General features: G+C 62.4%; 109 protein-coding genes and 1 pseudogene (1 of these 110 cut by a window edge). 55 read left to right on the plus strand and 55 right to left on the minus strand.

The genetic code is table 11. The features are described 5' to 3' along the window. Positions 1–1,948 (plus strand): methylmalonyl-CoA mutase family protein (locus M0D64_RS19775; protein ID WP_266258906.1); only part of this gene is annotated, 1,948 nt, incomplete at its 5' end. Between the two features lie 136 nt (positions 1,949–2,084). On the opposite strand, the gene M0D64_RS19780 is transcribed toward M0D64_RS19775, so the two are convergent. After that, positions 2,085–3,044, minus strand: a complete 960-nt coding sequence (locus M0D64_RS19780) for a nitronate monooxygenase family protein (RefSeq protein WP_154558828.1) — start codon at positions 3,042–3,044, stop codon at positions 2,085–2,087. 312 nt (positions 3,045–3,356) lie between these two features. On the opposite strand from M0D64_RS19780, the gene M0D64_RS19785 reads away from it, so the two are divergent. Further along, positions 3,357–4,247, plus strand: coding sequence for an alpha/beta fold hydrolase (locus M0D64_RS19785; protein ID WP_266258907.1), 891 nt, complete (start codon positions 3,357–3,359; stop codon positions 4,245–4,247). 73 nt (positions 4,248–4,320) lie between these two features. Here the strand turns inward: M0D64_RS19785 and M0D64_RS19790 are convergent, their stop codons facing one another. After that, complete coding sequence (locus M0D64_RS19790; RefSeq protein ID WP_266258908.1) at positions 4,321–4,791, minus strand: Lrp/AsnC family transcriptional regulator; 471 nt, start codon at positions 4,789–4,791, stop codon at positions 4,321–4,323. A 114-nt stretch (positions 4,792–4,905) separates the two neighbouring features. On the opposite strand from M0D64_RS19790, the gene M0D64_RS19795 reads away from it, so the two are divergent. Next, positions 4,906–5,805 carry a DMT family transporter gene (locus M0D64_RS19795; RefSeq protein ID WP_266258909.1) on the plus strand — a complete coding sequence of 300 codons (900 nt, stop codon included), beginning with the start codon at positions 4,906–4,908 and terminating at the stop codon, positions 5,803–5,805. A gap of 332 nt (positions 5,806–6,137) precedes the next feature. Here the strand turns inward: M0D64_RS19795 and M0D64_RS19800 are convergent, their stop codons facing one another. The 6 genes from M0D64_RS19800 to M0D64_RS19825 form a co-directional block, all read right to left on the minus strand. After that, on the minus strand, positions 6,138–7,058 hold the full coding sequence (locus tag M0D64_RS19800; protein ID WP_266258910.1) for an MBL fold metallo-hydrolase: 921 nt from the start codon (positions 7,056–7,058) through the stop codon (positions 6,138–6,140). After that, positions 7,055–7,540, minus strand: coding sequence for a MaoC family dehydratase (locus M0D64_RS19805; protein WP_266258911.1), 486 nt, complete (start codon positions 7,538–7,540; stop codon positions 7,055–7,057). The genes M0D64_RS19800 and M0D64_RS19805 overlap by 4 nt, the downstream gene beginning before the upstream one ends. Further along, complete coding sequence (locus M0D64_RS19810; protein WP_154558823.1) at positions 7,537–7,764, minus strand: DUF1289 domain-containing protein; 228 nt, start codon at positions 7,762–7,764, stop codon at positions 7,537–7,539. The genes M0D64_RS19805 and M0D64_RS19810 overlap by 4 nt, the downstream gene beginning before the upstream one ends. Positions 7,765–7,768: 4 nt before the next feature. Further along, positions 7,769–8,290 (minus strand): YbaK/EbsC family protein, encoded by a 522-nt coding sequence (locus M0D64_RS19815; protein WP_266258912.1) that lies wholly within the window; start codon positions 8,288–8,290, stop codon positions 7,769–7,771. 66 nt (positions 8,291–8,356) lie between these two features. Next, the gene (locus M0D64_RS19820; RefSeq protein ID WP_266258913.1) at positions 8,357–9,283 is read right to left on the minus strand and encodes a hydroxymethylglutaryl-CoA lyase; all 927 of its coding nucleotides are present in this window, start codon (positions 9,281–9,283) and stop codon (positions 8,357–8,359) included. Between the two features lie 76 nt (positions 9,284–9,359). Further along, positions 9,360–10,301 carry a glyoxylate/hydroxypyruvate reductase A gene (locus M0D64_RS19825; RefSeq protein ID WP_266258914.1) on the minus strand — a complete coding sequence of 314 codons (942 nt, stop codon included), beginning with the start codon at positions 10,299–10,301 and terminating at the stop codon, positions 9,360–9,362. 292 nt (positions 10,302–10,593) lie between these two features. On the opposite strand from M0D64_RS19825, the gene M0D64_RS19830 reads away from it, so the two are divergent. Both M0D64_RS19830 and M0D64_RS19835 read left to right on the plus strand, forming a co-directional pair. Next, positions 10,594–11,196, plus strand: coding sequence for an alpha/beta hydrolase (locus M0D64_RS19830; protein WP_266258915.1), 603 nt, complete (start codon positions 10,594–10,596; stop codon positions 11,194–11,196). 218 nt (positions 11,197–11,414) lie between these two features. After that, the gene (locus M0D64_RS19835; protein WP_266258916.1) at positions 11,415–12,437 is read left to right on the plus strand and encodes a sulfate ABC transporter substrate-binding protein; all 1,023 of its coding nucleotides are present in this window, start codon (positions 11,415–11,417) and stop codon (positions 12,435–12,437) included. A 151-nt stretch (positions 12,438–12,588) separates the two neighbouring features. Here the strand turns inward: M0D64_RS19835 and bioB are convergent, their stop codons facing one another. The 12 genes from bioB to M0D64_RS19895 all read right to left on the minus strand — a co-directional run bounded on the left by bioB (position 12,589) and on the right by M0D64_RS19895 (position 26,788). After that, positions 12,589–13,668: a biotin synthase BioB gene (gene bioB / locus M0D64_RS19840; protein WP_266258917.1), complete on the minus strand. Its 1,080-nt coding sequence runs from the start codon at positions 13,666–13,668 to the stop codon at positions 12,589–12,591. Between the two features lie 34 nt (positions 13,669–13,702). After that, the gene (bioD, locus tag M0D64_RS19845) at positions 13,703–14,434 is read right to left on the minus strand and encodes a dethiobiotin synthase (protein WP_266258918.1); all 732 of its coding nucleotides are present in this window, start codon (positions 14,432–14,434) and stop codon (positions 13,703–13,705) included. Continuing rightward, a complete protein-coding gene (gene bioF / locus M0D64_RS19850) occupies positions 14,431–15,615 on the minus strand; it encodes an 8-amino-7-oxononanoate synthase (RefSeq protein ID WP_266258919.1) in 1,185 nt (394 codons plus the stop codon). Before bioF ends, bioD begins: the two co-directional genes overlap by 4 nt. Continuing rightward, a complete protein-coding gene (gene bioA / locus M0D64_RS19855; protein ID WP_266258920.1) occupies positions 15,615–16,964 on the minus strand; it encodes an adenosylmethionine--8-amino-7-oxononanoate transaminase in 1,350 nt (449 codons plus the stop codon). Before bioA ends, bioF begins: the two co-directional genes overlap by 1 nt. Before the next feature lie 1,209 nt (positions 16,965–18,173). Continuing rightward, positions 18,174–19,457 (minus strand): dienelactone hydrolase family protein, encoded by a 1,284-nt coding sequence (locus M0D64_RS19860; protein WP_266258922.1) that lies wholly within the window; start codon positions 19,455–19,457, stop codon positions 18,174–18,176. Positions 19,458–20,042: 585 nt separating this feature from the next. Further along, a complete protein-coding gene (locus tag M0D64_RS19865) occupies positions 20,043–20,492 on the minus strand; it encodes a YchJ family protein (protein WP_154564097.1) in 450 nt (149 codons plus the stop codon). Positions 20,493–20,499: 7 nt separating this feature from the next. Next, positions 20,500–21,630 (minus strand): acyl-CoA dehydrogenase family protein, encoded by a 1,131-nt coding sequence (locus M0D64_RS19870; RefSeq protein WP_171925121.1) that lies wholly within the window; start codon positions 21,628–21,630, stop codon positions 20,500–20,502. A 48-nt stretch (positions 21,631–21,678) separates the two neighbouring features. After that, positions 21,679–22,356, minus strand: a complete 678-nt coding sequence (locus M0D64_RS19875; protein ID WP_266258923.1) for an SDR family oxidoreductase — start codon at positions 22,354–22,356, stop codon at positions 21,679–21,681. Between the two features lie 39 nt (positions 22,357–22,395). Next, positions 22,396–23,589 (minus strand): acetyl-CoA C-acetyltransferase, encoded by a 1,194-nt coding sequence (locus M0D64_RS19880; RefSeq protein ID WP_266258924.1) that lies wholly within the window; start codon positions 23,587–23,589, stop codon positions 22,396–22,398. Between the two features lie 7 nt (positions 23,590–23,596). Further along, complete coding sequence (gene can / locus M0D64_RS19885) at positions 23,597–24,373, minus strand: carbonate dehydratase (protein WP_266259002.1); 777 nt, start codon at positions 24,371–24,373, stop codon at positions 23,597–23,599. A gap of 94 nt (positions 24,374–24,467) precedes the next feature. Continuing rightward, positions 24,468–26,297: a bifunctional isocitrate dehydrogenase kinase/phosphatase gene (aceK, locus tag M0D64_RS19890; RefSeq protein ID WP_266258926.1), complete on the minus strand. Its 1,830-nt coding sequence runs from the start codon at positions 26,295–26,297 to the stop codon at positions 24,468–24,470. Positions 26,298–26,383: 86 nt separating this feature from the next. Then, positions 26,384–26,788, minus strand: coding sequence for a MerR family DNA-binding transcriptional regulator (locus M0D64_RS19895; protein ID WP_054035656.1), 405 nt, complete (start codon positions 26,786–26,788; stop codon positions 26,384–26,386). A 188-nt stretch (positions 26,789–26,976) separates the two neighbouring features. Between M0D64_RS19895 and M0D64_RS19900 the strand changes: the two genes are divergently transcribed. After that, entirely contained in the window at positions 26,977–28,047 is a 1,071-nt protein-coding gene (locus M0D64_RS19900; RefSeq protein WP_266258927.1) for an MBL fold metallo-hydrolase, read from the plus strand. Between the two features lie 86 nt (positions 28,048–28,133). Here M0D64_RS19900 and M0D64_RS19905 read toward each other — a convergent pair whose 3' ends face one another. From M0D64_RS19905 to argS, 6 genes are all read right to left on the minus strand, one after another. Beyond that, positions 28,134–29,720 (minus strand): ABC transporter substrate-binding protein, encoded by a 1,587-nt coding sequence (locus M0D64_RS19905; RefSeq protein ID WP_171925124.1) that lies wholly within the window; start codon positions 29,718–29,720, stop codon positions 28,134–28,136. 234 nt (positions 29,721–29,954) lie between these two features. Next, the gene (locus M0D64_RS19910) at positions 29,955–30,788 is read right to left on the minus strand and encodes a helical backbone metal receptor (RefSeq protein WP_266258929.1); all 834 of its coding nucleotides are present in this window, start codon (positions 30,786–30,788) and stop codon (positions 29,955–29,957) included. Positions 30,789–30,791: 3 nt separating this feature from the next. After that, entirely contained in the window at positions 30,792–31,565 is a 774-nt protein-coding gene (locus tag M0D64_RS19915) for an SDR family oxidoreductase (protein ID WP_171925126.1), read from the minus strand. A 15-nt stretch (positions 31,566–31,580) separates the two neighbouring features. Next, positions 31,581–32,219, minus strand: coding sequence for a thiol:disulfide interchange protein DsbA/DsbL (locus tag M0D64_RS19920; RefSeq protein WP_266258930.1), 639 nt, complete (start codon positions 32,217–32,219; stop codon positions 31,581–31,583). 184 nt (positions 32,220–32,403) lie between these two features. Beyond that, positions 32,404–33,222 (minus strand): SPOR domain-containing protein, encoded by an 819-nt coding sequence (locus M0D64_RS19925; RefSeq protein WP_266258931.1) that lies wholly within the window; start codon positions 33,220–33,222, stop codon positions 32,404–32,406. 61 nt (positions 33,223–33,283) lie between these two features. Continuing rightward, the gene (argS, locus tag M0D64_RS19930; protein ID WP_266258932.1) at positions 33,284–35,074 is read right to left on the minus strand and encodes an arginine--tRNA ligase; all 1,791 of its coding nucleotides are present in this window, start codon (positions 35,072–35,074) and stop codon (positions 33,284–33,286) included. A 449-nt stretch (positions 35,075–35,523) separates the two neighbouring features. Here argS and M0D64_RS19935 point away from each other — a divergent pair, with 449 nt between their 5' ends. After that, positions 35,524–35,850, plus strand: coding sequence for a DUF1840 domain-containing protein (locus M0D64_RS19935; protein WP_054035663.1), 327 nt, complete (start codon positions 35,524–35,526; stop codon positions 35,848–35,850). A 132-nt stretch (positions 35,851–35,982) separates the two neighbouring features. Here the strand turns inward: M0D64_RS19935 and M0D64_RS19940 are convergent, their stop codons facing one another. From M0D64_RS19940 to M0D64_RS19970, 7 genes are all read right to left on the minus strand, one after another. Beyond that, complete coding sequence (locus M0D64_RS19940) at positions 35,983–36,192, minus strand: acid-shock protein (protein WP_266258933.1); 210 nt, start codon at positions 36,190–36,192, stop codon at positions 35,983–35,985. 157 nt (positions 36,193–36,349) lie between these two features. Further along, positions 36,350–39,106 (minus strand): methionine synthase, encoded by a 2,757-nt coding sequence (gene metH, locus M0D64_RS19945; RefSeq protein WP_266238630.1) that lies wholly within the window; start codon positions 39,104–39,106, stop codon positions 36,350–36,352. Positions 39,107–39,162: 56 nt separating this feature from the next. After that, positions 39,163–40,233 carry a homocysteine S-methyltransferase family protein gene (locus M0D64_RS19950; protein WP_175051911.1) on the minus strand — a complete coding sequence of 357 codons (1,071 nt, stop codon included), beginning with the start codon at positions 40,231–40,233 and terminating at the stop codon, positions 39,163–39,165. Between the two features lie 304 nt (positions 40,234–40,537). Beyond that, the gene (locus tag M0D64_RS19955; protein WP_007179533.1) at positions 40,538–40,795 is read right to left on the minus strand and encodes a DUF3567 domain-containing protein; all 258 of its coding nucleotides are present in this window, start codon (positions 40,793–40,795) and stop codon (positions 40,538–40,540) included. 117 nt (positions 40,796–40,912) lie between these two features. After that, a complete protein-coding gene (pcaD, locus tag M0D64_RS19960) occupies positions 40,913–41,701 on the minus strand; it encodes a 3-oxoadipate enol-lactonase (RefSeq protein WP_266258934.1) in 789 nt (262 codons plus the stop codon). A 158-nt stretch (positions 41,702–41,859) separates the two neighbouring features. Beyond that, on the minus strand, positions 41,860–43,173 hold the full coding sequence (locus M0D64_RS19965; protein WP_266258935.1) for a DUF3108 domain-containing protein: 1,314 nt from the start codon (positions 43,171–43,173) through the stop codon (positions 41,860–41,862). A 10-nt stretch (positions 43,174–43,183) separates the two neighbouring features. Continuing rightward, positions 43,184–44,080, minus strand: a complete 897-nt coding sequence (locus tag M0D64_RS19970; RefSeq protein ID WP_266258936.1) for an IclR family transcriptional regulator — start codon at positions 44,078–44,080, stop codon at positions 43,184–43,186. Positions 44,081–44,205: 125 nt separating this feature from the next. Between M0D64_RS19970 and M0D64_RS19975 the strand changes: the two genes are divergently transcribed. From M0D64_RS19975 to rfaE2, 6 genes are all read left to right on the plus strand, one after another. Further along, positions 44,206–45,189, plus strand: a complete 984-nt coding sequence (locus M0D64_RS19975; protein ID WP_266258937.1) for a fumarylacetoacetate hydrolase family protein — start codon at positions 44,206–44,208, stop codon at positions 45,187–45,189. Between the two features lie 248 nt (positions 45,190–45,437). Next, on the plus strand, positions 45,438–46,658 hold the full coding sequence (locus tag M0D64_RS19980) for an ABC transporter substrate-binding protein (protein WP_266258938.1): 1,221 nt from the start codon (positions 45,438–45,440) through the stop codon (positions 46,656–46,658). A 102-nt stretch (positions 46,659–46,760) separates the two neighbouring features. After that, positions 46,761–47,657, plus strand: a complete 897-nt coding sequence (locus M0D64_RS19985) for an enoyl-CoA hydratase/isomerase family protein (RefSeq protein ID WP_154564138.1) — start codon at positions 46,761–46,763, stop codon at positions 47,655–47,657. A 179-nt stretch (positions 47,658–47,836) separates the two neighbouring features. After that, a complete protein-coding gene (locus tag M0D64_RS19990) occupies positions 47,837–48,640 on the plus strand; it encodes a PhaM family polyhydroxyalkanoate granule multifunctional regulatory protein (RefSeq protein ID WP_266258939.1) in 804 nt (267 codons plus the stop codon). 585 nt (positions 48,641–49,225) lie between these two features. Next, positions 49,226–50,098, plus strand: a complete 873-nt coding sequence (locus tag M0D64_RS19995; RefSeq protein ID WP_054035670.1) for a ferritin — start codon at positions 49,226–49,228, stop codon at positions 50,096–50,098. Positions 50,099–50,224: 126 nt separating this feature from the next. Continuing rightward, a complete protein-coding gene (rfaE2, locus tag M0D64_RS20000; RefSeq protein WP_054035671.1) occupies positions 50,225–50,707 on the plus strand; it encodes a D-glycero-beta-D-manno-heptose 1-phosphate adenylyltransferase in 483 nt (160 codons plus the stop codon). 3 nt (positions 50,708–50,710) lie between these two features. On the opposite strand, the gene M0D64_RS20005 is transcribed toward rfaE2, so the two are convergent. The 3 genes from M0D64_RS20005 to M0D64_RS20015 all read right to left on the minus strand — a co-directional run bounded on the left by M0D64_RS20005 (position 50,711) and on the right by M0D64_RS20015 (position 52,732). Then, positions 50,711–50,950 (minus strand): hypothetical protein, encoded by a 240-nt coding sequence (locus M0D64_RS20005; protein ID WP_154564142.1) that lies wholly within the window; start codon positions 50,948–50,950, stop codon positions 50,711–50,713. A gap of 64 nt (positions 50,951–51,014) precedes the next feature. Next, the gene (locus M0D64_RS20010) at positions 51,015–51,830 is read right to left on the minus strand and encodes a type III pantothenate kinase (RefSeq protein WP_266258940.1); all 816 of its coding nucleotides are present in this window, start codon (positions 51,828–51,830) and stop codon (positions 51,015–51,017) included. After that, complete coding sequence (locus tag M0D64_RS20015; protein ID WP_266258941.1) at positions 51,827–52,732, minus strand: biotin--[acetyl-CoA-carboxylase] ligase; 906 nt, start codon at positions 52,730–52,732, stop codon at positions 51,827–51,829. Before M0D64_RS20015 ends, M0D64_RS20010 begins: the two co-directional genes overlap by 4 nt. A gap of 106 nt (positions 52,733–52,838) precedes the next feature. Between M0D64_RS20015 and M0D64_RS20020 the strand changes: the two genes are divergently transcribed. The 10 genes from M0D64_RS20020 to M0D64_RS20065 all read left to right on the plus strand — a co-directional run bounded on the left by M0D64_RS20020 (position 52,839) and on the right by M0D64_RS20065 (position 61,569). Further along, positions 52,839–53,972 carry an ABC transporter permease gene (locus tag M0D64_RS20020; protein ID WP_266258942.1) on the plus strand — a complete coding sequence of 378 codons (1,134 nt, stop codon included), beginning with the start codon at positions 52,839–52,841 and terminating at the stop codon, positions 53,970–53,972. Continuing rightward, entirely contained in the window at positions 53,969–54,847 is an 879-nt protein-coding gene (locus M0D64_RS20025) for an ABC transporter ATP-binding protein (protein WP_171925136.1), read from the plus strand. The genes M0D64_RS20020 and M0D64_RS20025 overlap by 4 nt, the downstream gene beginning before the upstream one ends. A 16-nt stretch (positions 54,848–54,863) precedes the next feature. Next, positions 54,864–55,838 (plus strand): MlaD family protein, encoded by a 975-nt coding sequence (locus M0D64_RS20030; RefSeq protein ID WP_266258943.1) that lies wholly within the window; start codon positions 54,864–54,866, stop codon positions 55,836–55,838. Between the two features lie 34 nt (positions 55,839–55,872). Continuing rightward, positions 55,873–56,499 (plus strand): ABC-type transport auxiliary lipoprotein family protein, encoded by a 627-nt coding sequence (locus M0D64_RS20035; RefSeq protein WP_266258944.1) that lies wholly within the window; start codon positions 55,873–55,875, stop codon positions 56,497–56,499. A gap of 31 nt (positions 56,500–56,530) precedes the next feature. Beyond that, entirely contained in the window at positions 56,531–57,688 is a 1,158-nt protein-coding gene (locus tag M0D64_RS20040; protein ID WP_266258945.1) for a VanZ family protein, read from the plus strand. A gap of 142 nt (positions 57,689–57,830) precedes the next feature. Then, positions 57,831–58,154 carry a ferredoxin gene (locus M0D64_RS20045; protein ID WP_054035677.1) on the plus strand — a complete coding sequence of 108 codons (324 nt, stop codon included), beginning with the start codon at positions 57,831–57,833 and terminating at the stop codon, positions 58,152–58,154. An 8-nt stretch (positions 58,155–58,162) separates the two neighbouring features. After that, positions 58,163–58,807 carry an alpha/beta hydrolase gene (locus M0D64_RS20050; RefSeq protein WP_266258946.1) on the plus strand — a complete coding sequence of 215 codons (645 nt, stop codon included), beginning with the start codon at positions 58,163–58,165 and terminating at the stop codon, positions 58,805–58,807. A gap of 321 nt (positions 58,808–59,128) precedes the next feature. Then, a complete protein-coding gene (locus tag M0D64_RS20055; RefSeq protein ID WP_171925139.1) occupies positions 59,129–60,358 on the plus strand; it encodes a D-alanyl-D-alanine carboxypeptidase family protein in 1,230 nt (409 codons plus the stop codon). A 13-nt stretch (positions 60,359–60,371) separates the two neighbouring features. Then, positions 60,372–61,328, plus strand: coding sequence for a D-amino acid aminotransferase (locus tag M0D64_RS20060; RefSeq protein ID WP_266258947.1), 957 nt, complete (start codon positions 60,372–60,374; stop codon positions 61,326–61,328). After that, positions 61,300–61,569 carry a DUF493 family protein gene (locus tag M0D64_RS20065; protein WP_054035680.1) on the plus strand — a complete coding sequence of 90 codons (270 nt, stop codon included), beginning with the start codon at positions 61,300–61,302 and terminating at the stop codon, positions 61,567–61,569. Before M0D64_RS20060 ends, M0D64_RS20065 begins: the two co-directional genes overlap by 29 nt. A 32-nt stretch (positions 61,570–61,601) precedes the next feature. On the opposite strand, the gene M0D64_RS20070 is transcribed toward M0D64_RS20065, so the two are convergent. Next, on the minus strand, positions 61,602–62,570 hold the full coding sequence (locus tag M0D64_RS20070; protein WP_266258948.1) for a transcriptional regulator GcvA: 969 nt from the start codon (positions 62,568–62,570) through the stop codon (positions 61,602–61,604). Between the two features lie 98 nt (positions 62,571–62,668). Between M0D64_RS20070 and M0D64_RS20075 the strand changes: the two genes are divergently transcribed. The 3 genes from M0D64_RS20075 (at position 62,669) to lipA (ending at position 64,916) form a co-directional block, all read left to right on the plus strand. After that, positions 62,669–62,995 carry a DUF2917 domain-containing protein gene (locus tag M0D64_RS20075; protein ID WP_054035681.1) on the plus strand — a complete coding sequence of 109 codons (327 nt, stop codon included), beginning with the start codon at positions 62,669–62,671 and terminating at the stop codon, positions 62,993–62,995. Positions 62,996–63,169: 174 nt separating this feature from the next. Continuing rightward, a complete protein-coding gene (gene lipB / locus M0D64_RS20080; RefSeq protein ID WP_175051934.1) occupies positions 63,170–63,895 on the plus strand; it encodes a lipoyl(octanoyl) transferase LipB in 726 nt (241 codons plus the stop codon). Positions 63,896–63,908: 13 nt separating this feature from the next. Continuing rightward, positions 63,909–64,916 carry a lipoyl synthase gene (gene lipA, locus M0D64_RS20085; protein WP_266258949.1) on the plus strand — a complete coding sequence of 336 codons (1,008 nt, stop codon included), beginning with the start codon at positions 63,909–63,911 and terminating at the stop codon, positions 64,914–64,916. Between the two features lie 117 nt (positions 64,917–65,033). Here the strand turns inward: lipA and M0D64_RS20090 are convergent, their stop codons facing one another. Both M0D64_RS20090 and M0D64_RS20095 read right to left on the minus strand, forming a co-directional pair. Continuing rightward, on the minus strand, positions 65,034–65,168 hold the full coding sequence (locus M0D64_RS20090) for a hypothetical protein (protein ID WP_266211018.1): 135 nt from the start codon (positions 65,166–65,168) through the stop codon (positions 65,034–65,036). A gap of 54 nt (positions 65,169–65,222) precedes the next feature. Next, positions 65,223–65,702 carry a hypothetical protein gene (locus tag M0D64_RS20095; protein WP_266258950.1) on the minus strand — a complete coding sequence of 160 codons (480 nt, stop codon included), beginning with the start codon at positions 65,700–65,702 and terminating at the stop codon, positions 65,223–65,225. Between the two features lie 241 nt (positions 65,703–65,943). On the opposite strand from M0D64_RS20095, the gene tauA reads away from it, so the two are divergent. From tauA to M0D64_RS20110, 3 genes are read left to right on the plus strand one after another with little or no spacing between them, the layout of a single operon-like run. After that, positions 65,944–66,966: a taurine ABC transporter substrate-binding protein gene (gene tauA, locus M0D64_RS20100; RefSeq protein WP_266258951.1), complete on the plus strand. Its 1,023-nt coding sequence runs from the start codon at positions 65,944–65,946 to the stop codon at positions 66,964–66,966. A 42-nt stretch (positions 66,967–67,008) separates the two neighbouring features. After that, the gene (locus tag M0D64_RS20105) at positions 67,009–67,821 is read left to right on the plus strand and encodes a taurine ABC transporter ATP-binding protein (protein ID WP_266258952.1); all 813 of its coding nucleotides are present in this window, start codon (positions 67,009–67,011) and stop codon (positions 67,819–67,821) included. 26 nt (positions 67,822–67,847) lie between these two features. Beyond that, positions 67,848–68,687, plus strand: coding sequence for an ABC transporter permease subunit (locus M0D64_RS20110; RefSeq protein WP_266259003.1), 840 nt, complete (start codon positions 67,848–67,850; stop codon positions 68,685–68,687). 27 nt (positions 68,688–68,714) lie between these two features. On the opposite strand, the gene M0D64_RS20115 is transcribed toward M0D64_RS20110, so the two are convergent. Further along, positions 68,715–69,398 (minus strand): HAD family phosphatase, encoded by a 684-nt coding sequence (locus tag M0D64_RS20115; RefSeq protein WP_154564174.1) that lies wholly within the window; start codon positions 69,396–69,398, stop codon positions 68,715–68,717. A gap of 225 nt (positions 69,399–69,623) precedes the next feature. On the opposite strand from M0D64_RS20115, the gene M0D64_RS20120 reads away from it, so the two are divergent. Further along, on the plus strand, positions 69,624–71,291 hold the full coding sequence (locus M0D64_RS20120) for a Na/Pi cotransporter family protein (RefSeq protein ID WP_154564176.1): 1,668 nt from the start codon (positions 69,624–69,626) through the stop codon (positions 71,289–71,291). 68 nt (positions 71,292–71,359) lie between these two features. Here M0D64_RS20120 and M0D64_RS20125 read toward each other — a convergent pair whose 3' ends face one another. After that, the gene (locus M0D64_RS20125) at positions 71,360–72,130 is read right to left on the minus strand and encodes a DeoR/GlpR family DNA-binding transcription regulator (protein ID WP_266238584.1); all 771 of its coding nucleotides are present in this window, start codon (positions 72,128–72,130) and stop codon (positions 71,360–71,362) included. Between the two features lie 556 nt (positions 72,131–72,686). On the opposite strand from M0D64_RS20125, the gene ugpQ reads away from it, so the two are divergent. From ugpQ to M0D64_RS20165, 8 genes are all read left to right on the plus strand, one after another. Beyond that, a complete protein-coding gene (gene ugpQ, locus M0D64_RS20130) occupies positions 72,687–73,472 on the plus strand; it encodes a glycerophosphodiester phosphodiesterase (RefSeq protein ID WP_266258953.1) in 786 nt (261 codons plus the stop codon). Between the two features lie 116 nt (positions 73,473–73,588). Next, the gene (locus tag M0D64_RS20135) at positions 73,589–74,701 is read left to right on the plus strand and encodes an ABC transporter substrate-binding protein (protein WP_154564180.1); all 1,113 of its coding nucleotides are present in this window, start codon (positions 73,589–73,591) and stop codon (positions 74,699–74,701) included. Between the two features lie 158 nt (positions 74,702–74,859). Continuing rightward, positions 74,860–75,798, plus strand: coding sequence for an ABC transporter permease subunit (locus tag M0D64_RS20140; protein WP_093645614.1), 939 nt, complete (start codon positions 74,860–74,862; stop codon positions 75,796–75,798). Next, positions 75,795–76,586: an ABC transporter permease gene (locus M0D64_RS20145; protein ID WP_093645611.1), complete on the plus strand. Its 792-nt coding sequence runs from the start codon at positions 75,795–75,797 to the stop codon at positions 76,584–76,586. The genes M0D64_RS20140 and M0D64_RS20145 overlap by 4 nt, the downstream gene beginning before the upstream one ends. Before the next feature lie 32 nt (positions 76,587–76,618). Continuing rightward, positions 76,619–77,689, plus strand: coding sequence for an ABC transporter ATP-binding protein (locus M0D64_RS20150; RefSeq protein ID WP_154564182.1), 1,071 nt, complete (start codon positions 76,619–76,621; stop codon positions 77,687–77,689). A gap of 441 nt (positions 77,690–78,130) precedes the next feature. Next, positions 78,131–79,411: a dicarboxylate/amino acid:cation symporter gene (locus M0D64_RS20155; protein WP_266258954.1), complete on the plus strand. Its 1,281-nt coding sequence runs from the start codon at positions 78,131–78,133 to the stop codon at positions 79,409–79,411. Positions 79,412–79,457: 46 nt separating this feature from the next. Beyond that, positions 79,458–81,458 carry an ATP-binding protein gene (locus tag M0D64_RS20160; RefSeq protein ID WP_171925150.1) on the plus strand — a complete coding sequence of 667 codons (2,001 nt, stop codon included), beginning with the start codon at positions 79,458–79,460 and terminating at the stop codon, positions 81,456–81,458. Positions 81,459–81,474: 16 nt separating this feature from the next. Next, complete coding sequence (locus tag M0D64_RS20165; protein ID WP_171925151.1) at positions 81,475–82,827, plus strand: sigma-54 dependent transcriptional regulator; 1,353 nt, start codon at positions 81,475–81,477, stop codon at positions 82,825–82,827. An 87-nt stretch (positions 82,828–82,914) separates the two neighbouring features. On the opposite strand, the gene M0D64_RS20170 is transcribed toward M0D64_RS20165, so the two are convergent. Beyond that, positions 82,915–83,445, minus strand: coding sequence for a TlpA disulfide reductase family protein (locus M0D64_RS20170; RefSeq protein WP_154564188.1), 531 nt, complete (start codon positions 83,443–83,445; stop codon positions 82,915–82,917). A gap of 173 nt (positions 83,446–83,618) precedes the next feature. Here M0D64_RS20170 and M0D64_RS20175 point away from each other — a divergent pair, with 173 nt between their 5' ends. Then, positions 83,619–84,287 carry a hypothetical protein gene (locus M0D64_RS20175; RefSeq protein WP_266258955.1) on the plus strand — a complete coding sequence of 223 codons (669 nt, stop codon included), beginning with the start codon at positions 83,619–83,621 and terminating at the stop codon, positions 84,285–84,287. A 341-nt stretch (positions 84,288–84,628) separates the two neighbouring features. Here M0D64_RS20175 and M0D64_RS20180 read toward each other — a convergent pair whose 3' ends face one another. The 8 genes and pseudogenes from M0D64_RS20180 to M0D64_RS20215 all read right to left on the minus strand — a co-directional run bounded on the left by M0D64_RS20180 (position 84,629) and on the right by M0D64_RS20215 (position 92,205). Continuing rightward, positions 84,629–86,005, minus strand: a complete 1,377-nt coding sequence (locus M0D64_RS20180; RefSeq protein ID WP_266258956.1) for a YifB family Mg chelatase-like AAA ATPase — start codon at positions 86,003–86,005, stop codon at positions 84,629–84,631. 61 nt (positions 86,006–86,066) lie between these two features. Continuing rightward, complete coding sequence (locus tag M0D64_RS20185) at positions 86,067–86,483, minus strand: TetR family transcriptional regulator (protein ID WP_266258957.1); 417 nt, start codon at positions 86,481–86,483, stop codon at positions 86,067–86,069. Further along, on the minus strand, positions 86,480–88,342 hold the full coding sequence (locus M0D64_RS20190) for a hypothetical protein (RefSeq protein WP_266258958.1): 1,863 nt from the start codon (positions 88,340–88,342) through the stop codon (positions 86,480–86,482). The genes M0D64_RS20185 and M0D64_RS20190 overlap by 4 nt, the downstream gene beginning before the upstream one ends. Beyond that, positions 88,339–90,033 carry a phage integrase SAM-like domain-containing protein gene (locus M0D64_RS20195; protein WP_266258959.1) on the minus strand — a complete coding sequence of 565 codons (1,695 nt, stop codon included), beginning with the start codon at positions 90,031–90,033 and terminating at the stop codon, positions 88,339–88,341. Before M0D64_RS20195 ends, M0D64_RS20190 begins: the two co-directional genes overlap by 4 nt. After that, on the minus strand, positions 90,030–91,187 hold the full coding sequence (locus M0D64_RS20200) for a tyrosine-type recombinase/integrase (protein ID WP_266258960.1): 1,158 nt from the start codon (positions 91,185–91,187) through the stop codon (positions 90,030–90,032). Before M0D64_RS20200 ends, M0D64_RS20195 begins: the two co-directional genes overlap by 4 nt. After that, complete coding sequence (locus tag M0D64_RS20205; RefSeq protein ID WP_266258961.1) at positions 91,188–91,493, minus strand: hypothetical protein; 306 nt, start codon at positions 91,491–91,493, stop codon at positions 91,188–91,190. It abuts the gene before it with no gap. Positions 91,494–91,577: 84 nt separating this feature from the next. Beyond that, positions 91,578–91,826, minus strand: a pseudogene (locus M0D64_RS20210) (magnesium chelatase domain-containing protein); the annotation flags it as partial. 121 nt (positions 91,827–91,947) lie between these two features. Beyond that, positions 91,948–92,205, minus strand: a complete 258-nt coding sequence (locus M0D64_RS20215; RefSeq protein WP_154564624.1) for an accessory factor UbiK family protein — start codon at positions 92,203–92,205, stop codon at positions 91,948–91,950. Between the two features lie 398 nt (positions 92,206–92,603). Between M0D64_RS20215 and M0D64_RS20220 the strand changes: the two genes are divergently transcribed. The 7 genes from M0D64_RS20220 to ptsP all read left to right on the plus strand — a co-directional run bounded on the left by M0D64_RS20220 (position 92,604) and on the right by ptsP (position 100,358). Beyond that, positions 92,604–92,942: a P-II family nitrogen regulator gene (locus M0D64_RS20220; RefSeq protein ID WP_006048089.1), complete on the plus strand. Its 339-nt coding sequence runs from the start codon at positions 92,604–92,606 to the stop codon at positions 92,940–92,942. A gap of 43 nt (positions 92,943–92,985) precedes the next feature. Continuing rightward, entirely contained in the window at positions 92,986–94,494 is a 1,509-nt protein-coding gene (locus M0D64_RS20225) for an ammonium transporter (protein WP_154564622.1), read from the plus strand. A gap of 242 nt (positions 94,495–94,736) precedes the next feature. Continuing rightward, positions 94,737–96,026, plus strand: coding sequence for a glutamate--cysteine ligase (gshA, locus tag M0D64_RS20230; protein WP_266258962.1), 1,290 nt, complete (start codon positions 94,737–94,739; stop codon positions 96,024–96,026). Positions 96,027–96,128: 102 nt separating this feature from the next. Then, complete coding sequence (gene gshB, locus M0D64_RS20235) at positions 96,129–97,085, plus strand: glutathione synthase (RefSeq protein WP_175051985.1); 957 nt, start codon at positions 96,129–96,131, stop codon at positions 97,083–97,085. A 330-nt stretch (positions 97,086–97,415) separates the two neighbouring features. Further along, positions 97,416–97,943, plus strand: a complete 528-nt coding sequence (locus M0D64_RS20240) for a PTS sugar transporter subunit IIA (protein ID WP_266258963.1) — start codon at positions 97,416–97,418, stop codon at positions 97,941–97,943. 105 nt (positions 97,944–98,048) lie between these two features. After that, entirely contained in the window at positions 98,049–98,318 is a 270-nt protein-coding gene (locus M0D64_RS20245; RefSeq protein WP_054035732.1) for an HPr family phosphocarrier protein, read from the plus strand. A gap of 288 nt (positions 98,319–98,606) precedes the next feature. Next, positions 98,607–100,358, plus strand: a complete 1,752-nt coding sequence (gene ptsP / locus M0D64_RS20250; protein WP_168435872.1) for a phosphoenolpyruvate--protein phosphotransferase — start codon at positions 98,607–98,609, stop codon at positions 100,356–100,358. Positions 100,359–100,444: 86 nt separating this feature from the next. Here ptsP and M0D64_RS20255 read toward each other — a convergent pair whose 3' ends face one another. From M0D64_RS20255 to gpmA, 3 genes are all read right to left on the minus strand, one after another. Further along, the gene (locus tag M0D64_RS20255) at positions 100,445–101,203 is read right to left on the minus strand and encodes a molybdopterin-synthase adenylyltransferase MoeB (protein WP_154564614.1); all 759 of its coding nucleotides are present in this window, start codon (positions 101,201–101,203) and stop codon (positions 100,445–100,447) included. Between the two features lie 176 nt (positions 101,204–101,379). After that, positions 101,380–102,960: a S41 family peptidase gene (locus M0D64_RS20260; protein WP_266258964.1), complete on the minus strand. Its 1,581-nt coding sequence runs from the start codon at positions 102,958–102,960 to the stop codon at positions 101,380–101,382. A gap of 312 nt (positions 102,961–103,272) precedes the next feature. Further along, a complete protein-coding gene (gene gpmA, locus M0D64_RS20265) occupies positions 103,273–104,019 on the minus strand; it encodes a 2,3-diphosphoglycerate-dependent phosphoglycerate mutase (RefSeq protein ID WP_154564609.1) in 747 nt (248 codons plus the stop codon). 137 nt (positions 104,020–104,156) lie between these two features. Between gpmA and M0D64_RS20270 the strand changes: the two genes are divergently transcribed. The 5 genes from M0D64_RS20270 to M0D64_RS20290 all read left to right on the plus strand — a co-directional run bounded on the left by M0D64_RS20270 (position 104,157) and on the right by M0D64_RS20290 (position 107,150). Further along, complete coding sequence (locus M0D64_RS20270) at positions 104,157–104,582, plus strand: rhodanese-like domain-containing protein (RefSeq protein ID WP_054035864.1); 426 nt, start codon at positions 104,157–104,159, stop codon at positions 104,580–104,582. After that, positions 104,579–104,839: a glutaredoxin 3 gene (gene grxC / locus M0D64_RS20275; protein ID WP_054035740.1), complete on the plus strand. Its 261-nt coding sequence runs from the start codon at positions 104,579–104,581 to the stop codon at positions 104,837–104,839. The genes M0D64_RS20270 and grxC overlap by 4 nt, the downstream gene beginning before the upstream one ends. A 176-nt stretch (positions 104,840–105,015) precedes the next feature. Continuing rightward, entirely contained in the window at positions 105,016–105,486 is a 471-nt protein-coding gene (secB, locus tag M0D64_RS20280; RefSeq protein ID WP_054035743.1) for a protein-export chaperone SecB, read from the plus strand. A 21-nt stretch (positions 105,487–105,507) separates the two neighbouring features. Next, positions 105,508–106,506, plus strand: coding sequence for an NAD(P)H-dependent glycerol-3-phosphate dehydrogenase (locus M0D64_RS20285; RefSeq protein ID WP_200651369.1), 999 nt, complete (start codon positions 105,508–105,510; stop codon positions 106,504–106,506). A 95-nt stretch (positions 106,507–106,601) separates the two neighbouring features. Next, entirely contained in the window at positions 106,602–107,150 is a 549-nt protein-coding gene (locus tag M0D64_RS20290) for an O-acetyl-ADP-ribose deacetylase (protein ID WP_266258966.1), read from the plus strand. Here M0D64_RS20290 and trmL read toward each other — a convergent pair. Both trmL and M0D64_RS20300 read right to left on the minus strand, forming a co-directional pair. Continuing rightward, positions 107,123–107,593 carry a tRNA (uridine(34)/cytosine(34)/5-carboxymethylaminomethyluridine(34)-2'-O)-methyltransferase TrmL gene (gene trmL / locus M0D64_RS20295; protein WP_154564601.1) on the minus strand — a complete coding sequence of 157 codons (471 nt, stop codon included), beginning with the start codon at positions 107,591–107,593 and terminating at the stop codon, positions 107,123–107,125. The two genes, M0D64_RS20290 and trmL, sit on opposite strands and share 28 nt — an antisense overlap. 18 nt (positions 107,594–107,611) lie before the next feature. Next, positions 107,612–108,406 carry a ComF family protein gene (locus M0D64_RS20300; RefSeq protein ID WP_266258967.1) on the minus strand — a complete coding sequence of 265 codons (795 nt, stop codon included), beginning with the start codon at positions 108,404–108,406 and terminating at the stop codon, positions 107,612–107,614. An 84-nt stretch (positions 108,407–108,490) separates the two neighbouring features. On the opposite strand from M0D64_RS20300, the gene M0D64_RS20305 reads away from it, so the two are divergent. From M0D64_RS20305 to ctaD, 4 genes are all read left to right on the plus strand, one after another. After that, the gene (locus M0D64_RS20305) at positions 108,491–109,456 is read left to right on the plus strand and encodes a methyltransferase domain-containing protein (RefSeq protein ID WP_266258968.1); all 966 of its coding nucleotides are present in this window, start codon (positions 108,491–108,493) and stop codon (positions 109,454–109,456) included. A 314-nt stretch (positions 109,457–109,770) separates the two neighbouring features. Further along, positions 109,771–110,244 (plus strand): DUF2244 domain-containing protein, encoded by a 474-nt coding sequence (locus tag M0D64_RS20310; RefSeq protein ID WP_266258969.1) that lies wholly within the window; start codon positions 109,771–109,773, stop codon positions 110,242–110,244. 66 nt (positions 110,245–110,310) lie between these two features. Continuing rightward, complete coding sequence (gene coxB / locus M0D64_RS20315) at positions 110,311–111,921, plus strand: cytochrome c oxidase subunit II (protein ID WP_266258970.1); 1,611 nt, start codon at positions 110,311–110,313, stop codon at positions 111,919–111,921. A 44-nt stretch (positions 111,922–111,965) separates the two neighbouring features. Beyond that, positions 111,966–113,515, plus strand: the 5' portion of a protein-coding gene (ctaD, locus tag M0D64_RS20320) for a cytochrome c oxidase subunit I (protein WP_154564591.1). 64 nt of this gene lie beyond the right edge of the window; the window shows 1,550 of its 1,614 coding nt (coding positions 1–1,550); the start codon lies at positions 111,966–111,968; the stop codon falls past the right edge of the window.

Here is a 113,515-nt window from a genome sequence, read left to right on the forward strand (position 1 = left end):
AGGCACAGGCACAGGCACAGGCACAGGCACAGGCACAGGCACAGGCACAGGCACATCCTTTGATGTCGCTGCCGCCGCCTCTGCAGGCTCAGACTCAAATGCCTCTGCAAACTCCGCAAACTCCGCAAACACGCCCCAAACCCAACTCGACACACTCATCGCCCAACGCACCGCCGCCCTCGGCGAACGCGAACGCAAACTCCTCAAAACCTGGCCGCAAACCGTGGCCGCCTATTCCGGCGACGAACACATAGTCCGCGTACGCGACCGCGAAATGCGCACCGCGCTCACCGTCACGACACTATCCGGCTCCAAGGTCCGCAAAGTCGCGCTGCCGAAATTCGTCGACCACGGCGAAATCCTGCGCTGGCTGATGCTCGACAATCTCCCGGGCTACTTTCCGTTCACTGCCGGCGTGTTTCCGTTCCGCCGCGAAAACGAAGACCCGACACGGATGTTCGCTGGCGAAGGCGATCCGTTCCGCACCAACCGACGTTTCAAGTTGCTCTCCGAAGGCATGCCGGCCAAACGTCTTTCGACGGCCTTCGATTCGGTTACGCTCTACGGCGAAGATCCACACGAGCGCCCCGACATCTACGGCAAGGTGGGCAACTCGGGCGTCTCCGTCGCGACGCTCGACGACATGAAAACGCTCTACGACGGCTTCGATCTGTGCGCGCCAGAGACGTCGGTGTCGATGACGATCAACGGGCCGGCGCCGACGATTCTCGCGATGTTCTTCAACGTCGCGATTGATCAACAGATCGCGCGTATGGTGCAGGAGCAAGGTCGTCCGCTCACGGAGGGCGAACTCGCCGCCGCTCGCCGCACAGCGCTGGAAAACGTGCGCGGCACCGTACAGGCCGACATCCTGAAGGAAGACCAAGGCCAGAACACGTGCATCTTTTCGACCGAGTTCAGCCTGAAGGTCATGGGCGATATTCAGGCGTACTTTGTCGATCACGGCGTGCGCAATTTCTATTCGGTGTCGATCTCCGGCTATCACATCGCCGAGGCGGGCGCGAACCCGATCTCGCAACTCGCCTACACGCTCGCGAACGGCTTCACCTATGTCGAGGCGTATCTCGCGCGCGGCATGTCGATCGACGACTTCGCGCCGAATCTGTCGTTCTTCTTTTCGAACGGCATGGACCCGGAGTACACGGTGCTCGGCCGTGTCGCGCGACGCATCTGGGCCATTGCAATGCGCGAACGCTACGGCGCGAACGAACGCAGCCAGAAGCTCAAGTACCACGTGCAAACCTCGGGCCGCAGCCTGCACGCGCAGGAAATCGACTTCAACGATATCCGCACCACGCTGCAGGCGCTGATCGCGATCTACGACAACTGCAATTCGCTGCATACCAATGCATTCGACGAAGCGATCACCACGCCCACCGAAGATTCGGTGCGCCGTGCGGTGGCGATCCAGTTGATCATCAACCGCGAATGGGGGCTGGCGAAGAATCAGAATCCGAATCAGGGCAGCTTTGTGATCGAGGAGTTGACCGATCTGGTGGAAGAAGCGGTGCTGGCGGAATTCGATCGGCTGACCGAGCGCGGCGGCGTGCTGGGCGCGATGGAAACGGGCTATCAGCGCGGACGGATTCAGGACGAGTCGATGCTGTACGAGCATCGCAAGCACGACGGCTCGTATCCGATCGTCGGCGTGAACACGTTTTTGAGCGCGCATCCGCATGAAGCGCCGCAGCCGATCGCGCTCGCCCGCTCCACCGACGAGGAAAAACAGAGCCAGTTGAAACGCCTGCGCGATTTTCAGGCGCAACACCGTGACGACGCACCCGCGGCGCTTGAACGCTTGAAGCGCGCAGTGATCGACGACGACAACGTGTTCGCGGTGCTGATGGACGTCGTGCGCGTCTGCTCGCTCGGGCAAATCACGCACGCGTTGTTTGAAGTGGGCGGGCAGTACCGCCGCAATATGTGAAGTTTGGGCGCGAGCCAGTACGCACGACCCACATGTGAGGCCCGCTCAAGGGACCTTGCATAACGCCTGGGTGTAAGTACCGTACATGCTGCGGCTCCAGAACCGAGAGCCGCAGCAAAACACCTTAACAAGCCACTTACCGCGCAATCCCCAACCGCGCTTTCGCGTCGTCATATTCCTGCGTCAAACGCCGAACCAGCTCACCAACGCTCGGCACGTCGTCCATCAGACCGACGCCCTGGCCTGCGCCCCAGATGTCCTTCCACGCCTTCGCCTTGTCGCTGCCGAAGTTCATCGCGGTCTTGTCCGATTCCGGCAGCGCCTCCGGGTCCAGCCCCGCATTCACGATACTTTCGCGGATGTAGTTGCCGTGCACGCCGGTGAACAGGTTCGTGTAGATGATGTCCGACGCCGTGGAATTGACGATCGCCTGCTTATAGCTGTCGACCGCGTGCGCTTCCTTGGTCGCGATGAAACGCGTGCCCATGTAGGCGAGGTCCGCGCCCATGGCCTGCGCGGCGAGAATCGAGCCGCCGTTGGCGATCGAGCCGGACAGCACGATCGGGCCGTCGAACATGCGCCGCACCTCGCCGACCAGCGCGAACGGCGAGGTCGTGCCCGCGTGGCCGCCGGCGCCCGACGCCACCAGGATCAGTCCGTCGACACCCGCTTCCAGGGCCTTCTGCGCGTGCCGAAGGTTGATCACGTCGTGCAGCACGATGCCGCCGTAGCTATGCACCGCGTCGACGATCTCGCGCGCCGGTGCGCGCAGGCTGGTGATGAAAATCGGCACCTTGTGTTCGACGCACACACGCACGTCGTGCTCGAGCCGCGTATTCGACTGGTGGACGATCTGGTTGACGGCGATCGGCCCGATGACCGCGTCGGGATTAGCCGCCTTGTGCTCGGCGAGCTGTGCCTGAATCTGCGTCAGCCATTCGTCGAGCAGTTCGGCCGGGCGAGCATTCAGCGCGGGGAACGAACCGACGATACCGGCCTTACATTGAGCTAACACGAGTTCGGGATAGCTGACGATGAACATCGGCGAAGCGACGACGGGCAGCGCGAGTTTTTGCAGGACGGCGGGCAATGCCATGGTGCGAGTCTCCTGATGAACGGACCGGTGCGGTGTAGAGCGCCCGGCGATAGTGAGTTTAGCGGCCCATGGCCTGTGGTGCGTCGAGACTGAACAGCAGCCGTGCTGCCGCTGCAATCCCACCACGCGTTTGCCATGACCGCCCGGAAATTTAAGAACGATCGTTCGATTATAGGCGAAGCTGCCGGATCGTGTCCGTTTGGAACAGTTGGAAGGAGTGTTCAGGTTCTATGCTTGCGTGGGCTATCCCACCCCGCATCGACACATTGCGCTTCTACAATGGTTTGACTCCCAAACGACAAGAGACCCGCTATGGCCTTCGAGGATTTCACGCCCTTTCGTGTCGCCGTGGGCGACGTCGATATTTTCGGAGTGAAGGGCGGGGCAGGGCCGCCCCTGCTGTTGTTGCACGGTCACCCGCAGTCGCATCTGATCTGGCAGCGGTGCGCAGCGCAACTGGCGGAGCACTTCACCGTCATTGCCACCGACCTGCGTGGCTACGGCGCCTCGGGCAAACCGCCCAGCGACGCCGACCACACACCGTATTCCAAACGCGCGATGGCCGCTGATCAGGTTGCCGTGATGCGCCACTTCGGCTTTGAACGATTCCTCGTGTGCGCCCATGATCGCGGGGCTCGTGTCGCGCACCGGATGGCGCTCGATCATCCCGACGCCGTCGAGCGGTTGATGCTGCTCGACATCGCGCCGACGCTCGCGATGTACGAAGCCACCGACCGCGCCTTCGCGACACACTACTTCCACTGGTTCTTCCTGATCCAGCCAGAGCCGCTGCCAGAGACGCTGATCGGCGCGAACCCGGCCGCGTATGTCGATGCGGTAATGGGCAGCCGTCACGCGGGCCTCGCGCCGTTCGCGCCCGAAGCGCTTGACGCGTATCGCAGCGCGCTGGCGCAACCCGGCGCCGTGCATGCGATGTGCGAGGACTATCGGGCATCGGCGAGTATCGACCTCGAGCACGACCGGGCCGACATCGAGCGCGGCCACAAGATCGGCTGTCCGCTGCGTGTGTTGTGGGGCGAGCAGGGGGTGATCGAGAAGTGCTTCGACGCGCTGGCGGAATGGCGTCACGTCGCGCGGGACGTGAGCGGGCGTTCATTGCCGTGCGGGCATTACATTCCTGAAGAGGCGTCGGACGAACTGGTCACGGAAATGCTGTCGTTCTTCGAGGCGGTCGAGCAGTAAGTGGCTTCGTTCAGCGCGCGACGCTGCCGCCTTTCGTTCACGCGAGATGACGCGGCGCGGTTGCGCGTTCCGCTCAGCCTAGCGGCGGCAAGCGGCGCGCGACCGGCGTCGACTTGACGATGGCGGTGCTGGTCTCCGCGCGCTCGGTTACCTTCGAGAGAATTTCGTCGAGCTGCTCGATCGAATGCAGGTAGAGGCGGCAGATGAAGCAGTCGTCGCCCGTCACCTTGTCGCATTCGACAAACTCCGGAATCCGCCGGATCACGTCTTCCACCAGATGCAACTGCCCGGGCAAGGGCTTCACGCGCACGATTGCCTGCAGCGTGAAGCCGAGCGCGCGCGGATCGATCTGCACGGTGAAGCGCTCGATCACGCCTTGTGCTTCGAGCCTGCGGACGCGTTCGGCCGTACTTGGCGCCGAGAGGCCAACTCGACGCGCCAGTTCGCTGACCGGCTGGCGGGCGTCCGCTGCCAGCGCGGCGAGCAGCGCGCGGTCGGTTTCATCGAGCGTTGTGGGTGTGGCGGGAGCAAGGCGTTTGGTCATGACGGCCTTCGATTATTAGGTTTCTTTGCGAGACGACTTAAGTTTAGCCCTGTATTCGGGCGATCGGATTAATTACACTGCTTCTCATGCAGGAATCAATTCGAGGGTCGAATCATGGCGTCAAATGAGATTCGCCGCGGCGCGGCGGAAATGACCATGGCGATGCTGATGTCCGGCACCATCGGCTGGCTGGTGGTGTCGTCGCAGCAGAGTCCGTTCAATGTGGTGTTCTTTCGCTGTATTTTCGGCGGCGCGACGCTGGCGCTCGTGTGCGCCGTGCTAGGCCTGTTCAGGCGCAAGCTCTTTTCATGGAAGATGCTCGGCCTCGCGCTGCTCGGCGGCGCGGCGATCGTCATCAACTGGGTGCTGCTGTTCGCGGCCTATTCACGCGCGTCGATCTCGATGGCGACCGCCGTCTACAACACGCAGCCGTTCATGCTGGTCGCGCTGGGCGCGCTGGTGTTTCGCGAGCGCGTCAGCGCGTCGACGGTGGCCTGGCTGGTGGTCGCGTTTATCGGCCTAGTGTTCGTGGTGAAGGTCGAGCCGGCGGTGTTGGCGGTGCCGGGCCAGTATCTGGTCGGGGTCGCCTGTGCCGTGGGCGCGGCGGCGATGTACGCGGTCTCGTCGATTATCACGAAGCGCCTGAAGGGCACGCCGCCGCATCTGATTGCGCTGATCCAGGTGTCGCTCGGTGTCGTGATGCTGGCGCCGTTCGTGCGCTTCGATGCGCTGCCGACCAACGGTGTGCAGTGGCTCGAATTGATCGTGCTGGGTATCGTCAATACGGGGCTCATGTACGTGCTGCTCTACGGCGCGATCCAGAAGCTGCCGACCTCGATGACCGGCGCGTTGTCGTTCATCTATCCGGTGGTGGCGATCATCGTCGACCGGGTTGCGTTCGGACAGACACTCGCGTGGATTCAGGTGCTCGGTGCGGTGCTGATCCTGCTTGCGGCCGCTGGTGTGAACCTCGGCTGGCGGATCGTGCCGCAGAAACGCCTGTCTTCGACCTGATGGAATGGCTGGGATGCCGATGGATCAGCCGGCAATAGTACGGATTCCGGAGCAATCGGCGCGTGGCATTGTTCATATAGACGGACCAATGACCTTCAACGCGCGCGACTACGAAGCTTCGTAATGTCGTCTGTATGCGGGTTTAAAAGGCGGTGTCAAGCTTCTGTAGGGAAATCACTGATGCGATCGAAAAACCGGCACGCGTATCATTCATATCGACGCTGATCACGTCCGACAGAATTTCCGCCGCTCGCCTTGATGGTCGAGCGGCTTTCTTTTTGGGGCGACGGTTTTGGTGTCTTGCTTGCTGGCGGCCGCCAGCCCTGTGCGCGTCAAGCCTGGCGCGCGACGATGCGCTCGCCATCGATCGCCAATGGCCCGTTTTTGGCCGCCAACTCCTCGACGATCGCGTGCACCAATGTGGACCATTCGCCACGCGACTTGAGCATGGTGGCGGCAGCGCGCATCGCGGCGGCATCGTCGAGCATCCGCAGCAAGGTGTCGAAGCTCATCGCGCGGACTTCGAGCAGCTTGAACACGATCAGCACCTTCAACGCATTCTTCGCATTACGTGCCGGATCGGCCCGTAGCCACGCAACGCGTGAAAACGCCCGTTCCAGCGCTTGCTCGACATTCGTGAAGGGCGAACCATGGCCGGGAATCACGAGCCGCACGTCGAGCTTCGCAATGGCTTCGAGCACCGCCTGTTCTTCGGCGAAACCGCTTTCACCTTCCAGTTCGGGAAAGATCACGCCAAAGCCGTTTTCCCACAGTGCGTCCGCGCTGATCAGGATGCGTTCGTCCGGGCAATACAGCATCAACGAATGCGGATCGTGGCCAGGTGCGCCGAGCACTTGCCAATCGAGCGCGCCGAGCCGCAGTTGCGCACCGGGCGCGATCGTCTCGGTGAAGGTGAAGCGTTCGCAGGTCTGGCCGGTGGCGCGAAACGTCAGACGGGTTTCGTCCCAATCGCGCACCGCGTCGGCTTCGGATGCGGGAATCGCGGTACGGCAGGGCCACGTCGACTGCAACAGCGCGTTGCCGCCGCAGTGATCCGAATGCAGATGCGTGTTGACGATCAGATCGAGCGGTCGCGCGCCGAGCGCTTGCTGCACGAGCGCGACGGTTTGCGGCGCGTGCGTCGCGTAGCCGGTATCGACGAGTGCGGCACATGCGTCATCGACCAGCAGCACATTGTTCGACGATAGCCAGCCGCGTTCGAAGACCCGGATCGATGCCGGTAGGTTGGTCATGGTGCGCTTGTGTCCGGGTTTGTGCTCGCGTCCGCATTCGCCGATGGTTCGGGTTTCGGCATCACCAGGATTGTCGACGTGCCGATCAACATGATGTCGCCGCGTTGATTCACCACGCTCCCTTCGAGATGCGTCAGATCGCCGTTCAGACTCGGTTTCCAGTACGCGTCGCGCACGCGCCACGTGATCGTCAACGTATCGTTCGCGTGCACGGCTTTCTTCAGCTTGATATCGAACTCGAGGCCGAGCGGCTGCGCGTACGTCGAAAAATAGGTCGCCAGTAGCGCCATGAAATACGCGGTCGGTTGCGTGCCGGACGCGATCAAACCGCCGAAGCGGCTTTGCGCGGCGTAGGCGTCGTCGTGATGCAGCGGGTTGAAGTCGTTGACGAGCGTGGCGAACGACTTCACCGATTCCGCCGATAGCTCGAGCGTCGAGCTGAACGTCTCGCCGATCGTTACGATGCGCGGCGCGGCGTTCACCGCTGCGCCTTTGCCTGCTTTGCCATGAACTCCGCGTGGCGTTCCTCGATCGCGTCCCAGACGGCGCGCTTCGCGTCGTCGTCGAACGACGACCAACTGGCGATCTCGTCGATCGTGCGCAAGCAGCCTTCGCACCAACCGGTCGAGGCGTCCATCCTGCACACGCTGATGCACGGTGACGGCACGGCAGCCTCGTCGTCTTCGTTATCGATGCCCGCTGTCATGGCTTTACGCTGTCTCGCGCAGCGCCACGTCGATCGCCGGCGCGCCCGTCAACGCAATCAGTTCCTGCGCCGTCAGATTGAACACCGCATGCGGATGACCCGCGGCGGCCCACAGGTTGTCGAGTTCCAGCAGATCGGCATCGATCAGCGTGACGGGCGCCGTGGCGTGGCCTATCGGGCAGACACCGCCGATCGCATAACCCGTTTTCTCGCGGACGAACTTCGCATCCGCACGGCCGATCTCGCCGACTTGCGCCGCGACCTTCTTTTCGTCGACGCGATTCGCGCCGCTCGCGACCACCAGTACCGGCGCGTCGTCTTCGCGGCGGCGAAACAGGATCGACTTGGCGATCTGCGCAACGGAGCAGCCGAGGCCGGCCGCGGCTTCGGCGGAAGTCTTGCCGGTTTCCGGCAGCATTACGATCCGTCCAGCGTGGCCGCGTTCGCGCAACAACAGCGCGACGCGGCGTGCGGAGTCAGGCAATGCGGCGAGATCGTCGGAGTCGAGGGAAGCGTGATCCGTCATCGTTTCAGGTCCTGAATGATTTGGCGAAATGTGTGCGGGAATGAATGGCCAAATGAGCGGCGCGCGTCAAACGCAGTTGGCCTGCTCGCTGCGGGCTTTGGCAAGCAAGGCCTTGCCGGCGCGCGAGACATTGGGCCGGCCGATCGACGTCGAAATGAAATCACCGATCGCGACGATTTGCGCGAGGTCGACGCCGGTCTCGATGCCGAGACCGTTCATCAGATACAGCACGTCTTCGGTCGCGACGTTGCCGGTTGCGCCCTTCGCATACGGGCAGCCGCCGAGCCCCGCCACCGACGCGTGATAGATCTCGATGCCTTCCTGCAACGCCGCGTAGATGTTCGCGAGTGCCTGACCGTAGGTGTCGTGGAAATGCCCCGACAGACGTTCGCGCGGAAACACCCTGGTGACCGCCTCGAACACTTCGCGCGTGCGCTTCGGCGTGCCGACGCCGATCGTGTCCGCGATGTCGATCTCGTCGCAACCGAGCGCCGCGAAACGTTCGACCACATCGACTACCGACGCGACCGGCACTTCGCCTTGATACGGACAGCCCAGCGCACACGACACGCTGCCGCGAATCCGCAGGCCATGTTCCTTCGCGGCCTGCGCGACGGGCGCGAATCGATCGATGCTTTCCGCGATGCTGCAATTGATGTTCTTCTGCGAGAACGCTTCGCTGGCGGCGCCGAAGATCACGATTTCGTCCGCCCGCGCGGCGAGTGCGCCTTCGAAGCCGCGCAGATTCGGCGTCAGCACCGAGTAGATCGTGCCGACGCGGCGCTCGATACCGGCCATCACGTCGGCGCCGTCAGCCATCTGCGGCACCCATTTCGGCGACACGAACGACGCGGCTTCGACGTTGCGAAAGCCTGCCGCCGACAAGCGGTTGATCAACTCGATCTTGATCCCGGTGGGGACGAATTCTTTCTCGTTCTGCAGTCCGTCACGCGGGCCGACTTCGACGATTTTGACGCGTTGGGGCAAGGCCATGATGAGTCTCCCATGCAATGAGCCCGCGCGTGGCGGCGCTCTTTCAGATGAATTCGGTGGTGTGCAAACCCCGCGCTCAGTATCCACGCTCTATATCGACCACGCCGCTCACCGCTTCGCCGCGCGTCAGCGCCGTCATTTTCCGCGCGACTTGCGCGACACTCTCTTCGCGCAAGGTGAGCGCGGAAATATGAGGCGTAATCGTGATACGTGGCTCCTGCCAGAACAGATGATCGGGCGGCAGCGGTTCTTCGCGGAACACGTCTAGCGTCGCGGCGGCGACCTGGCCGCTTGCCAGCGCTTCGAGCAAATCCTGTTCGACCAGATGCCCGCCGCGTGCGACGTTGATCAGATAGGCACCCTTCGCGAGCTTAGAGAAGGTGCGCGTGTTCAGCACGTCGCCTGTATCCGGCGTATGCGGCAGCAGATTGACCAGCACTTTCACGCCGTCGAGAAACGCATCGAACTGTGAGTCACCGGCGAAGGTCGTGATGCCGTCGATTTGCCGCGCACTGCGGCTATACCCGCGCACCGGCATGCCGAACGCTGCGACTGCTTGCGCGACATGCGTACCGAGGACGCCGAGGCCGAGCACGCCAACGGTGAAGGTCTCACGCGGATGCGGATCGAGCACTTCCCAGCGGCGCTCGCTTTGCAGCGTCTGGTATTCGTCGAAACGGCGCAGGTAACGCAGCACCGCATGCGTCACATACTCGGCCATTTGCAGCGCCATGCCGGTATCTTCGAGCCTGATCAATTGGGCGCTGCGCGGCAACGTGCCGGGCTGCTCGTGTTCGAGCGCGAGGATTGCATCGACGCCCGCGCCGAGATTGAAGATCGCGCGCAGATTGTCGCGGCCGGCCAGCATCTCGCGCGGCGGGCGCCACACGACCGCGAAATCGGCTGGTTCGGTGTCGCCCGGTTGCCATTCGCGCAAATCGGCTTCCGGCAGCGCATGGGCGAAGTCGTGAAGCCACGCGGCGGCGTCGGAATGCGGCATGTAGAAGAGGATTTTCATACGGTCCGGAAGGCGCGTGCGTTGTCGAGTCGGATGACGGGAGAGGCCCGGTAGAACGGCTGCAACGCCCGCGGTGCTTCAGACGACGCTTGCGGCATGGGCCTCCTCCTTTTACGGATAGGCTTCATTCTACTTTTTCGCCGCGAATCGCGCGCGTTTGCGCACGGGCGTGCGGTTTGCCTCTGCGACATGGCCGCGCATTTGCCCCATAAACAAAGCACAAAAACTTGGTTCGCCCTTGCGACGCCCGGCGGGACAATCATTTCCCGGATTCCGGCAGCGAGGGACAGACATGCTTTCATGCACCAAATCGACATGGCCGCCGCGGCTCGTCACCGTTCCCGGCCTGCACGGCAGCGAGGGCGCGCACTGGCAAACATGGCTCGAACGGCAATTCGCGCGCTCGCTGCGCGTCGAACAGGCCGACTGGGACGCCCCGGACGTCGCCGTCTGGGCGAAGTCGCTGCGCGATCTGCTCGCGCGCGAACGCGGGCCGTTCGTGCTGGCCGCCCACAGCTTTGGTTGCCTCGCGACTGCGCACGCGTTGCAGCAGGCGTCGTATGCGAACGATGTGGTCGGCGTGCTGTTCGTCGCGCCTGCAAGCCCGGAGAAATTCGCCTTCGCCGGACCGTTCGACGCGCGGCGTCTCGGCGTGCCGTCGATTCTGATCGGCAGTGAAACCGACCCGTGGATGCCGCTCGCCGGTTCGCGCGATCTCGCGCAGCGTTTCGGTAGCGCATTCGTCAATCTCGGCGACGCAGGACACATCAACACGGCGGCGGGATTCGGCCCGTGGCCGCGTGCCAAGTATTTCGTCGATACGCTGGTGCATTGCGCGGCGCCGCTGCGTTTTCGCGAGGAGACGTTCGAGGTCGCGCAGCACGCGTTTGTTTGAGTGGGTTCGAGTGCTTCGCCTGGCGTTTGGGCAACCGCTGCCCGGCAAGCGATCGAGTCCCCGGGCGCGCAACTGAACGCGTCATTGAGCGAGGAAGCGAAGGAGGACTTGAATGCGCAGTTGAGCGCGAGTGAACCAGTAAGCGATCCGTTAGAATCCCGCTTCACGCGGCACGTTTGTGCGGCCACAGGTTTTCATCATCGATAGGCGGGGACAAGATGGCAGGCAAGACGGGGACATCGCGCTGGCTAGCCGGCATGACGGCAATGACGCTCGCGCTCGGCGGCATCTCGACGGCGCACGCAGACACGTCGCTGCTCAACGTGTCGTACGACGTGACGCGCGAGTTGTACAAGGACGTCAACGCCGGTTTCATCACGGCATACAAAGAGAAGAGCGGCGCGAGCGTGTCGATTCGCCAGTCGCATGGCGCGTCGAGCGCGCAGGCGCTGTCGGTGCTGCAAGGACTGCAGGCTGACGTGGTGACGATGAATCAGCCGAACGACATCGACCTGCTCGCCGAAAAGGGTCAACTGGTGCCCGCCAACTGGCGCGCGCGTCTGCCGGACGATAGCGCTCCGTACACGACGACTATGGTGTTCCTCGTACGCAAGGGCAATCCGAAGCACATCAAGGACTGGGACGACCTCGCCAAACCCGGCGTGCAAGTGGTGATTGCGAACCCGAAGACTTCGGGTAACGGCCGCTACGCGTATCTGGCCGCATGGGGTTATCGCAAGCAGCACGGCGGCACCGATGCGCAGGCGATCGATTTCGAAAAGGCGATCTTCAAGAACGTGCCGATTCTCGACACGGGCGGCCGCGGTGCGACGACGACCTTCACGCAACGCGGTATCGGCGACGTGCTGGTGACGTTCGAAAACGAAGTGTCGTTGATCGACACGGGCGTGGGCGCGGGCAATTTCGAAGCGGTGTATCCGTCGGTGAGCCTGCTGGCTGCGCCGCCGGTGTCGATCGTCGACAAGGTGGTCGACAAACGCGGCACGCGCAAGGAAGCGCAGGCGTATCTCGACTATCTGTGGTCGCCGGCTGCGCAGGAAATCATTGCGCAACACCACCTGCGTCCGCGTGACAAGAACGTGCTCGCGAAGCATGCGGGCGAGTTCAAGCCGATCAAGACCTTCACTGTCGAAGAGATGTTCGGTAGCTGGCAGAAAGCACAGCAAACGCATTTCTCCGATGGCGGGACGTTCGATCAGATCATCGTCGACAAGAAGTAAATCTCTGCGTCAGAAGTAGAAAGGCCGCCTCGTTTCTGAACTGCACCCCAGGTAAGTTGGACATCCATCCGACGATTCGAGGTGCTGTTTATTTTCGAGGCGGCCTTTTTTTGCGTGTGTTTGATCACACACGCACGGTACGCGTAGTGCTTTAGTTCGGCGCAGCGTGCTTGTCGCAGCTATGCTCACAGCCGCTCTGATCCAGCGGCATCTGCTGCGCTGCTTCCGCGCGAATGCCAAGGCGTTCGAGCAGCTTGCGGTCCGCTTCGGCTTGCGGGTTGCTGGTAGTCAGCAACTGGTCGCCGTAGAAAATCGAGTTCGCGCCGGCGAGGAAACACAGCGCCTGCAACGCTTCGTCCATCTGCTCGCGGCCTGCCGACAAACGCACCATCGCGCGCGGCATCGTGATACGTGCAACCGCGATCGTGCGGACGAATTCGAACGGATCGATCGCTTCGGTGCCGGTCAGCGGCGTGCCTTCCACCTGCACCAGGTTGTTGATCGGCACCGATTCCGGATACGGCTCCATGTTCGCCAGTTGCGCGATCAGGCCGGCGCGCTCACGGCGCGATTCACCCAAACCGACAATCCCGCCGCAGCATACGTTGATGCCCGCATCGCGCACGCGTTCCAGCGTATCGAGACGGTCCTGATACGTGCGCGTCGAAATGATCTGGCCGTAGAACTCCGGCGACGTATCGAGGTTGTGGTTGTAGTAGTCGAGACCCGCTTCGCGCAGACCTTGCGCCTGATGCGTTTCCAGCATGCCGAGCGTCACGCAGGTTTCGAGGCCCATTGCCTTCACGCCGCGAATCATGTCCTTGATCGGCTCGAGGTGGCGGTCCTTCGGATTGCGCCACGCCGCGCCCATGCAGAAGCGCGTCGCGCCGTTTTCCTTGGCGACCTTGGCGGCAGCCAATACTTCATCGACCGGCATCAGCTTGTCGGCTTGCAGGCCGGTGTCGTGATGCACCGACTGCGGGCAGTACGCGCAATCTTCTTCGCAACCGCCGGTCTTGATCGACAGCAGCGTCGACAGTTGCACGGTGTTGGCGTCGAAGTGTTCGCGATGGGTTTGTTGCGAGCGGAACATCAGGTCATTGAACGGCAGTTCGTACAGCGCGACGATGTCAGCGACGCGCCACTTGGCCACCGGCTTGGCGCCTGCTGCAGCGTTGTTGTGGGCGGCGGCCGTGTCGGCTGGCGTCGGAGCGATGTTCAGTTGCGTCATGTCGTCAATCCTCATGGATGGATGTAATGGGTTTTCAGCGCTGCGCGTGGCGCAGCGTCTGCAGGAGTCGGTTGATGTCGAGTTGATCCGCTGCGAGCTCGGGCGAAGCCGGGCTCAAATGCGGCACGATGCCGAGTAAGGGGGCGTCGTATTCACGCGCAAGATGCTCGCGAATCGAAGCGATGTTTTCGTCGGGGAACGTCATGTCCGGATCGACACGATTCGCCACCCAGCCGGCGAGCATGAGGCCGCGCGTGGCGATCGCTTCGGCGGTGAGCAGCGCATGGCTGATGCAGCCGAGGCGCATGCCGACCACCAGCACGACCGGTAGCTTCAGCGCGACGGCGAGGTCGGCAGTATCTTGCGTCGCCGTTAGCGGCACGCGAAAACCGCCGACGCCTTCCACCACGACGATCTCGGCTTGCTTCAAAGCCTGCGCATGGCAATCGACGATGTGGTCGATATCGAACGTGACGTCTTCCAGCGCGGCGGCGATGTGTGGCGCTGCCGGTTCTTTCAACAGATACGGCGTGCGAATCTCCGGCGGCAGCAGGACGCTCGACGCGGCGTCGAGTTGATCCGCATCTTCGTTATGCATCACGCCGTTCACTTCGAACGCGCCCGCGGCGATCGGCTTCATCGCGGCGGCTTGCAGGCCTTCACGGATGAAACCGCGCAAAAGCGCCGAGGATACGAACGTCTTGCCGATTTCCGTATCGGTGCCGGTGACGAACAGAGACAGCGCGCTTTGACTCGAGCTACTCATGCCGCCTTCGCCCCGAGTTGTTGCAAGCCTGCTTCGAGCCGGTCCAGATCCGCTTGCGAGTGCGCGGCGGAAAGCGAAATGCGCAGCCGCGACGTACCCACGGGCACGGTCGGCGGACGGATTGCCGGCACCCAGAGACCGGCACGATCGAGCGTAGCCGCGATGTCGAGCGTGGCATCGTTCGCGCCAATGATCAGCGGCTGCACGGCAGTGTGCGAATCGACCGGCAGCCACGGCGTGGCCTTCAACATTGCGCGCGTGCGTTCGATCAGTTTCCGGAGATGCGCACGGCGCGCATCGCCTTCTTCGCCACCGATGATACGCAGGCTCGCCGATACCGCATGCGCCGCAGCCGGCACCGACGCAGTCGTGAATATGTACGGACGTGCGCGCTGCACGAGCCATTCGATCACCGTCCCGTGAGCGACGACGAATGCACCCGACACGCCCGCGGCCTTGCCGAGCGTGCCGATCGAAATCAGATTCGGCGAGCGCAGCGCGGCTTCTGCAATCGCGCCACGGCCTTGCGGGCCGAGCACGCCGAAACCGTGCGCGTCGTCGACAATCAGCCATGCGCCGTGCTGTTCTGCAAGTTCAAGCAGACGCCGCAGAGGCGCGATGTCGCCGTCCATGCTGAAGACTGTATCGGAGACGATCACTTTGACTTCGGCGTCCGATGCAGCGAGCATCGCGCTCAACGCTTCCGTATCGCAGTGCGGATAGATCTGCACGTCAGCGCGAGACAAACGCGCGCCGTCGATCAGCGACGCGTGATTCAACGCGTCGGAGAAGAGCGTCGTGCCGCGGCCAGCGAGCGCGGTGAGCGTCGCGAGATTCGCCATGTAGCCGGTGCTGAAGTAGAGCGCGCGCGCATTGTCGACGAAGCCGCCGACGAATTCGGCCAGATCGTCTTCGAGTTGCGCGTGCGCGCGCGAGTGGCCGCCGAGCAGATGGGAACCGCCGCTGCCGGCGCCATAGCGCTCAGCGCCTTCAGCGATGGCGGCGATCAGTTTCGGATGTGCGGCGAGGCCGAGATAGTCGTTGCTGGCGAAGCCGATGATCGCGCGGCCGTCGACCGTCATGTGGGCGGCGCACGGCGTGTCAGCGGTACGACGACGGCGGCGCAGACCACGCGCGTCGATTTCCTTGAGGCCTTCGGTGAGTGTGTCGAGCAAATGCATTAGCGGGTCTCCGCGAGCGTGGCTTCGAAAGTTTCGCGTGTGCGCGAGGCGAGTAGCGCGATTTCTTCGTCGTCGAGGATGTAGGGGGGCATCAGATACACCGTGGTCGAAATAGGGCGCAGCAGCAGTTCGCGTTGCAACGCGTTTTCGAAGAAGCGGCGCGAGAATGTTTTGGCTTGCTGAGCGTCGTCGATCACTACATCGAACGCGAAGATCGTGCCGCACTGACGCAGATTGCGCACTTGCCTATGTTCGGCGAGCGGCGCGAGCGCGGCCTTCAGCCTGGCGGATTTCTGCGCGTTGACGGCGAGCACGTTGTCGCTCGCGAACAGATCGAGCGTGGCGAGCGCCGCACGGCACGCGAGCGGATTGCCCGTGTACGAATGCGAGTGCAGAAAGCCGCGCGCGGTGTCGTCGTGATAGAAGGCGTCGAAGATTTCATCGCGCGACAACACGATCGAGAGCGGCAGATATCCGCCGCTGATCCCTTTCGACAGACAGAGAAAGTCCGGCCAGATTCCGGCTTGTTCGCACGCGAAGAACGTTCCGGTGCGACCGCAACCGACAGCGATTTCATCGGCGATCAGATGCACGCTGTACTGATCGCACAGCGCGCGCAGGCCGGCGATATACGACGCGTCGTGCATCGCCATGCCGGCTGCGCATTGCACGAGTGGCTCGACGATCAGCGCCGAGATTTTCGTGGCGCGTGCTTCGAACAACGAGCGAACCTGATCGAGCGCGCGGCGCGCGACGTCGGCGGCGGTTTCGCCTGCTTGTGCGAGGCGCGCATCGGGCGACGCGACGACATGCGCGTTGCGGATGAGCGGATCGTAGGCGTCTTTGAAGAGCGCGACGTCGGTGACGCCGAGCGCGCCGATGGTTTCGCCGTGATAGCTGTTGGCGATGCAGACGAATTCCTGCTTGTCCGCGAAGTCGCGATTGCGCCACGAGTGGAAGCTCATCTTCAGCGCGATTTCGACGGCCGATGCGCCATCGGACGCGAAGAACGCGTGACCGAGCGTGTTGTTGGTGAGCGCACCGAGGCGCTCCGCGAGTTCGATGGCTGGCTCGTGCGTGCAGCCGGCGAGCATTGCGTGTTCGAGCGTATCGAGTTGGTCTTTCAATGCCGCGTTGATGCGCGGGTTGGCATGGCCGAACAGGTTGACCCACCAGGAGCTGATTGCGTCCAGATAACGGTTGTTTGCGCGGTCGTAGAGCCACGCGCCTTGGCCTCGTGCGACCGGGATGAGCGGCAGGCGCTCGTGGTGCTTCATCTGGGTGCAGGGGTGCCAGACGGCACGCAGGCTGCGGGTGATCCAGTCTTCAGGGGATGCTGACTTTTCCAAAAGGTACTCCGAGGTGCTTTTTTGCCGTTGCACGGCTGGCTTTTTTAGGGCCATTTCAATCGCGCTACGGTTGTTTCTTGCGCAGCGCGCGGCCTTGGGGAGGCTTGCGGGGTCGAGATTAGCGGTTTATTTCTCGCTGTGCACTAGGGGGCGGGGGGCGGTTTTTGCCTTCGGCGACGGGGTTTGGTGCTGTTCGCTGCAGGTGGTTTCTGTTTCGGTTTGAAGGCCGCTGATTGGCGGAGTTGACGACGTCAAAGTAGTTGCGCCTTATGGGCGGGAATTTGGGGTTTGCTGCCTGCTTGGCGGTTTTTTGGTGAGGGTTTTGGCCTGCTCGGCGCTTTTGTCTGTGTTCTTAGGGCTTTGGCCTTTCCTTGAATTGTTAGTGGTTTATTAGCGTTGCCCCTGTGCGGGGCGGCACCTACTTCTCTTTGCCGGCTGCAAAGAGAAGTAGGCAAGAGAAAGCAGCTCAAACCGCTACTGCTAAGTGGGCACCGTGGCTCGCACAGGGTAGTGGTGCATCTGGAATCCGTGTTCTCGCACATTCCGCGTTAGTGACAAAGGACTCATCAGCTCCCACTCCGCACTACGTGCGTCGCGGACGGGTATGCATGGGAAACCACGGGCTTCGGTTGAGGTTTGCGGGGGCCATCGGCTTCGCCTCGGCGACGCGCCTCTGCCGTCATGCGGCTCCTCACTTCCAATGAAATGTCGATGTGCTGCAATGCCCATTGCCATTGCCATTGCCATTGCCATTGCCATTGCCATTGCCATTGCCATTGCCGTAGCCGTAGCCGTAGCCGTAGCAGTAGCGTCTGTGCGTGTGCCTTTGGATATGTAATGGCAACAGTGGTGCCGAGCGAAACGGGGGAGTTGAAGCGTAGAGGGAGGTTTTGTGAAGTACTCTTCGGCGCGCGGAGCGTCGCCGGAAGTATGACGCCCTTGTCACTGGCGTATGCAGGTGCACGAACACAGATTCCAGATGCACCACTACCTGTTGCAGACCACGGTGCCCACTTAGCATGAGCGGTCTGAGCTGCTTTCTTTTGCCTACTTTTCTTTGCAGCCGGCAAAGAAAAGTAGGTGCCGCCCCGCACAGGGGCAACGCTAATAGACCACTAACAAATCAAGGAAAGGCCAAAGCCCTAAGAACACAGACAGGAAGCGCCGCGCAGGCAACCAAACAAGCGCCGCGAAGGCAAACCTAAACCGTCAATTCCGGCTAGCAATAGCGCGCCGATCATTAGCAGCTCCAGCTGCCGACGACGAACCAGAATCCGCCGTCTGCGAAGACCCACTCCCCCATACAACGGAGTTGTCAACGGCATACAACCGGCAAGGCGCCGAACTCTGCTTCTGGCAATTAGCAATGGCAACCGACATCGGATTATCACCACCTTCCGCCCACGACCAGGCCCCCGAATCCGACACAGCAAACGCCCGGCTAGGATACTGATGCAAGAAGTTGCGATAACCATTACGTCCGGCTTCATCAACAAACGGAACAGAGTCGACTGCATCAACAGCAGCAAAACCGCTCGCCTTCGGCGCCGAAGGATCTTCGACCCGATACTGCACACCCGTAGGCATCCCAACGCGGGCAAGAAACGCCTCGACAGCAGGCCACCAGATCTGCACGCCATCGCGGTCGCCCACGAGCCGATGCGCGTCATTCTTGTAGTTGCCGAAATCCACCATCTTCGCGCTCGCGCCGTGCGCGGCAAACGCGGTATACATGCCGGCCACCAGCGGTGCGGTCCACACCGAATCGTTATCGCCGTACAACCACAGCGACGGCACCTTCGTTTTCTCGCCATACGTGCCAAATGCACGCGTCAGGTTACCCTGCCAGTCGGCGCACGCGTCCTGCCGCAACCCGCCCGAAAAATTGATCAAGGCCCGCACGCCAGTCGCAGCTTCGGTGCCGTATGCCATCGTCGCGAGACCGCCGTGCGAGGTGCCGGCCACCACGATGTGCGTGGCATCCACGTACGGCTGCTTCGTCATGAAATCGATCGTCGCGGCCACGTCGCCGGCCTGGCCGACGCCATTGCGTTCGACGTCGCAACCGTCCTGCTGATACGTGCCGTCCGAATGGCCGAAGCCCTGGCGGTTCGGCGCCACCACCACGTAGCCGCGGCGCACGAATTCGCGCGCGAACGGACGCGGGTCGCTGCGCTCCTGCGTGCGTGGGTCGCCGGGAATCTTGCCGTGGTTGAAAACGATCATCGGAAACGGGCCTGCGCCGTCCGGTTTGTAGATCGTGGTTTCGAGCGTGACGGTGCCAGCAGCGTTGACCGGCACGCGGATGATCTGTTCGTTGAGGCCCGCGGTGGGCAGATAGACGTCGTCGTCGAGTGCGATGCGCGGCACGTGCGCGCGAGTGAGAGGCCCCGCCTGGGTGTCGGCGAGCGGCTCGGCATGCGCGAGTGCGACGGCGCACATCGCCGTTGCAAACGTCACCGCACACTTCGTCAGAACCTTGCTGAACACCATTAACGCACCTGCCTCAAAAACCTGCCCTTAACACCGTGACGTTTTGTCTGTCGAATGCTGTCGCTGACAATTGCCTTTCATCGGCGTTTTCGACAAACAAAAACACACTCGCGTACGTAGTGCGGCAAGCGCACGCACGCTGATCGAGATCGCACGGGATGAACCCAAACGGCCGACGCGACCCCACGCGCCGATGATGAGCGCCACACATGCTGCCCGGAACCGCCGCCGAACCCTTACTGGTGGGCTATCGGCAGGCGCCAGCGCATTTTGCGGAAGCGGTATGGACCTGTTCTCGCAACGTGGCGTCACAAACCTACGGCCTCATCCTGGCACGACAATTTTGTTTTGTGCAATAAAGGAGAACCCGCGACGGAATAATTGCCGGGTGCGGATCAGGGCGTGTTCGCCCGTCGGGAGGCCGAAAAGTGCCTGCCTCGCAGCGTTTGGTTGCACGAAGTAATTTGTCGAAATACGCGCGCTGTGGTGTCGAGCCAACACGAAAAAAAGCCCTCGTTTGAGGGCCATATGTGATCACGGCGCTATCTGCGTCGTTGGGTCGTGTAAGGCTTTGGAAGGTGCGGCCTATTCGTTCACGTCACCGTCGACATAGCGCCAGCGTCCGTCCTCACCGCGTACGAAGCGGCTTAGTTCGTGCAACCGGTGGGCGCGGCCACCTACCTTGTATCGTGCGACGAATTCGACGGTCGCATGATCGGCGCTGGTTTCAGCGAAGGACTTGATCTGCAGTCCGAGCCAACGCGGTGCGTCGGGGGCGGCAGGGTCGGCGTCGAGATCCGCGGGGCAGGTGTGCGGAGCCCAGGTCGCGCGCAAATAATCCGTTGCGCCCACAACATACGCGCTGTAACGCGAGCGCATCAGTTCGAGCGCGCGCGGCGCTGTTTCACCGCCATCGATATAGCGGCCACAGCATTGCGCGAAGCGCGGTGGTTTGGCGCCGCTGCGCTGATCGGGCGCGGCGCCGCCGCAGGGGCAGTCGGACGGTCGTTGCATTGACAACAATGGCTTATTCATCAGACTTTCAGGCAAGACCACGGGCGATCAAAATTTTCTGGATGTCGCTGGTGCCTTCGTAGATCTGGCACACGCGCACATCGCGGTAGATGCGTTCGACGGGGAAGTCGCTCAGATAGCCGTAGCCGCCATGAATCTGCAATGCTGCCGAGCAGATGCGCTCGGCGGCTTCGGATGCAAACAGCTTGGCCATCGCGGCTTCGGTCAGGCAAGGCTGCCCGGCGTCTTTCAGCGAAGCCGCGTGCCAGATCAACTGGCGCGCGGCTTCGAGCTGGGTCGCCATATCGGCGAGGCGGAATTGCACGGCCTGGTGCGAAAACAGCGGCTGGCCGAAGCTCTCGCGCTCCTTCGCATACCCCAACGCCGCCTCGAACGCGGCGCGCGCCATGCCGACGCTTTGCGCCGCGATACCGATGCGCCCGCCTTCGAGCCCCGATAGCGCAATCCGATATCCTTCGCCTTCCGCGCCGATCAGGTTGGCGGCCGGCACGCGGCAATCTTCGAAAATAATCTGCGCGGTGTCCGAGGAATGCTGACCGAGCTTTTCTTCGACTCGCGCGACGACGTACCCCTTCGTATCGGTGGGCACGATGAACGCGCTGATGCCGCGCTTGCCCGCCGCCTTGTCGGTCACGGCCATCACGATCGCGACGTTGCCGTTCTTGCCGCTCGTGATGAACTGTTTGACGCCGTTCAGCACGTAGCTGTCGCCATCACGTGTCGCGGTGGTGCGCAGCGCGGAGGCGTCCGAACCCGCTTGCGGTTCGGTCAGGCAAAACGCGCCGAGCATCTCGCCGCGCGCGAGCGGCGTGAGCCAGTCGCGTTTCTGCGCGTCGTTGCCATAGGTCAGCAGAATGCTGCATACCGGGCAGTTGTTGACAGAGATCGCGGTCGAGGTGCCGCCGTCGCCCGCAGCGATTTCTTCGAGGATCAGCGCGAGCGCCAACGCGTCCATGCCGGCGCCGCCGTATGCTTCGGGCACCAGCACGCCATACGCGCCGAGTTCGGCGAGCTGGCGATGCACGTCCTTCGGAAAGGTGCGCTCGCGGTCCCATTGCGCCGCGTGCGGCGTAACGGCTTCGCGGACAAACGTGCGCACCGCGTCGCGGACCATCAGATGATCCTGATCAAGCACCATGGCTCGGTCTCCTCATTAGTCTCCCCGCCTGTCCCTTCGCCAATCTCTTCACCATTCGAGCGCCGTGCCGTCGTACTGGTAGAAGCGACCGTTGAATGCTTCATGTGCTGCCGCGGCCTGCGCAAGCACTTCACGCATGCCCGTGACGCTGCTCGCCGGATCGATCGCCGCTTGCGCGCCACCCATATCGGTGCGCACCCAGCCAGGATGCAGCGAAATACAGGTTGCGCGCGTGGCGTCCAGTGAAGCGATCTTCAGCGCGTCGTTCAGCGCAGCCTTACTCGCCCGATACAGCCAGCCGGTCGTGCCGCTTGCGTCGCCGATGCTACCCATCTTGCTCGAGATCACCGCGAACACGCCGTCCGCTTCTTCGACGAGCGGCAGCAGGATCGGCATCAACTGCATCGGACCGCGCACGTTGGTATGCATGACCTGGTCGAAGTCTTCCGACGTAATCGTCTCGATGTCCTCGGTGCGTGGCCCGTACACGCCGGACACCAGCACCGCCGCGTCGAGCCGTTCGCCGTCGAGCTTCCAGCCGAGTGCGGCGATTTCTTCGGGTGCGGTGACGTCGAGTGAAAAGGTCTCCGCGCCGAGTGCCTTCAGCGCATCGAGCGCGGCGCCGTCGCGCGCGGTGGCGAGCACGCGCCAGCCGCTCTTCATGTACTGCCGCACGAACTCCTGGCCGATGCCGCGCGATGCACCGACGATCAACACTGTCTTCATCGAATCACCTCAAGCTTGCAAACGCCTGGTAACAGCGCGTCAAACCAGTTCAATGCCCATCGCGGTCGCTTCGCCGCCGCCGATACACAGCGTCGCGACACCGCGCTTCAGACCACGATTTTTCAACGCCCCGATCAGCGTGACGAGAATCCGCGCGCCCGAAGCGCCGATCGGATGGCCGAGCGCGCAGGCGCCGCCGTTCACGTTGACCTTGTCGTGCGGCAGGTGATGTTCCTTCATCGCAGCCATCGTGACCACCGCGAACGCCTCGTTGACCTCGTAGAGATCCACTTCGTCGGCGCGCCAGCCGTTCTTCTCGAACAGCTTGCGAATCGCACCGACCGGTGCTGTGGTGAACTTCGCCGGTTCCTGAGCGAAGGTGGAGTGGCCGACCACACGAGCAAGCGGTTCGACGCCGAGACGCTTCGCGGTCGATTCACGCATCATCACGAGCGCCGCGGCACCATCGGAAATCGACGACGAATTCGCTGCCGTCACCGTGCCGGTTTTGCTGAAGGCGGGCTTGAGCGTCGGAATCTTGTCGAGGTTCGCCTTGAACGGCTGCTCGTCGTGATCGATGGTCACGTCGCCCTTGCGGCTTTCCACCTTTACCGGCGCGATTTCCCATGTGAACGAGCCGTCTTCATTCGCGCGCTTCGCACGATTCAGGGACTCGACGGCGAACGCGTCCTGCGCTTCACGCGTGAAGTCGAACGAGGCCGCGCATTCCTCGGCGAAGGTGCCCATCAGACGGCCTTTTTCGTAGGCGTCTTCGAGGCCGTCGTAGAACATGTGGTCGATCACCTGGCCGTGGCCCATGCGCATGCCGTTACGTGCCTTGGGCAACAGATACGGCGCGTTCGTCATGCTTTCCATGCCACCCGCGACTATCACGTCGACCGAGCCCGCGGCCAGCATGTCGTGCGCGAACATCGCCGCGCGCATGCCGGAGCCGCACATCTTGTTGACGGTCGTGCTGCCGGTGCTCAAAGGCAAATCGGCGCCGAGCGCGGCCTGCCGCGCGGGCGCCTGGCCGAGGCCTGCGGGCAGCACGCAACCCATTACCACTTCGTCGATCTGCTCAGGCTTCAACCCGGCGCGTTGCACGGCGGCTTCGATTGCAACCGAGCCCAACTGCGGCGCGGTTAGCGTTGCGAAATCGCCCTGAAATGCCGCCATCGGCGTACGGGCCACACCTACGATTACGATCGGATCAGACTTTGTCTCGCTCATGTTTGTCTCACTCGTGTTTAAGCTGTTTGATCACACCTTCGACGACGGCCGGCAAGTCGCCGAGCTGGGCCGCTTCGGCGGCCGCCGCATCGTTGTCCTCCTGGTACGCACCGCCGGCCGATACGGCCGCGATGCAGCGCTTGTAGGTTGCATCGAGCGCCGCGGGGTCGTTGATTGTCATGCCGAGGTCGCGCACCTTGCCGTCATGCACGCCATATACCCAGCCGTGCACCGTGAGTTCCTGGCCACGCGCCCACGCGTCGTTGATGATGGTGGTCCGGCATACGTTCATGACCTGTTCGATCGCATTCAGTTCGACCAGCCGCCGATGGCGCGCCTCACCAAGCGGCCATTCTTCGATCAGCGCAGCATGCTTGGTGCGCACGTCCTGCACGTGATGCAGCCAGTTATCCGCGAGACCCACGCGCCGGCCGTGCAGCGCCGCGCCGACGCCCGAGCAGCCATAGTGACCCACCACCATGATGTGCTTGACCTTCAGCAGATCGACGGCGAACTGGATCACCGACAGGCAGTTCAGATCCGTATGCACCACCACGTTGGCGATATTTCTGTGCACGAACACTTCGCCCGGCGGCAGGCCGATGATCTGGTTGGCCGGCACGCGCGAATCGGAACAGCCGATCCACAGATATTCGGGTGTCTGCTGGTGCGCGAGGCGCGAGAAGTACTCCGGGTCTTCGGACAGCTTGCGGGCCACCCACGCGTCGTTGTTATCGAACAGGTGGGCAAGCGGATTGGCAGCGGGAGAAGCGTTCGTGTTCATGTTGAGTCTGGGCGGTTGCTCGACCGATTGACCGGTCGATGTCGTTGCATAAGGTTCGGACGATGCATTCAACGATGCGGGCGGCGCATAGTGCTTACGCCACGCGCACGGTGCGTTCATCTGCCTGGTTCTCCGGTAGTCCGGACGCCGTATCGGCGAATCGTTCCGGATAGCGGATGCAGAAGCGCACGCTGCTGTCGTACGGGAAAAAGTCGGGCAGTTCGCCTTTCAATAGATGATCCTTGTGCCGTTGCCACAGCGCTGGATCGAAGAAGTCCGCGTGATGCTGCATGAAGGACCGGCGCACGCGTGGATCGCCGAGCAGAAACGTGCCGTATGTCTCCGGGAAAATGTCGTGCGGGCCGACCGAGTACCACGGCTCGCCCGACATTTCGTCTTCCTCGTAACGTGGCGCCGGCACCGCGCGCACGTTGCATTCCGTCAGGTATTCGATTTCATCGTAGTCGTAGAACACGACGCGGCCGTGACGCGTCACGCCGAAGTTCTTGTACAGCATGTCGCCAGGGAAGATGTTCGCCTGCATCAATTCCTTGATCGCGTTGCCGTATTCCTTGATGCCGTGCTCGACGTCCTCGTCGCTGCCGTTTTGCAGGAACAGATTGAGCGGCACCATCCGGCGTTCGATATACATGTGACGAATCACCAGGTTGTCGCCGTCGTATTCGATCAAGGACGGCACTTCCTTTTCGAGTTCGCGCAGCAGCCCTTCATCGAGCCGCGAAATGGGCAGCGCGACGCTCGAATATTCGAGCGTGTCGGCCATGCGGCCCAAACGGTCATGACGCTTAACGAGCTGATACTTTCGCTGGATCTGCTCTCGCGTGGTTTCCTTCGGCGGCGGAAAGTGGTCTTTGATCAGCTTGAATACGTATGGAAACGACGGCAGCGTGAACACCAGCATCACGAGCCCCTTGATGCCGGGCGCGATGATGAACGGATCGCTGGAATGCTTCAGATGGTGCAGCAGATCGCGATAGAACAGATTCTTGCCCTGCTTCTGCAAACCCACCGACGTATAGATTTCCGCCTTCGGTTTGCCCTGCATGATCGTGCCGAGAAATTCGACGTAAGCGGACGGCACTTCCATGTCCACCAGGAAGTACGAATGCGAGAAGCTGAAGATGATCAGCAACTGGTCGCGTTTGAGCAGCACCGTATCGAGTGCGAGTACGCCGGGCTTCACATGGCGCAGCGGCACTGCGAATGGCAGCAACAGATCGCCGTTGATGATCCGTCCAACGATATACGCCGACTTGTTCCGATAGAACAGCGACGAAAGCACGTGAATCTGGAAGTTGGGCGCTTCGTCGAACACGCCGAACTCATCGTGGATCGCCTGCATCACGCATTCGACGTCGCGCGTCAGGTCTTCGAACGGCGGCTCCAGCTGGAAGTTCGTGACGATGCGCTCGAGCGTCGCGGCAAGACCGTCCTTGCCGGGGTAATACGCACGATAGGTCGGCTTCGCCGCCGGTTCGTCGTTCTCGATGTATTCGGTCGAGATCGCCGGGCGCACGAAAATGAAGTCGTTGTTGAAATACGAACGATGCAGGATCTTGCAGCACACCGAATTGAAGAACGTCTCCGCGCACTCGGGCTGGCGGTGCGTGGTCAGGAGGCCGATATAGTGGAGCTTGATCTGCTGCCACACTTCGTCGTCGATATTCTCGGCGTCGTATTCGTCTTCGAGCAGTTCGACGCATTCCTCGACGCGATCGTCATACGAGGTGATGCGCTCGCGCGCCAGCGTTTGCAGGCCATGCCAGTCGGCGGTTTCGAAGAGCGTTTTGGCATGGATCGCGGCGTCGCGGAAGATGCGGTAGTGCCGATCGAATCCTTCGAGCATCGTCTGGGCGACGTCAAAGCCGATCTGTGACGACAGCAGTTTGGGGAAGTGATTCATGTCGGCCGTGCATTCATCCCATGTCGTGAAGACACCCGTGATTGTATCGTCCGGGTGCACCCGCGGCGCGTCGCGCCGTTCTCCGCTCAGGCGGACCTGGTCTCGCGTGAACCGCCTTCCAGCAGCGCGCGCGCCTGAGTTTCGTACTGCGCGAGGTCTTCGAGTGTTGCGTTCAGATCTTCCAGTTGACGTTCGAGCACGTCGCGATGGCGCGCCACCGTGGCAAGGAAGGCCTGCAATTGCGGCACGGTGTCGGTCGGCGACTCGTAGACGTCGAGCAGATCGCGGATCTCCGACAGCGTGAAGCCGAGCCGTTTGCCGCGCAGCGTGAGCTTCAGGCGGGTTCGATCGCGGCCCGAATAGACGCGCCGCAAGCCGCTCGATCCCTCACGGCTGGGCGAGAGTAAACCCTGGTCTTCGTAGAAGCGGATCGCCCGCGGCGTGACGTCGAATTCCCGCGCGAGCTCGGTGATCGTGTATTGCGTGTTCATCGGGGCATCCCGTAGCCGGGCAGAAAATCGGATTGAACGATAGAATCGACGTTTACGTTATCGTCAACTTGATCGAAACGCAACTACGGCGCAATACGGCACCGGCATGTCCCGGCCGGGCCGCAACCACGCCGTCCGGCATCGCACACCTCGCCATGCCGGATGGCCGACGGAGGAAGACAACCACAATGAATGCACTCGAACATCAACTCGACTACCCGTTCAACGACACCTTGCCCGAAGCGGGCCAGACGATGGAAGTCGCGCCCGGCGTGTTCTGGCTGCGCATGCCGCTGCCGTTTGCACTCGACCACATCAATCTGTGGCTGCTACGCGATGAGATCGATGGCCAGCAAGGCTGGACGGTAGTCGACTGCGGTATTACGTCGGACACGATCAAGGAGAACTGGGAGAAAGTGTTCGACTCGGTGCTCGACGGCCTGCCGGTGCTGCGCGTGATCGTCACGCATTGCCACCCGGATCACATCGGCCTCGCGCACTGGATCTGCAGCGGCGGCGACAAGAAGCGCTGGAATGTGCGTTTGTGGATGACGCTCGGCGAATACATGCAGGCCCGCGTAATGGCGGCCGGCGACGGTTCGAATGCGGGCGGCGAGGGCGCGGCGCGCCACTTCGCGCGTCACGGCTTGAACGACGAGACTTCGCTCGAGAAGCTGCGCAATCGCACGAGCTACTACTCGAGCCTCGTGCCGGCGATTCCCGGGCAGTACCGCCGTCTGCGCGAAGCCGATGGCGTGAAGATCGGTGGCAAAACGTGGCGCGTGGTAACGGGCTTCGGCCATTCGCCGGAACACTGCGCGTTGCATTGCGAAGAGACGGGCACGCTGATCTCCGGCGACATGGTGCTGCCACGTATTTCGACCAACGTCTCGGTGTTCGACATGGAGCCCGAAAGCACGCCGCTCGCGCTGTATCTGGAATCGCTCGGCCGCTACGAGACGATGCCTGAAGACACGCTCGTGCTGCCGTCGCATGGCAAGCCGTTTCGCGGTGTGCGTACGCGTATCAAGCAACTGCGCGAGCATCATGACGCGCGTCTGGCTGAAGTGCGCGAGGCCTGTGCGGAGAAACCGCAGAGCGCCGCGGATATCGTGCCGCTGATGTTCAAGCGCCAACTCGACATCCATCAGATGACGTTCGCGATGGGCGAGGCGTTGGCGCACTTGCATCTGCTGTGGCTGGCCGGCGAGTTGAAGCGCACGCAGGATGCGGATGGGGTGATCCGGTTTTCGGCGTGATCGCGTCGACAGGTTGATAAGTCGATAAAAAAAGCCCGGTTGCGAAAAGCAAACCGGGCTTTTTTTTAAAGCGGCGTGGCGGAAGCTTACTGCACCGCTACCGTCCCAAAGTTCTGCCGTCCGAACGGACTCACGTGATAGCCGCTCACGTTCGTACGCGTGATGGCCGCTGCGGTCGGATAACCCAGCGGAATCCACAGTGCCTGATCGTGGATGATCTGCTGCGCCTGTTCATACGCTTTCGCGCGTTTGGCCTGATCGGGCGTGGTCTTGCCGTCGGCGATCAGTTTGTCCAGATCCTGATCGCAGAAGCGCGCGAAATTGATCCCCGACTTCACCGCATTGCAACTGAAGAGCGGTGACAGATAGTTGTCCGGATCGCCGTTATCGCCGGCCCAGCCCATGAACAGCGTGTCATGCTGGCCTTGTTTGGCCTGCTTGATCAGCTCGCCCCATTCGATCACCTTCACATCCGCCTTCACGCCGATCTTGGCGAAGTCGGCTTGCAGCAGTTCGGCGCCGGCCTTCGGATTTGGGTTCAGCACGCTGCCGTTCGGACGCACCCAGATCGTCGTTTCGAAGCCGTTCGGATAGCCCGCGTCCGCGAGCAGTTTCTTCGCCTTTGCCGGATCGTACGGCCATGCCTTCACGCCCTTGTCGTAGCTCCACGTGTTAGGCGGATAAGGATTGACGGCCGGCGTTGCGGTGTTGTCGAAGATTGCCTTCAGATAGGTGGTACGGTCGAACGCCATGTTCAGGGCGGCGCGCACCTTCTGGTTGTCGAGCGGCTTCTTCTGCGTATTCAGCGCGACGAACGCGGTCATGAAGGCCGGCGTCTGCACGATGGCGAGCGACTTATCCTCCTTCGCTTCGGCGAGATCCTGCGGCTTCGGCGACAGCGCGATCTGGCATTCGCCGGCCTTCACCTTTTGCGCGCGCACCGTGGCGTCCGGCGTGATCGCGTAGATCAGACGGTCGATCTTCGGTTTCGCGCCCCAGTACGTCGGGTTCACGTCGTAGCGGATCACCGCGTCTTTCGTGTAGCTCTTCAATTCGAACGGACCGGTGCCGATCGGCTTCGAATTCAGGTCGACCTGTTTGCCGGCCTTGAGCAACTGGTCGGCGTATTCAGCCGAATAGATCGAAGCGAAACCCATCGTCAGGATCGAAACGAAGGTTGCGTCCGGTGCGTTCAGTTCGAACTTGACGGTGTTGTCGTCGACCTTGCTGATCGACTTGATGAGCTTCGGCAAGCCCATCGATTGCGCGTGCGGGAAGCCGCTCGCGCCCGCCACTTTGTGCCACGGATTGCTGTCGTTGAGCATCCGGTCGAACGTGAAGACGACGTCGTCGGCATTCAGCGCGCGGGTTGGCTTGAAGTAGTCGGTGGTCTGGAACTGCACGTTCGGGCGCAGATGGAACGTGTAGGTGAGGCCGTCGGCGCTCACGTCCCATTTGTCAGCCAGCGCGGGTACCACCTTCTTCGCGGCCTCGTCGTACGAGACCAGCGAATTGAAGATCACGTCGGCCGACGCATTGGTCGTCACCAGCGAATTGAACTGCACGACATCGAAGCCGTCGGGGCTCGACTCGGTACAGACGGTCAGCGGTTTGGCGAGCACGAGCGCGGGCGCCGTGAACAGTACGGCGGCTGCGAGCAGTTTGAAGCGCATAGGATCTCCCATAACAAGCGCAGTCAGGCAGTGCGTCTGGTTGTGTGGTTATGTTCCGTTGACGGGTGGCGACCGGTCTGGCCGTCGTCTTTATTGTGATACGTTTCCGGCGCTGGCGCATGGTTTGGCTGCTGCGCTACATGCACGTCCTCGCCTTCGCGAAAGCTTATCGAAGGGTGGTTGCGGCGACAACAATTTAATCCGCATATCCATATGGGCTGAGGGTGTTGCCGCTCATGACGCAGCCGCCCGCTGCAACAGGTAACCGATGCCTTCAATGGCGCGCACGCCGTACCACGATACCAACTCCCCATCGATCAACTCAATGCGCTTGCCGGCCAGACGCGGGTCACGCTTCAGCGCGTCGCAATGCGCTTGTGTGAAGCGATAGGGCTCGCTGGAGAGGAGTATGCGATCGACGCCGGCAAGCCACGGCACGTGGCCGAAGTCGAGCACGGGATAACGCGCTGCGCCGGCCGTGCCACCTTCCACGTCGGGCAGCGTCTGCCAGTTCACGAGCCTCAGCATCGCGGCGATATAGGTATCGCGCGCCACCGTCATCCATGGTTCGCGCCAGATCAGATACAACACGTTTTGCTTGGGAAACACCTGCGCCGCGGCCTCGTGCAGGCGTATTTCGAGCGCCTCGCTCAAGCGCTGCGCTTCTTGTTCGCGGTCGAAGATTGCGCCCAGCAACGCGTACAGCGAGAGATTGTCCTGCGGCGTCTGCGGATGGGTGACGACGATGTGCGGCACGAACGCACGCAATTGCTCGACGGTGTCGCGCTCGTTTTCGTCGATATTGACGATCAGATGGGTGGGCCACAATGCACGAATTGCGTCGACATTCACGGCCTTGGTGCCGCCGACCTTGCGCACCTGCCGCACTTTGTCGTGTGGATGCACGCAAAAACCGGTGCGTCCGACGATTTGCCTGTCGAGCCCCAGAGCGAACAGCAATTCGGTGATGCTCGGCACCAGCGAGACGATGCGGGTATTGGCACCCCGCGTACCGACGCCCCCCATTTCGTGCGCGACGCCGGCTGCATCGACCGCACGAGGCTGCATGACTTACTCGGTGGCGGCGCGCGGTTTGCGCGGCGCGCGTTCGAAGGCGCGGTCGTAGAGCCAGCGCGGCAGCACGTGCAGAAGCATCGCCACGATGCGCATCTGCCACGGGAACACGGCAAACGCGGTTTGACGCTCGACCGCCCCGGCAACCTTCACCGCGAAGCGGTCGGCGTCCATCAGGAACGGCATGGTGTACGGATTGTGCTCGGTCATCGGCGTGCGGATATACCCGGGGGCGATCGTGACCACGCCGACGCCGAGCGGGCGCATTTCGACGCGCAACGCTTCCAGATACTTGAGCGCAGCCGACTTCGACGCGCTGTACGCGCCTGACCCCGGCAAGCCCCGCACACTGGCGACGCTGGCGATCCCGACCAGCGTGCCTTTCTTCGCCGCGACCATCGCGGCGGCGAACGGCTCGAAGGTGGCGACCATGCCGAAATAGTTGATATCCATCACTTCGCGGAACGTGCGCAGATCGCCGTGCCCGGTGACCGCTCCGCGGCTGATGCCGGCATTGGCAATCACGACGTCCGGCAATCCGTGCTGCGCGATGAACTGCGCAGCCGCTTCGGCGAGCGCCTCGGCGTCGCGGACGTCGACGGAATAGGTGGAGATGGAATTCTGCGGATGGGACTGCTGGAAGGCGGCGAGCGCGTCGCCGCGGCGGGCAACCAGGCCGAGAATCGCGCCGCGCCGCGCATATTCGGCGGCAAGCGCGAGGCCGATGCCACTCGAGGCGCCGGTAATGAAGACCTTCAGGGGGGAGCTCATTCCGGCGTCTCGGCTTTACATCTTCTTGGCGCGGATCTGCTGCACCAGGTAGTCGAGTACCTGGGTCGTACCCGGCAGGCTGTTGGTCGCAGCCGGACCGGTTTCATACTTGCCCTGCACGGCCAGCGTCGGCACGCCGTCGATCTTGTAGTCCTCCATCAACTTCTTGTCTTTTTGCAGCGCGCTTTGCGTCGAGAACGAGTTGTACGCGTCCATGTACTTCTTCGGATCGACGCCGTTCTTCGCGAGGAACTTGGCCTGGTCTTCCGGCGTCAGCAGGTAGTTCTTGTTGACGTGGATTTCATTGAAGACCTTCGGCGTGAGTTGCGTAGCGAGGCCGAGTGCGTCGAGCGCGTGGTACATCTTCGAGTGCGGAATGAAGTCGTCGCGGAAGGCAACCGGCACGCGCTTGAACACCACGTCCGGACCTTGCTTCTTCACCCATGCTTCGAGGAACGGGTTGAATTCGTTGCAGTGCGGGCAGCCGTACCAGAAGAATTCGGTGACTTCGATCTTGCCGGCCGGCACATCCGTAGGTTGCGGCGTGGACAGCACGGTGTAGTCCTTGCCGGAAACCGGCGCGGCCGGCGATGCATGCGCCGTGGCGGCAACCAGGCCCAGCGAGAGGAACAGAATGCTCAGCAGTTTTTTCATGTTGTGTTGACCCAAGTAGGCGGTAAAGCGGTGGCGCCACGCAAATGCCCGTCACCGTTTTCAATATCGGCGTTGGACGCTCTAGTCGTCCGTTGTGTTTGCCGGTTGTGCTTGTGACCCGCACCGCACGCCAATAGTTCGGCGGCGGCGCGTTCCGGCAAATCACCGTTTGTTTATTGTTTGCTTATTGCTTCGTAAAGCGGATCACGGCTGTATCCACGCCCGCGTCGGACAGACGCTGACGGCTCGAATTCATGTCCTCGAACTTCGAGAACGGGCCGATACGCACACGGTAGTACGTCACGCCGCCCGCATCGCGCTGCGTGACCTTCGATTCGAAGCCCTGGAAGGCGAGACGCGCACGCTGCTGCTCGGCGTCGGCCGAGGTCTTGTAGGCGCCCACTTGCAGGAAATAGCCCGTGTTCGCGTCACCCGCTGTCGGCGCCGCGCCCGAACCCGGCTTGGCGTTGGCAGCCGTGGTGGGCGACGTACCCTTCGGCGCGGAGCCTGCCGCGGTGGCGGTCGGTGCGCTTGCGCCTTGCGGCTTTTTCACCGGTCCGCTGGCCGTGCCGTTGCCGTTATCCTGCGCGGGCTTCGGTGCGACTGCCGTGCCGTTCGCATTTCCGTTCGAAGGCGGCACTTCGACGATCTGCGGTTCTTCCAGCATGCCCGACTGCGTTTGCGCGTTGGTCTGGCCCGGCGCGGTGTTCGGCGGCGCCGGTTGCGCGGCTTGCGGCACCGGCTGACCCGGCGTCTTGCCTTGCAGCGGACGGTTCGGGTCGTATTGCTGCGCCTGGCTCGCGCCGGTGTCGGGCGCCGCGGGCGGCGCGACCTTCGAGACGAACGGCGTAGGCGCACGGGTGATATACAGCGCCACCACTACCGCGATCGCGAGACCGACGATCAGGCCCAGCACGATGCCGAGAAAAGTCCCCCCGGTTTGTTTCGATTGCGATTGCTTTGTTGTGCGGCGTGGTTTTGCCATCGTATGAATCACCTGCAAAAAGAATCCTGGAACGGCCGTCGATTATAACGACGGCCGCATGCATGTTGCGCCGGAGGACTTACATCTTGACGGGAGCGGAGACGCCGATCGTCGCGAGACCGTTGGCCAGCACCTGACGTGTGGCCGCAAGCAGCGCGACGCGTGCGTTGCGCTCGGCAGCGTCGTCGACCAGCACGCGTTCGGCTCTGTCATTGTAGAACGAGTGGAATTCCCCGGCGAGGTCGCGCAGATAGAACGCGACCGCGTGCGGCGCGAGTTCGCCGGCGGCGTGCTCCAGCATGTCCGGGAACTCGGCGAGCTTGTTCAGCAGGGCCATGGCGCGTTCGCTGGTGAGCGGCGACACGTCCACCGTGGCCAGCGTGCTTTCGTCCGTGCTGTAGCGCGCCTTGCATTCCGCGATGACCGAGCAGATCCGGGCATGCGCATACTGCACGTAGTGCACCGGATTTTCGTCGTTTTGTTTCAAGGCCAGGTCGATGTCGAACACAAATTCCGTATCCGCCTTGCGCGAAATCAGGAAGAAGCGCACGGCGTCGCGGCCGCGGCGAATCGTCTCTTCGTCGATCAGGTCGACGGCGGCTTCCGAGCCCGGCGTCGCGCCGCCCGACCATTCGATCAGATCCCGCACCGTCACATAGCTGCCGGCGCGCTTGGAAATCTTCACCTCTTCGCCGTTGCGCATCACCGTGACCATCTTGTGCAGGATGTAGTCGGGATAGCCCTTCGGAATGCCGATGCCGAGACCTTGCAGGCCGGCGCGCACGCGCGCGATCGTGCCGTGGTGGTCCGAGCCCTGAATGTTGATGACCTTGGTGAAGCCGCGTTCCCACTTGGCGACGTGGTAGGCGACGTCCGGCACGAAGTACGTGTAGGTGCCGTCGGTCTTGCGCATCACGCGGTCTTTGTCGTCACCGTCGTCGGTGGTGCGCAGCCACAGCGCGCCTTCCTGTTCGTAGGTTTTGCCGGCGGCGATCAGCGCCGCGACGGTCTTCTCGACCCGGCCTTCCTTGTACAGCGACGACTCGAGGTAGTACTCGTCGAACTTGACGCCGAAGGCCTGCAAGTCCATGTCCTGCTCGCGGCGCAGGTAGGCGACCGCGAAGCGGCGGATCGCTTCGAGGTCGTCGACGTCGGCCGTGCCCGTGACGGGTTCGCCGTCGCTCGCGGCAACCGTGACACCGTTCAGATAGTCTTTGGCGATGTCGGCGATGTACTCGCCGTTGTACGCCGAGGCCGGCCAGCCTTGGTCGCCAGGGGCGAGGCCGCGGGCGCGTGCCTGGGTCGACAGGGCGAGCGTCTGGATCTGCACGCCGGCGTCGTTGTAATAGAACTCGCGGTGCACGTCCCAGCCTTGCGAGGCCAGCACGTTCGAGAGCGCGTCGCCGAGCGCGGCCTGGCGGCCGTGGCCGACGTGCAGCGGGCCGGTCGGGTTGGCCGAGACGAATTCGATCAGCACATGCTTGCCGGCTTCGCGCTGCGAACGGCCAAAGGCGTCCTTTTCGGCGAACACGGCGGCGATGACCGCCTGCTTGGCGGCGGCCGCGAGGCGCAGGTTGATGAAGCCGGGGCCGGCTACTTCGGCGGCTTCCACGAGACCCTTGGCTCGCGGCTGGGCAAGCAGCGCGTCGACGATCTGTTGCGCCAGCTGGCGCGGGTTGGCGCGCAGCGGCTTGGCGAGTTGCATCGCCACGTTGCAGGCGACGTCGCCGTGCGCGGCGACCTTGGGACGCTCCAGCGTGATCGTGGGCGACACGAAGGCGGCTTCGCTCGCGCCTTGGGTTGCGTCAGCAACCTGCTTCACCGTGTCGGCGAGCAGTGTTTCGAGGGTATGTTTATGTGCAGGCAGCATGCTTGTTGCGAGTCCAGTGAGGCAATCCGGTGATGCGGAAGAAGCGGCGGCCGCGCGAGGCGCAGCCGATTCGTCAGAAGCGTGGAAAGCGGCAATGCACCGGCCGGGGCGCGCCGGGCACTTCGGGGCGTCATCAGGCACGTGGCGTGCAACGCGTCTAGCGCGGTGCGCGGCGCGAGACCAGGACGCTTGCTGCAGCGGCCCGGTGCGGCAGCAGGCGGGGTTGCGGCCAACCGGCCCAGCCACGCCACCTTCACTATGCCGCGCGCGGCGCATTGCGGCGCGCTTTTCCGTCCAGACGGATTTTAGCAGGTGCTAATATGTTCAATGAGATGCCCACCAAGGGCCGTGGCCGCCGTGCCCGATCGGCGTGCCAACGTAACGCGCGCCGACGGCCGGCTTACAAGCCGTTCGCGCGTCAATCCAACATAACGAAAAAGGGAACAGTCATGCTGATTACTTTCAAATGTCGCGCCGCGCCGGACGTGATGATGCTGGAAAATCTCGCTCAATACCTGGTCGGCATCGTCGGCAAGCGCCTGGGTGAGCGTGGTGTCATCACCCACGACGAACTGAGCGTCGCGATCACGAAACTTGAATCGGCGATCAGCGTCGACAAACAGGAACGTGCCGAGCACGACGGCCATTTTCACGAAGGCGAAGACGGCCACGAGCATCATGAGATCCCGCCGGGACTCGCCCAGCGCGCGTATCCGTTTCTCGACATGCTGCGCGCCGCGCAGAAGGAAAACGCGGATATCGTCTGGGGTCTCTGATCCCGCGGCGGTCCGCCGGTGGAGGCGTTCGCCGCGTCTCGCGGTGCTGGTCGTGACGTGTCAATGAAAAGAGCCCGCATTCGCGGGCTCTTTGTCTTTCACGGGTCTTGACGGCCCGTCTGCCGAACCTGCTTACTGGCTGGCGGCGTCCGCCGGAGCGGCCATCGGTGCCGACGCACCCTTCTTGGCTTTCTGCTTCTTGGGCTTCTTGACGTGCTTCTCAGTGGGCGGCGAATACGAACTGACCGCGCTGGAGCCGGCCGGAGCGGCGGACTGGGCCAGCGCCACCGAGGCGCTTGCGGCGAGCGAAACAGCAGTCAATAACAGCGTCAGCTTCTTCATACGATTTTCTCCGTTGACGATTGCAATTTGATAAGCCGACGCGTTTTGGCCGCGTCTGGCGGGGTGATGCCGTTTCAGTCTACAAAGCCGAAAATTGCACTGCCGCAAATATTCAGCCTAGCGCGCCCGATATAGTAGGTTTCCCGCCCCGCATGGCTTACAGCAAAGGCGCCAAGGCTCGCTCAGCGTCTGTTTTCGACAACGACATGCGTTTTGCGTAGTCTTCCAACTGGTCCTGGCCGATCTTGCCGACCGAGAAATAGGTGCTGTCCGGGTGCGCCAGGTAGAAGCCGGAAACGCTGGCCGCCGGCAGCATGGCCAGAGACTCGGTCACGCTCATGCCGATTTCAGTGGCTTGCAGCACGTCGAACATGTCGCGTTTCACGAGGTGGTCCGGGCAGGCCGGATAGCCCGGCGCCGGGCGGATACCGTGGTACTTTTCAGCGATCAGGTCTTCGTTGGAGAGGGTTTCGGCGTTCGCGTAGCCCCACAGGTCGCGCCGCACGCGGGCATGCAGTCCTTCAGCGAAGGCTTCAGCGAAGCGGTCGGCGAGCGCCTTCAGCATGATCGCGCTGTAGTCGTCGAGATCCTTTTCGAACTGCTTTTCCTTCACGTCGACGCCCAGACCCGCCGTGACCGCAAACATGCCGATGTAGTCGGCCACGCCCGAATCCTTCGGCGCGATGAAGTCGGCGAGCGACCGGTTCGGCCGCATCACGCCATCCACCACCGGCCGCACGCTTTGCTGGCGCAGGTTGCGCCACGTGAGCGCCACTTCGGAGCGCGATTCGTCCGTATAGATCTCGATGTCGTCGTCGTTCACCGTGTTGGCCGGCAGCAGCGCGATCACGCCGTTGGCCTGCAGCCAGCGGCCCTGGATCAGGCGCGCGAGCATCGACTTGCCGTCCGAGAACACGCGGCGGGCCGATTCACCGACGATCTCGTCATTCAGGATCGCCGGGTACGGGCCGGCCAGGTCCCAGGTCTGGAAGAACGGACCCCAGTCGATGTAGTTCGCCAGCTCGTTCAGATCGTAGTTCTTGAACACGCGGCGGCCGATGAACTTCGGCTTGACCGGCTGGTAGCCGGCCCAATCGACCTTGGTCTTGTTCGCGCGGGCTTCGGCGAGCGTGACCATGGGCAGGGCTTTCTTGTTGGCGTGCTGATCGCGGATGCGGTCGTAGTCGGCCTTGAGGTCGTCGACGTACTTCGCTGCGCCTTCATCGGACAGCAGGCTCGACGCCACGGAGACCGAGCGCGACGCGTCCGGCACGTACACCACCGGGCCTTCGTAATGCGGTGCGATCTTGACTGCGGTGTGCACGCGCGAGGTGGTTGCGCCGCCGATCAGGAGCGGGATCTTCTTTACGCGGAAGTAGTCGTCGCGCTGCATTTCCGAAGCGACGTAGGCCATCTCTTCGAGGCTAGGCGTAATCAGACCGGACAAGCCGATGATGTCTGCGCCTTCGACTTTCGCTTTGGCGAGAATGTCGTTGCACGACACCATCACGCCCATGTTGACCACTTCGAAGTTATTGCACTGAAGCACCACCGAGACGATGTTCTTGCCGATGTCGTGCACGTCGCCCTTGACGGTGGCGATGACGATCTTGCCCTTCGCGCGCACGTCGGCGCCGGCTTCGGCCATCAGCTTCTTTTCTTCTTCGATGTACGGGATCAGATGCGCGACCGCCTGCTTCATCACGCGCGCCGACTTCACGACCTGCGGCAGGAACATCTTGCCCTGACCGAACAGGTCGCCGACGATGTTCATGCCGTCCATCAGCGGGCCTTCGATCACGTTGATCGGCCGGCCGCCGGCTGCGGCGATCTTCGCGCGGACTTCCTCGGTATCTTCGACGATGAAGTTGGTGATGCCGTGCACCAGCGCATGCGACAGACGCTTCTCGACGGGCTGGTTGCGCCACTCGAGGTTCTCTTCCTTTTTCGCGGCGCCGGTCTTGAACTTGTCGGCGATTTCCAGCAGACGATCGGTGCCGTCTTCACGGCGGTTCAGCACGACGTCTTCAACACGCTCGCGCAACTCCGGATCGAGATCGGCATACACGCCGAGCTGACCCGCGTTGACGATGCCCATGTCCATCCCCGCCTGAATCGCGTGATAGAGGAACACGGTGTGGATCGCCTCGCGCACCGGATCGTTGCCGCGGAACGAGAACGACACGTTCGACACGCCGCCGCTGATCTTCGCGTACGGCAGGTTTTCCTTGATCCAGCGCGTCGCGTTGATGAAGTCGACCGCGTAGTTGTTGTGCTCTTCGATGCCGGTTGCAATCGCGAAGATGTTCGGATCGAAGATGATGTCTTCCGGCGGGAAGCCGACTTCGTTCACGAGAAAATCGTATGAGCGCTTGCAGATCTGCGTCTTGCGTTCGAAGGTATCGGCCTGGCCTTGCTCGTCGAAGGCCATCACGACCGCGGCCGCGCCATAGCGGCGAATCAGGTTCGCGTGATGACGGAACGCTTCTTCGCCTTCCTTCAGCGAGATCGAATTGACGATTGCCTTGCCTTGCACGCACTTCAGGCCCGCTTCGATCACGTCCCACTTCGACGAGTCGATCATGATCGGCACGCGCGCAATGTCCGGTTCCGATGCGATCAGATTCATGAAGCGGACCATCGCCGCTTTCGAATCGAGCATGGCTTCGTCCATGTTGACGTCGATGATCTGCGCGCCGTTTTCGACCTGCTGCCGCGCGACCGCGATCGCGTCGTCGAACTGGTCGTTCAGGATCATTCGCGCGAACGCCTTCGAACCGGTCACGTTGGTGCGTTCACCGACGTTGATGAAGAGCGTCCCGGACGTGACGTTGAACGGCTCGAGGCCGGAAAGGCGCATGGTGTGATCGGTCATGGCGTAGGTGCGGTTCGGTTGCGTGCGGTTACGTACGATTACGGGCGTCGGGTTCGATAGCGGAAGTGCGGCGGGTCAGGAGCGAGCCGCCGGACTCATGCAGCGTCGCGGTATTGTGTCGGCCATTGGCGTGGCTTCACTTCGGCCAGCGCCTTGGCAATCGCCGCAATATGCTCCGGCGTCGTGCCGCAACAGCCGCCGGCGATATTCACGAGGCCGGCCTGCGCGAACTCCTTCAGCAATCCCGACGTATCCGCCGGCAATTCGTCAAAGCCCGTGTCGCTCATCGGATTCGGCAAACCCGCGTTCGGATAGCACGACACATAGGTGTCGCACAGCTTGGCCAGTTCGGCGATGTACGGGCGCATCAGCGCCGCGCCCAGCGCGCAGTTCAAACCAAAGGTGAGCGGCTTGGCGTGACGCAGCGAGTTCCAGAAGGCCTCGACGGTTTGTCCCGAGAGAATCCGGCCCGATGCATCAGTGACGGTGCCCGAAATCATGATCGGCAGGCGCTCGCCGGTGTCTTCGAACAGCTCGTCCAGCGCGAACAGCGCAGCCTTGGCATTGAGCGTGTCGAAGATCGTTTCGACGAGGAACAGGTCGCAGCCGCCGTCGAGCAAGGCCTTCGCCTGCTCGTAGTACGCCGCGCGCAGTTCGTCGAACGTCACGTTGCGTGCGCCCGGATCGTTCACGTCAGGGGAAATGCTTGCTGTTTTCGGCGTCGGTCCGATCGCGCCGGCGACGAAGCGCGGCTTGTCGGGCGTCGAGTATTTGTCGCAGGCGGCGCGCGCCAGCTTCGCCGATTCGAGATTCATCTCGATGGCGAGGTCTTCCATTCCGTAGTCGGCTTGCGCAACCGTGGTCGCACCGAACGTGTTGGTTTCGATGATATCCGCGCCCGCCGCGAGGTACTGCTCGTGAATCTCGCCGATGATCTGCGGCTGCGTGATCGACAGCAACTCGTTGTTGCCCTTGATGTCGCGCCCGTAGTCCTTGAAGCGCTCGCCACGATAGCGGGCTTCGTCGAGCTTGTAGCGCTGGATCATCGTGCCCATTGCGCCATCCAGAATCAGGATGCGTGACTTGAGCAGCGCGGGCAGCGCCGTGCCGCGTGTGTAGGCGGCGTCGGGACGGACTGGCGTGGCGGATTGAGCAGGCTGGTTCATGGCGGACGAGGGCTTGCGCCGGCTTTTTCGGGAAACCTGTCATTGTAGCCGCTGTGGGGCGGTCCCGCCGGACGCGCGCCCGACAGGCGGATGCGCGTGCCGCCGCAACGGTGGCCGGGGCTGTGGCCGCAGCGGAAACAAACAGCGGAAATGACAGTGGAAACTGCAGTGGAAACAAAACGGCCCAGTCAGGTGAAAGCCTGCTGGGCCGTGTTACTTCTGCTGACCGCCTTATAAAGGCCGCCGGCTAAGCCGGTCGGCGCGGTCGATATATGTCGCCAAATCGTTACGTTAAACCCTTCAGTTAGTGAAGAATCACGGGTTGATGCATCAGGCTGTCGAATTGCCCGAGGAATTCGTCTACCTCATCCAGCGAAGGTTCCTCTTCGATCAGCTTTTGCACATGCTCGCGGAAACGCGCTGCCATTGCACCGTCAATGTAGATTTCGCGTTGCATGTTCTTGTCGACGATCTCGTAGCCGCCTGATTTCATGGCCAGCGGGCCTTCCTGCGGCGGAAACTCGACGACACAATAGTTGGGGCTGTTATAGATCATTTGCATGGCGACACTCCTTATTTCCGTTGGCTCCTGGCCATTCCTGCGCCATAGGTGGAGCTTGTGGTGTGGAATTCAAGGGGTGGGTCCGGATTGACGCTTGTACAGTTCCGAACCTACCGGTTAGACCGGCTTTCCAAGAAACGTTTCAAGCAGTGCAGCAAAACGGTGAGATTGCTCGATGGGCGCGAGATGAGCGGCCTCGAGTAGTTCGAACTGGGCGCCTTGGATGGCGTCTGCTATTGCCTGCGTAGCAGCAGGTGGCGTGCCCGTGTCGTGGCGGCCTCCCACGGCCAACGTCGGGCAACGAATTGTTCCCAGCTTACCGCGTAGATCGAAATCGCGCAGGGCTTCGCACGCCATGGCGTAGCCTTCTGGCAACGTATGGTTCAGCACGTCGCGAATCTGCTCGACTGCTTCGGGATGCGCTGCCTGGAAATCGGGCGTCAGCCAGCGGCTCAATGTCGCGGGCACTAGGGACGCCATGCCGTCCGTGCGGGCCGCCGTCGCGCGTTGATCCCATAGCGCGCGGCCTTCGGGCGGCGTACCGCTCGTGGTGTCGGCGACGGTCAGCGTGTCGACGCGCGACGGGTGGTTCAGCGCGAATTGCTGCGCGATCATGCCGCCCATCGACATGCCGACAAGATGCGTGGTGGGTGCGCCGAGCGCATCGAGCAGCGCGGCGAGATCGCGGGACAGATCGGCGATGCTGAACGGTTCGCTCGATACCGCGGTCTTGCCGTGGCCGCGCAGGTCGTAGCGCAGCACGGTGTACTCGTCGCGGAAATAGCCGGCGAGTTGGTCCCAAACAGACAGATCGCCGCCGAGCTGATGAATGAACGTCAGCCACGGGCCGCCGCCCTCATTGCTCAGGACATAGCGCGTCTCGATACCGTTGATTTTCACTTGCATGCGGGCTCCTTGAAGGGGGACGCAGTGGAAAGAGCCGTTTACGCGCTTCTCCCGCCTTCACTATACCTACGTGGCGGCCGCGCGAACGGTTGCAGTTCATCGTGCGAGTGAGTCGCGTCGCGGAAGTTTCAGCGATCTGTTCGAGACCCTGCTCGGGTTCAGGGTTTTTCGGGCGCGTTACCGGGCCCGGTCGAATCGACCGAGGGGCTGGTTTCGGGCGCCATTGCGGGTGGGTTGGCGGGTGATTGGTTTGCCGAATTGTCAGGCGAAGTATTGCCGGTGCTATCGGTGCCGCTAGTGCCGACAGTGCCACTCGTGCCTTCAACGCTGTTGACCGGACTGCCGACGCCGTCCGCATTGAGCTTGCCGCGCCACACCAGTTCGAATTGCGTGCCATTTGGCTCGGTCTGCATGATTCGCGCGGGCAGCCAGCCAAGCGACGGCGCGAGCCAAACGTCGATGCGGCGCAGATCGCCGTCATGGCGAGGCAAGCGTTTGAAGTGGCGCGTCTCGAGGTAGCCCTGTGCGGTGCGGATGGTTTCGTCGCCGATCGTCTCGACTGGCCAGTTCTCGCCGCTGTTGTTATCGATCACGAAGAATTGCCGCGTCACGCCCGGCTTATAGGCGGCCGGGTCGCCGCGCACGAGGCTGGCGAGTTGCATCACCATGCTGAAACGGTCTTGCGCGCCGTCGGGCAGCGGCAGCGTGGCCGGGGTACGCGTGAAGGCGATCTTTTTGTCGGTGCGATTGAAGATCGCCACGTCCTCCGGACGACGGCCGCGCTTTTCGATGTACTGATCCGGTGCAAGTCCGAATGCGTCGATGCGGCCATGGCTCGAATACACGAACGTGCCGACGAACGGCAACGGCACGGAGACGACCATTTCGTAGCTCTGTGCGTTGCTGGTCCAGTGGATGGTGCCGGGCTGGTTGCGCACGCCGTTGTAGAACGTGTCGTACTGCAGTTCCCCGGACGGCGGAACGGAGAATTTCACGCCCGCGGCCGCTTGAGGCGCACTCGCAGCGGCGGGGGCGCTGGCCGTGCCGGCGGCGGTTGCGCCCGCATTGGCGTTGGCATCGGGGTGACTCGCCGCAGTCGATGCGCTCGCCGCTGCATCCGATGCGGCCGTGGCCGCGGGTGCCTGTTTTGCCGGTTGCGTCGCCGTCAACACGTGTTCACGCGGCTTGCTCGCGACGGCCTTGTGCGCCGGAGCCGGCGTTGCCGCCTGCTGCGCGTCGGCAGCGGGTTTGCGTTCGATACGCTCGGGTGTCAGCAGTGCGACCTGCACGGGGACATGTTCGTTGTCTGATGGATTCAGCGTCGCGCGGTTGCGCTCGACCCATTGCGCCGCAATCCAGTGCAGGACGGCCACTGCCAGCAGAACCGCAAGCCATCGCCCCACCCGCAAACCGGCGCGCGGCCCGACGGGCGGCGTGCGATCAGAGCGGCGTGTGGCAGAAGGCGAGGACATGGGCGAATCGTCAGCGTGGCGCCGCACTATACCCGAGCTCATACGACAGCTTTTGCGCACATTCGCGCAGCGCCGTATCGATCTCGCCGCCCCAGCGGATATCGAACGCGCCTTCGTGACCGAGCGCGATCAGGCCCAGCGCAAGATCGCCGGTCGAGTCGAAGACCGGCATGCAGAACGCGTGGATGGTGGGCAGCAACATGCCTTCCACACGTGCTGCTTCGTGCTGCCGCACCTCCGCCAGCACCCGCTCGACCTCATCCCGCGTGCGCGGCCCGCCCATGTGCGATGAGCGGCGCGAATCGGCCAGTTCGCGCTCCAGCATCGCGGCGGTCTTGCCCGACGGCAGATAGGCGGCAAACAGCAGGCCGGTGGCGGAACTGAGCAGCGGCATCACGTCGCCGAGCTTGAGCGACGCCTTGGCCGGATGACTCGATTCCATCCAGTGGACCATCGTCGGCCCCTGATTGCCCCACACCGCGATGCCCACCGTCAGATCGAGCCGGTCGCGCAGCTCGGCGAGCGCAATGCGCGCGAGCTTCACGCCGTCGACGCGGGCAAGCCGCGCGAGCCCCAATTGCAACGCGAAGCCGCCCAGTTCGTAGCGGCCCGACAGCGGATCCTGCGCCACCACGCCAAGGCGCAGGAAGCTCACCAGATAGCGGTGCGCTTTCGCCGGGCTCATACCGGCGCGCTGTGCCAGATCGCGCAGCATCATCGCGCGCGGTTCGTGGGTCAGCACCTCGAGCAATCTGAAGCCGACCTCGATCGACTGGATGCCGGAGCGCAGCTTTTCCTCGCCGGTCTCGACGCTTTCGTCGTCGGGTTCGGGCGCGTCGAGTGGTTCCGGCGGTTCAGCGGAGTCGGTGTCGGTATGGATCGCGCCGGAGCGGGCAATTGGAGGCATGAGCGAGGCGCATCGAGCGCGTTCAAAGACAGTGGGAGAGGCGTTCGGCGCAACGGTGCTTGGGCCGCGCCGATTCACCATCGTAGAATAGATTCCCTCTATCGTCACTAACGGTTCACTTCCCTATGAAACTTGCCACGCTGAAGGACGGCACGCGCGACGGTCAACTGATCGTCGTGTCCCGCGACCTGCACACCGCGGCCGTCGCCGACGCGATCGCGCCCACCATGCAGCGCGTGCTCGATGACTGGGCCTTCTACGCGCCGCAATTGCAGGACCTGTACGACGCGCTCAACCAGGGCCGCGCGCGCAACACCTTCCCGTTCGACGCCAAAGAATGCATGGCGCCGCTGCCGCGAGCGTTTCAGTGGGCCGACGGTTCGTCGTACGTGAATCATGTGGAGCTGGTGCGCCGCGCGCGTGGCGCGGAAATGCCGCCGGAATTCTGGACCGATCCGCTGATGTACCAGGGCGGCAGCGACGACTTTATCGGCCCGAAAGACGACGTGCTGTGCGCCACTGAAGAGTTCGGCATCGACTTCGAAGCGGAAGTCGCCGTGATCACCACCGACGTGCCGATGGGCGCCACCCCCGACCAGGCGCTCAGGAGCGTACGTCTGGTGACGCTCGTCAATGATGTCTCGCTGCGCAATCTGATCCCCGCCGAACTCGCGAAGGGCTTCGGTTTTTTCCAGAGCAAGCCGGCCACGTCGTTCGCGCCGGTCGCGGTGACGCCCGATGAACTCGGCGAGAGCTGGCGCGAAGGGCGCCTGCATCGCCCGATGATCGTCCACTGGAACAACAAGAAGGTCGGCCAGCCCGATGCCGGCACCGACATGGTGTTCCACTTCGGCCAACTGATCTCGCACGCGGCGAAAACGCGTAACCTGCGCGCCGGCGCGATTGTCGGCTCGGGCACGGTGTCGAACAAGGACGCGAAGCGCGGCTATTGCTGTATCGCTGAGAAGCGTTGCCTCGAGACCATCGAGCACGGCGCGCCGCAAACCGAGTTCATGAAGTTCGGCGATACCGTGAAGATCGAGATGTTCGACGAAGCGGGCAAGTCGATTTTCGGTTCGATCGATCAGGGCATCGCGCCGCTGGATTGATGCGCCGGTTTGGTGCGGACCGCGGCATCAGGACCGCGCCGCACGCGCTTCGTCGCTTACGAAAGGGTTTCGCCCGATGTCGCCGTCACGACGCGCCGCTACACTGACTGGCGCGGCGGCGGCCCCGGGATAGCGGCTGTCCGTTGATCGCGAAACCGACGCAAAACGGCAAGTGCGCAGGACTTAAGCAGGACACAAGCAGCACATCGGCGCGACATCAAAACGAAAAACCGAGGTGAGGAGACGGCATGCGGCGATTTGAAACCATCGAACGAGGAACCCAAGGCGCTCGTACAGCGAGCGTGCGCGCAACAACATCGCGGCGCGGGCTCGCCCGTTTTGCCGCCGCGCTGTGTGCCGCGCTTCCCGCCATCGCCCTCGCGCAGGTGAAGATCGGCCTCGTGCTGTCGCTGACGGGGCCGGCCGCTTCGCTCGGCATTCCCGCGCGCGACACCACCACGCTGCTGCCCAAGCAGATTGGCGGCCAGAGCGTCGAATACATCGTGCTCGACGACGCGTCCGACACCACGCAGGCCGTCCAGGACACCAAGAAACTGATCTCCGAGAATCACGTCGACGCGATCATCGGCTCGTCGATCACGCCGAATTCGCTCGCGATGATCGACGTGGTTGCCGACGGTGAAACACCCATGATCTCGCTGGCCTCGTCGGCGAAAATCATCGAACCCGTGGATGCGAAACGCCACTGGGTATTCAAGACCCCGCAGACCGACGCGATGATGGCCTCGGCGATTGCCGCGCACGCCAGTACGCACGGCGTCAAAACGATCGCGTTCATCGGCCAGGCCGACGCGCTCGGCGAAACCTTCTACACCGAAGTCGCGAAGTTCGCGCAACTGCATCACATCGACGTGGTGGCGAGCGAGCGCTTCAATCGCACCGATCCGAGCGTGACCGGCCAGGTCCTGAAGATTCTCGCGACCCATCCGGACGCGGTGGTGGTCGGCGCGGCCGGAACGCCCGCCGCGCTGCCGCCGAAGACACTCAGGGAGCGCGGCTACAAAGGGCTGATCTATCACAATCATGGCGTCGGCAATAACGACTTCCTGCGGGTGTGCGGTGCCGACTGCAACGGCACGTTCCTGCCCGCGAGCCCGGTGCTGGTCGCCGCGCAATTGCCGGCGGACCATCCGGCCAAACGTCTCGCGCTCGACTACATCGCGCGCTTCGAGGCCCTGCGCGGACCGGGCAGCGTGTCGGCGTTCGGCTCGTACACGTGGGACGCCGGCATGCTGCTCAGCAACGCGGTGCCGATCGCGCTCAAGGTAGCCGCGCCCGGCACGCCGGAATTTCGCGGTGCGTTGCGCGACGCGCTGGAAGCGACACGTGGTCTTTCGGACACCAACGGCGTGGTCAACATGAGCGCCACGGATCACCTCGGTCTCGATCAACGGGCGCGTGTGATGGTCGAAATCAAGAATGCGAAGTGGGTTTATCAACCGCATTGAAATTTCGCTGGGTTTGCGCGGGTCTTGCGCGGAATATGGCGAATGTGCCCTTAGCTTAGGGCGACGGTTTCAACCGACATACCGATAGACGGATTGCTCATCATGTCTCAGGCACCACACAGTAACGACGCGTTTTACGCGCACTACCACTCGCTGCAATTGCACCGCCATCCGCATGGCGTGCTCGAAGTCGTGATGAGCGGCGAGGGCGCGAACAAGAGCGGCCTCGCCACCGCTAATGCGCGGATGCACTTCGAACTCGCCGAAATCTGGCGCGATATCGATCGGGATCCCGACACGCGTGTCGCGATCATTCGCGGCGAGGGCAAGGGCTTTTCAGCCGGTGGCGACCTGCAACTGGTCGAAGACATGGCGACCGATTTCAACGTCCGCGCACGCGTGTGGCGCGAGGCGCGCGACCTGGTCTACAACGTGATCAATTGCAGCAAGCCGATCGTTTCGGCAATGCACGGTCCGGCGGTCGGCGCGGGGCTCGTAGCCGGGCTGCTCGCAGACATCTCGATCGCGACGAAGTCGGCGCGCATTATCGACGGCCATACGCGTTTGGGCGTGGCCGCCGGTGATCATGCGGCTATCGTCTGGCCGCTTCTGTGCGGCATGGCAAAGGCCAAGTATTACCTGCTGCTGTGCGAGCCGGTGAGCGGCGAGGAGGCCGAGCGGATCGGCCTCGTGTCGCTCGCCGTCGACGAAAACGATCTGCGGCCCAAAGCATTCGAAGTCGCGCAGAAACTGGCCAACGGCTCGCAAACGGCGATTCGTTGGACCAAGTACGCGCTGAACAACTGGCTGCGTTCGGCGGGGCCGGCGTTCGATACGTCGCTGGCGCTGGAATTCATGGGCTTCGCCGGGCCGGATGTGCGCGAAGGCGTGAGCTCGCTGCGCGAGCGGCGCGCGCCGGATTTTGGCGGCGCGGACCCGTGGAGTGGGCAGCCGCGGCACACGCCGGGCGGTGGCGCATCGGGCGGTGGGCGCTCCTGAAACCGGAGGTCGGCGCATATTGCGCAAAGCCCCGCCGGTCGGCACCTTGAGGTGCAGCGTGAGCGGGACGAACAGCAGCCCAAACTAAGAGCGGTTCGCAGCGCCACGCGCGGTATGATCGAATCAGACGCGCGCGGGACGGCGCTATTTCCTTCCCTTTATGCAGCGAGGCGACAAGCATGACCGATACATCTGGCACCACGCCGCCCTTTCCCGGCTTTCCTGGTTTTCCGCCCGCTGAAATGCTCGAACGCATGTGGGGCATGATGCGTCTCTCGCCGTTTGGCTCGGCGTTTTCGGGCGCGCAGGCTGGCAGCAGCCTGGGGCCGTCGCTGTCGATGATGTCCGACATGATGGCACCGCTCACCAACGTCGAAGAACTCGATAAGCGCATCACTGACATGCGTGCAGTCGAGCAGTGGCTCAAGCTGAATCTGAACATGCTGCAGTCCGCCATCCAGGCGCTCGAAGTGCAGCGCGCCACGCTTGCAACGCTGCGTGCGTTTGGTGCGTTCGCGCAGTCGTCGATGGGGCAGCCGGCTTCCGCGGCTGCCGCGCCGAGTCCCTCGCCGACCGGCTGGCCGCACCCGGAAGCCTCTTCGGCTTCGGCCAGTGCAAGCCCATCGGCCGCGCCCGAGCCGGCGCCCGAAGAAGGCGAGGCCGACGTGACACCGCCGTTCGACGCCTCCGCCTGGTGGAATCTGCTGCAATCGCAGTTCAATCAGATCGCCCAGTTTGCGATGACGCAACCAGGTGCGACGGCCGCCGCGTCAGACGGCTCGGCAACGGACTCGCCAGAAGGCGCGGCGAGCGCTTCGGCATCGGCAGGCGAAGCGGCTGACGCACCGGAGGGGACCGCAGCCGACGCCGGATCCGCAGCCAAACGGCCGGCAGCGAAACGGGCAGCGACGTCGCCTTCAACGGCCGCGAAGCGCGCAGGCAGTGCGAGCGCCGCACCGCGAGCGACGAAAAAGGCTATTTGACGGCCAGAGTGAAACGGCGGCGGCGCTACCAGTGCGCCGACGGCGCAAAGCCCGGCCGACAGGCGGTGCCCACGAAGTGAATTCGCCGCCTGTCATGGTTTTGACCCCGATCGTCGGCCACACTCCGTGAATCGGGTCGTTTATTGAGAGAAGTCAATCAGGCGCGGGAATTGCGTCTGCTACGGCACGGGAACCGTAAAGTCAGCGTGCTATCATTGTGTAAGCTTCATTTGGCTTTTGGGCGTGCGCTGAAAACAACCAATCCGGCCGCCCATGCGCCATTCGCCGCCGGTACCACCGGCGCAGGGCTGGACGGTGCGGATTCATCGCAGACTGGCTCGACCTCAGGCATAGGGTATCCCTCACCCACGGTTGGCCGCGCAGCGCGTAACTTCTGGTTAATAGCGCCGCGCAAACGCCGGACTTCTTTGCTGCCCGGTGCATCTAGGCGGCCGATTACCGCGTAAAATTGAATGCTTGGCCGATAAACGGTGCACAAAACGGTGCGTTTCGTTCGTCATAAGCAAAAGTGCTACACGTAGTAGTTACAGACACAGACAGTATGCGCAGAACAGGGGTGGGACTATGAACACCATGCTTTATCCGGAACTTTATAAATCGCTCGAATCCGTTCGATGGGACATGGAGAAAGACATTCCCTGGGACAAGTTCGATGCATCGCTATTGACCGACGAGCAGGCAGCGACGATCAAGATGAACGCGATCACCGAATGGTCGGCGTTGCCCGCCACGGAAATGTTTCTGCGTGACAACCATCACGACAGCGATTTCTCCGCATTCATGAGCGTGTGGTTCTTCGAAGAACAGAAGCATTCGCTGGTGCTGATGGAATATCTGCGCCGTTTCAAGCCGGAAATGTGTCCGACCGAAGAAGAACTGCACGCCGTGCGCTTCGAATTCGATCCGGCGCCGCCGCTCGAAACGCTGATGCTGCACTTCTGCGGCGAAATCCGCCTGAACCACTGGTATCGCCGTGCTGCCGAATGGCACACCGAGCCGGTCATCAAGGCCATCTACGAAACCATTTCGCGCGACGAAGCGCGTCATGGCGGCGCGTACCTGCGCTACATGAAGAAAGCGATGGTGCAAACCGGCGACATCGCCCGCGCTGCGTTCGCCAAGATCGGCGTCCTGATGGCATCGGCGCGCCGCACGGAAAAGCCGCTGCATCCGACCAACCTGCACGTGAATCAGGCGCTGTTCCCGCGCGACACGATTCAATCGCGTCTGCCGGATCCGGAATGGCTCGAACGCTGGCTCGACGAGCAGATCCGTTTCGACGACGGCTGGGAAAAGAAAGTGGTCGAGCGGATTCTGCACAACCTGTCGATTCTGTTCGAGCGCACGTTCAACACGGCGCAGGAATTGAACCGTTATCGCAAGGAAGTCGTCCTGCGCTTGCAGGCCGATCAGAAATCGGCTGAACAGCCGGCTTGATGGGTTCAGGTTCGCGGTTTTAAAGTTTCAGGAACGGCCCGGCAGGCGTGAGCTTGCCGGGCCGTTTTGCTTCATGCCGTCCGGCGTGTATCGTGGCGGCACTTCTTTTTTCTTTGCGACTCCGTTATGGCCGCCACTTTTGAACGCAAGATTTTTACGCGCGATGCGCTGGTGAAGCTGCGCGCTTCGATGTCCGCGCCGGTTGTATTTACCAATGGTGTGTTCGACATCCTGCATCGCGGGCATGTGACGTATCTGGCCGACGCCAAAGCGCTCGGCGCTTGCCTGATCGTCGGCGTCAATAGCGATGCTTCCGTGCGCATGCTAGGCAAAGGCGATGACCGGCCGATCAATAACGAGGCTGATCGGATGGCTTTGCTGGCGGCGCTGGAGAGCGTCGATTACGTGGTTTGTTTTGGCGAGAAGACGCCAGTGGAGCTGATTTCTGCGCTGCGGCCGGATGTGCTTGTCAAAGGCGGCGACTACGACATGGATGTTTTGCCGGAGTCGGCCATTGTGCGGGGTTGGGGCGGCAAGGCTTTGGCGATTCCGTTCGAGCATGAGCGCTCGACTACCGCGTTATTGAAGAAGGTTCGCGCGCAAGGGTGATCTTTACTGCGGCAGCGCCGATGCCGCGATCGGCGCCGTCGGCGCCGGACCGCCTACCACTGCCTGGTCGGCGGCTTCGGCTGCCGTGACGGGGTGCACCTTCAACCACTCCGCATGGAACTGGCGGTTCAGGTGGTTCGGCTCGCGGCCGCCGGCTGTGGGCGTGGGGCCGAACACGCCGCGCATCGCGACGAATGCCAGCATGTTGGCAAGAAACAAGATGGCGATCAGCCAGCGCAGCATCGTTAGTATTCCCCGTTAATGAGTTCAGCCACTGTCATCCCGCCGTAATTCGGAAGGCCGCGGCTTAGACGTCGCGTTCCATCGCGCGCTCGGCAGCAATCAGCGCAAGCCCCGACAGCACCAGCGAATCGTGGCGAGTATGCGGCACTTTTAGCGCACTTGTCACTTCGTCCACGGCGCCGCCGCTTACCACCAGGCGGACCGGCACCTGCCATTCGTCCTGCAAGTCACGCCACATGCGCTCGATCAGGCCGGCTTGCGCCAACGTGCATCCGGCCGACAACGAGCGTGGCGTATCTGTCGCGAAGAACGGGCCGCGGCGATCGCGATGAGACGGGGCGTCCGCATCGAGCAAGCCGCGCGCGGCGTGGGCGTCGAGTGTCGGCAGTTGCGCTGTGTGCTCGCCGAGCGAGCGCATCATCAAGGTCCAACCCGGCGCAATCAGACCGCCGACAAAGCTGCCGTCCGCACGCAACGCTTCAAGCGTGGTCGCGGTGCCGAACGTCGCAATGAGCAGATTCTCACCGGGAAATGCAGCGTGCGCTCCAATCAGGCCCGCCCAGCGATCGCTGCCGAGCGCATGCGGCGTCGTATAGCTATTGGTCACGCCGCATTGTTGAGCGCAGGCGCGGATCGTCGTGCGCGGCAGTTGCGGCCAGTGAGCGTCGAGTAGGGTGGCAATCCGTGCCGCGACGCTTTCGCCCGCCACGTTGGATAACCATGCGCCACCCGGCGTCGGCAACGTCGACCAGTCAGGCTGGTCAGCGCCGCCGTGCGCGAGCGCGCCGGTCGCGATCTGCGTACCGTCCGGCTGCACCAGCGCCCACTTGACGCGACTATTGCCCGCGTCGATCAACAGATAAGGCGCGCCGCTCGTCATGCCGTACCGTCGGCCAGACGCAGCGAGACGTCACCGGTCGCGACGGTCAGACGCCCGGCCGCCGTGTTGAGCAGCAGTTGTCCGCGTTCGTCGACGCCCGCGGCCACGCCGCGCGCCAGCTCTTTACCTTGCTCCAGCAGCACGACTTCACGGCCCGCGTAGGCGTGCACGGCGTTCCAGCGCGTCTGGAACGGCGCGAAGCCTTCCGCACCGAAGCGCTGCAGCGCGGGTTCGAGCGCGTTCAGTTCCGCCGCCAGCGTATCGGTGAGGTTTGCGTTCGGCAGCGCGCGTTGCAGTGCGGTCGGTGTGGCGCCGCGCGCTTGCGCCGGCACGTTCGCGTTGAGCGCGCCGACCTTGGCGGCGAGCTCGTCCGCACCCTTCACATTGGTGCCGATACCGATCACCACGGCGCTCGCCTCGTCCGTGCTCCATGCGGTTTCGATCAGGATGCCGGCCAGCTTGTCGCCTTCGAGCAGCACGTCGTTGGGCCACTTCAGCGCGATCTGTCCAGGACCTGCGACCGGCAACGAGCGCAGCCCGTCGACCAGCGCCACGCCCACCGCGAGACTCAAGCCCGCCAGTCCTTCGAGCGGGCGCGGCAGCACGCATGCCACCGAAAACAACAACGCATTGCCCGGTTCCGCATACCATGGTCGGCCACGACGGCCGCGGCCCGCGGTTTGCAGATACGCGACCCGCACGATCGGCCGCGGCAGCGCGCCGGCCTTGCGCGGCAATGCCTTGACGCGCGTCATCAGGTCGGCGTTGGTCGAGCCGGTTTCCTCGACGATTTCGATCGGCCAGTCATGCGCGTGCGGACCGAATAGCGCGACGGCGCGCTCGCGGTCGATGCGCCAGTCGGAGGCCGCAGCGGCTTGGGGTGGGGTCTTGGAGGCGTTCATGTCTCATATTGTAGCCACAGCGAACGCTACGAGTCCGTGAGCACGGTTCAAGCGCCGCGCCTTCGTTACAATGACCCCTAATCCGATAACCAGATTCCAGCGATCCTTGAACTACGACACTCCGCCCGGCCTTGAAGTCGCGGCTGGCAGCCAAGGCAAGATCGTCCGGCTCTCGGGCCAGTGGACGGCGCTCGCGCTCGCACGCGACAAGGCCACCGGTCACGTGATCCCTTTGTTGCGCACGCTGGTCGGCGCTGAAGGCATCGGCCAGTGGGACCTGTCGCGTATCGACCGGATGGACCACGTCGGCGGTCAGGCTTTGTGGCGCGTGTGGGGCCATAAGATGCCCCCGGACACCACGCTCACCGATACGCAACGCGACATTTTCGAGCGCATCGCACTGCTCGACACGGCGCGCGAAAAGGTCGAGCCGGTGATCAAGTTCGATCCGTTCACCCGGCTGGGCCTCGCGATCTTCTCGTTCTTCGAGCACCTGTACGGCGGATTCGGCATGCTCGGGCAGGTCGTGCTCGATCTTCTCGCGATCGCGCGCAAACCGAAAATCACGCCGTGGACCGAGATCTCGGCGAACGTCTATAACGCCGGCACCAAGGCCTTGCCGATCACCGCGCTGGTCGCGTTCCTGATCGGCATCGTGCTGAGCTATCTGTCGGCGCAGCAACTGCGGCTGTTTGGCGCGAATCAGTACATCGTCAATATTCTTGGGCTGTCGGTGATTCGCGAACTGGGGCCGGTGCTGTCGGCGATTCTGGTGGCGGGCCGTTCGGGCTCGGCGATTACCGCGCAGATCGGCGTGATGCGCGTCACCGAAGAACTCGACGCCATGCGCGTGATGGGCATCCCGCACGGCCTGCGGCTGATTTTGCCCCGCGTGGTCGCGCTCGGTGTCGCCATGCCGCTCCTCGTGATGTGGACTAACATCATCGCGTTGACGGGCGGTGCGCTCGCCGCGAAGATCGTGCTCGGCATCGACATGAGCTACTTCGCGCGCGCCTTGCCGAGCGTGGTGCCGGTCGCGAACTTGTGGATCGGCCTTGGCAAGGGCGTCGCGTTCGGCATGCTGATCGCGATCGTCGGCTGTCACTTCGGCTTCCGTATCAAGGCCAATTCGCAAAGCCTCGGCGAAGGCACGACGACCTCGGTGGTGACCTCGATCACCATCGTGATTCTCGCGGACGCGGTGTTCGCGATCCTCTTCCAGAACGTGGGGCTAGGATGATCGCGCCACTCACCCAGGCCGTACGCGGCCAACCGATGCCCGAGATTGCGGAGCCGGTGATCGAGGTGATCGACATCACCAAGCGCTACGGCCGCAACATCGTGCATCAGCATCTGAATTTCGACGTGCGGCGCGGCGAGATCGTCTCGATCGTCGGCGGGTCGGGCTCGGGCAAGACCACGCTGGTGCGGCAGATTCTCGGGCTGGAGCGGCCGTCGTCGGGAACGATCAAGCTGTTTGGTCAGGACATTGCCACCATTTCGCCTGACGATGCGCTGCTTATGCGCAGCCGCTCCGGGATGCTGTTTCAGCGCGGCGCGCTGTTCTCGTCGCTCTCGGTGTTCGACAACGTCGCGCAGCCCTTGCGCGAACTCGGCAAGGTGCCCGAAGACCTGCTGCGCGACATCGTGATGCTCAAGCTCGAAATGGTCGGCCTGCCGTGCAAGCACGCGTCGAAGATGCCGTCGGCGCTTTCGGGCGGGATGATCAAGCGTGTGGGTATTGCGCGCGCCATTGCGCTTGAGCCGGAGTTGCTATTTCTCGACGAACCGACCGCCGGGCTCGATCCGCAGGCGTCGGATGAATTCGTCGAACTGATTTCCGCGTTGCATCGCGCGCTTGGTCTGACGGTGGTGATGGTCACGCACGATCTCGACACGATGATCGCGCTGTCCACCCGCGTCGCCGTGCTGGCGGATCGGAAGGTGCTGGTCGCCGCGCCGGTCGAAGAGGCGGCGGGCGTCGATCATCCGTTTATCCGCGAATATTTCCTCGGCCTGCGCGGGCGTCGCGCGCTGCAGGCGCTGCCGCCGGAGCGCCGCGCGAAATTGCCGCGTGCGGCGCTCGAATCGGCATCGTCCGAATTGCCGCTGTGAACCAGGGAACCTGACAATGGAAAATAAATCACATGCCTTCTGGGCAGGGATCTTCACGGTGGCCTTGCTGGCTGCAATCGCAGTGGCGGCCTTTTTGTTCAACGTCGACCGTTCCGTGCGGGTGCCGTACGATCTGATTGCGCGCACCAACGTCACGGGGCTCTACACCGACGCGGCGGTGCGCTATCGCGGGCTCGACGTCGGCAAGGTGCAGTCGATCAAATTCGATCGGGATCATCCTGGGCAAATCCTGATTCGCATTCTCGTCGACACGCACGCGCCGATTACGCACTCCACATTCGGCAGCCTCGGGTTCCAGGGCGTGACGGGTATCGCCTTCATCCAGCTGGATGACAGTGGGCGCGATCCGACGCCGCTCGCGTCGTCGGCGAAAGCGGTGGCGCAGTTGCCGATGCATCCGGGCTTGCTCGATCAGTTACAGCAACGCGGCGACGTTTTGCTGCGCAAACTCGAAAGAGTCACTGACGACGTCGACAATCTGTTGTCGCCGGAAATGGTCAGCCAGTTGCAGGGCACGGCAGCGAGCTTTCAGAAGGCCGCCGACGGTGTCGCCACGCTGACCCAGCAGATGGCGCCGGCAGCCGGCAAGCTGCCCGCCACGATCAACGCACTGGATCGCACGCTGGCGTCGACCAATCAGTTGATCACCAGTCTGAACCGCCCGGACGGGCCGTTCGAGACCAACCTGAACAAGGTCGGAACGGCTGCCCAGCAAGCGGGCGACGCGCTGGTGTCGATGGACAGTTCGATCCAGGAGTTGTCGGCGCGCGTCGGTTACGACACGCTACCGCGCGTCAATTCGCTCGCCGAAGACGTGCGCTCCGCGGCCCGTTCCGTGGACCGCGCTGCCGACACGTTCAGCACCAATCCGCGCAGCGTGCTGTTCGGTGCGCCGAGCGCTTCGCCGGGCCCTGGCGAAGCGGGTTTTACGTGGCCCGCCGCCCGAGCCGCCGCGCATGCTGCCCAATGAAATGATTTGCAGGTTTTGAAGAAGGAACATGGTTATGTCACGCTCGATTCACCGATTGTTGTCCTCGAGCGCCGCGCTTGCGATGCTGCTCGCGTTCGGCGTGCTGGCTGCAGGCTGCGCCGGCACCCCTGCGGCAATCTCGGACATCCGCTACGACCTCGGGCCGCCGAATCCGGCGGCCTCGGCCGGCACGCTGCCGGCGGTGAAGGTGCTCGATGTCAGCGCGCCCGACAACCTCGAATCTGACAAGCTGATTTACCGGCTCAGCTACGCCGACGCGCAGCAGACGGCGTCGTACGCGAACAGCCACTGGACCATGATGCCGTCGCAACTGCTGACCCAGCGTCTGCGCGGTGCGCTCAGTTCGCGTGGCATCGTGCTGACCGGGGCTGACGGCGTGCACGCGCCGGTCCTGAAGGTCGATCTGAGCGAGTTCGAACAGGTCTTCGATAGCCGGTCGGAAAGCCACGCCGCGGTCACCGCGCGCGCCACGTTGACGCAGAACGGCAAGGTGATCGGCCAGCGCACTTTCCTCGCGCGCGCGCCGTCCAGTTCGGCGGACGCAGCCGGCGGCGCGCAGGCGCTCGCCGCGGCCAGCGACGACCTCGTCTCGCAGATCGGCGCATGGCTCGGCGTGCAGGCGCTGGTCGCCGCGCAATGACCGGCATGCAGCGCAAAGAACGGAGCGCTGCATGAGCGTTAAGCCCTGGCAGCGCCGTCCTTCGGCGCTCGCCCGGCAGGCGCTGGGGCTGTACACGGCGCTGATCGTCTACGGGTCGTGGTATCCGTTTTCCGGCTGGCGTTCGCTCGGCCTCGCTCCGTTTGCCTATCTGTCCGATCCCATGCCGCAGTACCTGACGGCGTTCGACGTCGTCACGAACGTGCTCGGCTATATGCCGTTCGGCGCGCTGGTGGTGCTCGCGGTGTATCCGCGTTGGCGCGGCACGCTGGCGGTGGCGTTGGCTTTCGTGCTCGGTGGGTTGCTGTCGGGCGTGATGGAGGCGGTGCAAACCTATCTGCCGACGCGCGTTGCCTCCAATCTCGACCTGGCCGCCAACGCGCTCGGCGCGCTGCTCGGCGCGGCGATCGTGTCGCCGGCCACCGGCGCGTTGCTCGATCGCGGCTTGCTGCGGCGTGTGCGGCTCCTCTGGTTCGAGCGCGACACGGCGGCGCTCGCCTGTCTCGTCGCCTTGTGGCCGTTCGCGACCATGTACCCGGCGCCACGGCTTTTCGGTCTCGGTAACTGGCCGCGCGCGCTGTGGCTGCGTTTCGATTCGACGACGCAAGATGCCTTGCTCGCATGGACACCGCCTGCCTGGCACGTCGGCGCGTGGCCGGCGCTGGTTGCCGCCTGGCTGCCCGACGACGCTTGGGAAGCCGTCATCACCACGCTCAATCTGTTCGCCGCACTGGCTCTCGCCTCGCTGCCGGTGCGCCGCCATGCGCCACTCGTGCGCCTGTTGATCGTGTTTATCGTCATGACTTTGTGCGTCAAGGCGGGAGCGACCTTTCTGCAATCGCAATCCGGTCTTGCGTTCGACTGGGCGACGCCCGGCGCGCTGGCAGGGCTCGTGTGCGGTACTGTCACCGCACTGCTGGCGCTGGGCTTGCGGCGCAGGTTGCGCGCGGCGCTCGCGGCCTGCGCGCTGACGATCGCGCTCGTGTTCGTCAATCTGCTGCCGGTCAATCCGTATTTCGATGCCGTACTGGCGGACTGGCGCCAGGGACGGTACCTGCACTTCAATGGTCTCGCGCATTGGATCGCGTGGATCTGGCCGTATGCGGCGCTGGTGTGGCTCGCCTATCTCGTCGAACAGGTGTGGCTCAAGCGGCGCGTGGAGCGCACATGAAGCAAGGGCGACGCGTGCGTGCGGCCGTGCGTCCGCCGCTCAGCGACCGCCAGCCCCGCTCGCTATAATCTTCTGCACAACAGGCGCGTTGCGGCGCTTCCAGCGCCATTCCCACTCTTACAGTCTCGCCCCTCCGGACATCATGGACTCCTACTACAAGTACCACGTCTTCTTCTGTCTCAACCAGCGCGATCCCGGCGCGGAGCGTCCGAGTTGCGCGAATTGCAATGCGCAGGCGATGCAGGAACACGCGAAAAAGCGCGTGAAGCAACTCGGCCTTGCAGGCCCGGGCCAGGTGCGTATCAACAAGGCCGGCTGTCTCGAGCGTTGTGAGCTCGGCCCGGCGCTCGTCGTGTATCCGGAAGGCGTCTGGTACACGTATGTCGACGAGAGCGACATCGATGAAATCGTTGATTCGCATCTTGTGAACGGCAAAGTCGTCGAGCGTCTGAAAATCGATCAATAAACCGCGCCATGAACGTACATACCAAGAAATATCTGATCGACGGCCCGATCGGCAAGATCGAAGTCGCCCTGGATCTGCCCGATGACATGCGTGACAACGGCGCCGCGCCGCGCGGCATCGCGCTGGTCGCGCACCCACACCCGCTGTTCGGCGGCACGATGGACAACAAGGTCGCGCAGACGCTCGCGCGCACGCTCGTGCAGTTGAACTACGTGACGTACCGCTCGAATTTCCGGGGTGTCGGCGAAACGCAGGGCGAGCATGACGCCGGTGTCGGCGAGCGCGACGATCTGCGCGCCGTGCTCGATCACATGCGCGCGCAAGCAGGACAGGGCGATCTGCCCCTCGTACTGGCGGGTTTTTCGTTCGGCACCTTCGTGTTGTCGCACGTGGCCGCGAAGCTGCGCGAAGAAGGTCAGGCGATCGAGCGAATCGTGTTCGTGGGCACTGCGGCGAGCCGGTGGGAAGTCGCGCCTGTACCGGAAAACACGCTCGTGATTCACGGCGAAATCGACGAGACCGTTCCCATTCAGTCGGTTTTCGACTGGGCGCGGCCGCAGGAATTGCCGGTCGTCGTGATTCCGGGGGCAGAGCATTTTCTGCATCGCAAGCTGCACGTCCTGAAGCGGATCATCGTCGACACGTGGCGTTAAAGCATGCGCCGCGCGTGTTTTCCGGGGTACAGGTACGTGCAAACGCAAATTAATCGCCGCCCTTTGCTCAAAGATACCAGGATAGCGCGCGTATAATGAGCGCTCTTTTTTGGGCGCAGCATCGCCCACCCGGCAGTTCGCGCGACGCGTAGCTTCTTTCTCGCGCGCAGCGGTGCCGGATGCGAGGTGTGCTGCGCGAACCGATCGCGTCGCCGGAAGTCCAATGGGCGCCGCGCCGTTTTTACGGCCTGACGCTCGCCGACCGGCTCCTCCAATCTGTGCGCCCTGCGCGCGATGTATTTTTCCGCACGAATCGACCCTATGCGTTTCTCCACCTCCGGCCGCACGTCATTCCCGTCAGTTTCTTCTTTCGTTCCCACTACGCTTAGCCGTGCCGTGACCCTCGGCATCGTGCTGCCGGCCACGCTCGTTGCCAGCACGGCGTTCGCGCAGGTGCCGCCGCCCGGGGTGAACGCGCGCTCGTGGGTGCTCGTCGATGCCACCAGCAATCAGGTGCTCGCCTCGGGCAATCCCGACGAACGTGTCGAACCGGCCTCGCTGACCAAGCTGATGACCGCGTACCTCGTCTTCGAAGCACTGCAGACGAAGAAGATCACGATGGACCAGACGGTGATGCCGAGCGAAGCGGTGCGCCGCGTGCGCACCGACGAATCGCGCATGTTCATCGAAGCCAACAAGCCGGTGACCGTACACGATCTGGTGTACGGCATGATCATCCAGTCGGGTAACGACGCGGCGATCGCGCTGGCCGAACTAGTGGGCGGCAGCGAGGCGCAGTTCGTCAACATGATGAACACCGAAGCGCAGAAACTCGGCATGAAGAACACGCATTTCGCCGACGTGAACGGCATGCCCGACGCGCAGCACTACACCACGGCGGGCGACCTCGCGGTGCTGTCGGCGCGCCTGATTCGTGACTTCCCCGACTACTACAACATCTTCTCGGTCAAGGAATTCACGTACAACAAGATCAAGCAGCCGAACCGCAACCGTCTGCTGTGGATCGACCCGACAGTGGACGGCCTGAAGACCGGTCATACGCAAGCGGCCGGCTACTGCCTGATCGCCAGCGCGAAGCGTCCGCTGCCGGGCACGGCCGACGGCTCGCGCCGTCTCGTCTCGGTGATGATGGGCGAGGTCAAGGAACACGACCGCGTGCAGGACAGCCTGAAGATGCTGAACTACGGCTACACCGCGTACGACACGGTGCGTCTGTACAAGGCGAGCCAGGTGGTAGGCACGCCGCGCGTCTACAAGGGTGCGCAGGACACCGTGCAGATCGGCGTGAAGGGCGATCAGTACATCACCGTGCCGAAGGGCATGGGCGACAAGGTGAAGCCGCAGATCGAACAGATCGATCCGCTGATCGCACCGATCGCGAACGGTCAGCAGGTCGGCACCGCGAAGCTCGTGGCCGACGGGAAGGTGCTGGCGCAATTCCCGATCGTCGCGTTGCAGGCTGTGCCGCAAGCCGGCGTGGTTGGCCGCGTGTGGGATTCGCTCATGCTGATGTTCAACAAGAAGAAGTAAGAGCCCGATTGCGATGACCGCTGTTTCCGATGTTTCGCTCGACCCGATCGTTTATTTGAACGGCGAGCTGGTGCCCTTGTCCGAAGCGCGCGTGCCGGTTCTCGACCGCGGCTTTATTTTCGGCGACGGCATTTACGAAGTCGCGCCGTTGTATCCGCATGCGAGCGGCCGTACGGCGTTTCGCTTCAGGCATCATCTGGCGCGCCTAGCGCGCTCGCTGGACAAGATCGGCATCGTCAATCCGTTCGACGATGCCGGCTGGCGCGAGCTGATCGACCGCGTGGTCGCGGCTAATGAAGCGGACGCAGGCCTGCGCGCCGATCAGGACGCGATTGCTTACGTTCAGATCACACGGGGCGTCGCGAAGCGCGGTCACGCGTTTCCGGCCGGCATCCAGCCGACCGTGTTCGTAATGGTTACGCCGCTGAACCTGCCGGACGCCGCCCAGCGCGCGCAGGGCGTGCGCTGCGTCACTGCTGAAGACCGCCGCTGGCTCAATTGCGACATCAAATCGGTGTCGCTGCTCGGCAATGTTTTGATGGCGCAGTACGCGGCTGAAAACGACGCGTTTGAAACGATCCAGTTTCGCGATGGCATGCTGACTGAAGGTTCGTCTTCGAATATCTGGATGGTGAAGGACGGCGTGTTGTACGCGCCGCCCCGCAGCCGCAAGATTCTCGAAGGGATTCGCTACAGTCTGATCGAAGAGCTGACGAGCGAATGCGGCATCCGCTTCGAAGCGCGCGAGATCGCCGAAGCCGAGCTGCGTGCCGCCGACGAGATTCTGGTCAGTTCCGCCACCAAGGAAGTGCTGCCGGTTACGCAGCTCGACGGTCAGCCGGTCGGTAACGGCAAGCCGGGCGCGGTGTTTGCGGCCTTGTACGCGGCCTATCAGCGTGCCAAGGCCAAGGAAGCGCAAGAAGCGCAGCAAGGAGTAGAAAGTGAATCCCGCGAAAGAATCATTGCTTGAGTTTCCGTGCGACTTTCCCATCAAGATCATGGGCAAGTCGCATCCCGAGTTCGCCGAGACGATTGTCACGGTGGTTCGGCAGTTCGATAACGAAGTTGATCCCGCTCGCGTGGAAACGCGGCCGTCCAGCGGCGGCAATTACACCGGTTTGACGGTTACCGTGCGCGCGACGAGCCAGGCGCAGCTCGACGATATTTATCGCGCGCTCACTGGCCATCCGATGGTGAAGGTGGTGCTTTAACGCCAGGCTCTGTGCCTACGGATGCCTCTGGATTACGGCGTGACGCGCAATGCGTCTGCCGCCAGATCGGCGCTTGCTGCAGGCCCTGCCTCGCAAGCCTGCTCGAAAAGCTGTTTGAACCGTCCCACTTCTTCGAATACCCAGGCGCGGAACGCCTTGACGCGCGCGGTTTCGAGCATCTGCGGCGGGCAGATGAAGTAGTACTGCCACGGGCTCGGTCCATCCACATCGAATAGCCGCACAAGGCGGCCTGCCGCGATCTCGTGCATCGCCAGCGAACGGCGCGTGAGCGCGACCCCCTGGCCGTCGATGGCCGCCTGCAGCAGGTTCGACGAATCCTGATATAGCACGCCACGCTTCGGCTCAGGCCAGTCGGTGAGGCCGGCGGCATCGAACCACGGGCGCCAGAGTTCGTCGTCCGAGCGCAGGAGCTGAACCTTGGCCAGATCGGCCGGCGTTTGCGGCAGCTTGCCACCGTTGAAATTCGGCGCGCAAGCCGGAAAGAAGATCTCCTCCAGCAGCAACTCCGCGTGCAGCCCCGAATATTTGCCGTAGCCGAAGCGGATCGCCACGTCGACGTCGTCGCGCGCGAAGTCCGTCAGCGCGTTCGTGGACAGCAGTTCGAGGTCCCACTGGGGATGCGCCTCGATAAAGCTGCCGATGCGCGGCGTCACCCAGCGCGCCGCAAACGAGGACAGCATGGACACGACCAGGCGCCGTTCGCGGTCGCCGGCACGGACTTCGCGGGTGGCGTCAGCAAGTCCCATCAACGCGGTGCGCACGCGCGTGGCATAGCGGCGACCCGTGTCCGTGAGCCGTACGCGCTTGCCGTCGCGGGCGAACAGTGCGATGCCCAATTCTTCCTCCAGCGCGCGAATCTGGTGGCTGACGGCGCCGTGCGTGACGAACAGCTCGTCGGCGGCGCGCGAGAAGCTCTCGTGGCGGGCGGCGGCTTCGAACGCCTTGATGGCGTTCAGCGGGGGTAGTTGCCGGAGGTCCATCGCAATATTTCTCACATAGAGGTGAAAATAGATCGTTTTGCGTAAACCCTTGCTACGCCTAGGATTGTAGTCACGAAACGAATTTTGGCGAGGGCATGATGCGAGAAATTTCCTCTAGTATCGCGTTTGAAATCCGCAATGGCGAAACCATTCCTATGAAGGTAGCACGCAGCACCAAGCTGGTCGTGCACGGCGGCGCGGTGTGGGTCACGCGCAGCGACGATACCGAGGACTACTGGCTGCAGCCCGGCCACACGCTACGGCTGCGGCGCGGTGAGCGCTTGTGGTTGAGCGCCGAGGGCAGCACGCATGCGAAGGTCGCGTTTTCGGTGCCGACACGCTGCGATGAGCGTGCGCTGAACTGGCTCGCGCGGGTCGGCGAACGGCTGGCGGCCCGCATGCGGGGGGGCTGGCGCACGGTGTGAGCGCTGGCGGCGCCGTGACGCGATGGCGGACCGGCGCTGCAGTTGAACGGCGCTCCGGCGCGAAACGAAGCGCGACTCCGGTAAGCGGAGTTCCGGCAGGAAACGAAGCGCCGCCGAGTCCTGAAGTGGGCGCGTCCGGCGGGGATGCCAGGATTTCGGTAAACTGTCGGGATCATGTGCACCACCCCGGTTTCCCCGTCTCCCTTGCCCGCCACGGCGCCGCTTACGCTGCGCTGGCTCGGCAACGAACCTTACGAAGCCAGTTTCGAAGCGATGCGCGCGTTCACCGACGCGCGCACCGCCGATACACCCGACGAGATCTGGCTGGTCGAACACCCCCCCGTCTTCACGCTAGGCCAGGCCGGCGACCCGGCGCATCTGCTGGCCGCCGACAGCGGCATTCCGCTCGTCAAGGTCGACCGGGGCGGGCAGATCACCTATCACGGGCCTGGACAGGTGGTTGCCTACCTGCTGCTGGACCTGCGCCGACGCAAGCTGATGGTGCGCGAGATGGTCACCCGGATCGAGCAGGCCGTGATCGACACCCTCGCGGCGTATAATCTCGCCGGAGAACGCAAGGCGGGCGCCCCCGGTATCTACGTGGCGCCTGGGCCGGACGCCGGGTTGCATGCCGGCGCCAAGATCGCCGCGCTGGGTCTGAAAATCCGCAACGGCTGCAGCTATCACGGCGCGAGCCTGAATGTGAACATGGACTTGCGGCCGTTTCTGGCCATCAACCCATGCGGCTACGCGGGGCTCGAAACAGTCGATATGGCAACGCTGGGCGTTGCCGCCGGCTGGGACGACGTGGCCCGTACCTTTGCAGCACGCCTCACCGCAAACCTCGACGGCAGTCCCGCGGCCGTCGCCCAACCGCAGGCCGGTGCCCTCACCGCCTGACTGGACCGAACGAATGACTGACGTTACCGCGAACCTCGCAGCTTCTCCCGCTCCTGATGCCGTGCCGGCTTCCGCCGCTGCCTACGACGCCACCGCGAAGCAGAAGGCGCAAGCCAAAACCGCCCGTATTCCGATCAAGATCATCCCGATCGAAAAGCTGAAAAAACCGGACTGGATCCGCGTCAAAGCGGCCACCGGTAATTCGCGCTTTTCGGAGATCAAGCAGATTCTGCGCGAGCACAACCTGCACACGGTGTGTGAAGAAGCGAGCTGCCCGAACATCGGCGAATGCTTCGGCAAGGGCACCGCGACGTTCATGATCATGGGTGACAAGTGCACGCGCCGCTGCCCGTTCTGTGACGTTGGCCACGGCCGCCCGGATCCGCTCGATGTGGATGAACCGGGCAATCTGGCGCGCACCATCGCCGCGCTGAAGCTGAAGTACGTGGTGATCACCAGCGTCGACCGTGACGATCTGCGCGATGGTGGCGCTGCTCACTTCGTGGAATGCATCCGTCAGACGCGCGAACTGTCGCCGGAGACACGCATTGAAATTCTGACGCCGGACTTCCGCGGCCGTCTGGATCGCGCGCTCGGCATTCTGAACGCCGCACCGCCTGATGTGATGAACCACAACCTCGAAACGGTACCGCGTCTGTACAAGGAAGCACGTCCCGGTTCGGACTACGCGCATTCGCTGAAACTGCTGAAGGATTTCAAGGCGCTGCATCCGGACGTCGCGACCAAGTCCGGCTTGATGGTCGGCCTCGGCGAGACCGAAGAGGAAATTTTGCAGGTGATGCGGGATCTGCGCGAGCACGACGTGAACATGCTGACGATCGGCCAGTATCTGCAACCGTCGGAACACCATCTGCCGGTGCGCTCGTATGTGCATCCGGACACGTTCAAGATGTACGAGGAAGAAGCGTACAAGATGGGCTTTACGCACGCCGCTGTGGGCGCGATGGTTCGTTCGAGCTACCACGCCGATCTGCAGGCGCATGGAGCCGGGGTGGTTTGAGCGATTAGACCGAATAGCTGTCTGAAAATAAAGCCCGCACTTGTTGCGGGCTTTGTTCTTTTGGGGAGCACGGAATGAACGATTCAGCAGTTCCTCCCGGCGATCTGCCTGCGTTGCCTAGCGGTAATAACGTGCGAGCAGACTGCAAGTAACAGATATCATTCCGCCGATGATCGTGAAGGGGTAAAGAAAGAGGATGAAGCGATGGCGCAGTGCGCGGTCTTCGATGAGGCGGTCGATCAAATTGGGCATGCTGGATCTCCTTGAGACTAGGATGAAAATTATAGATCAGAGCGCCGAATTTAGTTAGGTAAACGAATAATGAGATGCGGAAAAGGAGACTGCGACGACAACGGTTATGAGCAGCGAAAACCACATCAACCAACCATCACGCTCCTGTTCTCCCGCGTGACGCGCTGGGCGAGCCGCTGCATCGGCCGCACCCAGGCACACTAGTATTGACGCTGCGACGATAAAGAGCACGTGCCAGAGAAGTGCGGCCAAGATGAGCGCTAACCTGCTGCGCGTCGGCGCTTCGCTCAACGCACCACCAATCTCGTAGCATGCGCTGGCACACATCGAAATGACGACCCAGAAAAGCTGGCCATCCTGAATGGATCGCCGCGTAATACCTCGCGCCGCGTGCCGGTAGTAGCGTGAAAAGTTCAATAGGGGAAGTAATGCGATCGGCGCAAAAACAGGCACGCCGACATTGAAAAACAACCAGCTCAAGCGGCTAAGAAAATCGACCATAGGAATGCGAATTGAAGGTAACCCGCTGATCATGCCGCCGCCGCGGCAGTGTGACAATCCGCCGAATGGCCAGCTTTTGCAAAGGCATCCCAATCCGTAACCATTCGCTAGAACCCTTCTACTGGCCACCGCAGCAGTCGCCTCGATCCAACTCAGCGTGAAAAGCAATGCTCGAACAGCGTCATTAGCAATCGCGGATTAATTAGAACCGCCTGTGGACAAACTCCCTATAGTCGAAAGCCTCCCAGACAACACACACTAAAGGGGTTTCTCGATGAACCGCTTGCTTCGTCCGTTGGCCGCGTTCGCTACGCTGCTGGCGCTGTCCGCGCCGTTTTCTTCCGTTGCACACGCCGACACCAAAGAAGTCGTGATCGCGTATCAGGACATGGTCGTGCCTTGGCGTTATGCGCAGGCCACGGGCGAAGTCGAGAAAGCCACCGGCTACAAGGTCACCTATCGCAAGCTCGGCAGCGGCGCCGACGTGATCCGCGCGCTGGCTTCGGGCTCGGTGCAACTCGGCGAAGCGGGGTCGAGTCCGATTGCCGCCGGGCTGTCGCAGGGCGTCGATATTTCGCTGTTCTGGATTCTCGACAACATCAACGACGCCGAAGCGCTGGTCGCGCGTGACGGTTCCAATGTCACCAGTGTCGCGGGTCTGAAGGGCAGGAAGATTGGCGTGCCGTTCGTGTCGACCTCGCACTTTCATACGCTGGTCGCACTGCAGAACGCCGGCGTGAATCCGTCGGATGTGAAGATCGTCAATCTGCGTCCGCCTGAAGTCGCGGCGGCGTGGGAGCGCGGCGACATCGACGCGACTTACATCTGGGACCCGGTGCTGGCGAAGGTGAAGAAGAACGGCAAGGTGCTGATCACGTCCGGGCAGGTTGCGCAGCAGACCGGCAAGGCGACTTTCGACGGCTTCGTCGTCGACCGCAAGTTCGCCAGCCAGAACGCCGAGTTCGTCGCGCGCTTCGTGAAGGTGCTGGCCGCGACCGATGCGAGCTATCGCGATCACACGTCGGCATGGACCGCTACGTCGCCGCAGGTCGAGGCGGTTGCGAAGGAGTCCGGCGCTACCGCACAGGAAGTGCCGGCGAGTCTCGCGCTGTATGGGTTCCCGACGCCGGCCCAGCAGGCGTCGAATGCATGGCTTGGGGGCGGGGCGCAATCCGGCGCGGCTAAATCGCTCGCTGCGACCGCTGCGTTCCTGAAGACACAAGGCACGATTCAGAACGTGCTGGCCGATTACTCGACCGGCGTCGATCCGCAGTTCGTACAGCGTGCGGCACATTAACTTTTTAAACGTGCTTACCCATCAGCATCATGGAGCATGGCGATGAGCGGTCTTGAGATACGGCGGCTGCACGTCGCCTACGAAGGCGCACGCGGCGCAGCGCCGCACGTCGCGCTCGCTGACGTCGATCTGCACATCGAACCGGGCGAGTTCGTCGTTGCGCTGGGTGCGTCCGGCTGCGGCAAGACGACTTTGTTGAACTGCATCGCCGGGTTTATTCAGCCGACTGAAGGCGAGGTGCGTCTGAACGGCGAACCCGTACTTGGACCGGGCGCGGGTCGCGGTGTCGTGTTCCAGAAGTACGCGCTGATGCCCTGGCTCGACGTGCTCGACAATGTCGCGCTCGGCTTGCGTTTTCAGCGTGTGCCGAAAGCGCAGCGCGAGCGCATCGCGCAGGAGATGCTGGCGCTGGTTGGGCTCGAGAAGCATGCGCGTTCGCGGGTCTACGCACTGTCGGGCGGCATGCAGCAGCGCGTGGGCATAGCACGCGCGCTGGCAAGCGATCCGCAAGTGCTGCTGATGGACGAACCGATGGGCGCGCTCGACGCGATGACGCGCGAGTCGATGCAGGAACTCGTGCTCGACGTCTGGGGCCGCACAGGCAAGACGGTGTTCTTCATCACGCATAGCGTGGAGGAAGCGCTGTTTCTGGCGACGCGCCTCGTCGTGATGACGCCGGGACCCGGCCGTATCGCCGAGAGCTACGACTTGCCATTCGCGCGGCGCTTTCTCGAGACACGCGACGCACGCGCGGTGAAGTCGTCGCCGGATTTCATCGAATGGCGCGAACGGCTGGTGCGCCGTCTGCACGAACGGAGCGAGCGCAACCAGGACCAGGAAGAGGTGCTGTCGTGACGGCTTCACGTGAATCGTTGGGCACCGTGCCCCTGACCCAGACAAGCGAGCCGCCGCGGCGTAAAGCCCGGCCGGTACGCGGCTGGCGTTTGCCGGGTGAAGGCCCGACCGCGGTGCTGAGCGCGGTCTCGGTCACGACGCTCGCGGCGCTATGGTGGCTTGCCACGCATCTGCGCTGGCTGCCGCCACTCTTTCTGCCGACGCCCGAGGCCGTTTGGGCCGCATTTCTGGACGCCTGGCACGGCCGTATTCAAGGCGGCTTGCCACTCTCGGAGCATCTCGCATGGAGTGCGCTGCGCGTGTTCGGTGCGTTCGCGCTGGCCGCGATCACGGCGGTGCCGGTCGGAATCCTGATGGGCGTAAGCCGGGTTGCACGCGGTTTGCTCGATCCGCCGCTGGAGTTCTACCGGCCGTTGCCGCCGCTTGCGTATCTGCCGCTGGTGGTGATCTGGTTCGGTATCGACGAGACGGCGAAGATCGTCGTGATCTATCTCGCGTGTTTCGCGCCGATTGTGATGGCGGCGCGTGCCGGTGTGCGGAGCGCGACCATCGAGCAGATTCATGCGGCGTATTCGCTGGGTGGCCGCTTCGCGCAGATCGTGCGCTATGTGGTCCTGCCGGCGGCGTTGCCTGAGATCCTGACCGGCTTGCGGATTGCCATCGGCTTTGGCTGGACCACCCTGGTTGCCGCCGAGATGGTCGCGGCCACAGCGGGTCTCGGTCAGATGGTGCTCAACGCGTCGAGCTTTCTGCGTACCGATGTGGTGGTGATGGGCATCGTGCTGATCGGACTGATTGCGTGGCTGTTCGATCTCGGCATGCGTGCGCTGGAGCGGCGCCTGGTGCCGTGGAAGGGGCGTGTGTAGCCGCAGCTCGCGCCAGCCAGCGCAATCTCAAGCAAACAGCTCAATCACCGGCCAGCCGCGTTCCGTGGCAATGGCACGCAGGCGCGGGTCGGGATTGGTCGCGACCGGATGCGTGACGCGCTCGAGCAAAGGCACGTCGTTGATCGAATCGCTATAGAACCAGCTCTGCGGAAAGTCCTGCAGACGGTGGCCGAGCGAAGCCAGCCAGCTCTCGGTGCGTGTGATCTTGCCTTCGCGGAAGGTCGGCACGCCGACGGCGTTTCCGGTAAAGCGCGCCAAAGGATCGCCGCCTTCGGTGCCCAGATCGATCCCCAGCAGATGGTCAAAGCCGAGCGCCTTACCGATCGGCTTCGTAATGAACACATTGGTGGCGGTGACGATGCAGCACAGGTCGCCCGCTTCAATATGACGTTGCACGAGTTCCCGCGCAGCCGGCAGGATCGCCGGCGCAATCACATCCTTCATGAACTGTGCATGCCATGCGTCGAGCTGCTCGCGCGAGTGGCGAGCGAGCGGCGCCAATGTGTAGTTCAGATAGGCGGTCATATCGAGCGTGCCGGCCACATACTGCCGGTAGTAATCGTCGATTTCTTCCGCGTGCTGCGCAGCGCCGTCTATGCCCAATCCAGCGATGAAGTGGGCCCACGCCTGATCGCTATCGAGCGGCAGCAGCGTGTGGTCCAGGTCGAACAGCGCAAGGTTGCGGCTCATCCAGAGTCCTTGTGATGAAGTGGGCAAACGAAGTGATCGAGTGAATTGCGTTCCGGACGATAAGCCGGCACACAGCAATCCACAGTTCGGCACGAGCGTATATTTAAAAGCACAAAATTACAATAAGGCAAAAATGTGCAACACTACTGTCATAAACGCCCCGGGTGCCGGTTCACGCGGCATGCGGTTCGGGTCATGGCAGCAGGAACGGATGCGCAGTGCCTTATGTTGATTCTCCTTAACCTTCTGGCTGGTGTGGCGCTCCTCGTGTGGGGCTCGCACATCGTACGTACCGGCATCCTGCGCGTGCTCGGCGCCGATCTGCGCAGTGTCCTCGGGCGCAGCACGAGTAGCCGATGGCGTGCCTTTCTTTCGGGCGTCGGCGTCACGAGCCTCGTGCAAAGCAGCAATGCAACGGCGGTGATCGTCACGTCGTTCGCTGCGCAAGGTCTTCTGCCGCTCACCAGCGGCCTCGCCATCATGCTTGGTGCCGACGTCGGCACCGCACTGATGGCGCGCTTGCTCACACTCGATCTGTCATGGCTGTCGCCAATTCTGATTCTGGTCGGCGTGCCGCTCTTTCTGTCGCGCAAACAAATGCGCACGGGCCAGGTCGGCCGTACGCTCATCGGGCTCGGCTTGATCCTGCTGGCGCTGCACCTGATCGTCGAAGCCGCCCAGCCGATGATGCAGGGCGCCGGCGTGCGCGTGATGTTCGGCGCACTGACCGGCGACACCACGCTCGACGCGCTGGTCGGTGCGGCATTTGCGATGCTGTCTTATTCGAGTCTCGCGGCGGTTCTGTTGACAGCAACGCTTGCCTCGTCCGGTGTGATCTCACTCAAGGTGGCGTTGTGTCTCGTGATCGGCGCGAATCTCGGCAGCGGCCTGCTGGCGCTGATGGGCACCCTCGCGCAGAACGCGGCGGCACGGCGTCTGGCCTTGGGCAGTCTGGCGTTCAAGCTGGCCGGCGCGCTGCTGATCCTGCCGTTCGCGCCGTTGCTTGCACGCGGCCTGCCAGTGTTGATCGCGAATCCACGCGAAGCGGTGGTCGGCTTTCACGTGATCTACAACACGCTGCGTTGCTGCGCATGCCTTTCGCTGATCGATCCGGTGGCGCGCATCTGCACGCGGGTGTTGCCGGACCGGCCGCAGCCCAACGGCGAACTGCGGCCGCTGCATCTGGATGCCGCCGCACTTTCCACGCCCACGCTCGCACTCGCGAACGCCGCACGCGAGGTGCTGCGTATTGGCGATATCGTGCGCACCATGCTCGATAACGTTGCGGGCCTGATCCATGAAAACAGCCTCGACAAGGCGCGCGAAACGGTCCGGATGGACGACGACGTCGATCAGCTCTACGCCGCGGTCAAAACCTATCTGACGCTGATCTCCCGCGAGCAACTCGACGAAGCCGATAGCCGCCGCTGGACCGACATCATTTCGTTGACGATTAACCTGGAGCATGCGGGCGACATCATCGAGCGGATTGTCGGCGATATCGAGGAAAAGAAGATCGCGCACCGGCTGTCGTTTTCGGAGGAGGGGTTGGGCGAGCTGGACGACCTGCAGGCGCGGCTCGTCAGCAATCTACAGCTTGGCCTGTCGGTGTTTCTGAATAACGATCTGCGTTGCGCAGAGCGGCTGCTGGCGGAGAAGGAGCGTTTTCGCGATCTGGAGCGCGCGTACTCATACAAACATCTGGACCGACTCGCCGGGCAAACCTTGCGCAGCATCGAAACCAGCGCGTTGCATCTGGATCTGATCAGCGACATGAAGCGACTCAATTCGCTGTTCTGCTCGACGGCCTATCCGGTGCTCGAAGCTGCCGGCGCGCTGCGCGACACGCGCTTGCGCAAGCGCGTGCTCGACACAATGCATGTGAAGGAATAAGCGGCTTGCGCGGCGCGCTTGCAGCGCTCACTGAAGCGTTCGTGCGAAGCGCCGAACACATCGGCGCCCTAAGCGAGAACGATCTCTTCCAGCTTCTTTTTCAGCGCTGCAAAGTCGGCGGCTTCGGCCGCCTTCTTGTTGGTGACCAGCACATCGATCCGATCGACCGGACAGTACGAAATCCGGCTGCGCTGACCAATCTTGCTGTAGTCGGCAAGGATCACCACGCGGTCCGCGTTGGCGACCATGGCGCGAGCCACTTCGGTTTCAGCGTGATCGTAGTTGGTGGCGCCGTGCCGGTGATCGATGCCGACCGGCGAGAGCAAGGCCATGTCCGCACGATAGCGCTGGATGTCGAGTACGGTGGTCGCGCCGGTGGTCGCCATCGCCCGATCGCTGATCGAGCCGCCCAGCAGAATCACTTCGTTGGCCGCTTCCGTTTGATCCACGGCGCCACGCATTTTCAGCGCGACGTCGATGGAATTGGTGACGATCGTCAAGTTCGCCAGTTTCGCCAGCTCTTCAGCGAGCGCCGCGGTGGTGGTGCCCGCGTCGATGAACAGTGTCTGGCCGCTCGCGATCAAACCGGTGGCCGCCTTCGCAATCGCGGTTTTGGCTTTGACACGCATGTGGGCGCGCTCGGCGATCGGCGCCTCGTCAGCGGGTTTGATCGCGCCACCATGTACGCGCTTCAGTTCACCGAGTGCTTCGAGGTCGAGCAGATCGCGCCGCACCGTTTCTCGTGACACCCCGAGGTCCGCCATGATCCGTTCGGTCGACACGCGCTGAAGCGTAGACAGCAACGCGCGAATTCTCTGATGACGGTCTTCCTGCCACATGCAATTTTCCTTGGATGTGAACGCGCGTTCACACGGCTTGTTTTAATGGTGTCATCGTGGACACGGATGTGTGTCCGGACAATGACAAGCGTACTACTTTAGCCGAATTGTGTTGTATTTTTTTGGCAGCTTGCAAGTTTGTGTATTTAACCTTAGCCTTCGCAGATCGAAGTGCGGCGCATATTTCGAACATCAAATGTTCGAAAAGGAATTGAAATGTCCGATTTCGAGCATTTGGCGGCGTTTTTTGGCAATTTGTTAGACACATGTCGTCGCCATAATGGATCTTGGGATCTGCCGTCTGAACCATTCGCTACTGTATACGGTGCTGCCGGGACGCCGCACGGTTCGGCATCCTGACAATAGGATTGCAGAGCTGTAGTGGGGCGTGACGTTGGCCGTGCGGCCAGCTATCGCAGCGTCGCCCATTGGCGCGATACTACGCGCGGGGCTCGCGCGTAAAAGGCTGCATGGCGCAGTTGTGGCATGACGGCAGTGGCAGCTTGGAACGTGTCGAGAGCATACTTAACCCGCTCTATCTGGAAGGTAACGAGACGTGGGAAACGGGATTGATCGCACCTCATCCGCAGACTGGCCGTATCCGAGGCTGGTTGCGCATCGCTGCGGCGGCACGTTGGCGCCGGAGAACACGCTGGCCGGTTTCGACGCATGCGTGCGTTACGGCTACCGCATGGTCGAATTCGACGCCAAGCTCTCTGCTGACAACCAGCTCTTTCTGTTGCACGACGACACGCTGGAACGCACGACCAACGGTCATGGCGCCGCTGCTGAACACACGTGGAACCAACTGGCCGCGCTTGACGCCGGCGCCTGGTTCGGCCCGCAGTTCGCCGGTACGCATCTGCCGACGCTCGCCGAAGCCGCCGGACGTTGCGCACGAGATGGCATTGCCGCCAACATCGAAATCAAACCCTGCCCGGGGCGGGACGAGATCACCGGGCGTCTGGTCGCAAGCGGCGCATTGACTTTGTGGCAAGGGCAAACGCCGCCGCTGCTGTCGTCGTTTTCGTTCGAGGCGCTTGCGGCAGCGCGCGATGCGGCGCCCTCGCTGCGACGCGGTATGCTGTTCGAAGAGGTGCCGGCTGACTGGCTGCGCATCGTGCGGGAGTTGGACTGCGTGTCGCTGCATGCGAGCCACCGGTACCTGACCGAGCCGCTGGTCGCCGAGATCAAGGCGGCCGGATTGCGCGTGCTGGCCTACACGGTGAACGACCCCGAGCGTGCGCAGGTGCTTGCGCAATGGGGTGTCGACATGATTTGTACAGATCGTATCGATAGACTGGAGCACGACATGTTTTCAGCGCCGGTGAATCCAGACTGAGCCGGACTGAGCATGGCACGGGTGCGCGAGTGCGAACTTGCACAGGCGTGTACCCATAGAGCTAGAAATTAGAAATTTTCCAAACGTAGCAATTTCGGCAGAGGATGGGGATAACTATGAAGCGCACCGCGTTAGCTCGTTTACTTTCGATGTCGGCCGCTGCGGGTGTCGCCGCAGCCGGCGTGAGCAGCGCTTCGGCCGCGCCGCTCGACGCACTGGTCGCAGCCGCCAAGCAGGAAGGCCAACTCACCGTGATCGCGTTGCCGCACGACTGGTGCAACTACGGTGAACTGGTGGCCGGTTTTCAGAAGAAGTACGGCATCAAGATCAACGAGTTGAACCCGGATGCGGGTTCGGGCGACGAAGTCGAAGCCATCAAGGCGAACAAGGGCAACAAGGGTCCGCAAGCGCCTGATGTGATCGACGTGGGTCTGTCGTTCGGTCCGACCGCGAAGGCCGAGGGTTTGCTGCAGCCGTACAAGGTCGCTTCGTGGAACTCGATTCCCAAGGAGTCGAAAGACGCCGATGGCTATTGGTATGGCGATTACTACGGCGTGCTGTCGTTTGAAGTGAACGCCGACATGATCGACAAGGCGCCGTCCGACTGGAGCGATCTGCTCAAGTCAGACTATAAGAACGCCGTCTCGCTGGCCGGCGACCCGCGCACGGCCAATCAGGCGATCCAGGCCGTGTTCGCAGCAGGTCTGTCGCAAAGCAAGGGCGATGTGAGCAAGGCCGACAAGGCCGGCCTCAAGTATTTTGCCGACCTGAACAAGAACGGCAACTTCGTGCCGGTGATCGGCAAGGCCGCATCGCTCGCGCAAGGCACCACGCCGATCGTCGTGCGTTGGGACTACAACGCGCTGGCCGACCGCGACACGCTGAAGGGCAATCCGAAGGTGCAGGTGGTGATTCCGAAGACGGGCGTGGTCGCCGGCGTGTACGTTCAGGCGATCAGCGCCTACGCACCGCATCCGAACGCCGCCAAGCTGTGGATGGAATACCTGTACTCCGACGAAGGCCAGATCGGCTGGCTGACCGGCTATTGCCACCCGATGCGCTATAACGAATTGGTAGCGGCGAAGAAGGTTCCGCAAGCGCTGCTCGACAAGCTGCCGCCGCCGTCGTCATACAAGAACGTGGTGTTCCCGACGCTGTCCCAGCAGGACGCCTACAAGGACACCATTACGAAGCACTGGGACGAAGCGGTCGGCGCGAACGTCAAGTAATCGTCGCGGCGCACGCGGTTGCGGCGGCAGCGGGGGCGGCGATCTATCGCATGCCGCACACGCCGCCGCTTCTAACCGCAACGTGCAGTTTCAAAGGTAGCGTGCCGCTCCACGAGAGCGGCGCGCCAGGCGTTAGCCAGATTGCCTAAGGGTGAGCTATGAGCGCTTCATCGGATGCTGGATCGGTGCAGCCGGAATTGCTGGTTCCGCCTGTACCCACGCCAACGCCTCGCGTCAACGGTCCGGGCCGCGCGTCGCAGTTCCTCGCCTGGATCGGCGTGGTGCCGTTTTTCACCTTCGCGCTGCTGTTCCTGATTCTGCCGACCGGCTTTCTGATGGTCGGCGCGTTTCAGGATCCGCAAGGCCACTTCACGCTCGGCAATTTTCGCGACTTGCTCCAGCCCACGGTGCTGGACGCCTACTGGATCAGCTTCAAGGTAAGCGCCGCTTCAGCGCTCGGCGGCGCGTTGATCGGCTCGCTGCTCGCGTGGGCGGCGGTGCAAGGCAAATTGCCGGGTTGGATTCGTCCTACGTTGATGACGTTCTCCGGCGTCGCCTCGAATTTTGCCGGCGTGCCGCTCGCATTTGCCTTCATCTGCACGCTGGGGCGCGTCGGTCTCGTGACCGTATTGCTGAAGAAGTACCTCGGCTTCAACCTGTACTCGACGGGCTTCAGCGTTCTGAGCTTTTCCGGGTTGACGTTGACTTACCTGTACTTCCAGATTCCTTTGATGGTGCTGATCGTCACGCCCGCGCTCGACGGCCTGAAGCGCGAGTGGCGTGAAGCCTGCGACTGCCTCGGCGGCACGGCCTTCCAATACTGGCGTCACGTAGCGTTGCCGGTGTTGTGGCCGAGCGTGCTCGGCGCCACGCTGCTGCTGTTCGCCAATTCGTTTGGCGCAGTCGCCACGGCTTACGCACTGACCGGCAGTTCGTTGAACATCGTCACGATCCTGCTGTACGCGCAGATTCGCGGCGACGTCATGCACAACCAGAACCTCGGCTACGCGCTCGCACTCGGCATGGTGCTCGTGACGGGCTTGTCGAATGGTGGTTACATCTGGCTGCGTTCACGCGCTGAAAGGGGCCGTCGATGAAAAGCCAGTCGCGTGTGGGTGCGTGGACCGCGATGATCGTCGGTTCGCTGTACTTTCTGATTCCGTTGCTCGCCACCTTCGAATTCAGCCTGCGCATGAAACGCGGCGTTTACAGCTTCGAGGCGTATAGCGTCGTGCTGAGCGATCCACGCTTCCAGGCCTCGTTCGGCTATTCGATCCTGATGGCGGTGCTGACGATCATTGTTGGCGTATTGCTGGTGGTGCCGACCGCGTACTACGTGCAGTTGCGGCTGCCGAAGCTGCGGCCGGTCGTCGAATTCATCACGCTGTTGCCGCTGGTGGTCCCGGCGATCGTGATCGTGTTCGGTTATCTGCGCATATACAACAGCAGTTCGATTCTGCCGCTCACGGCCAACGAACGCGCGACCGACCTGTTACTGGTGTTCGGTTACGTCACGCTCTCGCTGCCGTACATGTATCGCGCAGTCGACGCCGGTTTGCGCGCGGTCGACGTGCGCTCGCTGACCGAGGCCGCCGAATGTCTCGGGGCGAACTGGCCGACGATTCTGTTCAAAGTGATCTTCCCGAATATCCGCTCGGGCATTCTGTCCGGCGCGTTTCTCACCTTTGCTGTCGTGATCGGCGAGTTCACGCTGGCGAGTCTGCTCGACCGCCCCGCGTTCGGCCCGTATCTGCAATTGATCGGCGCGAACCGCGCGTATGAACCGTCGGCGCTTGCGATCATCGCGTTCGTGATCACATGGGCGTCGATGGGTTTGATTCAGGTATTCGGCTCGGCACGCGCGCTTAGCGGCCAGAAAATTTGACGGACTAATTTGACCGACTAAGGCAGCGAATCATGGCATTCCTTGAGATCGAAAATCTGCATAAGTCCTTCGGGGCGAACACGGCGCTGCATCACTTCGACATGAAGATCGAGCGCGGCGAATTCATCACGTTCCTTGGACCGTCCGGCTGTGGCAAGACCACGGTGCTGCGGATGATCGCCGGCTTCGAAACGCCGACGCGCGGCATCATCCGGCTGGATAACAAGGACGTGACGTACCTGCGCACGCGGCAGCGCAAGGTCGGCATGGTGTTCCAGTCGTACGCGCTGTTTCCGAACATGACGGTGGCCGATAACATCGGCTTCGGATTGAAGATCACGCACCGCCCGCAGGAGGAGATCAAGAAGCGCGTCGAGGAGATGTTGCAACTGATCAAGCTGCCCCATCTCGGCGAGCGCTATCCGTGGCAGTTGTCGGGTGGCCAGCAGCAGCGCGTGGCGCTGGCGCGCGCGCTCGCCGGCAAGCCACAGGTGCTGTTGCTCGATGAACCGCTGTCGGCGCTCGACGCGAAGATCCGCATTTCGTTGCGGCAAGACATCCGCGCGTTGCAGCGCGAGTTAGGTATCACGTCGATTTTCGTCACGCACGATCAGGAAGAGGCGCTGTCCATTTCCGACCGCATCGTGGTGATGAACGAGGGGCGCGTCGAACAGATCGGCACGCCTTCGGAAATCTACAACTATCCGCGTACGCGCTTTGTCGCGTCGTTCGTCGGCACGCTGAACATTCTGGCGGGGCATGTGATCGACCCGAAGACCGGCAAGATGGCCGTCGACGGTCAGGAGTTGACTACCACGCAAGAACTGCCGGCAGACGACGCGGGCAAGAAGCGCATGCTCGCGCTGCGGCCCGAAGCCATTGTGCTGGAACCGGCCGCGCCGGGCCGCAATACGCTGAACGCGACCGTCGAAGAAGTAAATTTCCTCGGCGCGGTGGTGCGTATCAGAGCGCGCGTGAAAGACGCGGTGATTTCACTCGATGTGTTCAACGACCCGAATCGCGGCTTGCCCGAACGGGGTCAACCGGTATCGCTGGGTTTCTCGCACGAGAACTTGCTGGTGCTGGAAGAGGGTGGTGCATAGAAGCCGAACAGCAGTGTCTGACGTTGGCGAAAGCCCCGCGTACAGACCAGGCGGTTTCGGATGAAGTGGGCAAAAGCCCCAGCCCCAAAGGCTCTCCGGGTTTTCCCGCATTTGTGGCATGGACGGATTCCGGATTCCCCGACGCCCCTCGTCCGGATTTCCGGAATCCCGGACTGCGCGTGCTGTAACACGCCAAAAAACCTATAAAAATCAAAGCAGTTCGCTTTTCGTCAAGCTGGCATCGACCTTGCAATTTAGATCACGCGGCCGCAACGGTCCGACAACTAAAGCAAGGAGACAACGATGTCTGATTTCCCTTCCCGGTATATCTGAATTCGTCGTCTTGTCGCGGCCTAATGCCGTGCACAGGCGTGACGACTATTCGTTCGCATGATGCGCAGCGTGGCAGGCCTTGAGCTCACCCATATCGCAGGAAACATCGTGAAGAAACCTATCCACAAAGTGCTGTACGTCCAGGTGATCGTGGCGATCATCATCGGCATTGCGCTTGGCCATTATTCGCCGGACTTCGCCGTCGACATGAAGCCGCTCGGCGATGGCTTCATCAAGCTGATCAAGATGGTGATCGGGCCGATCATCTTCTGTACGGTGGTGACGGGTATCGCCGGTATGGAAGACATGAAGAAGGTCGGGCGCGTCGGCGGCAAGGCGCTGCTGTACTTCGAAATCGTCTCGACGTTCGCGCTGGTGCTCGGCCTGATTGCCACGCACGTGCTGAAACCGGGCGTCGGCTTCAACATCGATCCGGCTACGCTCGACGGCAAGGCGGTCGCTTCGTATGCCGCGAAGGCGCACGGTCAGACCACGGTCGACTTCCTGATGCACATCATCCCGGACACGCTCGTGTCGGCGTTCGCACAGGGCGAAATCCTGCAGATCCTGCTGATCGCGCTGTTGTTCGGTGCGGTGCTGGCCACGGCCGGTGAGAAGGGCAAGGTCGTCACCAACTTCATCGACGGGCTCTCGCATGTGCTGTTCGGCGTCGTGCGCATCATCACAAAGCTGGCGCCGATCGGCGCGTTCGGCGCGATGGCGTTCACCATCGGCAAGTACGGCATCGGCTCGCTGCTGCCGATGCTCAAGCTGATCGGCACGTTCTATCTGACTTCGATCGTGTTCGTGGTGGTCGTGCTCGGCATCATCGCGCGTGCGGTGGGCTTCAACATCCTGCGCTTTGTCGGCTACATCAAGGAAGAGATGCTGATCGTGCTCGGCACGAGCTCGTCGGAAGCCGCGCTGCCGCAACTGATGCTGAAGCTCGAAAAGCTCGGCTGCTCGCGTTCGGTTGTGGGCCTCGTGGTGCCGACCGGTTACTCGTTCAACCTCGACGGCACCAACATCTACATGACGATGGCCGTGCTGTTCATCGCTCAGGCGACCAACACCGACCTCACTTGGACGCAGCAGCTCACGCTGCTGGCGGTGACGATGCTGACGTCGAAGGGCGCGAGCGGTGTGACGGGCGCAGGCTTCATCACGCTGGCCGCCACGCTCGCTGTGGTGCCGACCATTCCGCTGTCGGGCATGGTGCTGATTCTCGGTATCGACCGTTTCATGAGCGAATGCCGCGCGCTGACGAACATCGTCGGCAACGGTGTGGCGACGGTGGTGGTGTCGGCATGGGAAAAAGAACTGGACCGCAACAAGCTGAACGCCGCGTTGCGGGGTGAAGTGGCGGTCAAAGAGCCGGCCGAGGCTTAAGTCAGGCAACCGTCACGAGCACGACTTCGGCCGCGGACGCCCACCCATGAAAGCGGCGACCGCGAGCCGGGACCCAGCGCCGTCGGCCGACGAAGCTTACGCCGACGACGCGGCGCCTTATGCCACAATATCCGATCCTCACCGATCGGATATTGCCAACGTGACGCGCCGCCTGCTGATCCTCTTCGCGCTCGTCGCCGGGCTCGTGGTGGCGTGCGGGCTTACGTACACCATCGCGTGGCAGAGCGGGATCGATAATTTGCGGCGCAACGCCGCGGTGCGGGTCGATCGCACGACCAGCGCGCTGAAAAGCACGCTCGAGCGCTACGAATCGCTGCCTTATCTGCTGGCCGAACATCCCATTGTGCAAGACGTGCTGGTCAATCCCAGCCCTGCCAACGTCGAACGCGCCAATCTCTATCTCGAGGACCTCAACCGCCACGCGCGGGCAACGGTCACCTACATCATTCCGCTCGACGGCTATTGCGTCGCCGCGAGCAACTGGCATGGGCCGGGCAGCTTCATCGGCGCGGGCTATCAATTCCGGCCGTATTTTCTCGATGCGGTGAAGGGTGGCGTGGGCCGCTTCTTCGGTATCGGCACGATTTCCCAGGCGCCCGGTTACTACATCTCGCAGCCGGTGCGGCGTGACGGCAAGATCGTCGGCGTGGCAGTCGTCAAACTCGATCTCGAATGGTTTCAGGGCGCGGATGCGTCCGAACCTCTAGTTGTCACCGACGATCACGGCGTGATCTTTCTGTCGTCGGTGCCGGCGTGGAAATATCACACGATCAGGCCGTTGTCGGGGCAAGTCGCGGACTCGATCTACCAGGCGCGCCAGTATGCGCAGCAACCGATCCCGCCGCTGCCGGTGACGATCGAGCGCACGCTCGAAGGCAATGCGCAGATCGTGCGTATCGGCGGCGGCCGCTATGCGCCGCGCTATCTGGCGTCGCGGCGCGGCATGGGCGAGCCGGACTGGCATCTGATCACGATGTCACCGGTCGGTCCTGTCAACGCTGACGCGCGCAATGCGACTATCGTGACCGGCTTCGGCTACGTGTCGCTGGTGCTGTTCGCGTTCTACTGGAGAATGCGCCGTGCCCGGGTGCGAGAAGTGATGCGCAGCCGTTCGCTGCTGCAAAAGGCCTACGCTGAATTGAACCAGCGCGTGGCCGCGCGCACTGCGGATCTCTCGCAGGCGAACGAGCAGTTGCAGAAGGAAGTCGCCGAGCGAACGCGCGCCGAACAGGAACTGCGCGCGGCGCACGATGAACTGATCCAGGCCAGCAAGCTAGCCGCGCTGGGTCAGATGGCGGCCGGCATCACGCATGAATTGAATCAGCCGCTCGCGGCACTGCGTGGTTTCTCGGACAACACGCGCGTGCTGCTCGAACGCGGCGACCAGGCGTCGGCGTTCGAAAATCTCGAAGCGATCGCTGCGCTCACCGAGCGCATGGGCAAGATCACCAATCAGTTGAAGTTGTTTGTCGGCCGCGCCCGGCCGCGCAGTGCGCGTGCGCCGGTCATGCGAGCGTTGCGCAACGTCATCGCGCTGCTGCAAAAGCGCCTGCAAGGCGTCGAAGTCGAGTTCGCTTTGCTCGATGCCGGCACCGGCGCGCGCATGCCGCTGAATCTCGCCGACGATCCCTCCGATCTGGTTGCCAATTGCGACGATCTGCGGCTCGAACAGGTGTTGATCAATCTGCTCGGCAACGCGCTAGACGCAACGGCGGGGATGACGCCGCCACGCATTTCGATCGAGATCGAAACCGCTGAGTCGAGTGTGTCGTTCGCTGTGCACGACAACGGCCCAGGCATTCCCGACGACGTGCTGCCGCGTCTGTTCGAACCGTTCTTCACTACGAAAGAAATGGGCCAGGGCCTGGGGCTCGGCCTCGCGATTTCATCGTCGATTGCGCGCGACTGCGGCGGCACACTGGTGGCGCGCAACGCGCCGGACGGCGGTGCATTATTCGTATTGACGCTGCGCCGCGCGCGCGTGCAGACGAGCCATACATCGGACCCGCTCACCACGGGTTCCTGAATCAGACGAGAACAACATGCTGAACGACGGCTTGCAGGTGCTGTATATCGAAGACGACGAGCTGGTGCGGCGCGCCAGCGTGCAGAGTTTGCAACTGGCGGGCTTCGAGGTGATCGGCCATGCGTCGGCGGAATCCGCAGCGAAGATGATTAGCGCGGATTTCTCCGGGGTGATCGTCAGCGATATTCGCTTGCCTGGCGCGAGCGGACTCGAACTGCTTGCGCAGTGCCACGAGCGCGCGCCAGACGTGCCGGTGATTCTGGTCACCGGTCACGGCGATATTTCGATGGCCGTGCAGGCGATGCGTGACGGCGCGTATGACTTCATCGAAAAGCCGTTCGCATCCGAGCGTCTGATCGAAACCGTGCGACGTGCGCTGGAGCGCCGCAAGCTGGTGCTGGAGAACCTCGCGCTGCGTCGTGAGCTGGCCGGGCAGAACACCGTCGCGCCGCGCATCATCGGTCGTAGTCCAGCAATCGAGCAGGTGCGGCGGCTGATCGCGAATATCGCGCCGACCGACGCGTCGGTGCTGATCAACGGTGACACGGGCGCGGGCAAGGAGTTGATCGCGCGTAGTCTGCATGAACTGTCGCCGCGGCGTGACAAACCGTTTATCGCGGTGAACTGCGGCGCGCTGCCGGAGCCGATGTTCGAGTCGGAAATGTTCGGCTACGAACCCGGTGCCTTCACCGGCGCGGCAAAACGCCGCATCGGTAAGCTTGAACATGCTTCGGGCGGCACGCTGTTCCTCGATGAGATCGAGAGCATGCCGCTCGCGTTGCAGGTCAAGCTGCTGCGCGTGTTGCAGGACGGGGTGCTGGAACGGCTCGGCTCGAATCAGCCGATTCGCGTGAATTGTCGCGTGGTGGCCGCCGCGAAGGGCGACATGGCCGAGCATGTCGCGGACGGCTCGTTCCGGCGCGATTTGCTATACCGGCTGAACGTGGTGACGATCGCGCTGCCGCCCTTGGGCGAGCGTCGCGAAGACATCGTGCCGTTGTTCGAGCACTTCCTGCTGGATGCGGCGGTGCGTTATCAACGCCCTGCGCCGATTCTCACGGACCGGCAGCGTGCGAGCCTGATGCAGCGCGAATGGCCGGGGAATGTGCGCGAGCTGCGCAATGCCGCCGACCGTTTCGTGCTCGGCGTCGCCGACGATCCGGTCATGTCTTTCGCCGACGACGGCGTAGCGCCACAACCGTTGAAGGAGCGTGTCGAGCAATTCGAGCGGGCGGTGATCGCGGAGGCGTTGGAGCAGGCCGCCGGGGTAGTCGCGGTCGCAGCAGACAAGTTGCAGCTTGGAAAGGCGACGCTCTACGAGAAGATCAAGCGATATGGCCTCGCGGCCAAAGGGGAAGGGGAACGGTGAGGATTTGAAGCGCCGGCGGCGAGGCGGTATGACCTCGGCGCCGGCGTGTTTGTCTGGGTGTTTTACTTCAGGCTGTTCGTGGGGCAATCAGGCCGCGTTGAGCGCTTTTTCCAGCAACTGGTCGAGTTCCGCGAATTGCGGTTCGCCGACATAACGCTTCAGAATCTTGCCGTCCTTATCGATCAGGAAGGTGGTCGGCGTGAGCTGCACATTGCCGAACTGCTTGGCGGCAGAGCCGTCGTCCATTGCAACCTTGAACGGCAACTGGCGGGTTTGCGTGTAGTTGGCCACGTACATCGGTGCGTCGTAGTTCATTGCGACGGCGACGAATTCGAGCCCTTTGCCTTTGAAGCGGTTATAGGTCTGGACCATCTGCGGCATTTCCTTCATGCAGGTGTCGCAACTGGTCGCCCAGAAGTTGACCAGGTAGACCTTGCCTTTCAGATCGGCGGTCGAGACTTTCTGGCCCGACAGCAACGTGAAGGTCGCATCCGGCACGCGCTGCTGGCCGGCGAACGCGAAATAGCCGGCAATCGCGATCGCTACGGCCACGACGGCAATGATGATGATGCGAAGCGGATTCGCGCGCCGTGCGGCGGTGGACGGGGTGGAACTCATGAACGGAACCTCGAGAGTCGCGCAGAACGCGCGGAACAGTACGTGGATTTGGACTGTTAAATCCGGTATTGCTTGGCTCCGCTATTGTAGCCCCATTCCGGCAACGCGGCAGCGGGCGGCCCGGGAGGCGATAATAGGACTTTACGTTCCTGTCAGTCCGATCTTCTGTCCCCATGCTCCGAACTGCTTTTCGCTTGCTTGCCCGAATCTCCATCATCCCGTTTGGCCGCCCCGTTAGCCGTTCCTCACGTTTCGCCCTGGCAAACGGTCGCCCGGCCGGTGCCGCTTTCCGCTTGCGGCGAGCACGAGCAGTTCTCCGAACGGTGGCCTGCGCGCTGGCGTTGGGCGGCGCGTTGACAGCGTGTTCGCCGACCTTCGACTGGCGCACCGTCATGAATAACGACAACGGCTACACGGTCGACCTGCCGGCCAAGCCGGACAACGATCAGCGCGCGGTCCAGATCGACGGCAAGCCGATGCAGATGGCGATGCAGACAGCCGAAGCCGGCGACGCCGTGTTCGCGGTCGGCACCGTGATGCTGCCGAGCGATGACGAAGCGACGCAGCGTGCCGCCCTCGAATTCCTGCGCACGGGGCTCGCCCGTAACGTCGGCGCCGCGCCGGACGCGCACGCGGTGCAAATTCCGCTGGCCGCAGGCGGTCAGGTGCTGGGTCTGGAAATGAAGCTGACCGGTGAGGCTGGCTCGCAACACGAGACGCGCACAGTCTATGCGCGGCTGGTCGCGCGTGGCCGGCATGTGTATCAGGCCGCGATCATTGCGTCCAAGCCGGTGCAGCAGGAGCAGGTCGACCAGTTTTTTTCGTCGTTCCAGCTCTATTGAAAGTTGAAAGCGGCGTTTTTTGGTCAACTCGGTGCGCGACAAGATCGTAGTGCACAGTGAAAGTTCCTTCGTAGCATCGCGCGCTAATTCCCGGTTTACGTTGAAGTTTTCCGGTTGCGCACGGAGGCTGTGGATAACTCTGTTGAGAACTTCGCGTTTTTTGCCGCAGATGCCCATCCCGTGGGCATTCTGTCAGACTGAGTCAGCTCCGGGCGGTCGAAATAAGTCAATTAAATCAATGCTTTTGGGATGCGTGTCTCTGTATGCCTTTCAGTTGTTTCCAGATTTATCTGGAACGCGCACTTGTGCATAAGTCAAGTCTTGACAGGCGATTTTTCGCCTTATACAGACCCAAACGCCCGGCGATATTGGATGACTTCACCGACTTGCGCCGCGCTCGGCATAGCCGCGCCGGCCAGGTCGGCGATGGTCCGCGCCACCTTCAGGACTCTGTAGTAAGCACGCGCCGACCAACCGAAGCGCTCGCCGGCCTGGCGCAGCAAAGCTTCACCGTCTGTGCCGGGGCGGCAGACCTCGTCCACTTCACGTCCGCCCAGTTCCCGATTGGTTTTGCCTTGCCGGGCTAGTTGCCGCTCGCGAGCGGCATTCACCCGTAGGGCGATCGCTGCACTCGATTCACCGGCGGTGGTGGAGCGCGCCGACAACTCCGCCGGCGTGAGCGCAGGAATCTCGAGCTGGATGTCGATCCGGTCGAGCAGCGGCCCGGACAGCTTGCGCAGATAACGCGCCGCGATTTCCGGCGTGCATCGGCAGCGACCGTTGGGGTCGCCGCGCCATCCGCAGGGGCAGGGGTTCATCGCGGCGATCAACTGGCAGGCTGCTGGAAAATCCGCTTGCAAGGCGGCGCGCGAGATCGTGATGCGCCCGGCCTCGAGGGGCTCGCGCAGGGTCTCCAGCACATGGCGGTCGAATTCCGGCAATTCGTCGAGAAACAGCACGCCCAGATGCGCCAGGGTGATTTCGCCGGGTTGCGGCGGATTGCGCCCGCCGACCAGCGCCGGCCCACTCGACGAATGATGCGGCGCGCGAAACGGCCGCTGCCGCCATTGCGAGGGCGTAAAGCCGGCCCGGCTGGCGGACAGCAACGCCGCCGAGCTGAGCGCCTCGTCGTCGGTCATGGGTGGGAGCAGGCTTGGCAGGCGGGCGGCGAGCATCGATTTGCCCGCGCCGGGCGGCCCGACCAGCAAGACGTGGTGTCCGCCGGCCGCGGCAACTTCAAGTGCGCGGCGCGCGCCGCGCTGGCCGATCACGTCGGCCATGTCAGGAACGGCGGCGGGCGCGGTCTCGCTGAGGTCGGGCGCCGCGACAGGGTAAAGCCTGGCGTCGGGCGCGCCGGCCAGATGTGCGCACAGCGACGGCAGATCGGTGGCGCCATAGACATCGACACCCGGCACGAGCGCTGCCTCGGCCGCGCTTGCCGCGGGCAGATAGAGCTGCGGGGTAGATTGAGCGGACGTCTCGGACGTCGCCGGTTCGGCTGAAGTAATACGAATAGACGCAGAATCAGACATGCCGCCCGAGCCGCCGTGAGAAGCACCGCTGCGGGCCGTTCCGCAGGCCATCGCGAAAGCCCCGCGCATCGGCCGCAGCGCGCCGGTCAGTGACAGTTCGCCGGCGAATTCACGATGCAGGAGGGACTCGGCCGGAATCTGCCCGCTCGCCGCCAGAATGCCCAAGGCGATCGGCAGATCGATCATTTTGGTGCGTTTCTAACAGTTAGTTTGTTTTTCGTTGCGGAAAAACGACCACTTGGCGCTTCTAACTGTTTTTGAGCGGCGCTCGGGGGAACGTTCTGACGTTCCCGGCGGCCGCCGCAGCTTCGAGAGTACGAACTCGGATGAGCAGTGTTTCGTTGATGCTTGCGAGGTTAGCGATCATCGCCTGAGCTTCTTTGAGGTCACTGAGAAGCTGCTTGTTCTTGATTTTCTCTTCCTTCAGTTCGTTTTGCTTTACATCCCGCTGCTCTCGACTGGACCTCCCGGTCTTGTTCCGGATCTGTTCGGCAATGTCAGGGTGGCAGTTGTGAATCAGGCTCGCGGAGACACCTGCTTCGAGCGCCACCGTCGTGAAATTGATCTTGGTGGCCTTGGTATGTGCTCGCCCTCTCTCAATGCGGAAGATTGCAAGCTTGAGGTCCTTCTCACGCGCCTCTGCCGTTTTGCGTACTCGGGTCATTGGACGACCTTAAGCTGGTCATGCCCCAGCTGGATAAGAAGCTTGCGGCACCGATTTAAGTCGCGCTCCACACGCGCAACTCCACCAGCCCCGATGTCATCACATGAACGGAGACGTTCAAGATCGCTGTAGAGGCTGCTGTACATCGGGATATGCTTTTCGCCAACTACACCGTTTGAACACCCGTCGCCGCAGCGCAATCGATCAATATCATTTCCCGCGCAGTCGTGGCTGTCTGCTGTGCACCATGCATGGCCGTTGCTACGAATCGCCGTTGACCGTGCGATAGATCGCACCATCGCTCCGTGACTCTTGAACATTACGATGTTCTCTTCTCGGCTGCGCCAGTCGACTAGGTTGATGCCATAGCCACCTGCGAGCCGCGCAGAAGGCGATAGCCAATCTGCCGCTGCGTTTTCCTTCAGATCGTCCAACTCGTCCTGGATTTCCAGAAACAGAGCCATCTCCTGATCTTCGTTTAAGGCATAGCCTAAAGTCATGTCCATTGACCAGTGCTTGAAATGACGCTTCAGGTACCGAAGATCCCCGAACTGGCTCCTAGCGGCGTAGTTGGCGAACGTGCGCCGAAACTGATGCGTCCGAAGGCGAATCTTGATGCCATGCTGGCTCGCAAACTCTTTCAGAACGACATTCCAACGATGGGTTGCGATCGTCCTGACGACGGCGTGCCTGGCACGATCTTGGCCAACGAATAGTGCATCGATGTGATCTTCGGCATCGGCGATCGCATCAACTGCTGCGCCTTCGCGGCAAAGTCGGTCGATCTCTTCGTTCAATTCGACATGAAGCGGTGCCGCCCAGCGCTCCATGACCCCAATGGCGGTAACCGCGGCTTCTGGGATCATCCATTCGGTGTGCCCTTCGTCGGTCTTGGAGGATCGAGATCGCATCCACCAATACCGCACCCCGTCTGAGTCTTCGGTGCTGTAGCAGCAGCCTTTGCGAAGGAAGGCTAGCTCGTGGTTTCGGCATCCGCTGAGACTCGCCACGACGATGTAGCACGCCGTGCGCAGTTTAGTAAGCTCAATATATAGTGTCTTGACGCCTTCGTTCCAGCCGAGAGCTTGCAGTGATTTTGCCTTCCTAACGTTGACCGTCTGACGAGTCAGTCCATGCGCTGCGCGCTCAACCTCTGCCAGCGCATCGCGAAGATCAAGCAGGTAGTCTGCCCGCTGGACGAGCGCCCATGCAGCTTGAAACAGTTGCGCGAACTGCTCATGAGGAATGAGCGGTGTCTTCCTACCCTCGATTCGTCTACTTTTGCCGTAACCGGATAGGTGCATAGCGGACGACTCTGGCCAGGGATGAGATGGCATTGGGTCATCCGTGTGGAGACTCAACTCATACAACGCCTCAATGGACGCCAGCCTCTTTATGACGGTACCTGCGAGCAGTGGCTTCGCGGTCGCCTCCATCCTCTGCGTCAAAAACAGAGCATAATTGGAACAAACCAAACGAGTTACGTCAGAAAGGCCCGAGATGCCGAGGTCCGACAGGTAGCGAAAGAAGGCAACCATCCCCCTGAAGTAGTTAACGACGCTCGCGCTTTTGGGGCGCTTGCCGCCGTCTCGGCCGCGCCGCAAATACCGGTACGTTGTCTCTTTAGCGATGTCCCGGAACTCAGCTGGGATGAAGTCAAAGTCCAGCTTCTTGTCACTCTTGCGCGTGGCGGTTGTGAATCCGCTCAGCCACCAAATCTGATCGCCGTAATTACTGACAACCGACCAGGTGTGGTCGGTCGTCTTTCGCATCGAGACGATCAGAGCGTTCCGCTGTTCTGCTACTAGGCCCTTGACGGTGGCCGGCTGCTCAAGGAAGTACGCGGGTGCGTTGCTCATGCCTCTGCTCCCGCCAGATCAGAAATGATGGTGTCAGCCTTCCAGAAAGGATGCGGATCGATACGGGCTCGCTCACGTTCATAATCGAGCATCGCCTGAGTGAACACCTTCCGCCGAAGACCTCGCTCAATGACATCTTGCTCGATAAGCCGAACGATGTGCGCGAGCTGTCGCCGCCAACGCTTGACGTCCATTCGAGTCCGCTCCTTCAAGATGCGCCAGTAGAAGCTAAAAAGACGATATAGGTCGTCGCCCGTCACAACAAGGTTCCTGCACCTTAGGCAGTTCAGGAAACTCATGCAAACCGACCGATCTTGCTTCTGCGCGTACTCCCCATGGCTCGTGTCGCTACACCGCGCAATCGGCGTTCTTTCGGTCGCACCGAGGGTTCCGGTCAGCATTTCGTTAACGAGCGTCATGCCCATGAATCGCCAGTTCTTACTCGCTTCTTCGCCAGGCTCCAGATAGCTGCGGTCAACGACTGAAGGTGAGTTTCCAGCGGCGGCGGCCGTCGCCGCGAGATCTCCGTCGAGAAGCTCAAACATTCGATTTACGAACGTTTTGCGCAGGCGACTAACATTCAGTCGCAGCGGCTTTCCTGAAGCGTCAATCAAACCATTAGCTGATACCAGAGCAGTGATTGCGATGCCCAGTGTCGACGAAGACAAAGCAGTCACACGGCCCGCAGATCCGAAGCTAAACGTGGCGCTGGCGAGCGGGTAGATCCACACCATTTGCCGCAGTCCCTCTGGCGCTTGATTGCGCGTATGACTGGTGATGTGAATGACGCGCCGAATGATTTCCGTTACCGTAGCCTTAACTGCGCCGACGGATTCGATGTCGAGTGTGTCGGTGCGATCGTTCCTCAATGCGACCTTACTGGTCGAGTGCCCACGACGCTTGTAGAGGACGAGAAACATCGTGCCGTCCTTCGGGTGCGGACGAAGTGAGTCCAGAGTCATCTCAAGGAGAGGAGTCGTGTTGCGGCCGGTGTGCAGTGCGACCAGCAAGAAGGCGGCGGCTAACAATTGGGATGTCGGCACTGCCGCTTCATCAAAGAGCGGCGTGATGGCTGTCCTTAACACGCGTGCCACCTCTCGCTTTTCGCGGAGCGTCAGTGGCTTCTCACCTTTCGTTGTTCGGTGGACTCCAGGAAACGGGTTCGACGGGAATGTTCGCTCATCGCCGGCGAGTTCCTCGCGAATCAGCTGTCGACGACAAAGCGCCTTTAGTACCGCCTTGACCGCGTGATAGCAGCTCTTCTGCGAAGATGTTGCCGTTCCCGTGTCGCGCAGAAACCCTAGGAATCCGTCAATCAGGCTCCGGTTAATGTGCCTCAAAGCGAGTGGCTCGCCGCGCGCGGCCGCAACCATCGATGTATAGTTGAAGAAGCCATTCAAGGCGTCAGCGTACGCCCGAACGGTGGCAGGAGAGACTTCGGCGTCCTGCTTGTCCGTGAAGCGCTCAATTTGTCGCTGACACGCGTACACAATCTCGTCTATCTTTACCCCATACCACTTACCGAAGTCGTAACTGCGTGCCCCTTCCGTCGCCGATACAGCGAAATACACGCGCGTGATGGCGGGCGGAATGGCATCCGGCGAGATGGCGACGACTCCATCGGTGGCGATGACCTGCTCGACCGCCGGTGTTGCCAGATCTGAACGCGGGAAGACTTTCCGCTTGCTCATTCGTCGTATTCCATCGCAAGTGCCATCAGTTCCTCGTCGTACGCCAGTTGGGCGTCGTCAGCTAGCTCGTTGACCAAATGCAGATAGAGCATTGTTGTTGCGATGCTCGAATGCCCGAGCTGACGCTGAAGAAACACCACCGGCTCGATACGATTGCTCTTGCGGTGCCTCTGCAATGCCACTAGCGTTTGAGTCGCATAGGTGTGCCTCAACATGTGCGGATATGTGGCGATGCCAACTTTCCTGCCGAGGGTTCTGACCATCGCCTCGATTCCTTTCCCATCATCTGCCCATGGAAGTCCAGCCTGGGTGAGGAAGAGTGGCTTTTGCTCTTCATCTGACAGGGACGCTCGTTCGCCGCGCCAATGCAACAGGTAATGATGAAGTTCATCCATGAGCCTTCTCGGGATGAAGATGGCCCTTGGATTGTCCCCTTTGGTCTTCATCCCAGTCCCGTCACTGGGATCTAGGACAATCCGAACGTTGTTGGTAGCCGGCCGAGAACTTTGAGCGTTAGCGACATAGCTTGCGGGAAACGTCGCTAATTCCTCTCGCCGCAGGCCCGAACCGAGGGCCAATCGAATGATCATTCGATGGTGCGGGTTGACGGCTGCTGCGGTAAGTGCCTTAGCCTGATCTAGCGTCAGATATTTGATTAGCTTCCGCCGTGCACGCGGCATCGGCGAAGCAACCTCGCGGATATTGCCGGACGCGTCAGTATGTGCAAGGAAGGCCGACGAATTTGGGGCACGGCGTCGTTCGTACTCGAATGGGATCTTGCTGATCCAGCCTTTGCTCGCAGCGAACTTGTAAAACGCAATCACATAGACAAGGCGTTGTCGAACGGTCGACCGCTCGTGCTTCACCGTATCGAGACAGTAGTCACGATAAGCACCGACGAGATCTTTCTGTTCTCCGCGATCGACATCATTCCAGGCCAACTCATGGGCTTGGAGAAATCCGAAGAAGTCGTAGATCGCTTGGCCAGTCGGCCTCCACGACTTCTTCGAGCCGATTGAGCCTCGCGACAGGTAGTGCCGCAGAAACTCATTGGCCTCCCAGCAACTGCTCATGTCGTTCCAAAGCAATATCGGGAATCCAGACCGTGATCGGCCGTCAATCTTGTACTCGGCGGTGCTGCGAACGAGATACATCTAAAGTCCCTTTGTTCGGAGCATCGCTACAGCGTGCTTGAAATCGATGCTCAGCAAGTGCATCGCGAGATCTACCGCACCGCAGCCGCCCGCCTTGTTCCGTGTGTCCCAGAACTTCGGCCCCGTACAAAGGAATTCAAAATGGAGATCGCCGACGGTCGCGTGCCATCGCGTTGACATAGCCGATTTCAACGGTCTGAAGGAGGCATCGATCTTGGCGTAATCGGCAATGGCGGAAAGCGCTTCAGCGGCCGACAGGGCACGCCAGCGTTGCAGGTCAAAGTTATCCACAGCCTTGCGACGCATCGAATCCTCCCCCGGACCCCCACCTGCTGCTCGTCTCTAAGAGACTGAATTCAAAACCATTTAATACTAACACTTCGTACACACTATATCGAAGCGGCCGGACTCCTTCGGCAAATCGGCAGGCGCGAGATTGACGGTGATGCGCCGCACGGGGAAATCGAAGCTGCAGTTCTGTAGCGCCGCGCGCACGCGCTCGCGGCTTTCGCGCACTTCCAGATCCGGAAGGCCGACGATCGAAAAAGAGGGTAATCCGTTCGCGAGGTGGACCTCGACGGTTACTTCGGGCGCGCGGCCAGAGGCCGGCGCGCGACTGCGCACCACGGCAAGCGACATGTTTTCTCCCGTCGGACCGCGCGCAGATGGCGCGCGCGAGTCCCCTAAAACGCTGATGACGTCACGGCTCGCTTGCCAGTGATGTGCAGCACTACGCAGCTAAAGCGCTGCGAGCAAAGCTTCAGGGCGTTTGCGTTGTGACCGGCAGTTTCTGTTCGAGCTCGGCGACGCGGCGCTCCAGCTCCTCGAGGCGCGCGCGGGTGCGCACCAGCACCTGGGTCTGCGTATCGAATTCCTCACGCGTGACCAGGTCGAGCTTGGAAAAGCCCTGCGACAGCATGGCTTTCACGTTGCGTTCGACATCTTTGGCCGGCGAGTTCTTGAACAGCTCGCTCATGCGGGCCTGAAAATCGTTAAAGACATCGTTCGGTTGTTTCATGGTGTTCCCCTTAATGCACAAAAAATGTGCATGTTTCATTGCGCCTGTGCTTTGTCGCGTCGAATGGTCCGCTTTGGTGCATGGCTTGTTGCCTGCCGCTGCCGCATGAGCCCGTTTGGTGCGCGCTCAAACGTTAAATGCCTTCGAACACTCTAGCAACGATCCATACGCCGCGCCACCGTGCCCCGCCAACGTTGGCCATCCGGCCAGGGCGGCTTGCGCCCCTTCTGCAGCATGCCCCGGACGAAGTCTGACACAACATGGCATGCGAGTTGCTGTTACTGCCCCGCGCGCACTGCCGGGTGCTTTTACCGGCAGCGGAACGAGACCACGCGAACGGGTTACAGGGTACGCAAACAGGGTTACGCAACGGGTTACGCAACTTAGCGAGGGATTTCATGAAACTCATTACCGCAATCATCAAGCCGTTCAAGCTCGATGAGGCGCGCGAAGCCTTGTCGGCCATCGGCGTCTCAGGCATCACGGTGACGGAAGTCAAAGGCTTCGGTCGTCAGAAGGGCCATACGGAACTGTATCGGGGCGCTGAATACGTCGTCGATTTCCTGCCGAAGGTGAAGATCGAGGCCGCTGTCTCGGACGACATCGTCGACCAGGCGATCGAGGCGCTCGAACGCGCGGCACGCACCGGCAAGATCGGCGACGGCAAGATTTTTGTCACGCCGATCGAGCAAGTGATTCGGATTCGCACCGGGGAGACCGGCGCGGACGCTCTGTAACACCAAAAGATAGCGACACAGATAGCGACAAGAGGAAACGAAGATGCGCAAATTATTGATGTCCATGCTGATGGCCGGTTCGCTGCTCGCGGGCGGTATCGGCGCCGCCCTCGCGGACGACGCTTCCGCCCCCGCAGCCGCCTCGGCGCCTGCTTCCGATACGACGGCGAGTGCGCCGGCGCCTGACGCTTCGGCAGCGCCTGCTGCCGCCGCGGCTTCGGCACCGGCCGCTGATGCGTCCGCCGCACCGGCTGCCAGCGCCGCCGCAGCCGCGCCGGCAGCATCGGACGCCGCGCCTGCCGCCCCGACCGCGCCGTTCTCGGTCGATTCGTCGAAGATCAATTCGGGCGACACCGCCTGGATGCTGACCTCCACCGCGCTCGTGCTGTTTATGACGATCCCGGGTCTGGCGCTGTTCTACGGCGGCATGGTCCGCAAGAAGAGCGTGCTCGCGATCCTGATGCAAAGCTTCGCGATCACCTGCCTCGTGTCGATCATCTGGGTCGTGGTGGGCTATAGCCTTGCCTTCACGCCGGGTGGTTCGTTCATCGGCGGCTTCTCGCGCTTCTTCATGGCGGGTATGAACTACATCAAGGGCGACAAGGCCACGACGCTGACCGTCAGCCACCTCGCACCGACGATCCCGGAAACGGTCTACGTCGTCTATCAGATGACGTTCGCGATCATTACCCCGGCACTGATCACGGGCGCGTTTGCCGACCGTATGAAGTTCTCGGCAATGCTGGTGTTCATGACGCTGTGGTCGATCATCGTCTACTCGCCGATCGCGCACATGGTCTGGGAACCGAGCGGCTGGCTGGCTGCCGCGGGCATCCTCGACTTCGCGGGCGGCACGGTGGTGCACATCAACGCCGGTATCGCGGCGCTGGTCTGCGCGCTGGTGCTCGGCAAGCGTGTCGGCTACGGCAAGGAAGCGATGGCGCCGCACAACCTGACGCTCACGCTGATCGGTGGCGCCATGCTGTGGGTAGGCTGGTTCGGCTTCAACGCGGGTTCGGCAGTGGCGGCAGACGGCCGTGCCGGTTTCGCGATGTTCGCAACGCAAGTGGCAACCGCAGCAGCAGCACTTGCATGGATGTTCGCCGAATGGGCAACCAAGGGTAAGCCGTCGGTACTCGGTATCGTGTCGGGTGCCGTGGCAGGTCTGGTGGCGATTACGCCGGCTTCCGGCTTCGTCGGTATGGCGGGTTCGCTGGTGATCGGCATCGCGGCAGGCGTGATCTGCTTCTGGTCGGCAACGTGGCTCAAGCACAAGCTCGGTTACGACGACTCGCTCGACGCGTTCGGCGTGCACTGCATCGGCGGTATCGTGGGTGCGCTGCTGACCGGTGTGTTCGCGGTCAAGGACATCGGCGGCGCGGACGGCAGCGTCATCCTGCAAGCCAAGGGCGTGCTGACGACGCTGATCTACAGCGGCGTGGTGAGCTACATCCTGCTGAAGGTGATCGACATGGTGATGGGCCTGCGCGTGACGGAAGAAGAAGAACGCGAAGGTCTGGACGTGAGCCTGCACGGCGAACACGTCGAATAAGGACTTCTCCAAGGAAGGTCGAGCTCTCTCCAGGGCTCGACGGAGCAGAATCAAGCGCAGCGACTTTGGCCCGCCTTTATGGCGGGCTTTTTTCTGGCCGCGCATCTTGTGAGCAGTAGTTTTCCGCGCCTATCATGGCGATAGCGAGAATGCATCCGCATCGGCTTGCGAATGGAGAAAGCGTCCCCAAATGGACAAAGCATTTGCTCTACAATCTTTTTTCTCCAGTCTGCGAGTGATCAATGGTTCCGCACCTAGTTACGGCGTTAAACGGCCCGCTGCTCGACCTCGAGCGGAAGATCCTCGACGCTACCCCCGCCATCGAACGCTGGTTCCGGCTCGAATGGCAGGAGCACACGCCGCCGTTCTACTGTTCAGTCGACCTGCGTAACGCGGGGTTCAAGCTCGCGCCGGTCGACACCAATCTGTTTCCCGGCGCATTCAACAATCTGCCGCAGGAAGTGCTGCCGCTCGCTGTGCAGGCCGCGATGGCGTCGATCGAAAAGATCTGCCCGGACGCGAAGAATCTGCTGGTGATCCCCGAGCGCCATACGCGCAACGCGTTTTATCTGGAGAATGTCGCCCGTCTGGCCGCAATCATGCGCCAGGCCGGCTTGAACGTGCGTTTCGGCACGCTCGACGAAAGCATCGTCGGGCCGGTCACGATTGCATTGTCCGACGGCCAGAAGCTCGTACTCGAACCGCTCGAGCGTTCGCCGCGGCGCCTCGGCCTGAAAAACTTCGACCCTTGCTCGATTCTGCTGAACAACGACCTGTCGGGTGGCATTCCGCCTGTGCTGGAAAATCTGCACGAGCAGTATCTGCTGCCGCCGCTGCATGCCGGCTGGGCCGTTCGCCGCAAATCGACGCACTTCTCCTGTTATGACGACGTCGCGAAGAAGTTCGCGAAGATGGTCGAGATCGATCCGTGGATGATCAATCCGTACTTCGCGCATGTCGAAGGCGTCGATTTCCAGGAGCGCACCGGTGAAGAAGCGCTGACGGATGCGATCGACGGCGTGCTCAAGAAGATCGCCAGGAAGTATCGCGAGTACGGCATTTCCGAGAAACCGTATGTCGTCATCAAGTCGGATGCGGGCACGTATGGCATGGGCGTGATGACCGTGCACGACGCCTCGGAAGTGGCCGCGCTCACCAAGCGCGAACGCGCCAGGATGGCTGCCACCAAAGACGGCCTCGAAGTGCATGACGTGATCGTGCAGGAAGGGGTGTACACCTTCGAGCGGATCGGCGAAGAAGTCGCCGAGCCGGTCGTGTACATGATCGACCGTTACGTGGTGGGCGGCTTCTACCGCGTGCACGGCAGCCGCGAGCGCGATCAGAATCTGAACGCGCCCGGCATGCACTTCGTGCCGCTCGGCTTCGAGCATACGGCCCTGCCGGATGCCCACGCCAAGCCCGGCGCGGCGGTGCCGAACCGCTTCTATATGTACGGCGTGGTGGCGCGGCTCGGGTTGCTGGCCGCATCGGTCGAACTGGAAAAGACCGATCCGGAAGCGATTCAGGTTTAAGCCTCGCGAGGTGGTCGATGGCGGCATGCGTGCCGCCATCGTCATTTTCAGCGACTAATATTGACGATCAATGCCAAGCCCTAAGGGCGCACCGGAATCCTCATGGACATTCTTTTCATTGCCGATCCGCTCACGCAGTTCAAGATCTACAAAGATTCGACCTACGCGATGATGGCGGAAGCCGCGCGCCGCGGTCACACGCTCTACACGTGTGAGCCGAAGCATCTGGCGTGGACCGGCGGCGACGTCGAGGCGAACGTGCAGCGCTTTGCGATTACCGGCGACGTGACCGACCTGCATCGCGACACGTGGTACGCCGCTGAAGCGGCCACGCCAAAATCGCTGAAGAGTTTCAGCGCGGTCGTGATGCGCAAAGATCCGCCGTTCGACATGGAATACGTGACGTCGACGTGGCTGCTGGAAATTGCCGAACGCGGCGGCGCGCGCATTTTCAACAAGCCGCAGGCAATTCGCGATCATTCGGAAAAGCTGGCGATCGGCGAGTTCGCGGAGTTCGTCGCGCCGACTCTGGTGACGCGCGACGCCGCCCGTTTGCGCGCCTTCCATGAGGAACACGGTGACGTGATCCTGAAGCCGCTCGACGGCATGGGCGGCATGGGTGTGTTCCGCGTGAAGGCCGATGGCATGAATCTCGGCTCGATCATCGAGATGCTGAGCCACGACGGCGCGCGCTCGGTGATGGCGCAAAAGTTCATCCCCGAGATCAAGGAGGGCGACAAGCGCATTCTCCTGATCGGTGGCGAAGCGGTGCCGTTTTCGCTCGCGCGGATTCCTCAGGGTAATGAAGTGCGCGGCAACCTCGCGGCGGGTGGACTGGGCGTGGCGCGCCCGCTCACCGATCACGACCGCAAGATCGCCGACACGCTTGCGCCGGTGCTCGCCGCGCGTGGTCTGCTGCTGGTCGGGCTGGATGCGATCGGCGACTGGCTCACCGAGGTGAATGTGACGAGCCCAACGTGTTTCCGCGAGATCATGGATCAGACCGGCTTCGATGTCGCCGCGATGTTCATCGACGCATTGGAGCGCGCGGCCGCTTGAGGCGCAGCCCTTGAATGGCCGCCAAGGCCCCCAAACTGTGTAGTAAATCCGCATCAAGCGAAACACCGGCTTTGGCGTGAAAATGAGCCTGATACAATGCCCGCTCTTCCGCGCCAAGCGAGTGGAAGGCGCCTGTCAGGCGCCACTGGCATGGACTGCGGACTGTGAACGAGCTGTTTCCCGCCTGCGCCGTAGCGATATCAGGCACGGCGGGCCGCTCGTCAGGTGATGCGTTCCGGCCCTCACGACCCACGGCCAGTCGAGGGCGCTTACGAACCGGGCTTCGTCCCGGTCCACGGTTCGGGGCCGTTCTTTTGCAGCAAGGCTGACATGGCAGGCATTCTGATCATTGCGCACGCTCCGTTCGCCACCGCGTTGCGCGATTGTATTTCGCACATCTACGGTGGCTTGCCGGCTCGCATCGGCGTGATCGATGTATCGCCGGATTGCGATCCCGCACAACAGGTCGCGTTCGCGCATTCGGAAATCGAGCGGCTCAAGGAAGAAAACGGCGCACTCGTGCTCACCGACATGTTCGGCGCCACGCCGGCGAATATCGCCGGGCGGCTCGCTTCGGTGCCGAACGTCCGTGTGCTGTGTGGCGTCAATTTGCCGATGCTGGTGCGCGCGGTCTGTTATCGCGCGACGCCGCTCGACACGCTGGTCGACAAAGCGCTCGCTGGGGCCACCAAGGGCGTGCACGCAATCGGACCGGCCACGCCTGCGCCGGTTGCGCCGCCTGCGGGGTCCGGGGATTGTTTGCCCGCTTTGCCGCCTGAGGCCGCTGCTGCTGACTGTTTGCCCGCGTTGCCAGCAGAGGCCGACCTGACTCAGAAAGCCGGCTCGACCGGGTTGTAAGCGGATCTCACGGCTTTAAACGATTGCGATTGGGTCGCGCCCAATCGCAGCCGGTTTGCAGTTTCACCTTTCACTACAACACTTACCCGCGCTTCGGACCATCACATGCTGCAACAGGAAACGACTATTGTGAACAAGCTGGGGCTGCACGCGCGCGCGTCGGCCAAGTTGACGCAACTCGCGGGCAACTACCAGGCGGAAATCTGGATGAGCCGCAATGGCCGCCGTATCAATGCCAAGAGCATCATGGGTGTGATGATGCTGGCCGCGGGTATAGGCAGCACGGTGCTGATCGAAACGGAAGGCACCGACGAAAAAGAAGCCATGGACGCATTGTTGAAACTGATTGCTGATAAATTCGGCGAAGGTCAGTGAATTCGCGCGTTATCGTTGCCTGAAGCAAAATGCCGCGACTGTCCGCGGCATTTTTTTTAGCGCGAGACAATCGCAGCTTGAGAGGCGCCTGCCCGCGGCGCGCAGGGGTTCGCGTTGCCGGAGCGCAAGCTCGTCGAAGGCGCAGTGTTGTGGTCGGTTACGGTATTTCGTGCTGCGCTGCACACAGACCTAACGTATCGACAACGGGCGCGGAATTTATAATGGCCAACAGAGTCTGAGAGCATTGCAGCGGTTTGCCGCGGCATCACACAACTAGAGGAGGTGCGCGTGTCCTTCACGCTGCATGGAATTCCCGTGTCACGCGGTATCGCCATCGGGCGGGCCTATCTGATCGCCCCGGCTGCACTTGACGTAGACCACTATTTGATCGAACCCGCCCAGATCGAGGGCGAGATCGAGCGCTTTCGCGTGGCCCAGCAACATGTGCATTACGAACTCGACACGTTGCGCGCCGATCTCGCGGCAGACGCGCCGAGCGAAATGGGTGCGTTCATCAACGTTCATTCAATGATCCTGAACGATGCAATGCTCGTGCAGGAAACCATCGACCTGATCCGTACGCGCCGTTACAACGTGGAGTGGGCGCTGACCGAACAGCTCGAGCGCCTGTCGCGCCATTTCGACGATATCGAAGACGAATACCTGCGCGAGCGCAAAGCCGACATCGAACAGGTGGTGGAGCGCGTGCTGAAGGCGCTTGCCGGTGCTTCGGTGGCGCTGCTAGACAGCGTGCACGGTACCTGCGACGAGATGATTGTGGTCGCGCACGACATCGCGCCGGCCGACATGATGCAGTTCAAAACGCAAACGTTTCAGGGTTTCGTCACCGATCTCGGCGGACGGACTTCACATACGGCGATTGTCGCGCGCAGCCTCGGCATTCCGGCCGCGGTCGGCGTGCAGCATGCGAGCCAGCTGATCCGGCAGGACGACCTGATCATTGTCGACGGTGATCACGGCATCGTGATCGTCGATCCCGCACCGATCGTGCTGGAAGAATACTCGTACCGTCAGAGCGAAAAAGCGTTGGAGCAGCGCAAGCTGCAACGGCTGAAGTTTTCGCCCACGCAAACGCTCTGCGGCACACGCATCGAACTGTGCGCGAACATTGAGTTGCCGGAGGACGCGCGCGCCGCGGTCGATTCGGGTGCAACCGGTGTGGGCCTGTTCCGCACCGAGTTCCTGTTCATGAATCACAAGCACCACTTGCCGGAAGAGGAAGAGCAGTTTGCTGCCTACCGTCGCGCCGTCGAGTTGATGAACGGCTTGCCGGTGACGATCCGTACGATCGACGTCGGCGCCGACAAGCCGCTCGATTCGATGAGTGGTGGCGGCGACGGCTACGAAACCGCACCGAACCCCGCCTTGGGGCTCAGAGCGATTCGCTGGAGCCTCTCGGAACCGCAGATGTTCCTGACGCAACTGCGCGCGATTCTCCGTGCATCGGCGTTCGGCAAGGTGAAGATTCTGATTCCGATGCTCGCCCACGCGCAGGAGATCGATCAGACACTCGATCTGATTCGCGAGGCCAAGCGGCAATTGGACGATGCCGGTATTGCCTACGATCCGAACGTGCAGGTCGGCGCGATGATCGAGATTCCGGCTGCCGCGATTGCGTTGCCGCTGTTTCTCAAGCGGCTGGATTTTCTGTCGATCGGCACCAACGATCTGATCCAGTACACGCTGGCGATCGATCGCGCGGATAACTCGGTTGCGCATCTGTACGATCCGCTGCATCCGGCGGTGCTGCATCTGATCGCCTTCACGCTGCGCGAGGCGAAGCGGGCGGGGGTGCCGGTGTCGGTGTGCGGCGAAATGGCGGGCGACCCGGCATTGACGCGTCTGTTGCTCGGTATGGGCCTCACCGAGTTCTCGATGCACCCGAGCCAGTTGCTGGTGGTCAAGCAGGAAGTCCTGCGCTCGCATCTGAAGACGCTCGAGAAGCCGGTGGCCGACGTGCTGGCTTCGTTCGAACCGGAAGAGGTGCAGGCGGCGCTCAAGCGCGTGGTGTTGGCTTGAAACTGACAACCCGGATTGGTGGGTTCAAATGAAAAACGCCGCACATGTGTGCGGCGTTTTTCATTTGGCGTCTTGCTTGCGTCGGCTCACGGCTGATGCTGTTGCCCGCACACCGGACAATCCGGCTGACGCGCAATGCGCATCGTGTTCCATTCCATACGCAGCGAATCGAGCATCGTGAGACGGCCCACCAGCGGCGTGCCGATTTCGCCGATCACTTTCAGCGCTTCAGCCGCTTGCATCGAACCGATGATGCCGACCGTGGGCGCGAATACGCCCATGGTCGAGCACGCGACTTCCTCGAACGGTTGGTCCTCCGGGAACACGCACGCATAGCAGGGCGACGCTGCGTCCCGGAAATCGAAGGTGCTGATCTGGCCGTCGAAACGCAAGGCCGCGCCTGAGACCAGCGGCACACCATGCTTCACGCAGGCGCGGTTGATCGCGTGGCGCGTCGCGAAGTTATCCGTGCAATCGAGCACGACAGCGGCGTGCGGCACCTCGCGATCGAGCCATGCATCGTCGACCCGTTCGGCCACCGCGTTCACCACCACCTCAGGATTGATCTGGGCGATCGCGTCGCGCCCGGACTCCACCTTTTTGCGCCCGACCGACGCCGTCACGTGCAGAATCTGCCGCTGCAGATTGGTCAGGTCGACCGTATCCGCATCGACCAGCGTCAGACGGCCGACGCCTGCCGCCGCCAGATACATCGCTGCCGGCGAACCCAGGCCGCCCGCGCCGACGATGATCGCGTGCGCGTCGATAAAGCGCTGCTGCGCCTCGATGCCGATTTCGTCGACGAGGATGTGGCGGGAATAGCGGAGGAGTTGATCGTCATTCATGGCGGGGCGCGTGGAGTGTCGCGCAATGAGATGCAGGACCGGTGGCCTGCCATGCGCGGTTTCGTTATTTTAATCGCGCGGGGGAGCGGGTGTTCTTGCTGGTGCCGGGTATTACAACTGTACTGCTACGTGTCTTCGCAGCACGTTCCGCTGCGAAGACACGTTGGGTTTGCTGCTTAGTTGCTTTGCGTAGCAGGCGCCGAGGCCGGGACCGATGCGCCCGGTACCGGTTGCGTCGACTTCACCGCGACCGGCGCGGAGGCCGATGCCGCCGGCTTGTTCTGCGCGAGACGCCGCTCGGTCAGCGACTTCGATTCCTGCACCGGCTTGCCTTCCAGCTTGTTCAATGCCTGCGTCAGCATGAAGTCGTCGGTCGAACCGAACTCGACCGGCTTGCGCTCACGATCCTTCTGACGCTGTTCCGGCGTCTTCTTGTCGTTCTGCTCTTCAAGCTGGCGCAGCTGGTCCATGCGTTCCTGTTCGCGCTGATCCGCTTCCTTCTTCTCGTTCGGATCCTGCGTGTTCGCAAGGTGGTTCGAGTAGTCGACTTCGCGAGTAACCAGTGCGTCGTCCGGATCGCCTTCTGCGTATTGATCGACCGCGATGTCAGGACGGATGCCCTTATTCTGGATCGAACGGCCGCTCGGCGTGTAGTAGTACGCCGTGGTCAGACGCAGTGCCGTTTCAGCTGTCATCGGACGGACGGTTTGCACCGAACCCTTGCCGAAGGTGGTCTTGCCGACGATCAGCGCACGATGCTGATCCTGCAGCGCGCCCGCGACGATCTCCGAAGCCGACGCCGAATAGGCGTTGGTCAGCACGATCATCGGCACAGTCTTGAAGATCGGTGCTTCGTCTTTCAGCGGATCGCTGTCGAACGACTGCAGGCGGTAGTTATCGTACGTGTCGCGATAGACCTGCTTCGAATCCGGAATCTGGCCGTTGGTGGACACCACCACCGAATTCGACGGCAGGAACGCGCCGGCAACACCGACCGCGCTTTGCAGCAGACCGCCGCCGTTATTGCGCAGGTCGAGCACGAGACCCTTCAGGTTCGGCTGTTGACGGGCGATGTCTTGCAGTTTCGCAGCCAGATCAGGCGTGGTGCGTTCCTGGAAGCTGGTGATGCGGACATACGCGTAGCCCGGCGCCAGAATCTTCATCTTGACCGACTGGACCTTGATGATCGCGCGCGTGACCGTGAGCGGGAACGTACGGTCGTCGGTCTTGCGGAAGATGGTCAGCGTGACCTTGGTGCCCGGATCGCCGCGCATCTGCTTGACGGCCTGGTCGAGCGTCATGCCGCGCACCGGCTTGTCATTGATGCGGGTGATCAGGTCGCCCGGACGGATGCCGGCGCGGAACGCGGGCGTGTCTTCAATCGGCGAGATCACCTTGATCAGGCCGTCTTCCGACGAAATTTCGATGCCGAGACCCGCGAAGCGACCCTTGGTCTGCTCCTGCAGTTCCTCGTAATCGGTCTTGTCGAGATACGACGAGTGCGGGTCGAGGCTCGACACCATGCCCTTGATCGCGGCGGTGAGGAGCTTTTTATCGTCCACCGGTTCGACGTACTCATGCTTGATTTGCCCGAACACTTCGGCAAAGAGCCGGAGTTGGTCCAGCGGCAACGGTGCAACGGCGCTCGAGGCGGCGCCGGCGGGTTGCTGGGCCGAGGCGGAGAGTTGCAGGGTGGCAAATGCGCCGGTAGCAAGGCCCGCGGCAATCAGGCCGATATTTTTCAGGTTCTTTCGCATAGAGTCTGTTGCGGTCGGGAGCGCGTGGCAGCGTCGATAGAGATGGGGACGGACAAGTATAACTGCACACCCGCCCGGTCAGGGCGCAGCGCAGGCAATCGTGATTCGACAGCGCGGGCGGGCCCTGGTTCGTGAGTCGGAGGTCGCGAAGCCGAAGTAATGTGCGGTAACGGCAAGATGGCAGTGGGATGGCGCAATTGACAGCCGGCGGGACGCGTACGCCGGCAGGTCTTGCCGGTGGGGTGGCCCGTTTGCCGGGCCCCCGCTGCAGATTTCCACTACAGGCGGGGGGCGGCGGCCGGCGGCCCCGGCTTAGCCCGCCTTGCCTTGCTTGGCCACAGCGGCCTGCGCCTTCGCAATCGCGTCCTGGTCGCCCAGATAGTAGTGCTTGATCGGTTTCAGGTTTTCGTCGAGTTCATAGACGAGCGGCACGCCATTCGGGATATTCAGGCCGACGATGTCGTCGTCCGAAATGTTGTCCAGGTACTTCACCATGGCGCGGATCGAGTTGCCGTGCGCGGCGATCACAATCTTGCGGCCTGACTTGATGGCCGGCGCAATCGACTCGTTCCACAACGGCAAAACGCGTGCGACGGTGTCTTTCAGGCACTCCGTGAGCGGCAATTGCTCGCGCGGCACCTTGGCGTAGCGCGGATCGTTGTAGGGTGCGCGTTCGTCCGACGGATCGAGCGCCGGCGGCGGCGTGTCGTAGCTGCGGCGCCAGACCAGCACCTGTTCGTCGCCGAATTTGGCGGCGGTTTCCGCCTTGTTCAGGCCCGACAGCGCGCCGTAGTGGCGCTCGTTCAGGCGCCACGAATGCACGACCGGCAGATACATCAGGTCCATCTGGTCCTGTACGTGCCACAGGGTGCGGATCGCGCGCTTGAGCACCGACGTGTAGGCGATATCGAACGAATAGCCCGATTCCTTCAGCAGCACGCCCGCTTGCTGCGCTTCACGATTGCCCTGTTCGGTGAGGTCGACGTCGACCCAGCCCGTGAAGCGGTTTTCCTTGTTCCACGTCGATTCGCCGTGGCGGATGAGAACGAGTTTGTACATGAGATTGCCGGTCGGTAGTAAGGAAGCGGTAAAGCGTTGCGAGGGTCCTCTGGAGGAGCGCCGCCATCGCGTCAGACGGTTATTTTATAATGGCTCGATTGCCCTTTTCGATTTCTCTCTTTTTCGGCGGATTTTCCGTGAAGTTTTTCACTGATTACACAAACCTTGTACTGATCGCAATCGTCCTCATCTCCGGTGGGTTGCTGCTGTGGCCGACGATCAGCCGGCGTGGCCGCGGCGGCCTGTCGGCCGCTGAAGCCACCCAACTGATCAACCGGCGCAATGCGGCGGTCATCGATCTGCGTCCGTCCGCCGACTTTGCCAAGGGCCATCTGCCCGCGGCACGGCACCTTGAATTTGCGGAGCTGCAGGCGAAAGTCGCGCAACTCGTGAAGAACAAGAGCAACCCGGTGCTGCTGGTGTGCCAGACCGGCCAGCAGTCGAACAAGGCAGCGCGTATCGTGCAGGATGCGGGATACGCCGAAGTCCATGTTCTCGAAGGCGGTGTCGACGCCTGGCAGAAAGCCGGTATGCCGGTTGTGAAACAAGGAGCAGCCAAGTGAACAAAGTCATCATGTACAGCACCCAGGTGTGCCCGTATTGCCAGATGGCCGAACGTCTTTTAAAGTCGCGCGGCGTCGAGCACGTTGAAAAGGTACTGATCGACAAGGACCCGGCCCGTCGTGAAGAAATGATGACCCGGACCGGTCGCCGTACGGTGCCGCAGGTGTTCATCGGCGAGACGCATGTCGGCGGGTACGATGACCTGTCCGCGCTCGATCGCGCGGGCGGTTTGATGCCTCTGCTCGAACCTGCCTGAACGAAGTTGCCCCACTCATGCGCCGGCCGGCGCGTGAGTGGGGCAGGTGAAACACAAGTCGGTGCATGCTGGCCCTTCAAGGACAACTTCGAGGGCCGGCGATGCGCCGCAACGATCTGGCGGCCCGTGGAGTCATGGGCCGCCGCCACGCATACCTATCAGGGAATCACTCAATCATGTCCGACGAGAATAACCAGCCGTTCTTCAACATCCAGCGCATCTACCTGAAGGACATGTCGCTCGAGCAGCCGAATTCGCCGGGCATCTTCCTCGAGCAGGAAATGCCGTCGGTCGAAGTCGAAGTCGACGTGAAGGCCGAGCGCCTCGCCGACACCGTGTTCGAAATCCTCGTGACGGGCACCGTCACGGCCAAGGTGTCGGACAAGGTTGCGTTCCTGATCGAAGCCAAGCAAGCCGGCATTTTCGACATCCGCAACATTCCGGCTGAGCAGATCGATCCGCTGGTCGGCATTGCCTGCCCGACGATCCTGTTCCCGTACCTGCGCTCGAACATCGCCGACGCGATCACCCGCGCAGGCTTCCCGCCGATCCACCTCGCCGAGATCAACTTCCAGGCGCTGTACGAGCAACGTCTCGCGCAAATGGGCGGCCAGGAAGGCGCGGCGCAAAACGGCGTCACGCATTAACGCGTCCGTTCGGTGCCGGCTATGAAGGTTGCTGTCCTCGGCGCCGGTGCATGGGGCACAGCCCTCGCCGGCCATCTGGCCGCACGGCACGACACGGTGCTGTGGGCGCGTGAACCCGCGCTCATCGCCGATCTCTCCGCTTCGCACGAAAACGCCCGCTATCTGGCGGGCGTTGCGTTGCCGGCGTCCCTTCGCTATGAAGCCGATCTGAACGCAGCGCTCGACCACGCGCTCGCCGACGACGCGTTATGCGTCGTGGCGACGCCCGTCGCCGGTCTGCGGGGTCTGTTCCGGGCGATGCACGACGCGGGCAAAGTGCCGGCACATGTGGTGTGGCTGTGCAAAGGTTTCGAAGCCGACTCGCAGTTGTTGCCGCATCAGGTGGTCGCGGCTGAATTGCCGGGGCATGGCAGTAACGGTGTGCTGTCGGGCCCCAGTTTCGCTCGTGAAGTCGGGCAGGGCTTGCCGGTCGCGTTGACGATCGCGAGTACGTCGGCGACATGCCGGGAGCGCACGGTTGCCGCGTTCCATCATGGCGCCATGCGCATCTATACCGGCGATGACATCGTCGGCGTGGAAGTGGGTGGCGCGGTGAAGAACGTGCTGGCGATTGCCACCGGTATTGCCGATGGCCTCGGCCTCGGTCTCAATGCGCGCGCGGCGTTGATTACGCGCGGTCTCGCTGAAATGTCGCGCCTCGGCGTGACGCTCGGCGGGCGGGCGGAGACGTTCACCGGTTTGACAGGGCTGGGCGATCTGATCCTGACCGCCACGGGCGATCTCTCGCGCAATCGCACGGTCGGTGTGCAGCTCGCCGCGGGCCGTACGCTCGACGATATCCTCGGCGGCCTCGGTCACGTGGCCGAAGGCGTGCGTTGTGCGCAAGCTGTGTTGGCAATCGCTCGCGCTCATGCGATCGAGATGCCGATCACGCAGGCGGTCTGTGCCGTGCTGTTCGACGGTGTAGCGCCCCGCGACGCCGTCAGCGCCTTGCTGCGGCGCGATTCGAAAGCAGAATAAGTCTTGTCTTTCAGCCGTTTAGCGCGAAAAGCGCTGAACGGCTGCCCGCTATCGCTGTCCACGTTTTATCGACGCTTCGGACCAGCGAGGTTCTCATGCTCAGTTTTAACAATTGCACGCTAGAAGCGCGCGTGGTCGATATCACGACACTCGCCGTGGATGCGATCGTCAATGCCGCGAATACTTCGTTGCTAGGCGGGGGCGGCGTGGACGGCGCGATTCACCGCGCGGCCGGCAGGGAATTGCTGCGTGAGTGCGAAACGCTCGGCGGCTGCGCAACCGGCGATGCGAAAATCACCCGAGGCTACCAGTTACCGGCCAAACACGTGATTCATGCGGTCGGCCCGGTCTGGCAGGGCGGTACGCGCGGCGAGGCGGACCTGCTTGCCTCCTGCTATCAACGTTCGCTCGAAGTCGCGCATCAAGCGCGTTGCACGAGCATTGCATTTCCCGCGATTAGTTGCGGCATCTACCATTTTCCTGCCAACGAAGCCGTGCAGATCGCCGTGGGCGCTGTGCTTGAAACTTTGCCACGTACCCCGACAATCGAGCACGTGGTGTTCGCCTGTTTCGACGCCGCCATGCTCGCGCGCTACGAAGCCGAATTGAAGCGCCGTCAGGCGCCGCCGTCGAAGCCGGTCTGACGCCACGCTTCGAACACGACCACGGCGACCGTATTCGACAGATTCAGGCTGCGGTTGCCTGGTCGCATCGGCAGACGCACGCGTTGTTCATTGGCGAATTGATCGAGCACCGTGTCAGGCAGGCCGCGCGTTTCGGCGCCGAACACGAACCAGTCGCCGGATTGAAACGCATGCTCGTGAAACCGGCCCGAGCCACGGGTGGTGAAGGCGAACATTCGAGCCGGATCGGGCGCTTCCTTGGCGACGAACGCTGCCCAATCGGCATGCACGTTCATCTGCGCATACTCGTGATAGTCGAGACCGGCGCGGCGCAACTTGGCGTCGTCGAGTGGAAAGCCGAGCGGCTCGATCAGATGCAGCCGCGCGCCGGTGTTGGCGCACAGGCGGATAACGTTGCCGGTGTTCGGCGGGATTTCGGGTTCGACGAGAACGACATTGAACATGATGGCTTCAGGTAGAGACTAGTTTTTCGGCGTACGCAGCGCGACGAAGTTGGTGACGCGCCGCGCACCGGCCGCTTTGAGCGTGCGCGCCAGCGCTTCGAGTGTCGCGCCGGTCGTCATGACATCGTCGACGATGCCGACATGCAGACCTTGCACCGGTTTGACGACTTTGAATGCTCGGCCCACGTTCAACCGGCGCGCGTCCAGGTCGAGCCGCGATTGTGGTGCGGTGTCGATCACACGATGCAGCAAGGTGGCGTCGCTGCGCACATTCAGCTCGCGGGCCAAGGGCCTCGCAATCTGCCAGGCCTGGTTGTAGCCGCGCTCAGTAAGACGTTTGTTGGCCAGCGGCACGGGCGCGAGCACATCGGGTTTTTCAGCCGCGTCTACCCATGAGTCCCCCGCGAGGCGGGCAAGGCGTTGCGCAAACTCGCGGGCCAGCATTAGCCGGGCGCGGAATTTCAGCCCAAGCGCCAGGGCGTCGAGCGGCTGGCGGTAATCGGCGAGAGCGAAGGTTGCCTCGAACGGCGGCGGCTCGCCGATGCAATCCGCGCAGCGATATTGCGCGTGGCTCGCCCAGCGCGCTCCGGACAAAGGGACCGCGCACACCGTGCAACGCAGCCTGGCTTCGTTCCAATACGCCTCGTCACAACCTGCACACAGCGTCTTATGCGACAAATTGCCGCACAGTGCGCACAGGTTCGGCAACGCAGCGTGCATCATATGCGGCCACGCCGAATCCAAGCCGCGCGTGAAGCGTGCAAAAAGTGCGCTCGAGCCGCCGGGAGACGAGGAATTTTTTCGGAATGGCATGATTGGACCGCCCGCAAAGACCTTTCACGCTGAAGGGGAGGAAGCGAGCGAGTATACTTCGTGCTCTACGCCAGTACGACACCCATGCCCCCAACTACGTCTCAATCTGGCCGTCCGGCCTATGATGCCCGGCGCCTCAGGCAGATTTTCGACCGCCGTGCGGCGACCTTCGACCAAGTCGCGTTCCTGCCGCGCGAAATCGCGCAGCGCATGCGCGAGCGGCTCGACTACATCAAGGTTACGCCGTCGAGCGTGCTCGACGCCGGTTGCGGCGCAGGCGAAGACATCCCCGCATTGCGCGAACGCTTCCCCGAGGCGCCGGTGTTCGGCACCGACATGTCGCACGGAATGCTCAGCCGCGCGTTGCGTCACGATTCCGGCGACACAAGCTGGCGGCGCTTTCTGCCGGCCACGCTCGGCAAGGCGCTCGGCGCCCGCGGTCCGCGTTTTGCGCAGGCCGACTTCTCGGCGCTGCCGTTCGCAACCGGCGCCTTCGAATTCATCTGGTCCAATCTCGCTCTCCACTGGCACTCGCGGCCCGATCTCGTGTTTCCTGAGTGGCAACGCGTGCTGAAAGTGAACGGCCTGCTGATGTTCAGCACGCTCGGCCCCGATTCGCTGAAGGAATTGCGCGGCGCCTACGCCGAGGTCGAGGCCGCGCATGGCGTTGCTTCGCGCAAGCATGTGATCGACTTTGTCGACATGCATGACCTCGGGGACATGCTGGTCGAGAGCGGTTTCGAGATTCCTGTGATGGACCAGGAAACACTCACTATTACGTATAAGTCGCCCGAGTCGCTGCTCGCGGATGTGCGCCGCTGGGGCGCCTATCCGTTCGAGCGCGAGGCTACCGCGAATGCCGTCGCGCGTAGGCTGCACAAGGCTTTGCTGGCAGCGCTCGAAGCCCGCCGGCGCGCCGACGGCACGATCGCGCTGACCTTCGAAGTGATCTACGGCCACGCCTGGAAAGCCGTGCCGCGCACCACGGCCGAAGGGCATGGGATCGTGCGGCTCGAGGATATCGGACGGGGTTCGTCGAGGAATCGGTGAGGAATCAACGAAGCGGTAAAGAGGACATCTGTTATGTCTGAAATTACCGCTTCAAAAGACGCGCGAAAGCTGCGTCAAAACGGCGCGGAGGCTTGTCGCACCGGGCTTGTGAGCCGATTGAGGCTTGCTTGTGGATGCCATGGATCGCGCCTATAATGCGTCAGTTTGTCGCCCGGAGTTCCCACATTTGGGGCGGCAGGCCCGAGGCATAGGGCTGCAACATGAAGTGACGCGGCGGTAATCAAGTGGCTGGATTCTGCGGTCGCGAGCAATGGCCGCAGGCGGTGATGGGTGACGGTCGGCGGGAGGCAGCGATGGAAGCATCAGATCTGCTGGCGGATTCAGAACCGGTTCTCAAAGACTGGACGATGAAGCGCAACTGTTCGATATCGCCGCGGCAGTTCGTATGTTTCTACGTGTCGCTTGCGTTGTTCTCGTTGGCAATTGCTTTCATGCTGGTTCTGGTCGGCGCCTGGCTGGTGTTGCCGTTCACCGGTATTGAATTGCTGGCGGTGGGCATCGCGTTTGCCATATATGCGCGTCATGCTGTCGATTACGAGCGCGTCCGGCTGTTTCCGAACCGGCTCGTGATCGAGCAAGTCAGAGCCGAGCGGCTCACGCAGTTCGAATTCAATCCGCGCTGGGTGCGGATCGAACCGGGCGCAACGCCGCGTGACCAGATCAAACTGGTCTCGCGCGGACAGACGATCATGATCGGGCAACATCTCGCGCAGTATCGGCGCGCGCAGTTCGCCGGCGAATTGCGTATGTGGCTCACGCGTTGTTAGACGTGTTGAGACGCGCGGCGTTCACGGGGAGCGCGAGACAGCCTGCCAGCGGGGTCGAGGGTTTGAATGGAAATTTTGGGTAAGGAAGCTATGAAAACAATCAAGCGAGCCCTCATGGGCGTGCTGGCGATGAGCGGACTGCTTTTCGCTGGTGCGGCCCTGGCAGTGGGCGATGTTCCGGGCGGCCCTGCCGTCAACGAGATCAATCTCCAGCCGCCGGCGACGAAAATCGCTGAGGAGCTCTACAGCCTCCACACGTTCATGCTGATCCTGTGCACGGTGATCTTCATCGGCGTGTTCGCAGTGATGTTCTATTCGATGTTTGCGCACCGCAAATCGAAAGGCCATAAGGCTGCCCATTTCCACGAAAGCACGACCGTCGAAATCATCTGGACGATCGTGCCGTTCGTCATCGTCGTGCTGATGGCGCTCCCCGCCACCAAGACCGTCGTCGCGATGAAGGACACCACGAACGCCGACGTCACCATCAAGGTCACGGGCTACCAGTGGAAGTGGGGCTACGACTACGTGAAGGGGCCGGGTGAGGGCATCAGCTTCCTGTCCACGCTGGCCACGCCGCGTGCGCAAACCGATGGCCGCGAGCCGATTTCCACCACGTACCTGCAGGAAGTCGACAATCCGCTCGTCGTCCCGGTCGACAAGAAAATCCGCATCATCACTACCGCGAACGACGTGGTCCACTCCTGGTACGTGCCGGCTTTCGGCGTGAAGCAGGATGCGATTCCAGGCTTTGTGCGCGACACGTGGTTCAAGGCTGACAAGACCGGCACCTTCCGCGGCTTCTGTACCGAACTGTGCGGCAAGGAGCACGCATTCATGCCGGTGGTGGTCGAAGTGCTGTCGGCAGACGACTACGCGAAGTGGGTCGATACGCAGAAGCAGAAAATGGCCGCCGGCCAGGACGATCCGAACAAGACCTACACCATGGCTGAGCTGATGGAGCGCGGCGGCAAGGTGTACGCGGCGAATTGCGCGGTCTGCCACCAGCCGACCGGCAAGGGCGTTGGCGCATTCCCGGCGCTGGACGGCAGCAAGATCGCCAACGGCCCGATCGCCGAGCACGTAAGCTTGGTGCTGAAGGGCAAGAACGCGATGCCTTCGTGGGCGCCGACGCTGAACGACGTCGAAATCGCTTCGGTCATCACGTACGAACGTAATTCGTGGGGCAACCACACCGGCGACATTCTCCAGCCGAAGCAGATTCTGGAGGCCCGTAACGGCAAGCTGCCGGAAGGTGGCAATCATCTGGCCGACGCAGGCGCGGCTGCTAGCGGCGCAGCGGCTGCCTCGGGTGCTGACGCGGCTGCGGCCGGTTCGGACAGCGCGGCAGCATCGCAAGCAGCTCTCCCGGCAAACGTCTACTTCGACACCGGCAAGAGCACACTGCCGGCCGACGCGAAAGCGGCGGTTGACGCGGCCGCCGCCTACGCGAAAGCACACCCGGACGCCAAGTTCACACTGTCGGGCTTCACCGACGCCACCGGCTCTGCCGAAGTCAACGCGAAGCTCGCGAAGACCCGTGCCGAAGCCGTGCGCGACGCACTGAAAGCAGCCGGCATTGCCGAAGACCACATCATTTTGAAGAAGCCGGAAACGATCACGGGCGGCGGCGACGCGAAAGAAGCCCGGCGTGTCCAGATCAGCCCGGCTGCCTGACGTGTTCATGGTCAGCACCGCAGTATTCGCATTAGGAGATTGTCATGTCTAGCATCGGACACGATGTAGTCGCGGGCCACGAGCACGTACACGGCGACCACGCCCACGAAACGCCGCATGGCTGGCGTCGTTGGCTGTTCGCAACCAATCACAAGGACATCGGTACGTTGTACCTGATCTTCTCGTTCACCATGTTCCTCTCCGGGGGCGTGATGGCGCTGATGATCCGTGCCGAACTGTTCGAGCCGGGCCTGCAGATCATGCGCCCCGAGTTCTTCAACCAGTTGACCACCATGCACGGCCTGATCATGGTGTTCGGCGCGATCATGCCGGCCTTCGTCGGCTTCGCGAACTGGATGGTGCCGCTGCAGATCGGCGCATCGGACATGGCTTTCGCGCGGATGAACAACTTCAGCTTCTGGCTGCTGCCGGTGGCTGCGGTGTTGCTGGTCGGTTCGTTCTTCGCACCGGGCGGCGCGACCGCCGCGGGCTGGACGCTGTACGCACCGTTGTCGACGCAGATGGGCCCGGGCATGGACTTCGCGATTTTCGCGGTCCACTTGATGGGTGCTTCGTCGATCATGGGCGGGATCAACATCGTCGTGACGATCCTGAACATGCGCGCACCTGGCCTCACGCTGATGAAGATGCCGATGTTCGTCTGGACGTGGCTGATCACCGCGTACCTGCTGATTGCCGTGATGCCGGTTCTGGCAGGCGCGATCACCATGGTGCTGTTCGATCGTCACTTCGGCACGTCGTTCTTCAACGCGGCAGGCGGCGGCGACCCGGTGATGTACCAGCACATCTTCTGGTTCTTCGGGCACCCCGAGGTGTACATCATGATCTTGCCGGCGTTCGGGATCGTGTCGCAGGTGATCCCAGCGTTCTCGCGCAAGCCGCTGTTCGGCTATAGCTCGATGGTGTACGCAACCTCGTCGATCGCGATTCTGTCGTTCATGGTCTGGGCGCACCACATGTTCGCAACCGGTATGCCGGTGACGGGCCAGCTTTTCTTCATGTACGCGACGATGTTGATCGCCGTGCCGACGGGTGTGAAGGTGTTCAACTGGGTCGCGACGATGTGGCGCGGTTCGCTGTCCTTCGAAACGCCTATGCTGTTCGCGGTCGGCTTCCTGCTGGTGTTCACGTTCGGCGGTCTGTCGGGCCTGATGCTCGCCATGGCGCCGCTCGACATCCAGTATCACGGTACCTATTTCGTGGTGGCCCACTTCCACTACGTGCTGGTTGCGGGTTCGCTCTTCGCGTTGTTCTCCGGGTGGTACTACTGGGCGCCGAAGTGGACCGGCTGGATGTACAACGAAACGCGCGGCAAGATCCACTTCTGGGCGTCGATGTTCTTCTTTAACCTCGCGTTCCTGCCGATGCACTTCGTCGGTCTCGCAGGTATGCCGCGTCGTTACGCTGACTACCCGGCACAGTTCACGGACTGGAACCAGGTCATCTCGATCGGTGCCTTCGGCTTCGGTCTGGCACAGGTCTACTTCCTGTTCGCGGTTGCGCTGCCGGCCTATCGTGGCGGCGGTGAACTCGAAAAGGCCGGCGACAAGCCGTGGGACGGCGCAACGGGCCT

It is taken from the genome of Paraburkholderia sp. WS6 (assembly GCF_030464835.1).
GTDB classification, from domain to species: Bacteria; Pseudomonadota; Gammaproteobacteria; order Burkholderiales; family Burkholderiaceae; genus Paraburkholderia; species Paraburkholderia madseniana.

Bases quoted from the DNA above. Each gene is read 5' to 3' on its own strand.
- secB (WP_054035743.1), top strand. From the start codon at position 105,016: ATGTCCGACGAGAATAACCAGCCGTTCTTCAACATCCAGCGCATCTAC.
- lipB (WP_175051934.1), top strand. From the start codon at position 63,170: ATGTGCACCACCCCGGTTTCCCCGTCTCCCTTGCCCGCCACGGCGCCG.
- lipA (WP_266258949.1), top strand. From the start codon at position 63,909: ATGACTGACGTTACCGCGAACCTCGCAGCTTCTCCCGCTCCTGATGCC.
- M0D64_RS20075 (WP_054035681.1), top strand. From the start codon at position 62,669: ATGCGAGAAATTTCCTCTAGTATCGCGTTTGAAATCCGCAATGGCGAA.
- M0D64_RS19900 (WP_266258927.1), top strand. From the start codon at position 26,977: ATGAATGCACTCGAACATCAACTCGACTACCCGTTCAACGACACCTTG.
- M0D64_RS19810 (WP_154558823.1), bottom strand. From the start codon at position 7,764: ATGACAGCGGGCATCGATAACGAAGACGACGAGGCTGCCGTGCCGTCA.
- M0D64_RS20205 (WP_266258961.1), bottom strand. From the start codon at position 91,493: ATGCGTCGCAAGGCTGTGGATAACTTTGACCTGCAACGCTGGCGTGCC.
- M0D64_RS20015 (WP_266258941.1), bottom strand. From the start codon at position 52,732: ATGAACGCCTCCAAGACCCCACCCCAAGCCGCTGCGGCCTCCGACTGG.
- M0D64_RS20140 (WP_093645614.1), top strand. From the start codon at position 74,860: ATGAGCGCTTCATCGGATGCTGGATCGGTGCAGCCGGAATTGCTGGTT.
- M0D64_RS20050 (WP_266258946.1), top strand. From the start codon at position 58,163: ATGAACGTACATACCAAGAAATATCTGATCGACGGCCCGATCGGCAAG.
- M0D64_RS19860 (WP_266258922.1), bottom strand. From the start codon at position 19,457: ATGGTGTTCAGCAAGGTTCTGACGAAGTGTGCGGTGACGTTTGCAACG.
- M0D64_RS20005 (WP_154564142.1), bottom strand. From the start codon at position 50,950: ATGCTGCGCTGGCTGATCGCCATCTTGTTTCTTGCCAACATGCTGGCA.
- M0D64_RS20185 (WP_266258957.1), bottom strand. From the start codon at position 86,483: ATGACCCGAGTACGCAAAACGGCAGAGGCGCGTGAGAAGGACCTCAAG.
- M0D64_RS19955 (WP_007179533.1), bottom strand. From the start codon at position 40,795: ATGCAAATGATCTATAACAGCCCCAACTATTGTGTCGTCGAGTTTCCG.
- M0D64_RS19980 (WP_266258938.1), top strand. From the start codon at position 45,438: ATGCGGCGATTTGAAACCATCGAACGAGGAACCCAAGGCGCTCGTACA.
- M0D64_RS19800 (WP_266258910.1), bottom strand. From the start codon at position 7,058: ATGACCAACCTACCGGCATCGATCCGGGTCTTCGAACGCGGCTGGCTA.
- M0D64_RS20190 (WP_266258958.1), bottom strand. From the start codon at position 88,342: ATGAGCAACGCACCCGCGTACTTCCTTGAGCAGCCGGCCACCGTCAAG.
- M0D64_RS20225 (WP_154564622.1), top strand. From the start codon at position 92,986: ATGCGCAAATTATTGATGTCCATGCTGATGGCCGGTTCGCTGCTCGCG.
- M0D64_RS19790 (WP_266258908.1), bottom strand. From the start codon at position 4,791: ATGACCAAACGCCTTGCTCCCGCCACACCCACAACGCTCGATGAAACC.
- M0D64_RS20200 (WP_266258960.1), bottom strand. From the start codon at position 91,187: ATGTATCTCGTTCGCAGCACCGCCGAGTACAAGATTGACGGCCGATCA.
- M0D64_RS19815 (WP_266258912.1), bottom strand. From the start codon at position 8,290: ATGACGGATCACGCTTCCCTCGACTCCGACGATCTCGCCGCATTGCCT.
- M0D64_RS19905 (WP_171925124.1), bottom strand. From the start codon at position 29,720: ATGCGCTTCAAACTGCTCGCAGCCGCCGTACTGTTCACGGCGCCCGCG.
- M0D64_RS20180 (WP_266258956.1), bottom strand. From the start codon at position 86,005: ATGATCGATCTGCCGATCGCCTTGGGCATTCTGGCGGCGAGCGGGCAG.
- M0D64_RS19995 (WP_054035670.1), top strand. From the start codon at position 49,226: ATGAACACCATGCTTTATCCGGAACTTTATAAATCGCTCGAATCCGTT.
- M0D64_RS20220 (WP_006048089.1), top strand. From the start codon at position 92,604: ATGAAACTCATTACCGCAATCATCAAGCCGTTCAAGCTCGATGAGGCG.
- gshB (WP_175051985.1), top strand. From the start codon at position 96,129: ATGGACATTCTTTTCATTGCCGATCCGCTCACGCAGTTCAAGATCTAC.
- M0D64_RS20215 (WP_154564624.1), bottom strand. From the start codon at position 92,205: ATGAAACAACCGAACGATGTCTTTAACGATTTTCAGGCCCGCATGAGC.
- M0D64_RS19970 (WP_266258936.1), bottom strand. From the start codon at position 44,080: ATGCCTCCAATTGCCCGCTCCGGCGCGATCCATACCGACACCGACTCC.
- M0D64_RS19920 (WP_266258930.1), bottom strand. From the start codon at position 32,219: ATGAAAAAACTGCTGAGCATTCTGTTCCTCTCGCTGGGCCTGGTTGCC.
- M0D64_RS20175 (WP_266258955.1), top strand. From the start codon at position 83,619: ATGCTCCGAACTGCTTTTCGCTTGCTTGCCCGAATCTCCATCATCCCG.
- M0D64_RS20135 (WP_154564180.1), top strand. From the start codon at position 73,589: ATGAAGCGCACCGCGTTAGCTCGTTTACTTTCGATGTCGGCCGCTGCG.
- M0D64_RS20310 (WP_266258969.1), top strand. From the start codon at position 109,771: ATGGAAGCATCAGATCTGCTGGCGGATTCAGAACCGGTTCTCAAAGAC.
- M0D64_RS20115 (WP_154564174.1), bottom strand. From the start codon at position 69,398: ATGAGCCGCAACCTTGCGCTGTTCGACCTGGACCACACGCTGCTGCCG.
- M0D64_RS20120 (WP_154564176.1), top strand. From the start codon at position 69,624: ATGTTGATTCTCCTTAACCTTCTGGCTGGTGTGGCGCTCCTCGTGTGG.
- M0D64_RS19870 (WP_171925121.1), bottom strand. From the start codon at position 21,630: ATGGTGCTTGATCAGGATCATCTGATGGTCCGCGACGCGGTGCGCACG.
- M0D64_RS19785 (WP_266258907.1), top strand. From the start codon at position 3,357: ATGGCCTTCGAGGATTTCACGCCCTTTCGTGTCGCCGTGGGCGACGTC.
- M0D64_RS19940 (WP_266258933.1), bottom strand. From the start codon at position 36,192: ATGAAGAAGCTGACGCTGTTATTGACTGCTGTTTCGCTCGCCGCAAGC.
- M0D64_RS19985 (WP_154564138.1), top strand. From the start codon at position 46,761: ATGTCTCAGGCACCACACAGTAACGACGCGTTTTACGCGCACTACCAC.
- M0D64_RS20035 (WP_266258944.1), top strand. From the start codon at position 55,873: ATGTCACGCTCGATTCACCGATTGTTGTCCTCGAGCGCCGCGCTTGCG.
- M0D64_RS20195 (WP_266258959.1), bottom strand. From the start codon at position 90,033: ATGAGCAAGCGGAAAGTCTTCCCGCGTTCAGATCTGGCAACACCGGCG.
- bioD (WP_266258918.1), bottom strand. From the start codon at position 14,434: ATGAGTAGCTCGAGTCAAAGCGCGCTGTCTCTGTTCGTCACCGGCACC.
- M0D64_RS19880 (WP_266258924.1), bottom strand. From the start codon at position 23,589: ATGAGCGAGACAAAGTCTGATCCGATCGTAATCGTAGGTGTGGCCCGT.
- M0D64_RS20165 (WP_171925151.1), top strand. From the start codon at position 81,475: ATGCTGAACGACGGCTTGCAGGTGCTGTATATCGAAGACGACGAGCTG.
- M0D64_RS19910 (WP_266258929.1), bottom strand. From the start codon at position 30,788: ATGCAGCCTCGTGCGGTCGATGCAGCCGGCGTCGCGCACGAAATGGGG.
- M0D64_RS20150 (WP_154564182.1), top strand. From the start codon at position 76,619: ATGGCATTCCTTGAGATCGAAAATCTGCATAAGTCCTTCGGGGCGAAC.
- M0D64_RS20290 (WP_266258966.1), top strand. From the start codon at position 106,602: ATGCTCAGTTTTAACAATTGCACGCTAGAAGCGCGCGTGGTCGATATC.
- M0D64_RS20240 (WP_266258963.1), top strand. From the start codon at position 97,416: ATGGCAGGCATTCTGATCATTGCGCACGCTCCGTTCGCCACCGCGTTG.
- M0D64_RS19990 (WP_266258939.1), top strand. From the start codon at position 47,837: ATGACCGATACATCTGGCACCACGCCGCCCTTTCCCGGCTTTCCTGGT.
- pcaD (WP_266258934.1), bottom strand. From the start codon at position 41,701: ATGCAAGTGAAAATCAACGGTATCGAGACGCGCTATGTCCTGAGCAAT.
- M0D64_RS19825 (WP_266258914.1), bottom strand. From the start codon at position 10,301: ATGAAAATCCTCTTCTACATGCCGCATTCCGACGCCGCCGCGTGGCTT.
- M0D64_RS19820 (WP_266258913.1), bottom strand. From the start codon at position 9,283: ATGGCCTTGCCCCAACGCGTCAAAATCGTCGAAGTCGGCCCGCGTGAC.
- tauA (WP_266258951.1), top strand. From the start codon at position 65,944: ATGAACCGCTTGCTTCGTCCGTTGGCCGCGTTCGCTACGCTGCTGGCG.
- gpmA (WP_154564609.1), bottom strand. From the start codon at position 104,019: ATGTACAAACTCGTTCTCATCCGCCACGGCGAATCGACGTGGAACAAG.
- M0D64_RS19875 (WP_266258923.1), bottom strand. From the start codon at position 22,356: ATGAAGACAGTGTTGATCGTCGGTGCATCGCGCGGCATCGGCCAGGAG.
- M0D64_RS20255 (WP_154564614.1), bottom strand. From the start codon at position 101,203: ATGAATGACGATCAACTCCTCCGCTATTCCCGCCACATCCTCGTCGAC.
- M0D64_RS20090 (WP_266211018.1), bottom strand. From the start codon at position 65,168: ATGCCCAATTTGATCGACCGCCTCATCGAAGACCGCGCACTGCGCCAT.
- aceK (WP_266258926.1), bottom strand. From the start codon at position 26,297: ATGAATCACTTCCCCAAACTGCTGTCGTCACAGATCGGCTTTGACGTC.
- M0D64_RS20245 (WP_054035732.1), top strand. From the start codon at position 98,049: ATGCTGCAACAGGAAACGACTATTGTGAACAAGCTGGGGCTGCACGCG.
- M0D64_RS19965 (WP_266258935.1), bottom strand. From the start codon at position 43,173: ATGTCCTCGCCTTCTGCCACACGCCGCTCTGATCGCACGCCGCCCGTC.
- M0D64_RS20095 (WP_266258950.1), bottom strand. From the start codon at position 65,702: ATGATCAGCGGGTTACCTTCAATTCGCATTCCTATGGTCGATTTTCTT.
- M0D64_RS20010 (WP_266258940.1), bottom strand. From the start codon at position 51,830: ATGACGAGCGGCGCGCCTTATCTGTTGATCGACGCGGGCAATAGTCGC.
- argS (WP_266258932.1), bottom strand. From the start codon at position 35,074: ATGCTGCCTGCACATAAACATACCCTCGAAACACTGCTCGCCGACACG.
- M0D64_RS20045 (WP_054035677.1), top strand. From the start codon at position 57,831: ATGGACTCCTACTACAAGTACCACGTCTTCTTCTGTCTCAACCAGCGC.
- M0D64_RS20170 (WP_154564188.1), bottom strand. From the start codon at position 83,445: ATGAGTTCCACCCCGTCCACCGCCGCACGGCGCGCGAATCCGCTTCGC.
- M0D64_RS20060 (WP_266258947.1), top strand. From the start codon at position 60,372: ATGACCGCTGTTTCCGATGTTTCGCTCGACCCGATCGTTTATTTGAAC.
- M0D64_RS19975 (WP_266258937.1), top strand. From the start codon at position 44,206: ATGAAACTTGCCACGCTGAAGGACGGCACGCGCGACGGTCAACTGATC.
- M0D64_RS19795 (WP_266258909.1), top strand. From the start codon at position 4,906: ATGGCGTCAAATGAGATTCGCCGCGGCGCGGCGGAAATGACCATGGCG.
- coxB (WP_266258970.1), top strand. From the start codon at position 110,311: ATGGAAATTTTGGGTAAGGAAGCTATGAAAACAATCAAGCGAGCCCTC.
- trmL (WP_154564601.1), bottom strand. From the start codon at position 107,593: ATGTTCAATGTCGTTCTCGTCGAACCCGAAATCCCGCCGAACACCGGC.
- M0D64_RS19895 (WP_054035656.1), bottom strand. From the start codon at position 26,788: ATGAACACGCAATACACGATCACCGAGCTCGCGCGGGAATTCGACGTC.
- M0D64_RS19915 (WP_171925126.1), bottom strand. From the start codon at position 31,565: ATGAGCTCCCCCCTGAAGGTCTTCATTACCGGCGCCTCGAGTGGCATC.
- M0D64_RS19830 (WP_266258915.1), top strand. From the start codon at position 10,594: ATGCTTTCATGCACCAAATCGACATGGCCGCCGCGGCTCGTCACCGTT.
- M0D64_RS20025 (WP_171925136.1), top strand. From the start codon at position 53,969: ATGATCGCGCCACTCACCCAGGCCGTACGCGGCCAACCGATGCCCGAG.
- M0D64_RS19865 (WP_154564097.1), bottom strand. From the start codon at position 20,492: ATGAATAAGCCATTGTTGTCAATGCAACGACCGTCCGACTGCCCCTGC.
- M0D64_RS20285 (WP_200651369.1), top strand. From the start codon at position 105,508: ATGAAGGTTGCTGTCCTCGGCGCCGGTGCATGGGGCACAGCCCTCGCC.
- rfaE2 (WP_054035671.1), top strand. From the start codon at position 50,225: ATGGCCGCCACTTTTGAACGCAAGATTTTTACGCGCGATGCGCTGGTG.
- M0D64_RS19950 (WP_175051911.1), bottom strand. From the start codon at position 40,233: ATGAACCAGCCTGCTCAATCCGCCACGCCAGTCCGTCCCGACGCCGCC.
- M0D64_RS19935 (WP_054035663.1), top strand. From the start codon at position 35,524: ATGCTGATTACTTTCAAATGTCGCGCCGCGCCGGACGTGATGATGCTG.
- M0D64_RS20300 (WP_266258967.1), bottom strand. From the start codon at position 108,406: ATGCCATTCCGAAAAAATTCCTCGTCTCCCGGCGGCTCGAGCGCACTT.
- M0D64_RS20260 (WP_266258964.1), bottom strand. From the start codon at position 102,960: ATGCGAAAGAACCTGAAAAATATCGGCCTGATTGCCGCGGGCCTTGCT.
- bioB (WP_266258917.1), bottom strand. From the start codon at position 13,668: ATGACGCAACTGAACATCGCTCCGACGCCAGCCGACACGGCCGCCGCC.
- M0D64_RS20125 (WP_266238584.1), bottom strand. From the start codon at position 72,130: ATGTGGCAGGAAGACCGTCATCAGAGAATTCGCGCGTTGCTGTCTACG.
- M0D64_RS20030 (WP_266258943.1), top strand. From the start codon at position 54,864: ATGGAAAATAAATCACATGCCTTCTGGGCAGGGATCTTCACGGTGGCC.
- M0D64_RS20055 (WP_171925139.1), top strand. From the start codon at position 59,129: ATGCGTTTCTCCACCTCCGGCCGCACGTCATTCCCGTCAGTTTCTTCT.
- M0D64_RS20160 (WP_171925150.1), top strand. From the start codon at position 79,458: ATGAAAGCGGCGACCGCGAGCCGGGACCCAGCGCCGTCGGCCGACGAA.
- gshA (WP_266258962.1), top strand. From the start codon at position 94,737: ATGGTTCCGCACCTAGTTACGGCGTTAAACGGCCCGCTGCTCGACCTC.
- M0D64_RS20145 (WP_093645611.1), top strand. From the start codon at position 75,795: ATGAAAAGCCAGTCGCGTGTGGGTGCGTGGACCGCGATGATCGTCGGT.
- M0D64_RS19835 (WP_266258916.1), top strand. From the start codon at position 11,415: ATGGCAGGCAAGACGGGGACATCGCGCTGGCTAGCCGGCATGACGGCA.
- M0D64_RS19780 (WP_154558828.1), bottom strand. From the start codon at position 3,044: ATGGCATTGCCCGCCGTCCTGCAAAAACTCGCGCTGCCCGTCGTCGCT.
- can (WP_266259002.1), bottom strand. From the start codon at position 24,373: ATGAACACGAACGCTTCTCCCGCTGCCAATCCGCTTGCCCACCTGTTC.
- M0D64_RS20305 (WP_266258968.1), top strand. From the start codon at position 108,491: ATGCCCCCAACTACGTCTCAATCTGGCCGTCCGGCCTATGATGCCCGG.
- M0D64_RS20105 (WP_266258952.1), top strand. From the start codon at position 67,009: ATGAGCGGTCTTGAGATACGGCGGCTGCACGTCGCCTACGAAGGCGCA.
- M0D64_RS20070 (WP_266258948.1), bottom strand. From the start codon at position 62,570: ATGGACCTCCGGCAACTACCCCCGCTGAACGCCATCAAGGCGTTCGAA.
- bioF (WP_266258919.1), bottom strand. From the start codon at position 15,615: ATGCATTTGCTCGACACACTCACCGAAGGCCTCAAGGAAATCGACGCG.
- M0D64_RS20040 (WP_266258945.1), top strand. From the start codon at position 56,531: ATGAGCGTTAAGCCCTGGCAGCGCCGTCCTTCGGCGCTCGCCCGGCAG.